The organism is Nonomuraea sp. 10N515B (assembly GCF_052245915.1).
In the GTDB taxonomy this organism is placed as follows: domain Bacteria; phylum Actinomycetota; class Actinomycetes; order Streptosporangiales; family Streptosporangiaceae; genus Nonomuraea.
In genome coordinates this window covers 1-115,343 of the sequence record NZ_JBQQBQ010000020.1, presented here as the reverse complement: position 1 = coordinate 115,343, position 115,343 = coordinate 1, and the positions used below count along the sequence as shown (strand labels likewise).

Sequence of the window (115,343 nt, the reverse complement as noted above, 5' to 3'; positions counted from 1 at the left end):
GGCCACTGGTGCAGCTCGACCGACACGCCTGCCTGCAGCAGGCGCAGCGCGTAGGCGATGTCTTCGTCGCGGTTCGGACAGAACTCCGCGGTGGCGATGTAGGCAGGGGGCAGACCGGACAGATCGCCGGCCCGCGCTGGGGCGGCGTACGGTGAGGCGGGCGCGGAACCCAGGTAGTGCCGCCACGATGCGGTGACTTTGTCGCGATTCATCCAGGGCGTATCGGTGAAGTGCCGCTGCGACCACGTCTCCTGCCGATCGTCGAGCCCGGGCTGATTGAGCAGTTGGAAGCGGATGGGCGGTCCCTGCTCATCGCGTGCCCGCAACGCCACCGCGGCCGCGAGGCCCGCGCCGGCGCTGTGACCTCCGACCGCGATGCGGGCGGGGTCGATGCCGAGCTCGGCGGCATGCTCGGCCGTCCAGGTCAGTACGGCGTAGACGTCGTCCAGGGCGGCCGGGAACGGATGCTCGGGAGCCAGCCGGTAGCCCACCGAGATCACCATCGCGCCGGAGCCGTCCGCGACCCGGGTGGCCCACGGGTGCTCGGTGTCCAGGTCACCCATGACAAATCCGCCGCCGTGCAGCCAGATGATGGCGGCCTGCGCGCCGTGGGGGCGATAAATCCGCACCGCGACCTCCGGATCGGCGGGCACCATGCGGTCCTCGATCTCCATGTCCGCGGTGTCCGGTACCGGTGCCGCGGCGGCCAGCGCGGCGAAGTTCTTGCGCTCGGTGACCGGGTCGGTCAGGTCGGCCTTGGGGAACAACGGGATGAATGCTTCCAGTTCGGGATCCATGTCAGCCATCCTCACAGTGGCCACCCTCCGAGATCAGCCGCCATCCGTCGGGCATCCCGCCTGGATCATGCACCGATCGTCGCCTACCCTCCTGTCATGGAGGTACTGGCGGAACGGCTGTCGCAACTGGATTCGCAAGCCGGAGGGGCGATCCGGGTGGTCATGTTCTACGACACGCTGATGCGCCGGCGGGTGGACCTTCCGGCGCTCGCCCGGGCCTCGGCGGGCCTGGCCGAGTGCGTGGCCGGGATCCGGCTCCACGGCACCGGCCGGACGATCCGCATGTCGCCCGACGGCAGGCAGGTGTCCGCCCCGCCGCCACCCGCGTCCACCACGGTGCCGATCACCCTCGACGGCGAGGAGATCGGCACGGTGTGGCTGGAACGCCCCGGCACGCCAGGTTCCCTCGACGAACTGCTGCTGGACCGGCTCGCCATCGCCGCCACGACGGTCGTCGAGAGGTACGGCCCGGCCCGCACCACCATGGCCGACCCCGCCCTCGTCGAACTCGTGATCAGCTCCGACAGCGACGAGGCGGCCAGAGCCCGGGCGCTACGGCTCCTGGGTTTCGCCGCCGCCCTGCCGGTCCGGGTCGTCGCCGTACGATCGCAGGTTCCGCTCGACCAGGTCGGCGGCCTGGTCTGCCCGGCCCGGCCGGTGAAGGCGGCACCACTCGCCGACGTGGGCGTCATCCTGGCCACCACCCTGGACCCGGCCCGATTCCCCGCAGGCGTCCGCGCGGGCATCGGCGCCGCCGACAGCCCCGACCGGTCCTGGAGGGAAGCCCGCACCGCGCTCCGCTTCGCCACCCCACGCCAGCCGGTCGTCCACTACGACGACCTGGGCGCGCTGGCACTCCTGGCCGAGATACCCCAGGACGCCTCGCGTGACAACACCGACGTGGCCGCGGTCGCGCGAATGGCCGGCAACCCAGAAGACCTGGAGACCCTGGACGCCTACTGCGCCACCGGCTCCCTACGCCAGGCGGCCGACCGGCTCCACCTGCACCACAGCAGCGTCGCCCGCCGACTCGAACAGCTCGGCAAGACCCTGGGCATCGAGCTCACCGAGCCCACCGGACTGATACGGGTCAGGCTCGCCCTCACCGCATGGCGGCTGCTCGACGACTGAGGAAGGTCCGGCTTCGGCCGGGTTCGCTCCCGGCACAGCAGCCGGCCGAACCGGAGCCTGGTGGCCGTTCAGGCGTCGTTCAGCAGGCCGATGAGGAGGTCCTTCACGGCGGTGGACTCGTAGGCGTCGCGGTCGAAGGGGCCGAGAAGGAGCGGGCCATCGGCCGGGGAGTCGGGCAGGCGGCCGTGGCTGCCGCGGACGGGGGACGGGTCGAGAGGGATCACCGACATCGTGTAGCGGAAGCCAAGGAGCTTCCTGGCCAGCGCCATTCCCGCACGCACCTTGACGAAGGGGTCGGAGGGGTCCATGAAGAGTTCGGCGGGGTCATAGCCGGGCTTGCGGTGAATGTCCACCAGGCGGGCGAAGTCGGGGGCGCGGTCGTCGGAGAGCCAGTAGTAATACGTGAACCAGGCGTCCGGCTCCGCCACCGCGACCAGCTCGCCGGCCCGCTCGTGGTCCAGACCGTACTTCGCCTGGCCGGTGCGGTCGAGGAGCTCGTCGACGCCGGGGAGCTCGGCAATGACCGCCCGGGTTCGCTCCAGGTCGGCCGGGTCGCGGACGTAGACGTGGGCGAGCTGGTGGTCGGCCACGGCGAAGGCGCGCGACGCCCACGGGTCGAGGTATTCCATGCCGGCCTGGGTGTAGACCTCCAGGAGCCCGGCTGACCGCAGGGCCCGGTTGATGTTCACCGGCCTGGCGGCCGGTGTGATGCCGTACTCGGAGACGACCACGATGGTCGCGTCCTCGGCGAGGAGCGGGGTCAGGGCAGCGTCCACCTGCTGGGCGGCCGCCACCGCCTCCGGGCCCGCGGGGCCGTGGCGCTGCAGGTCGTAGTCGAGGTGCGGGACGTAGACCATGAGCAGGTCGGGGCGTTCCGCGTGCAGGATGTGGCGCGCGGCGCCGACGATCCAGCGGGTGGAGGCGATCCCGGCCGTCGGCCCCCAGTAGTTGAACAGGGGGAAGGTGCCGAGCTCGGCCTCCAAGGCGTCGTGGAGGGACGGCGGGCGGGTGTAGCAGTCGGGGGACTTGCGGCCGTCGGCGTGGTAGATCGGGCGCGGCGTGACGAGGATGTCGCTGGCCGCGCCCATGGCGTACCACCAGCAGACGTTGGCTGTGCGCGCGCCCGGCACCGCGCTCCATAACTGCTCCCCTTGGATCAGCGCGTTATGCTGGCGCCACAGGAAGATCTCGCCCAGGTCCCTGAAGTACCAGCCGTTGCCCACGATGCCGTGCTCGCGCGGCATCGTGCCCGTCAGCAGCGTGGCCTGCATGGAGCAGGTCACCGCGGGCAGGACCGGGCGCAGCGAGGCGGCGTTGCCGACCTTGGCGACGTTGGGCATATGGGCCAGCAGGGCCGGGGTCAGGCCGACCACGTTGATCACGACGAGGGGCGCCATCACAGCTCCTTCAGGCCGAGCTCGGCCAGCCGGCCGCGCGTCCAGTCGAGTTCGGCCGCGATGCCCTCGGCCGCGTCGGACGGGCCTCCCGGCATGACCGTCCAGGTGTACGTCTCGACCTCGACGTGCCGCGTGAGCGCGGTGTCACCCCCGAGGAGGGTGCGCAGCAGCCCGCGCAGATAGGGAGCCGTGGTCGTCAGCGGCGGCGGGAGCTCGGCGTGCAGCGGCATGTGGAAGTGGACGCGCCACGTCTCGCCCGGGGGCAGCGCCCCGCCCATCGCCTCGCCCAGGTCGTCGGTGAAGCCCGAGGCCGAGCGGGTCTGGTGGAGGAAACGATGCTCGTCGTAGGCGGCGAGCGCGCTCTGCGTGTACGGCGCGGCCTCCAAGGCGCAGGAGGCCTGCAGCTTGACGATCGGGAGGGTGAGGTCGGGAGGGTCTTCGAAGCCGACCGCCGCGTGGCAGGCATCCAGGCAGAGGCCGAGCAGGTCCAGGTGCGGCAGGAGGGCGGTGGCCTGCGGGGTGGTCTCCACGATGCAGCCGGGCTCCGGTTCGAAGCCGACCCGGATGGTCTTGCCGGAGCGTGAGGAGAGCGTGTGCAGCTCATCACACAGTGTCGCGATATTTCGGGAAACGGCCTCCGCCTTGGTGGGGGTCCAGTCCGTACGCCACGCCAGGGGGAGGGTCGAGATCGTGCCCTCCGCGACGTCGGCCGGCAGCAGCTGGGCAAGGATTTCCGCCAGGTCGAGCGTGTACCGCAACCGTGACGGCGACGCCCAGTCGGGCTCGTACACCCGATATTTCACGACCTCCTGCTGGAAGCCCCGGTAGGGGAAACCGTTGAGCGTCACGACCTCGAGACCGAGCCGCTCGAGGGCGGCGCGCAGCCGTACCAGCTCGGAGGGGTCGGCGAGCAGCGCCGACGCGACGTCGCGTGACAGCCACAACCCCAGCCCGAGGCGGTCCACGCCGAGCAGCGAGCGGACTCGGGAGCACGCGCCGGCGAGTTGGTCGTGAATGCCGGTCAGGGTCTCGGCGGGGTGGACGTTGGTGCAGTAGGCGAGGTGGACGGTCGAGCCGTCCGGGTGGCGGAAGCGCATCAGCCGCCCCGCTTGATCGTGTTGCCGGCGTAGTCGGGGGCGTCGGTGACCGCGTCGGAGAGTTTGCCGCTCTGGCCGTAGAAGGCGACCGGGTTGCGCCACAGCACCTGGTCCACGTCGTCGTCGGTGAACCCGGCCACGAGCATCTGCTCGGCGACCTCGCGGGTCTTGAGCGGGTCGCTCTTGCCCCAGTCGGCAGCGGAGTTCACCAGCACGCGGTCGGTGCCGTACGTGCGGAGGATGGCCACCATCCGATCGGGATCCATCTTCGTATCCGGATAGATCGAGAAACCCATCCAGCAACCGGACTCGGCGACCATGCCGACGGTCAGCTCGTTGAGATGATCGACGACGACCAGCTCGGGGGCCAGGCCGGCCGCGCGGACGACGTCGAGGGAGCGGCGGGTGCCCGCGGCCTTGTCACGGTGCGGGGTGTGCACCAGCACCGGCAGCTCCGCCTCGACCGCGAGCTGCAGTTGCGCCTCGAAGGCTTTGTCCTCCGCCGGGGTCATCGAGTCGTAGCCGACCTCACCGACCGCGACGACCGAGTCCTTCAGCAGGTAGCGGGGGAGCTCGGTGAGCACCTCGGCGCAGCGCGGGTCGTTGGCCTCCTTCGGGTTGAGCGCCAGGGCACAGTGGTGGCGGATGCCGTACTGCGCCGACCGATACGGCTCCCAGCCGAGCAGCCCGTCGAAGTAGTCGAGGAAGCTGCCCACGTTCGTCCGCGGCTGCCCCAGCCAGAAGGCGGGCTCGACCAGCGCCCGCACGCCGGCGTCGCGCATCCGCTCGTAGTCGTCGGTGGTGCGTGAGGTCATGTGGATGTGGGGGTCGAAGATTCGCATCGTCAGAGCCTTTCGAGCACGTCCTGGGGCACCTGTCGTCCGGCCGCCTGCCGTTCGGCCGCATAGTCGGCGAGCATCCTGGCGAGCTCGGCGTCGTAGCGCCGGTCGAGCTCGGATATCGAGGCCAGCGGGATCGACATGAACACGCACTTGAGCACGGCCTGCCGGAAGGCATGATCATCCAGCCACCGCGAAGAGGGGAGCGCCGCCTCCACCAGCCGCGCGTCGTTGGTCCGCAACGCGTCCTCCACCAGCGGCAACGCATCGAAGCCGAGCTCCAGCCCGGGCAGCGCGCGCAGGATCGCGAGCCGTTCGCCCGCGTCCCCGCGCCAATACAGCTCCGCGACTGTGCGCGCGTCCGCACCGGCCAGCAGCCGCGCCCGTGCCTGCGCGCCGCCTCGCCGTTCGGCCTGCGGGAAGAGCCGGTATATCGCCTCAGGGTTCTGTTCGATGTCCTGTACGGCTTGCGCCGTCCAGTCGCTCATGTGTCCTCCGGAGAAACTCGATCGATCGGCGGGCCACGTCCGGCGCGGCGTGGCCGTGCCGGGCGAGCTCGACCGCGACCAGCCCGTCGTAGCCGCCGAGCGCGTCCAGCGCCGCGGGGAAGTCGACCGTGCCCGTCCCGAACTCCAGGTGCTCGTGGACGCCTCGGCGCATGTCCTCGATCTGGACGTGCACGAGGTACGGCAGCGCCCGCCGCACGCACTCCGCCACCGTCATGGGCTCCACGCAGTGGCAGTGGCCGATGTCCAGGGTGAGCCCGAACCTGGGGTGCCCGTCCAGCAGGGCGCGCAGCCTTTCGTAGGCGTCGAGGGTGTCGATGAACATGCCGGGCTCCGGTTCGAACGCGAGCATGACGCCCTGCCGGTCGGCCGCGTCGAGCAGCGTCGCGCACCCGCGGACGAGCCGCTCCCACGCCTCGTCCACCGAGACGTCCGGCAGGGCGCCGCTCCACAGATGAACGATCGGCGCCCCGAGGTCCACCGCCACGCTCATGGCCCGGGTCAGGAAGTCGATCCTGTGCTCGGCGCCGTCGCTGAGCAGCGTGGGGTGGTGCTTGCGCCACGGGTCCAGCGTGTAGCGGCCACCCGTTTCGACGACGGCTTCCAGGCCGAGGCTCGCCAGCAGTTTGCCCGTCGCCGCCACCTCCGCGGCCAGGCCCGGAGCGTAGGGGTCGAGATGGCCGTGGTCCAGAGTGATCGCCGCGCCCCGGTAGCCGAGGCCGGCCAGGACCTCGAGCGCCTCCGGGAGACGGTGGTCGCCGAACCCGTTCGTGCAGTAGGCCCACTTCATGAGGTGGCCATCCGCGCCGACAACCACCGGCCCACGGGGTGCGCGGCCAGCAGCGCTCCCGCCTGCTTCCTGCGGCCCCCGCCCGCCACCGCGGTGGCCTGCAGAGGGAGGAGGGCGAGGATGCCGAGCCGTACGGCCTGCCGGACCTGATCCGGGCCGGGTGTCACCCGCAGCCGGGCTACGGCTGTGGCGGTGAGCGCCGCGTAGCCCGTGAGCAGCGCGACCGCCGTCACGCGGTCCGCAGCCGTCGCCTGTTCCCCGGACAACGCGACCGCCCTCACGCGGTCCGCGGCCGTCGCGTGCTCCCCGGACAACGCGACCGCCGTCACCCGGTCCGGGACTTCGCCCATCCTCGGTCCCATTGCCTTGGTGCGCAGCGCGGGGAGGCAGGCGGCCGCGGCGAGACCGGTGGCGGCAGCGGTCGTGGCGAGCGCCCCTCTCACGGTGCCGGGGGTCGCTCCCTTCACTTCGGCGCGTCCCAGAATGCTGATCCCGTAGGTGTGCGCGCCCACGGCCAGCGCGACGGGCAGCGCGCTCGCCCAGCCTCTTGCGCCCGTTCCGGCAGCACCGCTCCGGCCGGTCGCGCCGAGGAGCACGTCCAGTGCGCGGCAGGTGGCCATCGCGGCCGGACCGGCGGCCGTGTGCTTGAGTCTCAGGTCGTAGGCCCAGACGGCGCCGGCGAGCAGGCCTGCCGTTGCCAGCGCGCGACGGCCGCCGCTCAGCGCGGCCACGGCCAGGCCCGCACCGGTCAGCCCGGCGGCCATCGCCAGCGCCCGGCCTTCGGCCACGCGTCCGGACGGGATGGGGCGCTCGGGGCGGTCGAGTGCGTCGGCGTCGCGGTCCGCCCAGTCGTTGAGCGCCATGCCGGACCAGTACAGCAGGGTCGAGGCCACCCCCAATCCGGGAGCCCACCGAACCCGGGCGGCCGCCGCACCCGCCATGGTGTCGCCGGGCACCGACACGGCGGCGGGTGCTCTGACGAGCTCCAGCAGTGCCCGCGCGCCGTCGTTCACGCCAGGTCCCGGGCGAAGGCGCGCAAACGTTCGTACTGGGTGGGTAACCGGTGTTCGTCGCTGCCCAAGGGGTCCTTGAAGAAGTAGGCCAGGTCCGGCAGGAGGCCGGTGCGCCCCTTCTCGTGCGCGCGGGCGACCAGTCGCGCCAGGTCCAGCACGAGCGGTGCCGCCAGCGCGGAGTCGCAGCCCTGCCAGGTGAACTGCAAGGCCATCCGCACCCCGAGGAACCCCTCGAAAGAGACGTGGTCCCACGCCGTCTTCCACTCGCCGAAGTCGGGGACGAAGTCGATGTGGGTCTGGCCGTCGACCTCCTGGCCCAGGACGCCTGCCACGGCCCGGCCCTTGGAGATCTCCTTGCTGGACCTGGCGGCCGGGTCGGCGAGCGTGGCGCCGTCGCCGCCGCCCAGCAGGTTGAGACCCGACCAGGACCGCACCCGCAGCGCACGCCCGGCGAACATCGGCGCGAGCGCGCTCTTGACGAGGGTCTCGCCGGTCTTGCCGTCACGGCCGGCGTACGGCACGCCCCGCGCGACGGCCAGCTCGGCGAGGGCCGGGAGGGCCGGTCCGGTGGACGGGGTGAATTCGACATAGCCGCAACCGGCGCTGAAAGCCGCGTACGCGTAGCGCGAGCTGGGCGGCAACAGGTCGAGATCCAGCGACTCCAGGCGCCCGAAGCCGGGGTGCCAGGCGACGGGCGGCTCCGTCGAGGAGACGTTGACGACCACGACCCGGTCCAGGCCGTGCCGCTCGCGGAACGCCGCCAGATCCTCGATCAGCCGGTCGATCGGAGCGTTGCCCGGCCTGATCTCCGCGTCCGTCTCGTCGAGATCGCGCGCCAGCAGGGTGGGGAAGGAGGCGGGAAGCACACCGGCCTCGCTGAGCCGTTCGGCGCGCTTGCGTAACGAGGTCTCGACGATGTCATGGCCGCCGAACACGAGGTCACCGATCGCGGGCAGGCCGGTCGCGTCGCCTGGAGAGAAGTCCGTCGTCTCGGTGACGCACCCTTGCGCGGTAGTCAGACCTGCCTTGATGGCGGCGGCCCCGGTGACAACCGTGGTCGCCACCGAACCGCGGGCGCCGATGAGCCATACCCCGACCCCAGCCACAGGACCTCCATCATTCGCCGATGATCACATATAAGTCCTGAAATTTAGGGATGTAAAGGGTCAATTTTGTCGATCAAGGCGCAGACATACGCCGATGAGTTAGCTGAAGTCGACGACCCGGTCCACCGCGGCCGGTGTGAGCACGTGCTCGATCACCATCGTGGCCGCGCCGCTCACGCCCGCCCGATCCCCCAGGGAACTGGCCCGGATGTCGAGTCGCTGGGTGGCCAGCGGCAGGGACCGACCGTACACGACCTCGCGTACTCCGGCCAGTAGGTGCTCGCCGGCCTCCGCCAGGTCACCGCCGATCACGATCGTGGTGGGGTTGAAGAAGTTGACGATCGAGGCCAGGACCAGGCCGATCTCGCGGCCGCTCTCCCGCACAAGCTTGATGGCCTCGATGGTGCCGCCGCGCACGAGCCGTACGACGTCACGGGTGCCCTCCACCTGCAACTGCGCCGCGAGCGCTCCGCCGCCGGCGATGGCCTCCAGGCAGCCGATGTTGCCGCAGCGGCACAGCGCCTGGTCGGCGGAGGGCACGCGGACGTGGCCGATGTCGCCCGCGGCACCCTGCGCGCCGCGGTGCAGGCGGCGCTCGCTGATGATGCCGCAGCCGATGCCGGTGCCCACCTTGACGAAGATCATGTGTTCCACGTTGGGAGCGGTGGCGCGGTGCTCGCCGAGCGCCATGATGTTCACGTCGTTGTCGACCAGGACGGGCGCGTTGATCTTGCCGTGGAGCCATTCGAGGACGGGGAAGCCGTCCCAGCCGGGCATGAGCGGCGGGTTGATGGGGCGGCCGCTCGTGTGCTCGACCGGACCGGGCAGCCCGAGGCCGATGCCTCCGATGTCGCTGATATCGCGATCGGTCAGCAGGCCGGCGGCAGTATCCAGGAGCCAGGTCAGGCAGCGCTCGGGACCGCTGTCGATCGGCACGTCCGCGGTCTGTTCGGCGAGCACCGCGCCGCTGAGGTCCGTGAGCGCCACCCGCGCATGCGTCACGCCCAGGTCGGCGGCGAGCACGAGCCGGGCCCGCGGGTTGAACGCGAACGCCGTCGCGGGCCGTCCGCCCGACGAGATCGCCTCCTCGACGGGCAGGATCCAGCGCTGGTCCAGCAGCGCGTCCAGCCGCTGGGAGAGCGTCGACCTGGCCAGGCCGGTGAGCTGGACCAGCTCGGCACGGGTGCGGGCCTGGCCGTCGCGCAGGATCGAGAGCAGGGCCCCCGGCGATTCATGGGTCAACGCAGCCCCTTCCGCTGAGCATTAAGTCCAAGATTACTCCAGCTTTTGATTGACCGTCGGCAGAAGTCCGATCTACGATCTCGCAACATGGAGGATATAGGCCGGAAATCGGCCGAAAACTCCCGGCTGCTGCGGATGACCGGCATCGGGAAGAGCTTCCTCGGCGTCCGGGTGCTCACCGGCGTCGACCTTGACGCGGCGCCCGGCGAGGTACACGCGGTCGTGGGCGAGAACGGCGCGGGCAAGTCCACGCTCATGAAGATCCTCGCCGGGGTGCACGCTCCCGACGAGGGCACGATCGAGATCGATGGCCGGCGGGTGTCGTTCGGCCATCCGCTGGAGGCGCAGCGGGCCGGAGTCGCGATCATCTATCAGGAGTTCAACCTGCTGCCCGAGCGCAGCGTGGCCGAGAACGTCTTCCTCGGTCGCGAGCCCTCCCGCCGCGGCCTCGTCGACGCGGCCGCCATGGTCAGGGAGACCGAGCGGCTCCTGGCGGAGCTGGGCGAGGACTCCTTCGGTCCCCGCGACCCCGTCAAACGGCTGTCCGTCGCGCAGCAGCAGGTGGTCGAGATCGTCAAGGCGCTCTCGCTGGACGCCAAGATCGTGGTGATGGACGAGCCCACGGCCGCGCTCGCCGAGCACGAGGTGGAGTTGCTGTATCGGCTGGTGCGGCGATTACAGGAGCGTGGTCTCGTGGTCCTCTACATCTCCCACCGCCTGCGCGAGGTCTTCGACCTGGCCTCCCGGGTGACCGTGCTCAAAGACGGCGCCCGCGTCGCCTGCGTGGAGACCGCCGCCACCGCTCCGGACGAGCTCATCCGCCTGATGGTCGGCCGTGATCTCGGCACCTACTTTCCGCCCCGCTCCTCTGCCGCGGGAGAGGTCCGGCTCAGCGTCACGGGCGGCGGCAACGCTCGCTTACACGACATCTCCCTTGAATTACGCGCCGGCGAGATCGTCGGCCTCGCCGGACTGCAGGGCTCCGGGCGTACCGAGCTCGTCAAGGCCCTGTTCGGCGCCGAACCCTTCACCAGCGGCACCATGACCCCCCTACGCCCGCGCTCCGTACGTGAGGGCGTCGCCGCCGGGCTCGGCCTGGTCACCGAGGACCGCAAGGCAGAAGGCCTGGCGCTCCGCCAATCCGTCCGCGACAACGCGCTGCTCGTGGCCCGCGCCGCCGGCCGGCGGGTCCCCGCCCTGACCGCTCTCCTGGAGCGGGTACGGCTGTCGCCGCCGCGCCAGGAGCAGGAAGTCCGGTACCTGTCCGGCGGCAACCAGCAGAAGGTCGTCCTGGCCAAGTGGCTCGTCATGGCACCGGACGTCCTCCTCTTCGACGAACCCACCCGCGGCGTCGACGTCGGCGCGAAGGCGGCCATTCACGACCTGATGCGCTCGGTGGCCGAGGAGGGGACCGCGATCCTGATGATCTCTTCTGAACTGCCCGAACTGATCGGCATGAGCGACCGCATCCTCGTCCTGCGCGACGGCCGCCTGGCCGGCGAGCTCCCCGCCGGGGCTTCAGAGGAAGCCATCATGCACCTGGCCGCGGGGGAGGAGGCCTCGTGACCGCGCCGGGACCCCGGGTGGCCGAGACCCGCACCTCGCCGGGCCGCAACGGCGCGACCGGGAACGGAGGAGCCCGGCGTTCGTGGACGGCGCTCAACCCGACGAAGGTCGTCTACCTCGCGCTCGTAGCCGTCATCGCGATCGGGTGGCTGCTCGTGGCCATCGACGGCGGGAACTTTCTCACCCTGGAAACCATCGTCGGCATCCAGCAGCGATCCGCGGCCCTCGGCATCGTGGCGGTCGGCCAGACGCTGGCGATCCTGGCCGGATCGCTCGACCTCTCGGTGGCCTACCTCATCAGTCTCAGCTCCCTGGTGGCGGCCGAGATCATGGAAGCGGGCAGCGTCCCGGGAGGCGTGGCGGCCGTCATCGGGATCAGCGCGCTCGTCGGCCTCGTCAACGGGCTGGTGATCACCAAGCTCAAGGTGCACGCCTTCATCGCCACCCTCGGCGTGGCACTGATCATCAAGGGCATCCTCGACCACCTCTACGACGGCCCGGCGGGCAAAGTCCCCGAGTCGTTCCAGCATCTCGGCTACGACCGCATCGGTCCCATCCCCGTCTCGGCCCTGCTCTGGGCCGCGGTGGCCGGCGCCGCGTGGTTCCTGCTGTCCAGGAGCAGATACGGCTACCGCGTCTACGCGGTAGGCGGCGACGTCGAGGTGGCCAGGCTCTCGGGCGTCAGAACGGATCGCGTGGTCATCGTCACGCACGTGCTCTGCTCCTTGTGCGCCGGCATCGCCGGGTTGCTGCTCGCCAGCAGGCTCGGCGCCGGCGTCCCCACGGTCGGCACCGACGGCGGCTACGACCTGGAGTCCATCGCGGCGGTCGTCCTGGGCGGAACCGCGCTGGCGGGCGGGAAGGGCGGGGTCGCGGGCACGGTCGGCGGTGTCCTCCTCCTGGCGGTGCTGGACAGCATCTTCAACCAGCTCGAGGTCAACTCCTTCTTCAAGGACGTCGTCCGGGGCGTCGTCATCGTGGCCGCCGTCGCGATCTATGCCAGGAGGCGGAAGTCATGAAGCGCACCCTGCCGATCTTCGCCGTCCTGCTGGTCCTGCTGGCGGCCATCGCGCTGGCCAATCCCTTCTTCCTGGAACCCGCCGGGTTCCTGGCGTTCGTCAAGCGGGCCGCGCCGCTGGTGATCCTGGCGGCGGGCCAGTACTTCGTGATCGTGTCCGGCGAGTTCGACCTGTCCGTGGGCTCGCTGGTCACCGCCGAGGTCGTCATCGCCGCCCGCCTGATCGACGGGAACGAGGCGGCCACCTGGCCGGTGCTCGCCCTGCTGATCGGGTTCGGCCTGCTCGTGGGCCTGGTCAACGGCGTGGTGACGACACTGCTGCGGGTGCCGTCGTTCATCACCACGCTCGGCATGCTGCTCATCCTGACCGGTGCGGTCTTCCTCTGGACGGGCGGCGCGCCCAGGGGAGCGCTGTCGCAGGCGTTCCGCGTCTTCGGCCGCGACACGCTGTGGGCCGTCCTCATCCTGCTCGCGGTGGGCGTGGCCGCGGTCCTGCTCATGCGCGCCGACTTCGGCCGCACGCTCATCGCCACCGGCGACAACGAGCGGGCGGCCGCCCTGTCGGGAGTCAGGGTCAACGGGGTCAGGATCCTCGCCTTCGTGATCTCCGGGCTGGCCGCGGCCGTGGCCGGGATCCTGCTCGGTGGGTTCGCCGGCGTCTCCGCCCAGGTCGGGCAGGGCCTGGAGTTCTCGGCGATCACCGCCGTCGTCCTCGGCGGCGTGGTCCTCGGCGGCGGGCGTGGCTCGGTCGTGGCCGCCATGGCCGGCGCGTTCACCCTGGAGGCGTTGTTCACGCTGCTCAACCTGTACGGGATCTCGGGGGCACTGGAGTTCACCGTGCAGGGCGTCATCATCATCGCCGCTGTCGCCGCGGGAGCCGTTCGACTGCCGTGGAAGTTCACCCCCCGAAAAGGAGACGCCCATGTCGCGTCATAAAGCCATAGTCGCGGTGTTCGCGCTACTCGTCATCGCGGGATGCACCAGCGACAAGCCGACCGCCACCGTCACCCAGTCGTCCGCGGCCCCGAGCAGCCAGGCGCCGGCCGCGGGGACCGGGGAGCAGTCGAAGTTCTTCGTCCAGGCCGACTACGACGCGCAGCTCGCCATGCGGTCGCAGACCGCCGAGGGCCCCTCGGACAAGCCGTGGGAGCAGGCGATCGCGCCGCAAATGATCGACACCGCGAAGTACAAGAAGGACGGGCCGTACAACCTGTGCTTCTCCAACGCGGCCGTCAACAACCCGTGGCGGCAGGTCGGCTGGAAGACCATGCAGGCCGAGGTGGCCGAGCACAAGGAGATCGCCAAGCTGACCGCGCTGGACGCGGAGGGCAAGGATGACAAGCAGATCTCCGACATCGCCGAGCTGCAGGCCAAGGGCTGCGACGCGCTGATCATCTCGCCGAACACCACCGCCACCCTCACCCCGGCGGTCAAGGGCGCCTGCGACAAGCTGCCGGTGATCGTGTTCGACCGCGGCGTCGAGACCGACTGCCCGGTGACGTTCATCAAGCCGATCGGCGGGTACGCCTTCGGCGCCGACGCCGCCGAGTTCCTCGTCGAGAAGGTGCCGGCGGGCGGGAAGATCCTGGCGCTGCGCATCCTGCCGGGCGTGGACGTGCTGGAGACCCGCTGGTCGGCGGCGAAAGTGACGTTCGACAAGAGCCAGCTCCAGGTCGTGGGTGTGGAGTTCACCGACGGCGACGCGGCCAAGACCAAGAGCATCGTCAGCGACTACATCCAGCGGCACGGCAAGATCGACGGCGTCTGGATGGACGCGGGCGCCACCGCCGTCGCCGCGATCGAGGCGTTCGAGGACGCCGGCCAGCCGGTCCCGCCGATCAACGGCGAGGACCAGCAGGACTTCCTGCAGAAGTGGAAGGACGGCAACCTCACCGCCATCGCGCCCACCTACCCGACCTACCAGTGGCGCACGCCGATCATCGCCGCGCTGAAGATCCTCAAGGGTGAGCAGGTGCCCAAGACCTGGAACCTGCCGCAGCCGAAGATCACCGCGGAGAACCTGACCACCTACCTCAAGCCCAACATGCCGCCGCTGCACTACGCGCTCTGCGGCTGCGAGACCCTGCCCGGCTTCCCGGAGAAGTGGGGCGGCAAGAAGTGAACATCGGGGTCAACACCTGGGTGTGGACCTCGCCCCTGACCGACGGTGACCTGGAGAGGCTCGCTCCCCAGGTCGCCGCCTGGGGGTTCGACGTCATCGAGCTGCCGGTCGAGCAGCCGGGCGACTGGGACCCGGCGCGCGCCGCCGACCTCCTCGCCGAGCACGGACTCAAGGCCACGGTGGTGCTGGTCATGCCGCCAGGGCGGGAGCTCGTCGCCTCCGACGCGGTCAAGGAGACCCAGGACTACCTCCGCCACTGCATGGACGTGGCGGTCACCGTGGGCTCGCCGGTCATCGCGGGCCCCGCCTACACCTCGGTCGGCCGGACCTGGCGCATGTCGCCCGGCGAGCGCCGCGCCGCCTACGCCGAGCTGCGGGAGAACCTGAAACCGCTGGTCGACCACGCCGATGTGCGGATCGCGGTCGAGCCGCTCAACCGCTATGAGACCAGCCTGATCAACACCGTCGAGCAGGCCCTGGACGCCCTTCCGCCGGGCGTCGACCTGGCTCTCGACATCTACCACATGAACATCGAGGAGAAGGATCCGGTGGCGGCCGTACGGAGCGCCGCCGGCCGGATCGCGCACGTCCAGGTCTGCGGCACCGACCGCGGCACCCCGGGCCAGGACCGCTTCGACTGGCCCGCCTTCACCCAGGCCCTGCATGACGTCGGGTACGCGGGGCCGCTCGTCATCGAGTCCTTCACCGCCCACAACCAGACCATCGCCACCGCCGCCTCCATCTGGCGGCCGCTCGCTCCCAGCCAAGACGCTCTAGCCATCGACGGACTGACCTTCCTCAGAACACTCTGAAATCACCGGAGATCCGCCATGCGTCGGTTCCTTGCTGCCCTCATCCTGCTCTTCTTACCTGCGAGCCCCGCTCTCGCCACCACCTCCCAGCAGGCTGCCTTCCGCGCCCTGCTCTTCACGAAAGCCGTCGGCTACGTCCACGGCTCCATCCCCGCCGGCATCCAGATGATCAAGGATCTCGGCGCCGCGAACGACTTCGAGGTCGTCCAGACCGACGACTCCAGCGTCTTCAACGACGCCAACCTCGCCACCTTCGACGTGGTGATCATGCTGCAGAACTCCGGCATGGTGTGGGAGAACGACGCCCAGCGGCAGGCCGTGCAGAAGTACGTCCGCTCCGGCAAGGGCATCGTCGGCATCCACAACACCCTCGACATGGGCATCGAGAGCGAGTTCCCCTGGTGGGACGAGCTGATCAACGGCGGCGCGCACATGCCCGCCCACTCGCCGGGCGTGCTGCAGGGCACCGCCAAGGTGACCGACCGGGTGCACCCGTCGACCAAGAACCTGCCGCTGCGCTGGCAGCGCCCCGAGGAGTGGTACAACTTCTCACCCAACCCGCGCGGCAACGTGCACGTGCTGGTCGCCGCCGACGAGACCACCTACGACCCGGGGTCGGCGAAGATGGGGCCCGACCACCCGATCTCCTGGTGCCGCAAGGCCGAAGGCGGCAAGGTGTGGGCCACCGCCATGGGCCACGACAACGCCGCCTACGCCGAGCCGCTCTTCCGCGAGCACGTGCTCGGCGGCGTCCAGTGGGCCGCGGGCGCGGTCGAGGGAGACTGCGGCGGCACCGTCACCACCAGCTTCGAGAAGGTGACGCTCGACGACAACACCGCCGACCCGATGGAGCTGGACGTCGCCCCGGACGGGCGGGTCTTCTACGTGCAGCGCAAGGGCGAGATCAAGATCTACAAGCCGGACACGCACACCACCCTCACCGCCGCCACGCTGAGCGTCTACACCGGTGGCGAGGACGGCCTGGTCGGCATGGAGCTCGACCCGAAGTTCGCGGAGAACGGGTGGATCTACGTCTACTGGTCGCCGGAGAGCAGCGAGACGGACGTCAACCGGCTGTCCCGCTTCACCGTCAGCGGTGACACGATCGACCTCGCGACCGAGAAGAAGATCCTCGAGGTGCCCGCGTACCGGCAGCGCACCTACCCCGAGCCCGGCCACACCGGCGGCGCGGTGGAGTTCGGGCCGGACGGCACGCTCTACCTCAGCACCGGCGACGACGTGCCGCCGAACCTGTCGCCCGACTGGCAGGGATACGCGCCGATCGACTGGCGGCCCGGCCAGCAGATGCTCGACGCCGCCCGCACCGCGGGCAACACCAACGACCTGCGCGGCAAGATCCTGCGCATCACGCCGACGGCCGACGGCGGCTACACCATCCCGGCCGGGAACCTCTTCGCCGAAGGGACCGCCAAGACCAGGCCCGAGATCTACGCCATGGGCTTCCGCAACCCCTTCCGCTTCACCGTGGACCAGAAGACCGGCTACGTGCACGCCGCCGACTACGGCCCCGACCGCGGCGGACCCACCACCGACCGCGGGCCGGAGGGACTGGTCGAGTACAACGTCATCAAGAAGGCCGGCAACTACGGCTGGCCGTTCTGCCACGGCGACAACCAGCCCTACGCGCCCTACAACCCCGACACCAAGGTCGTCGGGCCCAAGTTCAACTGCGCGGCTCCGGTCAACGACTCGCCCAACAACACTGGGCTGACCGAGCTGCCGCCGATCGAACTGCCCGTCATGTGGTACGGCTACGGCGCCTCGCCGGCCTTCCCCGAGCTCGGGGAAGGTGGCTCGGCGCCGATGAGCGGGCCGGTGTACCGCTACGACGCCGCCAACCCGTCCACCACGAAGTTCCCCGCCTACTTCGACGGCAAGAACTTCTTCTACGAGTGGTCGCGCCACTACGTGAAGACCATCCACCTCGACGACCAGGACAAGGTCCTCAAGATCGACCCGTTCCTGGGCTCGTTCACCAAGCCGATGGACATGACCTTCGGCCGTGACGGCTCGATGTACCTGCTGGAGTGGGGGAGCTCCTTCGGGGGCGGCAACAACGACTCCGGCCTCTACCGGATCGACTACTCCGCCGGCACCCGGTCCCCGGTCGCCAAGGCCACCGCGTCGAAGACCGACGGACCCGCGCCGCTCACCGTCGAGTTCGACAGCGCCGGCAGCTACGATCCCGACGGCGACCCGTTCGACGTGGCGTGGGACTTCGATGGCGACGGCACGGTCGACTCGACCGCCGCCAAGGCCTCGCACACCTACACGGCCAACGGCCGCTTCACCGCCCAGCTCCGGCTCAAGGACACCACCGGCAAGGAGGGGTTCTCCAACGTCGAGATCACCGTCGGCAACACCAGGCCCGTGGTGAGCGTGGAGACGCCGCTGGACGGGACACTCATCGAGTTCGGGCAGGACGTCCCATACAAGGTGAAGGTCACCGACGCCGAGGACGGCACGATCGACTGCACCAAGGTCTTCGTCAACCCCGGGCTCGGCCACGACGACCACGAGCACGAGACCGTCGACAAGCCCGGCTGCGAGGGCACGATCTCCACCAGCGACATCGGCGGCCACCCCGCCGGCGCCAACCTCTACTACGTCATCAACGCCCACTACGCCGACCAGGGCGAGAACTCGCTGACCGGATACGCCAAGGTCGTCCTGCAGCCCAAGCGCAAGCAGGCCGAATACTTCAAGGCCTCCTCCGGCGTCCGCGTCATCGACCAGGCCGGGGCCGAGAGCGGCAAGCGCATCGGCGACATCAGCAACAACGACTGGATCGCCTTCACCCCGATGGACCTCAACGGGATCACCTCGGTCGCCTTCCGGCTGTCCAGCCCGTACGGCGGCGGCTCCATCGAGCTGCACGCGGACTCACCCACCGGCACGCTCCTGGCCACCGCGCCCGTGCACAACACCGGCGGATGGGACACCTACCAGATGACCGCCGCCGTCCCGGTCACGTCGGACGTGCGCACCAAGACGATCTACGCCGTGTTCAAGAACAGCCAGAACAACGCCTTCGACCTGGACGCCCTCCAGTTCACCGGCGAGAGCCAGGGCGGCGGCCTGGAACCCGGCACCTACACCATCACCGCCCAGCACAGCGGCAAGAACGTCACCCCCAAGGACGCCTCCGTCGCCGACGACGCGCCGATCGTGCAGATGACCGCCGGCACGGGAGCCGAGCAGAAGTGGGAGGCCGTGCCGCTGGCGGACGGCGGCTACCAACTCAAGAACGTCAAGAGCGGCAAGTGCCTCGACGTCCCCGGCGGCTCCACCACGCCCGGCACCCAGCTGGTCCAGTGGGCGTGCCACCCGGCCGGGCACGGGCATCTCAACAACCAGCGGTTCTTCCCGGCGGCCACCGGTGAGACGTACAAGATCACGGCGGCGGCGAGCGGTCTCTGCCTCGACATCAGCGGGGTCTCCCAGGACGACGGCGCCGCGGTCGTCCAGTGGACGTGCACCAACACCGACAACGAGAGGTTCCGCTTCTCTCCGGTGGCGGGCGCCGACAAGACGCCGCCGGTGACCACCGCCAAGGCGGCCGAGCCGAACGGAGGCGACGGCTGGTACAAGAGCGGCCCGGTCGAGGTCACGCTGACCGCCAAGGACGACGCCAGCGAGGTGGCCGCCACCGAATACAGCCTCGACGGCGGCGCCTGGACGCCCTACAGCGAGCCGATCCTCGTCAGCGGGGATGGCACGCGCAAGCTGGACTACCGATCCCGCGACGGCGCGGGCAACGTGGAGGAGGCACGCACGCTCACGCTGAAACTCGACACCACCGCACCCACGACGACCGCGTCGTTCGCGCCGCCCAACTCCAGCGGGTGGAACAACGCCGACGTGCCCGTGGTCCTGGCCGCCACCGACGCCGGCTCCGGCGTCGCCCGCGTGGAGTACTCCCTCGACCAGGGGGCCTGGCAACCGTACACGGACAAGCCCGTCGTCGTGAGCGGCGACGGCAGCCACGAGGTCCGCTACCGGGCCGTCGACGTCGCCGGAACGTCCGAGCAGGAGAAGGCCGCCACGCTGAAGATCGACGGGACGCGCCCCACCCTCATGGTCTCCGGCGTCTCCGACGGCGAGGTCTACGGCGACTCGCAGGACCTGCGCATCACCTGGCAGGCGGTCGACTCCACCTCAGGGGTACGCAGCACGTTGGGCACCATCGACGGGACCGCCTACCCGGCGGACTCGGTGCTCCCGTTGTTCACCCAGTCGCTGGCCGGGCACACGGTCTCGGTCACGGCACTCGACAACGCGGACAACGCCATGACGACGGACGTCCGCTTCTCGGTGACCACGTCCCTCCGGGACATGCAGAATCTCATCGACCGCTTCCGCGCCACCTCCTGGATCTCCGCCGCCGAGCAGACGGCGCTGACCAAGGAGCTGACCCGCGCCAGAAAGGCGGAGGCCGGCGGCAATGACGCCAGGGCCGTCCGCCACCTAACCACCTTCAAGACGATCGCGATACAGCGGGCCGACGTCCGTCAGGTCCTCACCCGCGACGCCGACAAGATGATCGACGTCCTCTCCTAGGAACGCGATCTGTGAGAGCTGAGTGCGGCCCGGGGCCGGCGCCGGCGAGATCTTCGCCCTCCGCGCCGCTCCGGCCGCACTCAGCGGCGTCTCCAGCGTCTTCAGGCGCGGCTGTGGCCGTTGAGTGCTTCGCGGCGGTATTTGCGCCCGGTGGTCTCATGGACGCCGAGCGCACGGGCGAGCGCGGCCCCGGTCATGTTCGGATCCTGAGCGAGCAGGGCCGCCACCTGGGCTCGCCGGTCACCGTCCTCCGGGACCGCGTCCGCCGGCGCGTCCTGGCCGCTCTGTGGCGTGGCGTGCACCACCGGTTCCGGCTGCGGCGCCGGGTCTGAGGCGAAGCTCGGCGCGGTGGGCTCGGCGCGCGCTCGCTCCGGCTGCCCGGGGTCGCGCACCCGGTCGGCGAGTTCGCGACCCGAGCGGACCACCCACATGATCAGCTCGTACGAGATCACCAACGCGATGGCCGGCCACGCGGCCAGCGCCGCGGCCAAGGGGCCCCGCTCGATCCCGTGCAGGATGTTCGCCGCCAGCGTCGCGGCGACTCCCAGCGCCAGCGCCCAGCGGGCCAGTGCCGGCACCGGCAGGCGGTAGCGGGCACACCACAGCAGCACCATCGAGGAGGCGTAGATCATGCCGTCCACCGTCGCCGGGACCAGATGCGCCGACAGCTCGTCCTCGGCGCCGTACTTCTCGATCACCGCCACGGCATGCCAGTACGACACCCACGCGGCCACCGCCGCGACCGCCAGCACCACGGCCGTCATCGACGCACGAATCAGCCGATCTCCACCCCGAGGGGCCTGCTTGCCCGCATTCACTCCAGAAATGGTGCCATGCCGATGTCTCACTATGTGCCCATCAGTCACTTCTGTCGCACGCGATCGCCGTAACCGCCGGTGAATCAGGGGCTTTCGACTCAACTGCCGTATGGCTACTATCAGGCACCAATCGCCTACTTTGGCGATTTTCGTCATGGACTCACCGATCGGCGGAGGAGAGTGTCCTGCACGTGGCTGGATTGGGCAGGGGCGGGCGACGACGGACGGGGACCATGGACGACGGGGATGGGTCAGCAGGGTCAACGGGGAGCGAGCCGCGGCGACCTGCCGGTGCCCGCCGGCTGTCGTTGCGTACTGTGCTGCTCATTGTCGTGTTCGTGCCGAGCCTGACCTTCACCCCATTGCTGGCTTCGGGCATGTTCCAGCTGTCCAGTCAGTGGCGGTCGGAGAAGGCCCAGATGGACCTGGCCACCAAGACCGTCGGCGGACCGGCGGCCAACCTGTTCTTCAACCTTGACAAGGAGCGGCGGCTCACCGCGGAGGTGCAGGCCAACCCCGGTAACACCGCCCGTGACAAGCTGGCCAAGCAGCGCGCGGCGACCGACCAGGCCGTGAACGCCTTCCGTCCCCTGGCGGCCCTGAACCCCGCCAACGGACAGGAAGGGCTCACCGACGCCATCGCCGGGACCGTGAACGATCTCGGCCGCCTCGGCGAGCAGCGCCGGGTGGTGGACGCCGGCTGGTCCAGCGAGCAGAAGGCGTTCGACTACTACAGCGAAGTCCTCGAGTCGGACCTCAGCGTGCTGACCGCCCTCAGCAACACCGACGAGGGCCAGGTGAACAGCAAGGCGCAGACACTGGTCGACCTTTACTGGGTCGTCGACACCATCGGCCGCGAAGACGCCATTCTGGCTCGCGGCTGGGAGACGGGGCGCCTGACGAGGGACGAGTACGGCCTTGTCGCCGACGCCATCGGCACCAGGAAGCACCTCATGCAGTTCCGTGTGGTTCCCGCTCTCACCGGAAACGAGTCCCCGTACGGAAAGCTGACCGCCGGCAAGGCGTGGGGGACCATGACCGCGCTGGAAGGGCGGTTGATCGCCTCCGGGAGCGGCTCCGAGGGCGACCAGGTGCCGCTCCGCGACGACAGCGCGGAGTGGCGCTCCGCGGTGGACACGGTCACCGCGCAACTGCGGCAACTCCTCAACGTGCGATTCGAGAATGTCCGCACGATCGGCTACGACCACGCCGACATGCTCTTCACGGTCTTCATCAGCATCTCCACCGTGGGCGTGCTCGCCTTGTGCCTGGTGTTCTTCACCAGCTGGCGCCTCACCGCCATTCTCCGCCGGCGCATCCTCCACCTGCGCCACGCCGCCCACGAACTTCAGAAGCGGCTGCCCAACGTGGTCGCCCGGCTGGAGCGCGGCGAAGACGTCAACGTGGACGCGGAAGTGCGCATGGTCCAGCCCACCCCCGACGAACTCGGCGAGCTCGGGCAGGCCCTCAACATGGCCAGCCGCAGCGCTGTCCTCACCGCCGTGCGGCAGGCCCAGCAACATCGTGGCTTCCAGCGCATGCTTCAGCGCATCGCGCGCCGTACCCAGATCCTCATCGGTCTTCAACTGAAGAAGCTGGACGAACTGGAGCGTCAGCACGAGGACCCCGAGGTGCTGGAGGGCCTGTTCGACCTGGACCACCTCACTGCCCGGCTGCGCCGCTACGAGGAGAACCTGGTCATCCTCGGCGGCGGGCAGCCGCAGCGCCGCTGGCGCAAGCCGGTGCACCTGCTCGATGTCCTGCGCGCCGCCCAAGGCGAGGTTCAGGACTACCGCCGGATCACGACCGACGTCGAGGGCGAACCCTGGATAGCCGAGCGCGCGGTGGGACCGCTGGTCCATGTCCTGGCGGAGCTCATGGAGAACGCGACCGCCTTCTCCAAGCCGCCGACCCCTGTCGAGGTGCGGGCCGCGCCGGTCAGCCGGGGCGTCGCCGTGGAGATCGAGGACCGCGGCCTCGGCATGGAACCGGAGCAGTACGCCGCCGCCAACGCCCTGCTGCAGTCGCCGCCACAGCTCGATGTGATGACCCACGCCGATGATGTGCGTCTCGGCCTGTACGTGGTCGCCCGGCTCTCCGCGAGCCTGGGCCTCCGGATCGAGCTGCGGTCGTCGGCCTTCGGCGGTACCCGAGTCATCGTGCTGATCCCGGAAGCGCTGGTGGTGGACCGCCCCCGCACCGTACCCGAGCCGGCGGCGACCCCCGAGACGGAGGTCCCCCAGGACGCCACCGATTCGCCACCCCGCTCGCAGGAAGGCTCGGACGGTCCCCGCCCGCCTCACCAGGACGGTCAGTTGCCGACGCGGCCCAGGGGACACGCGCCGCTGCCCCAGCGGGTGCGCCAGGCCAGTCTGGCCGCCGAGCTCAAAGTCCCGGCGGACAGGGATGAACGCACCGACCAGGAGACCTGGGCCGTACGTGATCAGCCCAGCCGATCCAGCGCTACGATCGGCGCGTTCCAGAGGCAGTCTCGCCGGCTCCGAGCCGGTGACGACGCCTCACAGCCCCGGCTGAGCGGATCTCCTGAGCCCGTTTCCCCTACGACGGAAGAGCGACGATGACGCAGCGAACCACCGCCACCAACATTGACCTGGACTGGCTTCTGGACGGCCTGGTCGATCGGGTCGCGGGCACCCGGCACGCCATCCTGCTGACCGACGACGGCCTGGTGATGAGCCGCTCCCGGACCATCGAACGCGCGGATGCCGAACGCCTCGCCGCCATCGCCACCGGCCAGCAGAGCCTGGCCCGCGGTGTCGGGCAGCTCTTCAGCGGCGGGCCGGTCCACCAGGTCATCATCGAGATGGCCGACCTGTGGCTGTTCGTCACCGCCGCGGGACGGGGCACCCATCTGGCCGTGGTCGCGTCCCAGGAGGTCGACGCCGAGCTGATGAGCATCGCGATGCACACCCTGATCCAGCAGGTCGGCCAGAAGCTGGGAACCGACGCGCGGACCCACCACAGCCGTGACGTGGGGGGACACGGATGAAGCACTGGACGGAGGGCTTCGATGACGATGACGCCGACGGGCCCCTCGTCCGTCCTTATACGATCACCGGCGGACGCACCGCTCCCGAGCGGGACGACTTGACGCTGATCACCCTGGTGACGGCGATTGCCGAGCTCTCGCCGGAAACCAGACGCCGCCTGAGACGAATGCAGCCGGAGCACCGCACCATCTGTGCTCTGTGCAAGCGGCCCCTGGCGGTGGCCGAAGTCGCCTCCGCGCTGAACCTCCCCGTGTCGGTGACCAAGATCCTCATCGGGGATCTGATCGAGAACGGTCAGCTGCGGGCGCGGCCACCACTGACTTTCGCACAGGCAGGCGGCTTTCCCGATAGAGCAATCCTTGAGGCGGTGAGGGATGGGTTACGCAAACTCTGACCACGGAGACGCTGCCGCCCTGGCGGTGAAGATCCTTGTCGCCGGCGGTTTCGGCGTCGGGAAGACGACCCTGGTCGGCGCGGTGAGCGAAGTCGCCCCGCTGCGTACGGAGGAGTATCTGACCCATGCCAGCGTCGGCGTCGACGACCTGGAAGGGGTGAGCGGCAAGTCCACCACCACCGTGGCACTGGACTTCGGGCGCATCACCATCAACAGCGAACTCGTCCTCTACCTGTTCGGCACCCCCGGGCAGGAACGCTTCTGGTTCATGTGGAACGACCTCGTCCACGGAGCGATGGGCGCGGTCGTCCTGGTCGACACCCGCCGGCTCGAGGTGAGCTTCGCGTCGATCGACTTCTTCGAGAGCCGCGGCATCCCCTTCGTCGTCGGCGTCAACTGCTTCCACGGCATCCGGGACCGGACGCAGGAGGAGATCCGAAGGGCACTCGATCTCGATCAGCAGGTGCCACTGGTGCTCTGTGACGCCCGCGACCGGACGGCGGCACGCGATGTGCTGCTGGCACTCATCGACCACCTCATGGCCGCCCAGTCCCGCACCACACCGAACCCCGCGGCCTGACCGGTCCGGCCGGACCGAGCGGCGGCTCGGTCCGGCCGGTCACCGGTCGCGGACGTTCAGGGGCGGCCGTTGGCGGCGCACCAGCCTGCCCAGGTGGTGGCGCCCTTGCCGAGCTGCTTGTTGTAGAAGGACGTCCAGGAGTTCTCGCTCGGCCCCGGCGCGCCGGGGGCGGCCGTGTACAGCGGGTGGTTCGCCTCGACCTCGGCCCGCAGCCATGGCTCGATGTCGGCGTAGGAGCCCAGTGACCAGCTGCGGGCGTGGTAGGTGAGCTGGCCGCGCACGTCGGTCTCCGCCAGGCACATGAACGGGGTCCACGGGCTGGTCCGCGCCCAGCTGATCTTCGTCTTCATCGCGCCGAACGGCACGCCGGCCCCGGTGCGGGCCGCCACCTCGCGGTCGTCGACGGAGAAGTCGAACATCTCCTGCGCGGCGTACACGCCGCCCGTCAGGCCGAACCGCTCGCCGAGCGTGGTGCCGAAGTTCGCCCGCACGGGGATGTCGCTGGTCCACACGGTCTCGTCGTGCAATTGCTGCAGTGGCGGACCCGCGAAGGATGAGGTGATCGTGAACGGGCCGAAGTTGACCGCGTCGTTGTTGATGGGGACGACCGGGTAGGTCTTGCCGTCGATCGGGTTCTTCCACTCGCGCAGGACGCGCCGCGGATCCGCCGGGTCGGTGTAGAAGACGATTTCCCGGGAGAGCTGGTAAAGCTGGTTCGTGTCGGGGACACGGTACAGCCGCCGGATGTTGTAGCCCTCGATGTTGAAGAGTTTCTGGCCGTGCCGCATCGCCGGGTCCAGGCTGTTGCCCTCGATGTTCGCGTACACCGAGCCGGAGATCCGGAACACCATGTCTTTCCCGTCCGGACGCCCGAACGTCTGGAGGGAGAGTTTGCCGCTCTTGTCGGTGACCGTCGCGTAGACCGGCCCGGGATGTGTGGGACTGACGGATCTGTCGTCCGCAGCGGCCGGAATACCGGTACTGATGAAGAGGACAACAGGGGCAAGCAACCCCGTAAGAACTCGTTTGACCACGTACGCCCTCCGGGCGGAGAAGGAAGCGAAAAGCCCAATATTGTGATCATGCCGAGCGAAGCGTTGTCCAGTCGGGTGCGCGGGCGATGCCACGGATGGTGGCGCAAGGTTACGGGTGTGTTGCGGACTCTTGACGTTTGCCTCCAGAGTTGCGTAGATATGACTGCGCAGACATGACTGCGCAGTCATAGCACTGACCTCGGGAGATGTGAGGTCGGCGTCCGTGAGGAGAGCGACTGTGACACGAGAAGCGAGACGGGGCGGAAGCGCCTCCATGCCGCGCAGTGTGGATGTGGCCCGTCTGGCCGGGGTCTCGCAGAAGACCGTGTCCAGGGTCCTCAACAACGAGCCGTACGTCTCCGCCGAGGTGCGCCAGCGCGTGCTCGCCGCCGCCGAGCAGCTCGGCTACCGGCTGAACAACGCGGCCCGCGCGCTCGCCTCCGGACGGAGCCGCTCCATCGGCGTGGTGACGCTCGGGACGGCCCTGTACGGTCCCGCCTCGCTGCTCATGGGCATCGAACGAGCCGTCCGGGACACGGGTTACGCACTCCGCGTGGTCAACACGATGGAGGGCGACCCGTCGGGCATCGCCGGCGCCGTGGAATCGCTCCTGGAGCAGGGCGTGGACGGCATCGTCATCTCCGAGCCGATAGACGAGGGAGGCGAGCTCGTCCGCGCCGACGTGCCCGTTCTCGTCTACGGCACTCCACTGCCCTTCGCCGCCCCTCGCGTGGTGACCGCGGGCGTCGGCTCCGATGAGCTGGCCCATGCGGCCACCGAGCACTTACTGGATCTGGGGCACGCCACCGTCCATCACGTCGCCGGTCCGCAGCGCTGGTATGCCGCCAGGGAGCGGCTCGGGGCGTGGCGAGCAGTGCTGGCGGCCCGCGGCCTCGGCGAACCGCCCGTCATCGAGGGTGACTGGTCGGCCGCGTCCGGATACGCGGCAGGCCGTCAGTTGGCCTCCGACGGCGAGGTGACCGCGGTGTTCGCCGCGAACGACGACATGGCCATCGGCGTGATCCGCGCGCTGATGGAGGCCGGCCGCCGGGTGCCGGACGATGTCAGCGTCGTCGGTTACGACGACATCCCCGTCGCCGCGTACGTGACACCTCCACTCACCACGGTGCGGCAGCCGTTCGACGCCGTGGCGACGGCGGGACTCCGGCTCCTCGTCCATGCCATCGAACGGCCGAACGAAGACCTTCCACCGGCGGCCGACCACCCGGTCGAGCTCGTCGTCCGCGCCTCGAGCGCGCCCCCGCCCCGGAGGACCCCGGGACGTGGACGTGCGACCCCTCGCTGATCAGCATCGATCACTCATGCCCATGGATGGGAGTACCCCCATGCCCCAATCAAGTCACCCCCCGATCAGCCGTCGGCTTGTCCTCGCCACCGCCGGAGCGATGTCGCTGTGCGTGGCCCTGGCCGCGTGCGGCGGCGGCAGTGGTGGCACCGGCGGCTCTGCCGCCTCCGCCCCCGCCGCTGCGGCCGTGAGCCAGGCCGAGATCGACAAGGCCATGTCCACCCCGACCGAACTGACGTTCTGGACCTGGGTCCCGGACATCGAGCAAGAGGTCGCGCTCTTCAAGAAGAAGTATCCGGCGATCAACGTCAAGGTGGTCAACGCCGGCCAGGGCGTGCCGCAGTACACGAAGCTCCGCACCGCGCTGCAGGCGGGCACCGGCGCTCCGGACGTGGTGCAGATCGAGTACCAGTACATCCCGACGTTCACGATCACCGACAGCCTGCTGGACCTGCGGCCGTATGGGGCGTCGGCGCTGAAGGACAAGTTCGTCGACTGGACGTGGGGGCAGGTCAGCGGCACGGGCGGGGAGGTTTGGGCGATCCCGCAGGACACCGGCCCGATGGGCATGCTGTACCGGCAGGACATCTTCGACAAGCACGGCATCCAGGTGCCGAAGACCTGGGACGAGTTCGCCGCCGCGGCGCGCAAGCTCCACGCGGCCGACCCGGACGTCTATCTGACCAACCTCGCCTCGAACGAGGCCGCCGCCTGGCACGGCCTGCTGTGGCAGGCCGGGGCCAAGCCGTATGTTAGCGCTAACAAGAGCGATATCTCCATCAAGGTCAACGACGAGACCTCCAAGAAGCTCGCCACGTACTGGGGCGGGCTGGCCAAGGAGGGTGTCATCGGCGTCGAGCCGGACTTCACCGACCCCTGGTTCTCCGCGCTCAACAAGGGCAAGTACGCCACCTGGATCACCGCGGCCTGGGGGCCGGTCTTCCTGTCCGGCGCGGCCAAGTCCACCGCGGGCAAGTGGCGGGCGGCCCCGCTGCCGCAGTGGGACCCGGCCAAGCCGGTCTCCGGCAACTGGGGCGGCTCGACCAGCGCGGTCACCAAGACGACCAAGAACCCGATCGCGGCGGCGATGTTCGCCCAGTTCATCAACAGCGACCCCGAAAGCGCCAAGCTGTTCGCCACCAAGCAGTTCTTCTTCCCGGCCACGAAGGCGCTGCTCACCGACCCCACCTACGTCGGCGAGAAGCCGGACTTCTACGGCGGCCAGCAGGTCAACCAGGTGTTCGCCGACATCAGCGGCACGGTCAACCTCTCCTTCCAGTGGCCCCCGTTCCTCGATCGGGTGGTGACGGACTGGACCGAGACCGTCGGCAAGTCCCTCGCCGACAAGAGCGACACCGCCGCGGCGCTCGACCAGTGGCAGACGCGGATCACCACGTTCGCCAAGAGCCAGGGCTTCACCGTCCAGGGCCAGTGACCGCCCCGTGACCGCCGCTGGGCCCCGCACTCGGTGCGGGGCCCGGCGCCACCGCAGAAAGGGCCGGCTATGACCGCCATACCCGCGGCCTCCCGCGAGCATCCGCACCGAGCAGCGGCTACACGTCACCGACGCGACCGGAAACGCGTGGCGGGGCCGCTGTTCGTCGCCCCGTTCATGGTGCTCTTCCTGGTGCTCTTCCTCACTCCGCTCGGCTACGCCGCCTACCTCAGCCTGTTCCAGAACCGGCTCATCGGCGGAACGACGTTCGTCGGGCTGGAGAACTACGTCACCGCCGTCCAGGATCCGCTCCTCATCCAAGGGGTCCTGCGCGTCGCGGTGTTCTTCGTCATCCAGGTCCCCGTGATGTTGCTGCTCGCGCTGTTGTTCGCGCTCGCGCTCGACAGCGGGCTGGTGCGGCTGGCGCGGGTGGTCCGGCTGGGCATCTTCGTCCCGTACGCCGTACCCAGCGTGGTCGCCGCGCTCATGTGGGGGTATCTGTACGGGCCGGACTACGGGCCGTTCGCCCAGCTGAGCAGGGCGCTGGACCTGCCGGCGCCGTCCTTCCTCAGCGGCGGCTGGATGCTCGGAAGCCTGGCGAACATCGTGACCTGGGAGTTCGTCGGCTACAACATGATCTTGCTGTACGCCGCCCTCCGTGCCATTCCCCAGGAGCTCTACGAGGCGGCGGCGATGGACGGGGCCGGCGCCTGGCGGATCGCCTGGAGCGTCAAGCTGCCCGCGCTGCGGCCGGCGCTGCTGCTGGCACTGGTGTTCTCCGTGATCGGCAGTTTCCAGCTGTTCAACGAGCCGAACCTGCTGCAGCGCCTCGCCCCGGACGTCATCGACAACGCCTACACCGCCAACCTGTACGCCTACTCCTTGGCTTTCACCAGCCAGCAGATCAACTACGCGGCCGCGGTGTCCTTCCTCCTGGGGCTGGTCATCGTGATCGTCTCCTACGCCGTCCTGCTCACCGCCAACCGCAGGAGGACCTCATGACCACGGTCGGCCGTAAGCGCAGCACGCCGTTGACCATCGCCATGCTGGCCGCGCTGGCCTACTTCCTCCTGCCGCTGTTCTGGCTGGTCGTCTCCTCAACCAAGAGCACGGAGGATCTGTTCACGACCTTCGGGCTGTGGTTCTCGCGCAGCCCGCAGCCGCTGGCCAACATCGGGGAAACCCTCACCCACGACGACGGGGTCTTCACGCACTGGCTGCTCAATACCGTCGTGTACGCCGTGGTCAGCGCGTTCGGCGCCGCGCTCCTGGCCGCCGCCGGCGGGTACGGCTTCGCCAAGTTCCGCTTCCGCGGTGATCGTGCCGCCTTCAACCTGGTGCTCGGCGCCATCATGGTTCCGACCACCGCCCTGGCCATCCCGACCTACCTGCTGTTCGCGAAGGTGGAGCTGGTCAACACGCCCTGGGCCGTCATCCTGCCCTCGCTCGTCAGCCCCTTCGGCCTCTACCTCATGCGCATCTACGCGCAGGACGCCGTCCCGGACAGCATCCTCGAGGCCGCCCGCATCGACGGCGCCGGCGAGCTCAAGATCTTCTTCCAGATCGCCATGCGGCTGCTGGCGCCCGGCCTGGTGACCGTCGTGCTCTTCACGCTCGTCGCGACCTGGAACAACTATTTCCTTCCGCTCATCATGCTCAACGACCCGAACCTGTACCCGATCACGGTCGGCCTCGCCTCCTGGGCGTCCCAGGCCGTCGGAGGCGGGGCCGGCGCGAACAGCGACCTGCTCGCGCTCGTCGTGACCGGCTCCATGCTGTCGGTCGTCCCCCTCGTCGTCGCCTTCCTGCTGTTGCAGCGGTACTGGCAGAGCGGCTTGACGACCGGCGGCGTCAAGCAATGACCCCGTCGCCGGCACCGCTGCGCGATATCCCCATCCATCCCCTCGGAGGTTTTCATATGGCGGTCTGGCCCGCCCGCGTCCTGTTCGGTGCTGCTTATTACTACGAGTACCAGCCGTCCCCGGGCCAGCTCAAGATCGACCTTGACCTGATGGCCGACGCTCACTTCAACGTCATCCGGGTCGGCGAGTCGGTGTGGTCCACGTGGGAGCCGGAGAACGGACGGTTCGACCTTGACTGGCTCGAGCCGGTCCTCGACGGCGCCCACGAACGGGGGATCTCGGTGATCCTGGGGACGCCGACGTACGCGGTGCCGCCGTGGCTGGTCCGGCTCTACCCGGAGATCACGGGGGAGTACGCGACCGGGCAGCGCATCGGCTGGGGCGCCCGCCAGGAGGTCGACTTCACGCACGCCGCCTTCCTGTTCCACGCCGAGCGAGTGATCCGTAAGGTCGTCGGCCGGTACGCCGATCATCCGGCGGTCATCGGGTTCCAGGTGGACAACGAGCCGGGCCTGCACCTGCTGCACAACCACGGCGTCTTCCAGCGGTTCGTTGATCACCTGCGCGACACGTACGGCGACGTCGAGACCCTCAACCGCGAGTGGGGCCTGGTCTACTGGTCGCACCGCCTGTCGACCTGGGCCGACCTGTGGACCCCGGACGGCAATGTGCAACCCCAGTACGACGTCGCGTGGCGGGAGTTCCAGGCCCGCCAGGTGAACGAGTTCATCGGCTGGCAGGCCGACCTCGTCCGCGAGTACGCCCGGCCCGGCCAGTTCGTCACGACATGCATCTCCTACACCCGTCCGGCGATCGAGGACGACGAGCTGACCGACCGCCTCGACGTGGCCGCGGGCAACCCGTACTACTTCATGCAGGACGCCCTGGAACTCCCCGATCGCACCCCCGACGAGGTCGAGCAGGGCTGGGCGACCACCGGGGTGTGGTCGATGTACCAGACCGCGGACCGGATGTTCTCCTCCTGCCAGCAGCCGTTCCTGGTCACCGAGACCAACGCCATGCACATCGGCACGCCGTGGGACAACCGGCCGGCCTACGACGGCCAGTGGCGGCAGGCCGCATGGGCGCACATCGCGCGTGGCGCCCGGATGATCGAGTACTGGCAGTGGCACACGCTGAACTTCGGCTTCGAGACCTACTGGGGCGGGGTCCTCCCGCACAGCAACCAGCCCGGCCGCACGTACGCGGAGCTCGCCCGGCTCGGAGCTGAGCTGGAAGCCGCCGGCCCCCTGGTCGCCGGCCTGGAGCCGGACGCCGACATCACAATGGTCTACTCGCTGCCGAGCAAGTGGCTCATGCAGAAGCACCCGCCGCTGCCGGCCTCCGATGGCGGCCCCGACGCCGCCGCCTACCACCGGATCTTCGACCCGTTCTACCGGGGGGCCTTCGACGCCGGCCGCCAGGTGCGGATCGTCCACGCCCGGCAGCTGCACGACCCCCGCGGCCGGCGGGCCGGGACGACGCCTGAAGAGGCCGCGCGACGTCACCCGGTCCTCCTCGTCCCGGCCCTGTACGTCGTCGACGACGCGACGCTCGACTGGCTCGCGGCCTACGCCCACGCGGGCGGCCACCTGGTCCTCGGTCCGCGCACCGCCTACGCCGACCACGAGGCCCGGGCGCGGCGGGAGCCCGCACCCGCGCGTCTCGCCGAGGCCGCCGGCGTCCGCTACGACGAGTTCAGCAACCTGACGCGTGACCTCCCTGTCCGCGCCGCGCCCGGCAGCCCGCTCGCCCTGCCGGACAACGCGACCGCCACGCGCTGGGCCGACGCCCTCACCGTCGCCGACGCCGACGTGCTCGCCACCTACGTCCACCCGCACTTCGGCCGCTGGCCGGCGATCACCACCCGCCGCCATGGCGCGGGCCGCGTCACCTACGTCGGCACCGTGCCCGGACGCGACCTCGCCCGCACGCTCGCCACCTGGCTGGCGCCGTCCCCGGTCAGCGGATGGCAGGACCTCCCGGCCTCCGTCACCGCGACCACCGGGACGTCCCCGGACGGGCGCCGCGTCCACGTCGTGCACAACTGGAGCTGGGAGCCCGCCCGCGTCGCGGTGCCGGTGGAGCTGTCGGACGTTGTGGACGGCGCTTCCGTCCCCGCCGGCAGCGCGTTGACGCTCGGCGCGTGGGACGTGCGGGTGCTCGGCGAACTCGCCGATTGATCGTGGGATGGTGCACGGCGCCGACGAAGAGGGACCTGTCTGGTGTGGAATTTTCATGGTCAGGCCGGGTTCGGGGGAGCTGCCGCGGCGACCCTTGATGCTGCGTTTTGTGCGGATTCGCCCAGCTCGGCAGATGCTTAACAGTTAAGGGGTTGGGTCCGGCATTGATGGGCCGCGGCAGGACGGTCTGGTAGTCGCTGTACGGGTGTGGCAGCTCTGCGTACATTCTGGGTGCGTTTCAGCGGGCTCTCAGCTGCCCGCGCCGTTGCCGACCGTCGCGACATCAGCGAGGAGAGATTCGACATGAGATCCATGCCGTGGCTTGCCGCGGTCGGTGCGGCGCTCGTCGCCTTAACCGTAGCGCTGTGCACCGTCATGTTCACCGGCATTCCGCCCGCGCACGCGGCCGTGGGGCTCCACGTCAGCGGCACGGACATCGTCGAGGCCAACGGCCAGAAGCTCGTCATGCGCGGGGTCAACCATCCACACGTCTGGTACACGAGCCGGACCAGCTCGTTCGCCGACATCAAGGCGCTCGGGGCCAACACCGTGCGTGTGGTCCTGGGCAGCGGCAAGCGCTGGGGCCCGTCCACCGACGTCGCCAATGTGATCTCCTTGTGCAAGCAGAACCGGCTGATCTGTGTCCTGGAGGTGCACGACACCACCGGGTACGGCGAGGAGGGCGCGGCCGCCTCGCTCGACGAGGCGGCCGACTACTGGATCAGCCAGAAGAGCGCCCTGGTCGGCCAGGAGAACTACGTCGTCATCAACATCGGCAACGAGCCGATCGGCAACACCAACGCCGGCCAGTGGACCAGCGCGACCACCGCCGCCATCCAGAAGATGCGCAGCAACGGCTTCGAGCACCTGCTCATGGTCGACGGGCCGAACTGGGGCCAGGACTGGCAGTACGTCATGCGCGACAACGCCCAGACGATCCTGAACGCGGACAGCAAGCACAACACCGTGCTGTCCATCCACATGTACGCCGTGTTCAACAGCGCCGCGGCGATCACCGACTACCTCAACCGGTTCCGGGACAACGGGTGGCCGCTGGTCATCGGTGAGTTCGGCTGGCGGTTCGCCGCCAACGAGGTGGACCACGAAACGCTGCTGTCCGAAGCGGTGTCGCGGGGCCTCGGCTACCTCGGCTGGTCCTGGAGCGGCAACACCGACCCGATCCTGGACATGGCGGCCGGCTTCGACCCCAACCAGCTCACCACCTGGGGCCAGCGGATCTTCAACGGCGCCAACGGCATCAAGGCCACGGCGAAGGAGGCCACCATCTACGGCGGCGCCACTCCGACTGTCACCCCGACCGTGACCCCGACGAGCACACCAACGTCATCGGGCTCGTGCCGGGTGGCGTACGTGATGAACACCTGGAACACCGGCTTCACGACCAGCATCACGATCACGAACACCGGCAGCTCGGCGATCAACGGTTGGCGGCTGGTGTTCACCCTGCCCGGCGGGCAGAGCATCACCAACGGCTGGAGCGCGTCGTACACGCCGGCCAGCGGTCAGGTCACCGCCACCAACGCCGGCTGGAACGGCGACCTCGCGCCAGGCGGCTCCACCACCATCGGCTTCCAGGCCACCCACACCGGCGACACCACCGAACCCCCCTCCTTCACCCTCAACGCAGCCGCCTGCCAGGTGGCGTGACCCGCTCATCACTGCGCTCCCACAGGGCGCTCCTTCCATGGAGGCATGAAGGTGAAGACATTACGTTTGTGGGTTCTGTCCGCAGCGGCCGCGCTGCTGGCGGCGATCGGGGTGGCCGTCACCTCGCCCGCTGCCCACGCGGTGGTCGCCTGTTCCGTGACCTATGCGAAGGCATGGGACAACGGCAGCGGGTTCGGCGCCAACATCACGATCAACAACCTCGGCGACCCGGTCAGCCCGTGGACGCTGCGCTACACCTGGCCTGGCAATCAGCAGGTCACCCAGGGCTGGGGCGGAACCTGGACGCAATCCGGCCAGACCGTGACCGTGACCGCGCCGTCGTACGCCCCGGGCCTGGGAACGGGAGCCGGCGTCACCATCGGCTTCAACGGCAGCTACAGCGGCGCCAACACCAGCCCCTCCGCCTTCACCGTCAACGGCGTGGCCTGCGGCGGCACCGGCGGCACCCCGACGGCCACCCCGACGGCCACGCCAACGACGACTCCGACGTCGACGCCTGGCAACGCGCAGGCTGTCGTGGCCGCGATGCAGCCTGGCTGGAACCTGGGCAACTCCCTCGATGCCACCGGCGCGGACGAGACCTCATGGGGCAACCCGCGGATCACCCAGGCGCTGCTCCGCAACGTCAGGGCGCAGGGCTTCAACAGCATCCGGATCCCGGTGACCTGGGGTCAGCACCAGGGTGGAGCGCCCAACTACACCATCGACGCGACGTACATGAACCGGGTGAAAGAGGTCGTCGACTGGGCCCTCGCCGAGGGGTTCTACGTGATGATCAATATCCATCACGATTCGTGGCAGTGGATCCAGAACATGCCGGGCGACCGGACCAACGTCCTGGCTCGCTACAACGCGATCTGGACCCAGATCGCCGGCACGTTCCGGAGCTCCTCTCCCAAGCTGCTGTTCGAGAGCGTCAACGAGCCGACGTTCACGGGCAGCTCCGGAGACGCCCAGAACGCGACGCTCCTCAACGAACTCAATACGTCCTTCCGCACCATCGTGCGCCAGTCGGGCGGCAACAACGCGACGCGGCTGCTCGTCCTGCCGACCCTGCACACGTCGGCCGACCAGGCCAGGGTCGACGAGCTGGTCAGCACGTTCAACGCGATGAACGACCCCGACCTCATCGCGACGGTCCACTTCTACGGATACTGGCCGTTCAGCGTCAACGTCGCCGGCGGCACCCGCTTCGACGCCACCGTGCAGCAGGACCTGACCGGCGCCTTCGACCGGGTGCACAACGCCTTCACGGCCCGCGGCATCCCCGTGATCATCGGCGAGTACGGTCTCCTTGGCTTCGACCGGCACACCGGCACGATCCAACAGGGCGAGAAACTGAAGTTCTTCGAGTTCCTCGGCCACTACGCGCGTAGCAAGCAGATCACCACCATGCTGTGGGACAACGGCCAGCACTTCAACCGGACCTCGTACCAGTGGGCCGATCCCGAGCTGTTCGCCCAGATCAAGTCCAGCTGGACGACGCGCTCGGGTACGGCTTCGTCGGATCAGGTGTTCAACGCGAAGGCGTCCCCCATCACGAGCAAGACGCTCACGCTGAACCTGAACGGCACCTCGTTCGCAGGGATCCGCCAGGGCAGCACGGACCTCGTGCGCGGTACCGACTACACCGTCTCGGGCGACCAGCTCACGTTCACGGCATCCGCGCTCACCCGCCTGACGGGTTCCCGGGCCTATGGCGTCAACGCGACGCTGTCGGCTCGGTTCTCCCAGGGCGTCCCGTGGCGGATCGACATCATCACCTACGACACGCCGACAGTGCAGAACGCGACCGGAACGACGAGCTCCTTCGCCATCCCCACCACCTTCAGGGGTGACCAGCTCGCCACCATGGAGGCCAAGTACGCCGACGGCAGCAACGCCGGCCCCCACAACTGGACGTCGTTCAAGGAGTTCGACGTCACCTTCGCGCCCGACTACAGCGCCAACACCATCACCCTGCGACCGGCCTTCTTCGCCGAGGTCAATGACGGCTCACGGGTCACGCTCACCCTCCACTTCTGGAGCGGCGCGACCGTGACCTACTACGTCACCAAGTCGGGAACCGCGGTCACCGGCATCACGAGCTGATCGACCACCTCCGGCGAGCCGCGCTCCGCTGCGGCGTGCAGCGGGCGCTCGAAGGCGTATGCCCCATGGTGGGGCGTCCGCGGTGGTCCTAACGAAATGCTGAGAGCTGCTGACGTGACCTACGCTGTACGCATGCGCGTGACGATGCGGGAGGTGGCGGATCGGGCCGGCGTCTCGATCAAGACAGTCTCGCGCGTGGTCAATGGCGAACCGCACATCCGTCCGGAGAAGGTGCACCGGGTGCATGCGGCGATCGACGAGCTCGGCTGGGTTCCGAATCGGACCGCCCGGGCGCTCAGGACCGGGCTGATCGGGGTCGTGGGCATCGCCGTCACCGAGCTGCGCCGCCCGTATCTCGCGGGTCTCGTCGAGGCGCTCGTCACCGAGGCGGATCGGTGCGGCCTGCTCGCCGCCGTCGAGCCGACGCACGGCGATCTGATCCGGCTGGAGGCGGTCCTCGCCGCTCGGGGGAAGACGTTCGACGGCGTGGTGTGCATCGGCTCGGGAGCACTGGTCAGCGATGGATTGGACGATCGCCCCGTAGTCGTCGTGCAAGGCGGCGCGGCTGAAGTGGACAGTGTCGATGAGGACGTCACGGAGGCGGCGGCACTGGTGGCTCGCCACCTCGCCGTGATGGGCCGGTCGCGCCCGGCTCTGCTCGGAGCGAATCAGCCTCGGATGCGCGCGGCGCTCGCCGAGTCCGGCATCGACCCCGCTGCCGTACCGTGGGTGGATCTCGGAGAGGTGGCCGACCGGCGCGCCGGCGCGCGAGCCGCCGGGCACGTGCTGGAGCGGCATCCGGACGTCGACGCGCTGGTGTGTGCCAACGACGAAGTGGCGCTCGGGGCGCTCGCGACGCTCGTCAAGCACGGAGTGGACGTTCCGGGACAGGTGGCGGCCGTCGGCTACGGCAACCTGGAGGACGGACGGTTCTCGACCCCGTCGCTCACCACCATCGACCCCGGGCCGGCCCGCTTGGCACGCAGCGCACTGGAATTGCTCACCGATCGCCTCGCCGGCACGGCACCGCGACAGCCTCGCGCGGTCGTGTCGCCGGTCGAGTTGGTGCGCCGTGAGTCCACGCTCGGCCGAGGTCCCCGATGAGGCGCCCGACGCTCGCGGATGTCGCCGCGCGGGCCGAGGTCTCGGCGAAGACCGTGTCCAACGTCCTCCTCGGACGCCCGCATGTCTCGGCTGCTACCCGGGCCAAGGTTCAGGCCGCGATCGCGGAGGTCGGCTACGACGTGGGACATGCCACGAGCCAGGCCGGACGTGGGCTCGCCTCCGGCCGGACCGGCCGGATCGCCGTCGTCGTGCCGAACCTCCACCAGCCCTACTTCGCGGAGAACGCCGAGCGTCTCATCCTCGCCCTGGCCGAGCGCGGGTTCACCAGCACGCTGCGGATCGCCCCCGACAGGGCCGGCGAACGCGACGCGGTCCTCGGCGTGACGACCGCCGACGTCGACGGTGTCATCATCTGCCCGCACCACCTGTCCGACGAGATACTGGCCGGTGGCGCCCTGCGGCGCCCAGCGGTGGCCCTCGGCGGCGCTCCGATCAAAACGCTTGATTGTGTGTTGATGGGGGAATACGCGGGATTCGTGGCGATCACTCGGCATCTGCTCGCCACCGGCCGGCGTCGGCTCGCGTACGTCTGGAACGGTCCGGCTGGTGTCGTCCCGACCGGGGACAGGTACGCCGGGTTCGCCGCCGCCCTGGAGGAATATGGCGTCGAGCCTGAACCGTCGCTCGTCGCCAACAGCTCGGACTGGGACCGCAGGGCCTCGGGTTACGAGGCGATGGCAGGGCTGCTGCGGCGCTCCGGCCCCAGGTTCGACGCCGCGGTGTGCGTCAACGACACAATTGCGGTGGGCGTGCTGAAGTCCCTGCACGCGCACGGCATCCGCGTCCCCGGGGATGTCGCGGTCACCGGCTTCGACGACACGGACGAGGGTGAGTTCACCGTTCCGTCGCTGTCGACGGTGAGCCCTGATCAGGGCGAGATGGTGGCCGCCGCCCTCCGCCTGCTCATCGAGCGCCTCGACGGTTACGACGGCGCGGCCCGGCAGGTGCACACCGGTATGCACTTGGTGCTCCGCGACTCGTCCGCACCGGCCTGATCCACCCTTCGACACCTTGACTCGCCGGTCCCTCGTCGCCTCGGTTGTCTTGTCATTGACAACGCTGAATGGCCGCACCTAACATCGCTGAAACATTTCAGCGAGATCCGGGTCACTCCCTCCGTCCCCCCCAAGGAGGACCACATGGCCACTCCACCCGCTATGTCCCGCCGGGCCTTCGTCGTCGCGGCCGGACTCACCGCACTCGCCGGCTGCTCCGGCAAGAACTCCTCGAGCGATCCGAACACACTGCGGATCTTGGTCAACAAACATGCGTTGACGAAGCCCATGAACACGATGGAGTGGACCAAGCAGCTGGAGAAAATCGCCGGTGTGAAGATCCAGTGGCAGGAGATCTCGGCTGACTGGGACCAGAAGAAGTCCACCATGCTGGCGGCCGGCGACGTCCCGGACCTGATCGTCGGCACCAACGCGATCACCAATGCCGACATGGGCACGTACCGGACGCTGTTCGAGAACCTGGCCGACGACCTGGACGCGTTGCCGAACGTGAAGGCCTTGTTCGCGGCGAAGCCGGAGCTGAAGTCGATGGCCACGCTGACCACCGGCGAGGTCTACGCGGTCCCGGGCTACAAGCGGTTCTGGCCGAAGACCGTCACGCACCAGTACATCAACAAGCAGTGGCTCGACAACCTCGGCTTGGAGATGCCGACCACCTGGGACGAGCTCTACACCGTGCTCGTCGCGTTCAAGGAACAGGACGCCAACGGGAACGGTGACAAGAACGACGAGATCCCGATGGACTGGTCGCCGGTCGGCACGGGCGGCTTCGGGTACTTCCAGCCGAGCGTGCTGCTCGGCAGCCTCGGCCTGCCGATTGCGGGCGGCGGTGGCCAGGGCTATTTCCTCGAGGACGGCAAGGTCGGCAATTTCCTCGTCGACGAGCGCTACAAGCGGGTGGTCCAGTTCCTCCACCGCTGCTACGCCGCGGGCCTGATTAGCAAGAACGTCATGACGCAGGACTACTCGGCGTACCAGGCGGTCGGCCGCGGGTCCGGAGACGTGGCCAAAGTCGGCTTCAGCTGGGGCTGGACGGCCAGCGACCGGTTCGGCGCCCAGCTGGCCGACCAGTACGTCGCGATGCCGCCGCTGCTCGCGGAGGCCGGCCAGACGACGCCGGTGGCCTGGACGTACGACTCCAACAACGAGAACTTCCCGTCGAACCAGATCGTCATGTCCGCGAAGGCGAGCAACAAACCAGCGGCGCTCAAGGTCATCAACGCCTTCTACGACAAGGAGATGTCGCTGCAGGTGCTGTTCGGCGATCTCGGCCGGTACGTCAAGAAGATCAGCGACAACGAGTACGAGGTGCTCCCGCCGGCCGATCCCAAGACCGACCCGTCGACCTGGAAGTGGACGGTCACCATCGCGGACAACGGTCCTACCTGGATCAGGGACGACATCGAGCTGAAGCTGCCGGCCGACCTGGACGAGGCCGTCGAACAGACGAAGCCGCTGGAGAAGGCGCTGGCGAACATGGATCCGGCCAAGGACGTCTATCCGTTCCAGTTCATCCAGATGACGCCTGAGGATACGAACCAGCTGGCGCTGAACAACACCACGATCTCCAACTCCACGATGCCGAAGTTCGCCGAGTGGATCACCAAGGGCGGCATCGAGGATCAGTGGGACAAGTACGTTCAGCAGATCCAGAACGCCGGCCTGCAGAAGAACATCGACGTCTACCAGCGTTACTACGACGAGTACATGAAGACGCGCTGATGACGGAGACTCTTGTCGCAGCCCGCAAGCCGGTGGCGGTGGCCCAGAGGCGATCCCGTCTGGGCCTCGGCCGGCATGTGAGCAGGTACTGGCAACTGTGGCTCATGGTCCTGCCGGCCGTGGGATTCGTCGGCCTGTTCATGTACGTGCCGATGTACGGCATCCAACTGGCCTTCCGCGAGTTCGACTTCACCGCGGGTCTCACCGGCGGGCAATGGGCCGGCCTGAAGTACTTCCAGCAGTTCTTCGACAGCCCGATGTTCTGGACGTTGCTGCGGAACACGTTCGTCATCAGCATCACCACGCTGGTGGTCGGGTTCGTGGCACCGATCGTGCTGGCGCTGATGATCAACCAGATCGCCGGCGGCCGGCGCAAGAGGCTCATGCAGACGGCGACGTACCTGCCGCACTTCATCTCGATCGTCGTCATCGTCGGCATGCTGCAGGCGTTCCTCAACCCGTCCACCGGACTGCTCACCCAGGTCTTGGCCGTCTTCGGCCTCGACGAGGCGAACCTCCTCGGCGACACGTCGGCCTTCGTGCCGGTGTACGTGATCTCCGACGTGTGGCAGCACTGCGGGTGGAACAGCATCATCTACCTCGCCGCGCTGTCGCGCGTCGACCCTCAGCTGTACGAGGCGGCCAAAGTGGACGGCGCGAACCGGCTGCAGCTCATCCGGCACGTCGACGTCCCCAGCATCGTGCCGACCATGGTGGTCCTGCTCATCCTCACCATGGGCGGTGTGCTGAACACCGGGTTCGAGAAGGTGTGGCTGATGCAGAACACCCTGAACCTGCCGGTATCCGAGGTCATCGCGACGTACGTCTACAAGATCGGCATCCTCAGCACGCAGTTCAGCTACGCCACCGCGATCGGCCTGTTCAACACGGTCATCAACTTCGTGTTCCTGATCGCCGCGAACGCGATCGCCCGCCGCGTATCGAACTGGAGCCTGTGGTGAGCGCGACCCACGTGCAGAGCAAGGGATTCCTCCGCAACAAGACACCGGGCGACGTCGTCTTCATGCTCGTCTTCGGCCTGTTGTGCGTGGCGATCCTCTTCGCCGTCGTCTACCCGGTCTACTTCGTGATGATCGCTTCGGTGAGCAACCCGTCCCTCATCTCCACCGGCGAGGTGTGGCTGTGGCCGAAAGAGGTGAACTTCTTCGGGTATCAGCAGATCTTCGACGACGATCGGATCTGGACGGGCTACGGCAACACGTTGCTCTACAGCGTGGTCGGAACCGCGCTGAACCTCGTCGTGACCCTCCCGGCGGCGTACGCGTTGTCGCGGCCGGAGTTTCGCCCACGGCGGGTCCTCATGCTGTTCTTCGTGTTCACGCTGTTCTTCAACGGTGGCCTGATCCCGACGTATCTGCTCTATCGCGATCTTGGCCTGCTGGACAACTGGCTCGTGTTCATCCTGCCGCCCGCGGTGAACGTCTACAACCTCATCATCGCCCGGGCGTTCTTCGAGCACTCGCTGCCGAAGGAGCTGTTCGAGGCGGCGATGATCGACGGGGTTTCCTATCTGCAGTACTTCGCCAAGGTCGCGCTGCCGCTGTCCAAGGCGATCATCTCGGTCATCGGCCTGTACTACCTGGTCCAGCACTGGAACGACTTCTTCACCGGCCTGGTGTTCGTCCGCGACAACAGCCTGCAGCCGCTGCAGATCGTGCTGCGTGACATCCTGCTGTCCAACCAGGCGTTCGCCGGAGGCGCCGGAACCGGCGGAGGCAGCGGCGTCGGCTACGACCAGCAGTATGCCGACCAGATCAAGTACGGCGTGATCGTCGTCTCCAGTCTCCCGGTCCTGGTGCTCTACCCGTTCCTCCAGCGCTACTTCGAGAAGGGCGTCCTCATCGGGTCGGTGAAAGGCTGATGAAACGCGTCCTCACCTGGCACACGAGGGCGGGCGAGGTGGGCCTGCTGCTGCTCAAGCTGCACTTGCTGTGGGTGTTCTGGAGCCTGGCCGGTGGCATCGTGCTCGGCGTCTTCCCGGCGACCGCCGCCGTGTACGGCGTCATCCGCCGCGAGCTCCTCGGGTCCGCCCGGCCTGGCGAATTCCGCCGGCTCTGGCGGCAGGAGTTCCGCACCGCCAACGTGGTGGGGTACGTCTTCACGGCGGCCTGGGCGGTGCTCCTGGTGGACCGGCGACTCCTCGAAATCGCCGACCTCGGTGTCGTCGAGCCATTGCTCGGCGCGGCGCTCTGGCTGATCACCCTGTTCGTGTCGGGTATGAGTGTGAACGTGTGGATCCTCGCCGCCCACTTCGCCGAAGGACCGTTGGCGCTCGTCCGCCGCAGTGCGATCCTCGTCCTCGCCCGCCCGGTCCAGGCGATGGTGACACTGCTCGCGGTCGGCGTGATCCTGTGCGTGTACTACGTCGTCCCGGGGTTGGTCCCCGTCTTCGGCGTGGCACTGCCCGCTTTCGTCTCTTTCGCCTACGTCTGGGGCACCGCGGTCCTCCCTACCGCTCCGGCCTCGTGACAGGCTGCGGAGATCGGCCTTTTGGACAACCTTTTTGGGAGCCGTCATGACTATGACCTCTGCCGCTGCCATGCGCACGCGCGAACCGCTGCCGCTGACCGCCGTGACTATTGATGACCGTTTCTGGACGCCACGCCGTGAGCTGATCCGCACCCGTACGCTGCGGCAGCAAGAAGGCCAGATGCGCCGGCCCGGTCAGCAGTTCGACGCGCTGACCCTGACGTGGCGGCCGGGGGACCCGCACGAGCCGCACATCTTCTGGGAGAGCGACGTCGCCAAGTGGATCGAGGCCGCGAGCCACTGCCTGGCCACCACCGATGACCCCAAGCTGGACCAGGCCGTCGACGAGGCGATCGAGCTGCTGGCCGGTGCGCAGCAGGATGACGGCTACCTCAACGTGTACTTCACCGTCGTCAAGCCGGGACAGCGCTTCACCGACCTGCGTGACGCCCACGAGCTTTACTGCGCCGGCCATCTCATCGAAGCCGGCGTCGCCCACTTCGAGGCGACCGGCAAGACCCGGCTGCTCGACATCGTGCGGCGCTACGCCGACCTCATCGACACCGTCTTCAGCCCCGACGGCCCCTGCGCCGGAGGCTATGACGGGCACCAGGAGATCGAGCTCGCGCTGGTCAAGCTCTACCGCGTCACCGGCGAGCGCCGCTACCTCGACCTCAGCCGCCGGCTCATCGAGTGGCGGGGACAGCAGCCCTACTACTACGAGCTGGAGCTGCAGCGCCGCGGCACCCCGGGTTACTTCGGCACCACGCTGCCCCGGCGACCCGAGCAGACGCGGCGGTTCCGCGAGTACAACCAGAGCCACCAGCCCGTAGCGGACCAGGCCGAGGTCGTCGGCCACTCGGTCCGCGCCATGTACATGTACAGCGCGATGACCGACCTGGCCGACGAGTACGGCGACGACCGGCTGCTCCAAGCCGTGCGGCGACTGTGGACCAACCTCACCACCAAGAAGCTGTACATCACCGGCGGAATGGGCTCCGACCCCAGCATCGAGGGCTTCGGACCCGCCTACGACCTGCCCGACGCCCACGGCTACGCCGAAACCTGCGCCTCCATCGGACTCGTCCAATGGGCGCAGCGGATGAGCAACCTCACCGGCCACGGCCACTACATCGACACCCTCGAACGTGCCCTCTACAACGGCGTCCTCAGCGGCGCCTCCGCCGACGGCACCCGCTACTTCTACGGCAACCCGCTCGCGAGCGGCGGCATCGTCGCCCGGCAGGAATGGTTCGACTGCGCCTGCTGCCCGCCCAACCTCGCCCGGCTGATCAGCGAGCTCGGCCGCTACGTCTACGCCCAGGGACCCGACGAAGCCGTCGTCAACCTGTACGTGGCCGGCACTGGGCGCTTCACCCTCTCCGGAGGTGAGGTCACCCTCCGCCAGGACACCCGCTATCCCCAAGACGGCCGCCTCACCGTCACCGTCGCCCCTGCCGACGACGAAGCCGAGTTCACCCTGGCCATCCGCATCCCCGGCTGGAGCCGGCAACCCGCCGTCTCCGTCAACGGCGAACCCGTTCACCAGCCCATCCTGCGCGACGGCTACCTCACCCTGTCCCGCCGCTGGCGGGCCGGCGACCTGGTCGAGATCGACCTCGGCATGGAAGTCCGCCGGACCTGGGCACACCCCGCCGTCGTCTCCGCCGCCGGTAAGGTCGCCCTCGAGCGCGGGCCGGTCGTGTTCTGCCTGGAGGGCGTCGACCACGACCACGCCGTCCACACCCTCGCCCTCGCCCGCGACGTCCCCATCCGCGCAGTCCCCGACGAGCGGACCGGCGTGGTCACCCTGCACGCCGACGCCACCGCCGACGCCACCGCCGGCGACCAGCTGTACGGCAGCCACTCGCCCGGCCAACGGAGCGCCGCACTGACCGCAGTGCCCTACTTCTCCTGGGCCAACCGCGGCCTCTCCGACATGACCGTCTGGATTCGCGACGGCGGCGGCGCCGGCGCGGCGCCCGCACAGACCGCGCCGAAGCCGGGAGAAAACCACTCGGTGTGAGCAGAGGTCACGATCTACGATAGGGCCGCGTGAGTGGAAGATTGCGCCAGGTCGCGGCCGACAACGAGCGGATCGTCGCCGAAGGCTCGTACTCGGCCGCCGACGGCACGGCCGTGGAGGTGGGTGCCGTGCTGCGGGCCGCGGTTGCCGGAACCGTGAGTCACCCGCCGGACGGCCCTCTGGATCGGCCGGCGGCCGGTGCGTACCGGACGGTCTTCGAGGTCACCGGCGAGAGCAGCCTGCAGGCGGCGCGGCGGCTGCACCGGGAGGGGGCGGCCGGGATCGCCGTGCTGAACTTCGCCTCCGCCCGCAACCCGGGAGGCGGCTACCTCGGCGGCGCGAAGGCCCAGGAGGAGGACCTGTGCCGCCACGCCCTGCTCTACCCGTGCCTTCTCCAGGCGCCCGATTACTACGCCGCGCACCGGGCATCGCCCGATCTGCTCTACAGCCACCGCGTCATCTGGTCGCCCGGCGTGCCGGTGCACCGTGACGAGGGCGGCCGGCTGCTGGCCGAGCCGTTCCTGGTCTCGTTCCTCACCTCACCGGCGCCCAACGCCGGGCAGGTGCTGCGCCGCGACCCGGGTGCGGGTGAGCGGATCCGGCAGGCGCTCCACGAGCGGACGGGGCGCGTCCTGGCCGTCGCGGCGCATCACGGCGCCCGCGCGCTGGTGCTCGGGGCGTGGGGCTGCGGTGTGTTCCGCAACGATCCACGCGAGGTCGCCGGGGCCTTCCACGCCCACCTGGCCGAGGGCGGCGCCTTCGCGGCGGTGTTCGAGCGGGTGGTGTTCGCCGTATGGGACCGGATGCCGGACTCGGCGAACCGGGCCGCGTTCGCCGAGCGGTTCCCGACCTCACGAACCTGAAGGTGCCGGCTCGGGCGCGCTTGCCCGAGCCGGGGCTCACGGCTCGTTCACGATCAGCGCGGCTATTTCACGATCAGCAGGTGTTCGCCGCGAGGGACGAGTTCGCCTATCACCGGGAATCCGGGGATCTCGCCCGCGACGAGCAGGCCGCCCGAGGTCTGCGCGTCGGCGAGGAGCAGCAGCTCGTCCTCCGGCAGGTCGCCGAAGTCGCCATGGGGGGAGACCCAGTCGAGGTTCCTCCGGGATCCGCCGCTGACGTAACCGTCGCGGATGGCCTCGCGGGCTCCGTCCAGGTAGGGGACGGCGGCGCTGTGGACGACCGCGGTCACGCCGCTCGCCCTGGCCAGTTTGTAGAGGTGGCCGAGCAGGCCGAAGCCCGTGACGTCGGTGGCGCACCGGATCCCGGCGGCCAGCGCCAGCCGGGAGGCGTCACGGTTGAGGGTCGTCATCGTGGCGACCGCCTCGGGGAAGACCTCCCCCGTCGCCTTGTGCCGCGTGTTGAGCACCCCGAGGCCGAGAGGCTTGGTCAGGGTGAGGGGGAGCCCGGGCTCGCCCGCGTCCACGCGCAGCAGCCGGCCGGGGGCGGCCAGGCCCGTGACGGCCAGCCCGTACTTGGGGTGGGGGTCGTCGATGCTGTGGCCCCCCGCGAGATGGCACCCCGCCGCCTGCGCCATCGCGGACCCGCCGCGCAGCACCTCGCGGGCGAGCTCCAGGGGGAGGACGCCGCGGGGCCAGCCGAGGAGGTTCAGGGCTATGACGGGCTCGCCGCCGACGGCGTAGACGTCGGAGAGCGCGTTCGTGGCCGCGATCCTTCCGAAGTCGTACGGATCGTCCACGACAGGGGTGAAGAAGTCCGTCGTCGCGACGATGGCCCGGCCTTCGCCTTCCATTTGGAGCACCGCGGCGTCGTCCCCCTGGTCGATCCCCAGGAGTATCCGGCCCGCCGTCGGAGACGAGACCGGGGTGAGCCCGGCGACCAGGTCCTCCAACTCGCCGGGAGGGATCTTGCAGCTGCAGCCGCCCCCGGTGCCGTATTGCGTGAGCCTGATGGCGTTCATACGGTCTATGATCCACCTTCGATCAGCGGACGGGCTGCATGCCGGAAGCGGTCGGCCGGCTACTCGGCGTCGTCCCAACGGTGGGCGTTGTCGTCATTGAGCGTGCCCGGAGGATCCGGTATGACGCAGAACGGCAGGCCTGCCGGGTCCCGCATGACCCACCAACGATCTCGACGCACGCGTTTCGCCCCCAGTCCCTCCAACCGGGCGACCTCCGCCTCCACGTCGTCGGTGTGGATGTCGAGGTGCACCCGGCTCGGCCCCTCCTCGAGCCGCTGGACCAGCAGCCCGAACTCGCCGCTGCCCAGGTCGGCGCCGTGGTATTCGGGAAAGCCGGCGAACTGCGTCAGCGTCTGACCGGTCGCGGCCTGCCAGAATCCGACCTCCTTGGCATGGTCGGCCTCGTTGACATCGATCACGATCTTGCAGAGCCTGCTGTAGTGCGGCACGCGGGTCCTCTCTCCTCGTTGAGTCCGGGGCACATGATCTGTTGCGGTGCGCTACCGCCTGATCAGGTTGCCGGGGTGATGGTGAAATTGTCGCGGAAGACGTTGCCGGGGTCGTAGCGGCGTTTGAGCGCGCGCAGCCGCGGCAGGGTCTCACCCGGGTAGGCGTCGTGGAGACGCTCGGGCCGCAGGTCGGTCTCGAAGTTGATGTAGATCCCGGAGAAGTGCGGCCGCAGCTCATCCCAGAGGCGGTCGAGCCGGGCGCGGCTGGAGCCGAAGGCCACCAGCTGGAAGTTCGCCGACCGGCCCGCGTACGCGGTCGCGTCCGCTGGGACGTCGGAGGCCGCCCCACCCACCGCGCGGATCTGGAAGAAGTACAGCTCACCGCTGCCGATCAGGCGGGCGGCGGCGTCCGCCAGCTCGGGCGTGAGGTGGTCGGCGAGCGCGGAGCGGGTCACCGGCTCGCCCTGGCCGGCGTGCGTGCCGGGCGGCACGTTCATGATCGCCGCGTACGGCAGGATCTGGATGCTGTAGTCGAGTAGCGGGGCCACGGCGGCGATGGGCTGGAGCCGGCTGATCACCGTCTCGGCGTCGTCCGCGTCCACCACGGTCATGAGCTGGGCGATCACCCGTTCGCCAGGGCGAGACCGGCCCATGATGAGCGAGCCCGTGACATCCCGGGGCGCGGCCTCGATGGCGGCACCCCAGCTCTGCAGGAACCCCGCCGTGTCGGAGGCGTCCATCGCGAACTGCGCGAAGCCGACGTCTCCGACCTCGTCCACCTCGAACTCGAAGGCGGTGACGACGCCGAAGTTCGCCCCCGCCCCGCGCACGCCCCAGAACAGCTCGGAGTGCTCGGTGTCATCGGCCCTGACCATGGTGCCGTCGGCCAGCACCATCTCCACGGCACGCAGGTGGTCGAGAGTGAGGCCGTGCTCGCGTACCAGCCATCCGATGCCGCCGCCGGTGGTGAGCCCGCCGACGCCGACGCCGCCGTAGTCGCCCGAGCTGAGCGCCCACCCGTACGGGGCCAGCGCCGCTGCCACGTCGCTCCAGCGGGCGCCGGGGCCGACGCGGATGCGGCGGGTCGGCTCGTCGAGGATCTCGATGGCGTTCAGGCGGGAGACGTCGATGACGATGCCGCCGTGATTGGTGGAGCGGCCGCTGATGCCGTGCCCGCCGCTGCGGACGGCCAGCTTCACCGGTTGGGCGCGGGCGAAGGCCAGCGCGTCGGCGATCTCGCCCGGTGTGCCCGGCCGCAGGACCAGGCCGGGAGATCCGCCCCGCAGGTAGGTCGAGCGTACGCGGGCGTACCCGGCGTCACCGGGCTCGACCCGCGCCAGGTGCGCGGGCACGGCGTCGTAGTCGATGTCCCGATGACGGAGCCGGCGAACGCGCAGGCTGGGGATGGTGGCCTCGGCCAGCCCGCGTGCGGCGCGGTCGGCGGCGACCGCCTCCCTCACCGCGGGCGCGGTCTGCTCGGCGAAACGGCGCAGCTCGTCGACGCCCGCGCCGGCGAGCAGGAACGTGCTGATGCCGTGCTCGATGGCCAGGGCCGCCAGTTCGCCGGCCCCAGGCCGCCCGGAGACCGGGATGACGGCCAGCCGGCGGATCTCCCGCGGGTCCCGTCCCGCGCGCACCGCCGCCTCGTCGATGGTCTTCTGCCGGACGGGCAGCTCCGCCAGGTCGCCGAGAACGCTCAGCCAGCCGTCGGCCTGGGCGCCGGCCAGCTCCAGTAGCTCCGGCTGCGTGCCGCCGAGCCACACCGGGACGGTGTGGGCAGGCGCCGGCCCCCGCTCGGCGCCGTCGAGGCGGTAGTGCTCGCCCTCCAGACGCAAAGGCGCCTGCTCATCGATCGCCCAGATGCCGCGCACGACCTCGATCGCCTCGTCCAGCGCGGCGGCCGCCTGCGCGGGAGGCAGCCCCACGGAGACCGCCGCCTGATGCGCCCGGCTCGACGCGGCCAGCGCCAGGCCGAGCCGGCCGGAGGTCAGCAGGTCCAGGCTGGCGGCCGAGCGGCCCAGCACCGCGGGGTGCCACGATCCGGCGTCGAGCACGCCGGTGATGCCGATCGTGCGGGTGCGGGCCGCGACCCAGCTCATCAGCGTCCACACATCGAGCATGGCATCGTCGTGGTCGTCGTCACCCGGGCCGCCGACGGCGACCAGGTCGAGGCCGAGCTCCTCGCTCAGCGTGGCGTGGGCGACGGCCTCCTGCGGCGAGGAGGCGTCGATCAAGGCGCCGAACCGCAGCGGCTGGCCGTAGTCCACCTCAGACCCCTGCCTTCGCCTGGCGGGCGGCGGCCACCAGTTCGCGGGTGGCCGGCGCGACCTGCCGGCCGAAGATCTCCAGGGTCGCCGGGTCGTCACCCATGATGATGTAGTCGGAGAAGCCGTACTGGCGGGTCAGCGCGGCGAGTTGCTCGGCCCACTGCTCGGGCGGGCCCGACAGCAGCCGGTCGCTGGGCGGGCCGAACTTCCCGCCGATGTTGAGCAGCCGGCGGATGGCGGAGGGGTCGCGGCCGGCCTCGACGGCGGCCGCGTCGATGGTCGCGTTCGCCTCGGCGAGCTGGTCCAGGCTCTGGACGTACGGCAACGACGGCATCCAGCCGTCGGCCTTGCGGCCGATCAGCCGCAGCATCCGGGGCTTGTAGGCGCCCAGCCAGATCCCGATGTCGTGCGCCGGGGCGGGGCCGCGCTTGGCGCCCTCGACCTGGTAATACGTGCCGTCCACGCGCAGACGGGTCTTGTTGTCCGCGTCCCAGACGCCGCGGATGATGTCGATGGCCTCATCGAGCGCGTCCACGGCCTGGCCGGGGCTCAGCCGGCGGCCGCCCATGGCCTCGATGGCGTCCCAGAACCCCCCGGCGCCCAGCCCGAGCTCGAAGCGGCCGCCACTGAGCAGGTCCAGGCTGGCCGCCGCGCGGGCGAGCACGGCGGGTGGCCGCAGCGGAAGGTTGATCACATTGCCCGTGACACGGATCCGCTCCGTGCGGGCCGCGACGTAGCTCAGCAGCGTCCAGGTGTCCAAGAAGCCCGGCTGGTAGGGGTGGTCCTGGAAGGTGGCCAGGTCCAGTCCCGCCTCCTCAGAGGCCTGCGCCAGGTCCAGCACGTGCTCGGGCGCGGTGTTGGCAGGGGTGATGAACGACCCGAACAGCAGGTCGTGGCCGTAGTCAGCCATGAGTTCCCCGTTCATCGATCTGTTACAGATGTGTGGCTGCACAAACTGTATGTAGAGAATATGTGTTGCCAAACCACAGATCTGGCTCCGCTATTCCAGACCCCGGCAACGCGACCGCGGCCTCCGGCGCAGAAGCGCCGGAGGCCGGGATGAAGCCATGCTGCTACGCGCCGGGGGCGGCGGAACCGGTGCCGAGCACCTCTTCGACCACGACACAGGGATCGGTGTCCGCCTCGATGTCACGCACGCCGCAGGCCGCCCGCCGCAGCAGCTTGCGGAACACCTCACGCTCGTCGGCGTCCAGCGCATCGAGAACGCGGTCTTCGACCGCCCGCACCCGCTGCTCGAGATCGCGCAGCGTGGCGGTCCCCTTGTCGGTGGCGACGATCTTGCGCTGCCGCCGGTCGGCCGGGTTGAGCCGGCGCTCCACCAGGCCCGCCTCCACCAGGTCGTCGATGAGGTAGGTCAGCACGGTCCTGTCGATGCCCAGATGTGCCGCCAGCGCCAGCTGACTGGGCTGATCACCGTGGACCACGGTGGACAGCGTCTGATAGCCACGCGGCCCGTGCGGCAGGTCACCCAGCACCGACTCCAGCGAGCCGTGGAGCGCCCGCAACAGCACTCCAAGGGACCAGCCGAAATCTCCCTCGGCGTGCTCGGCCGCCGGTGAGGATGTCCCTTTGGTGCTCATGAATTCGACTATACGGCCGGCGTGCTGCCGCGCTGCCCTGCAGGAGGCGGGGCCCGACCTGGTCCGCTTGGTGGCGAGCCAGGCAGATCCGGACGTCAGCTCTGGCAGTGGATCGGGTAGGCGGCCTCCATGGACGGCTTGTTGTGGTTCAGCACCTCAAGCCGGACGACGCCGTCGGTCTTCGGGTTCCGGTCCCAGTGGAAGGCCTGCGCCTGCAGGAACCCGGCATCCCCCGTCTTGTGCGTGACGGTGTCCTGCGGCTTGCCGTCCACGACCCACCGGTACGAAATCTCCGTCCCGGGCGCGGCGAGGAGCGTGGCGTGGGCCGTCGGGTACGGCGCCTCCGCGCAGTCGCCGTAGTAGGCCATCGGGGTGAAGCTGCCGAACCGCACCGTGCCGGGCTCGGGAGTCTGCGTCCAGCACGTGCGGCGGTAAGGGGCCTCCTTGGCTGCCTTGTTGTGGTTGAGCAGCTCGATGCGGACGGTGCCGGTCTTGGTGGTCTTCGTCCAGTCGTACCAGAAGTCGCCGATCGACAGGAGGCGTCCCGCCTTGAGGCTCTGGGTCCTGGTCAGGCCGGGCTTGCCGTCGACCACGACCCGGTAGCTGATCTCGGTGTCCCGGTCGGACATGACCCTCGCGCTGGCGGTGAGCCCGTAGTAGGAGGTGCAGTCACCCTGGTAGTGCGGGGTAAGCACGTCGTGCATGACCACCTTGGCGGTGTCGGGCTCCTTGCACGTGACGGTGAACTGCCGCTCGGCGGGCTCGCCGCCCTCGCCCAAGAGGGCCGCGCTGTGGCGGCCACCGACGCTGATCTGCCAGATGGCGGAGGTGTACTGGGACCGGGGCTGGTCGCTGGCCGGGAAGTCCACGGTGTGCTCCCGCCACTTCACGCCGTCCATCAGCCACCAGTAGGTGACTTTCTGCGCCGCTCCAGCCGGGAGGTTGACGGTGCCCGTGATCTCGTAGTTGATGGGCTCCGCGCAGCTTCCCTCGTAGTCCCCGGGCCAGAAGGTGAGGATCTGCGCCGTCGGCTTGTGACCGGGCTGGCCTGTGGGCGTCGAGGTTGGCGTACCGGTGGCGGTCGGGGTGGGAGTGCCGGTGGGGGTGCCGGTCGGGGTGGGAGTGCCGGTCGGGGTCGGAGTGCCGGTCGGGGTGGGGGTGCCGGTGGGAGTCGGGGTCGGACCGGGCTTGCAGGTCACGTGGTACGCCGCCCGCCCGGAGTCGTGGCCGCCGGGGTTGAGGATGTGGATGGCCTTCCAACCGCTCATGGTGTTCCCCACGCTGAGCGGCAGGGTGACCTGGCGCAGGTGCGGGCCGCCGGCGGCGAAGTAGAGCGACGCCGGACGTCCCTCGCCGGTGGCGCTGTCGATCCACTGGTAGTCGACCTTGGCCGGGGTCCGCGACACCTGGATGGTAGCGGTGAACGTCACCGTCGTCGGGCAGGCGCCGTTGTGGGTAGCCGGGCGGACGTCGACGTCGGCGGCGGACATCAAGGGCTTGCCCGGGTCTGCGGGCAGCGGGTGGGAGGAGTCCCACACCGTGACGGGTCCCTCACAGGCGATGCTGAACCGGGCCTTGCTCGACAGTCCCCGCTTACCGACGATCTCCACCGCCTGCCACCCGGACGTCGTGCGGTCGAACGTCTGCCGATCGCGTACCACGACCTTGCGTGCGCCGTTGACGCGGAAGCTCTTGATCGCGCCCTTGCTGCCGTCACCGCGCACCCACCGGTAGCGCACGGTGCCCTTGCCCTTGGCCGCCACCACGGCGGAGAAGCCGACCGTGGTGGGGCACCCGCCGGAACGTTGGGCGGGGCTTGCCTTGACCTGCGCCACCGCCGTCTTGATCGCCGGCGCGGCGAGCGCGGGAGGAGCGGCCAGCAGGCCGCTGAGCACCACGGCGCCCAGCAGCAACGCTGTCCTCTTCATGGGGGTCCCTTTCTCTGCTCTGAAAGCCACATGATCGCGAGCAGACCTTGGAAGCCACTGCAATCCCACTGGTAACAATTGACAGAGCATTGACAATCTTGTTGGGCGCCATGACACTCTGCGAAACGCGCCAGAAACGTGGGTGTACGTCGGCACGGCATGTTAGCGCGAACATTGATCTTCGTTCTGACAACGGAGGATCGGCATGATCACAGGGTTACGTGCGCACCTCATGAGCCTGTCGCGGGCGGTCGCGGCAACCGTGCTGCTCGCCGGTGCCGTCGTCGTCCATGCCGGGTCACCGGCACACGCGGCTCCGGTGACCATCACCAATGGCACCCAGTTCCGTGACACCAGCGGGAATGTGCTGCACGCCCACGGCGGCGGCGTGCTGAAGTCAGGCGACTACTACTACTGGTTCGGCGAGCATCGCAATCCCGACAACACCTTCCGCGCGGTCTCGGTCTACCGGTCCACGGACCTGCTGAACTGGGAGTTCCGCAACAACGTCCTCACCCAGTCGTCGCACGCCGAGCTCAACGTCGCCAACATCGAACGACCGAAGGTCATCTACAACAGCTCCACCGGCAGATTCGTCATGTGGATGCACAAGGAGAACGGATCCAATTACAGCGAGGCGCGCGCCGCCGTCGCCTCCTCCGCGACCGTGGACGGCGCCTACACCTACCACGGCAGCTTCCGCCCGCTGGGGCAGCACATGTCGCGGGACATCACGCTCTACAACGACAACGGAACGGCCTACATGATCTCGGCGGCGGATGAGAACTACGACCTGCACATCTACCGGCTCACGCCGGACTACCTGAACGTCAGCTCGCTCGTGGGCAACTTCTGGAACGACGCCCACCGTGAGGCGCCCGCCCTGTTCAAAAGGGGCAACGTCTATTTCCTGCTGACCTCGGGAGCGACGGGCTGGAACCCGAACCAGGCGCGCTACGCCACCGCGTCGAGCATCTCCGGCCCATGGACCGGGTGGACCAACGTCGGCGACGGTACGACGTTCAGCTCGCAACCGGCGTATGTGCTGCCGATCCAGGGCTCGTCGACCACTGGTTACCTCTACATGGGGGACCGCTGGGCCGGCGCCTGGGGCGGACCGGTCAACGATTCCCAGTACGTCTGGTTACCGATCACGTTCCCGTCCGCCACCAGCATGAGTCTCACCTGGTACCCGCAGATCACCATCGACACCGCCACCGGCGTCATCACCGGCAGTGGCTCCACGCCCTCCTACCGGATCACCGCCCGGCACAGCGGCAAGGTGATGGACGTCGTCAGCGCCTCGACGGCGAACAACGTCGAGGTGAAGCAGTATCCGTGGAACGGCGGCGGCAACCAGAAGTGGCAGTTCCAGGACGTCGGCGGTGGCTATTACCGGCTGGTGAGCCAGAACAGCGGCAAGTGCCTGGACGTGGCCGGCGGCTCCACGGCGGATGGGGCGAACGTCATCCAGTACACCTGCGGCGGCGGTGCCAACCAGCAGTGGCAGTGGGCGGCCACGGGCGGCTACTTCCAGCTCAGGGCCCGTCACAGCGGCAAGTGCCTGGACGTGGCCAACGCCTCCACCGCCGACGGTGCGGACATCCAGCAGTGGGCTTGCGGCAGCGGCACCCACCAGCAGTGGTCCCGCATACAGTCCTGAAAAGGTCACGACGGGGAGTGCTCAGTCCGCCGGCGGCGTGTCATCTGACGAGCCGGCCGCGGTGAATGACGCGCACAGGTCGGTCCAGGACTGTCACGTCAGTACGGGGATCCTGGTCGTAGGCCACGACGTCGGCGGGCGCTCCAGGCTCCAGACCGGGAAATCCGAGGAAAGATCGTGCCGTCCAGGACGCTGCGCCGATCGCTGCCGCTGCGGGCATCGGCGCCGCCGCCAGGTGGCGTACCTCGCCGCTCACCCGGCCATGCGGGAGCACGGGCGTCCCGTAGCTGTCGGTTCCGGCCAGCACCGTCACGCCCGCCTCATGGGCGGCGGACACCAGCGGCCCGAGACCGGCGTGAGCGGCGCGGAACCAGTCGCGGAAGCGGGCCGAGCGCGAGGCGCGGGCGACGCGTTCGAAGGTGCGCCAGACGGTAAACGTGGGCACGAGCGCCATGTGCTGGGCAGCCATCCGGTCCAGGAGATCCACCTCGAGGCCGAGGCCGTGTTCCAGGCTGTCCACCCCGGCCTCGACCGCCGCCCTGGCGCCCTCGGCCGTCTGCGCGTGCACGGCGACCCGCCCTCCTACAGCGTGCACCCGCCGAGTGGCCTCGGCGAGCCGGTCGGCAGGCAGGTGGGGACCGTACAGGCCGCCTTCGTCGACCACCCAGTCGGCGTAGATCTTGCACCAGCCGCCGGAGGCGAGCGCCTCCTCGACCGCCGCGTCGGCCATCTCCGCCTCGCCGACATGCCGTACCCAGCCTTCGTAGAACATGCCGGGCAGTCCCAGCCAGCGGCCCGCGGACAGCACCCGCGGCTGGTCCGGCTCCGTGCCGAACCAGCTCGGCAGGCGATCGGCCGAGCCGGGCACGCGCAGCAGCGTCACGCCCGCCGCCAGATGCTCTCTGCCGTGCCGCCGGAGCACGTTCGCATCGAGCGGGTCACCCGGCTGTTCCGCGCCGGGATGGGTGTGGGCATCCACCAGACCTGGCAGCAGCCAGCAGCCGTCCACAACGGTCGTGGCGCCAGGCACCGGCTCATCCGTCAGCAGGCCGTCCTGGATCCAGAACTCGACGACCTCCTCCGACGGCAACGCGATGCCGCGCAGGTGCATCGGCTCGGTCACGAGGAACGGTTTCCCCTGGCTGTGCCATCGGAACCTCGCTGGCCCGGGATCTCGCGGACGCCTCTGCCGCAGGCGGCGCACTCGACTTGACGCAACCGTCCGGTTGCCATAATGTGGCAACCGGACGGTTGCTACTTGTTGAGAGGTGTCATGGGCTTCCCTGATCGCATCGAGCGGACCGTCGAGCTCGCTCACCCGCCGGACAAGGTGTGGGCGGCGCTCACGACGGCCGAAGGGCTGGGCGCCTGGTTCGGCAACGAGGCGACGATCGACCTGCGCCCGGGCGGGGCGGCCCAGATGAGGTGGTCCGACGGGTCCGCGGTCGACCTGCGCGTGGAACGGGTGGAGGAGCCGACGGTGTTCGGGTTCACCTGGCAGATCCACGAGCTCCCCGACGATGATCCGCGCCGCACCTATGTCGAGTTCACGCTCGAACCGGCCGGCGCGGGCACCCGGTTGCGGGTGGTCGAGACCGGGTTCGCCCAGCTGCCGGAGGATGTCTACCGCGAGGCGTACGACGGCCACGTCCAGGGGTGGGCGCGCGAGCTCGGCGAACTGGCCGGCCACCTCGATGCCGGCTGATAGCGAGGCGATCGCCGAGCAGGTCTTCATCGCGCTGGCCGACCCGAGCCGGCGGGCCATCCTGGCCGCGCTGGCCGCGGAGGGGCCGGCCACGGCCACCGACCTGGCGGGCCGGCTGCCGATCACGCGGCAGGCGATCGCCAAGCATCTGGCGCTGCTGGCCGAGGCCGGCCTGGTGACGGCCGAGCCGGGGGAGCGGCGCCGGGTGCGCTACCGGCTGCGTTCCGCTCCGATGCAGGTGGCGCAGCAGTTCCTGGCCGCGCTGGCCCGCGACTGGGACAGCCCGCTCGGGGCATTGAAGGACCACCTTGACCGAGACGCGCGCAAAGACGCCACAATTCCGCGCGGCGAAGACCGAGACGGCACGGCTGACCAAGGAAGGTGAACATCATGATGAAGACACCACCGATCGTCACACCGCGAGAGTGGGAGGCAGCGCGCGAGCAACTGCTCGTCAAGGAGAAGGAGCTGACCCACGCCCGGGACGCGCTGGCCGCGGAGCGCCGGCGGATGCCGTGGATGGCGGTGGAGAAGGACTACGCGTTCGACGGACCCAAGGGCAGGGCGAGCCTGCTGGACCTGTTCGAGGGCCGCCGTCAGCTGATCGTCTACCGGGCCTTCTTCGATCCCGGCGTGGAGGGCTGGCCCGACCACGCGTGCGTCGGCTGCTCCATGGTGGCCGATCATGTCGGCCACCTCGCCCATCTGAACGCCCGCGACACCACCCTCGCCTTCGTCTCACGCGCGCCCCAGCCGGACATCGAGCGGGTGAAGGCGCGGATGGGCTGGACGATGCCCTGGTACACGCTGACCGACGAGTTCGACGCCGACTTCGGCGTGGACCAATGGCACGGCACGAACGCGTTCATCCGCGAGGGCGACAGGGTGTTCCGCACCTACTTCATCAACAACCGCGGCGACGAGGCGCTGGGGAGCACCTGGAGTTACCTCGACATGACCGCGCTCGGGCGGCAGGAGGAGTGGGAGGACTCGCCCGAAGGCTATCCCCAGACCCCGCCGTACGAGTGGTGGAACTGGCACGACGCGTACGGCGCCGCCGAGCCGGCGCGGGGGTAGCCGGCGCCCGGCGGGCCCTTCCTCTGCAGGGCCGCTCAGCGGACCCTTCCTCTGCACGGCCGCTCGGAGTATGAACGAATCATCACCCGCCCGAGCAGGTCGCCCCGGAGGTGACGGCAGATGCGCCGTCGGAGCTTGATCCTGTCCGCCCTGGCGTTATCGGCCGTGCTGTTCACCTCCACCGCCGCGGACGCGGCGCCCGGTGGCCACGTACGGGACGACCAGCCGTTACCCGGCTACACGATCGACAACCCGCCCCTGGAGCCCATGATCGTGAGTGGGCGGCCGAGCCGGGTCCTGCAGGGGGTGCACGGGCATGCGGCCTTCGACATCGAGGTGCCGCCACGGTGGAACGGGGCTCTGCTGATGTGGGCCCACGGGTTCCGTGGCGACACCCGGGTGCTCACCGTGGATCCGCCCGGCTACGGGTTGCGGCGGCGGCTGCTGGACCAGGGCTATGCGTGGGCCGCGTCCTCCTACTACGCCAACGACTATGACGTGCGGGCCGGCGTGCTGAGCACCCGCGACCTTGCCGATCACTTCGGGCGCGTGGTGGGCAAGCCGCGGCGGACGTTCCTGGCCGGGGTGTCCATGGGCGGTCATGTCACGGTCCGCTCACTCGAGCAGTATCCGGGCTACTACGACGCGGCCCTGCCGATGTGCGGGGTGCTCGGCGACCACGAACTGTTCGACTTCTTCCTCGACTACCATCTCGTCGCGCAGGATCTGGCGGACGTGCCCGCCTACCCGTTCCCCGCTGACTACGCCACCTCCGCCGTGCCGAAGATCCAGGAACGGCTGGGGCTGGCCGGCTCGGGTCCGGTGAACGAGCTCGGCGAGCAGTTCCGCGCCATCGTCGTCAACCTCGGCGGCGGCGAGCGTCCCGGGGCCCAGGCCGCCTTCGCGTACTGGAAGGACTTCCTGTTCGGGCTCGCGGGACCGGCCGGGGAAGGCACGCTGGCACAGGAGCCGGGCAGGGTGGCGACGAACCTCGACACCAGCTACCTCCCGGACTCGCCGGTGAACGTCGACGCGAGCGTGCAGCGGGTGCCTCCCGAGGATCCGGTGGCACGCAGGACACACCGGTTGACCGCCGTGCCCGCCGTCTCGGGCAGGATCGACGTGCCCGTGCTCTCGTTGCACAACCTGGGCGACAACTTCGTGCCGTTCTCCATGGAGCAGCACTACCGGGCCGACGTGTCCCGTCACGGGCGCGACGGGTTGCTGGTGCAGCGGGCGATCCGGGCGGTGGGGCACTGCGAGTTCAGCGACGCCGAGGTCGGGGCCGCCTGGGACGACCTGGTCCGATGGGAGCGCGGCGGCCCGCGGCCCGCCGGGGACGACGTGACCGATGCGGCCACCGTGTCGAACCCCGGCTACGGGTGCCGATTCACCGACCCGGACGCCTGGTCCACGGGCACCCGCCCGCTGTTCCCCGCCTGCCCGGCGGGCGCCGTCTACCAGAGGACCCAGGGGCTCTCCGCGCCGCCGCCGTAAGCGGCCGTGCCCGTTCTCCTCCACCGCTGGCGTACGTCGATCTTGGCTCCGGTGCGCGGAGCCGTGACCTTGAACGGGCCGCAGGTGGCGATCCCACCCGCGGTCGACGGGGAGACGTTCGTGCAGATGAAGGGCTGCGAGATGTTGGTATCCGCGTCGGTGTTGAACAACTGGACGTGGATGTCCGAACGTACCGAGCTGGATCCTCTGATCTGCCCTCGTAGATAGAAGGTGTCGCCCACCACGGCCATACAGGGCGACATCTCCGTGCCGCTGCCGGTGCCCGTGGAGACCCACGCACGGCATCGCCAGTTCGGTGTCGGGTCCGCGGGTTCGGGCGTGCGCTTGTCGTCCGTCGGCTCGACCGGCGCGGGCGTCGATCGTTTCGGCTGGGGAGTCCGGACGCGGGTCGTCTCCGGCGTGGTCGAACGCGGCGGGCTGGGCGGTTCGGAAACGGTTGTCTCCGGAGTAGGGTTCCGCTCCGTCCGTAGCTTGGGTGAACGCGCTGGGGAGATTTCCTTCGCGGTGGACGGGGTGCCGGCTGTCGCGGGCGGATCGTCGGTCGATGGGATCGAGGCGCCGGCCGCAACGGGCGCGGCGGCCCCCGCATCCGGTGCCCTCCAAGGTGCCACGACGGCCACTGCCGCCGCGCTGAGCACCAGCGCCATGCAGGTGGTCGCGACGATGACCAGCCGCTGCCGGGACCGTCCGCGCCGAGTCGAGGCCACGGTCCCGTCGCCGGCCGGGGAGGTCCCGGCTGCGGTGGAGACGCCGTCTGTTCCAGCAGCAGGGCCAGGAGGCGGCGAAGGGAGGGACTCGGAGGTCACGGACGGCGCCTCCTGCCTGGGCACCGGGGGCAGGGCGGGCCACTCGGCCAGCGATGGCGCCGCCTCGCTCAGCGCCATCGCCACCTGCCCGGCGCTGGGACGTCCGGCAGGATCCTTCCCGGCGCAGGCCGAGATGACCGACCACAGGGCGTCAGGCATTCCCGGCAGCCGCCGCGGCATGGCCATCGCGTGTTGCCTGAGCAGCGCCATCGGGTGGTCGCCGACGAAGGGTGGGCGCCCGGCGAGCAGCTCGTACAAGATCAGGCCCAGGGCGTACACGTCCACCGCCGGAGTGGGAACACCGCCTTCGGCCACCTCGGGCGACAGGTACACGGGTGTGCCGATGATCGAGGTGGTCTGCGTGAGGCCCGGGCCGTGGACGATGCGGGCCACGCCGAAGTCCGAGAGTCTCACCTGTCCCGTGGCCGCGTCGATCAGGACGTTGCCCGGCTTGATGTCACGGTGCACGATGCCCACGGCATGCGCGACCGCCAGCGCGTCGGCGACCTGGCCCATCAGCCGGGCCGCGTCCGCCGGAGGCAGGGTGCCGCGCTGGTGAAGGAGGGTACGGAGATCGCCGCCCTCGATGAGGTCCATCACGAGGGCGAGACGTTCTCCCTCGATGACGAAGTCGCGCACCGTGACGATGTTGGGATGACGCAGGGTCCGCATCACGTTGCGTTCCTGCACGAACCTCAGAACCAGGTCCTGGTCGCCGGCGAGGCTGTCGCGCAGCAGCTTCACCGCCACGATCTCCCCGGTGTCCCGGTGCCGTGCGCGCCAGACAGTCCCCATCGCGCCGGCGCCGATCTCGTCCAGAAGGACGTACCGGCTTCCCAGAGACGCCTCGGACCCGCCCGTAGCCATCAGCTGTGCTCCCCTCCGACAGATGGAGATCACAATAGTCAGGTAGATCGACAGCGAGCGATTTTTGTGCCGCTGGGGAACGGAGTTCACCTGGCCGAAACCTAAGGCGGGGTCGCTCTGGGTAGAGTCCCGCCATCCTCGACAACGTTGATCCCTTCATCGGCACCGCGGCGACCGACCTGCCTCGAGCACGCGGTCTGGCCGCCACTTGGTGGTGGCCGAAACCCCAGGTAGGCAACACCCATCCGGGTGCGACGTCGCCGCTCGGCATGGTGTCGGCCTGCGCCTACTCCGGCGCGTACCCGACCGGATACGGCCGGTACGCGAAGAACACCGAGGGCGTGCCCGAGGAGATGTTCGAGCAGCTGCAGGCATCCGGGTTCACCCATTTCCAGCAGTCAGGCACCGGCGCGATCCGCAAGTACTACAACTACGTCCGGGTCACCCCGATGGTGCAGCCGCTGGACGCGCTGGGCGAGGCTTGGCGGCTGCACGACGAGGTGGCGGAGGCGGGCTACTACGCGGCCACCCTGGACAACGGGGTCCGCTGCGAGCTCACCGTCGGCGCCAAGGTCGCCGTGCATCGCTACACGTTTCCCGCGCACAGCAGCGCCCGCGTCGTGATCGATCTGTCCTGTGGTGGCCTGGCCATCGAGCTCGGCCAGACCGTGCCGTTGCGGGCACAGGTGGAGAGCATGGGCCACGGCCGGGCCCAAGGCACGGTGGTGATGGAGGGCGTCCCGCTGTCGGTGTACCTGGACGTCGACAGCCCGGGCTGGCGGCAGATGCTCTGGTACGACCGGCGGCTCATCGACGGCGGCACGCGCCTGGACTTCGACAGCATCCGGCACACCACGCTCCGGCCCTTCGGCATGCTCTTCATGGGCCCGGCCGCACCGGGGCAGACCATCGAGGTACGGCTCGGGTTCTCGCTGCGCGGGTGCGACCAGGCGCGCCAGAACCTGGAGCGCGAGTGCGGGCATGGGCAGCAGGCGTTCGACCTGGTGCGTTCCCGGACACAGGCCCGCTGGGGCGAGCACCTCGACCGTGTCCAGGTCGAGGGCGGCACGCCCGCACGCCGCACCGTGTTCGCGACGGCGCTCTACCATGCGCTGATCAAGCCGTGCATCGCCGACGACGAAAGCCCGTTCTGGCCGAACCAAGGGCCGTTCGCGTTCGACGTGTGCACCATGTGGGACATCTATAAGACACAGCTGCCGCTGCTCGCGGCCATCGTCCCGGACCGGTTCGAGGACCTGCTGGAGTCGCTGATCCGGGTCTGCGAGGAGGAAGGCAACTTCCCCGTCGGCTATCGGATGTCCCGCGGCGCCGACCGGTTCTTCCGCCAGGCCAGCGCGCTCGTCCACACCGCGCTGGCGGACGCCCACGCGCTCGGCCGGGCGGAGCTGGACTGGAGCTGGGCGCTCGTGCACATGGTCGGTGACCTGCGCCGCCTGTACGGCGAAGACTTCTTCGAGCACGGGGTGGTGCACCCGATCACCCACACCCTCGACCTCGCCTACGGCCACCACTGCACGGCACAGGTCGCCCGAGCGCTGAACGACCGGCGCCTGGCCGACGATCTCGAGGACCGCAGCCGCCAGTGGTCCAACGCCTTCGACCCGAGCACGGGACTGCTGCGCGACTCGGAGTTCTACGAGGGCGGCAAGTGGAACTACTCGTTCCGGTTGCTGCACGACATGGCCGCGAGGATCGCGCTGGCCGGCGGTGACAAGGACTTCATCGACAAGCTGGACAGGTTCTTCGGCTTCGACGCCGCACCGGTGACGCAGCCCGGCCGGCGCCCGCAGGCGGCGGAGATGGCGGCCGGATACGCCCTGAACCGGTTCGAGGGGTTGAACAACGAGCCCGACATGGAGGCGCCGTGGGCCTACCACTACGCGGGCCGGCCCGACCGCACGGCCCAGGTGGTCCAAGCGGCGCTGACCTGGCAGTTCGGCACCGGACCTGGCGGGTTGCCCGGGAACGACGACTCCGGCGGCCTGAGCTCGTGGTACGTCTGGGCGTCTCTGGGGCTGTTCCCGATCGCCGGCCAGAACCTGTTCCTGGTCAACGCGCCCGCGTTCGACCGGGCCGTGCTCCAGGCCGGCGGCAACGAGTTCGTCATCGAGACCAGCGGGCACCGCGAGCGGCCGATCGGTGTCGACGGCATCGATCGTGACCCACCGCCGCAATACGTCCAGTCGGCGACCCTCAACGGCAAACCCCTGCACGCGACGCACCTGAGCGCCGCCACCGTGCACCGCGGCGGCCGGTTGCATCTGCGGCTGGGCCCGGAGCCGTCAGCGTGGGGATGGGGGATCCGCCCGCCATCCCTTTCCGATCCACCCGCAACACCGGAGGAAGCGCGATGACCCACATCCGTCGCCGTCTCGTCATCGTGGTCAGAGCTGACCCGGTCATCTGTGGTCACTCCGGCGAAGCCCGCAACCTCGCCGAAGTGGCGCTGATCCGCGGGTTCTCCGACGTACGGCTGTTGACCTGGCCGATTGCGACGCTGCAGGCGGCCGGGTTGCCGCTCAAGCCGCTGGACCGGCTGCTGCCGTACAGCGCCGGGATCACCGTGGAGCGGCCGGAGGCGGTCGGGGACTACCGGGTGCCGGACGGGCGCCACCAGGCCGGCCTCACCGGCCGCCTCGTCGAGTTGCTCGCCGAACCGGTGCCCACGATCTGCCTGTCCATGTACCTGTCTCCGCACACCTCGGTGGTGGTGGACGCGGTCGCGGCCGCCCGCGCGGCCGGGTTCGCGCCGAACGTCCACACCATCGCGAAAGCGGTCGGCTCCGACGTGACCAACGTGATCAAGTCATGCCTGCGGGAAGGCCGGTTCGGCGCGGCGACCGTGCTGTTCACCACGTTCCTGGCCAACGACGAGGTCGTCGCGGTCTCCGAGTACACCCGGCAGGAGATCGTCGCCTCGGCCGAGCAGGTGGACGCGCAGTGCGGCACCACGTTCGCCGAGCAATGCCGGCGCCGCGTGGCCGTCAGCTACCCGCCGATCGACTCCGCCGCCTTTCTCGACCTGGATCCGGCGCACGTGGACGCCGCACTCGCGCGCCGCGGTCTGGAGCGTGACAGGTACATCCTGTTCCTGTCCCGGGTGACTCCGGCCAAGGGGATCTACGACCTGGTGTCCGCCTTCGGCCAGATGCGCTGCCGGTCGCGCGTGAAACTGGTCGTCGCCGGCACCGGGCCGGTGCTGGAGCACGTACGGGCGATGGCCGCGGAGGACGACCGGGTGGTGTTCCTCACCGATGTCGACGATCAGGAGAAGCCACTGCTCATGCGCGGCTGTGCGGCCTACGCGCTGCCCACCAAGCCCGAGCCCGACTTCGTCGAGACGTTCGGCATCGCCCTGGCCGAGAAGATGCTGGCCGGCGGTGGACCGATCATCACCACCATGACGGGCGGGACCCTGGAGGCGGTCGGCGACACCGCCGTCATCGTCGAGCCCGGGAACATCGCCGGTCTGGCCGCGGCCGTGGACCGGGTGGTCCTGGACATGACCGCCGCCGAGCGGCAGGACCTGGAGCTTCGCGCCCGCGCCCGCGCGATGTCCTTCGACCGGGTAGCGGTGTTCGACAGCCTGTTCCCGCAGAGGGCGCCCGCCGTCGGGGCTCGCTGATGCGGCAGCCGTCCCGGCGGCCGCATGGCCGAAGCAGATTATTTCACGAGTAAAACATCTGCTAAGCTTATCTCGATGAGTGCCATACCGTGCGACCAGCGTCGCGTCCGTCTGCCCGTCCGGGCCGCCCTCCGGCTGGGGCCGCTCGGTGACATCTGGCACAAGCCCGCGATGAGCGGTGTGGCCGCGCTGGCCGTGGTGCAGCTCGCGTTGCTGCTGGCCGGGCGGCTGGACCTGGTTCTGTACGCGTCCGCGGGAGCGATGTGCGCCCTTTACTGCCACGGCCTGCCGTATGCCGCGCGCGCCAGGGCCCTGGCCTGGACCGTGCTCGGCATGGTGGCCGGCACGGCCGCCGCGCTCGTCACGGCCGCGCTCACCGACTCGATCGCCATCCGGGTGGCGGTGGCCGCGCTCCTGGCCGGGCTGCACAAGGCCGCGTGCGACGTCACCCGGATCGGGCCCCCGGGAAACGTCGTGCTCACGTTCGTCACCGCCAGCGCCGCCTTCGTACCGCAGCACCTCTCCGAGGTCCCCTTCCACGTGGGGCTCGCGGTGCTGGGCGGGCTCGTGGCCTGGGTGGTCGGGATGGCGCCCGGGTTGGTCAGGCCCGACGGTCCCGAGCGGATCGCGGTGGCGCGGGCCCTGGAGGCGGCGGCCCGCCTGGTGCGGGCGCGTGATCACACTGAGGACCCGCACCACGCCCGCCATGCCGCCGAGGCCGCCGTCAACGCCGCCTGGCAGACGCTGCTGAGCTCCGGCGCCGCCGATCGCCAAGCGCTCGGGCGGCTGCTGGTCCAGGCGGAGTCGGCCGTGCCGGGCCGGTCCGCCGAAGCCCTGATGGCGTACGCCCGCGAGCTGCGCAAGGGCCGGCCGCTGCCCGAGCCGTCCGCCGCGGACCCGCGGCCGGCGGCGATCGAAGAGGACCAGCTCGCCGGCGTTTTCGCCGAGCGGCGGATGCCCGCCCGAGGCTCGGCCTTCGGCAGCTTTCTCCTGGACCTGGCGCGCCGATGGCGAGTGGTGGTGATGGTCACCGCCGGCACGGCGCTGGCGGGCCTGGCCTCGATGGCGCTCGGGGTGGGCAGGCCCTACTGGGCCGTCGTGACGGCCGCCGCGGTGTTCGCCGCCACCACCACCCTGTCCTGGAGCCGCGCACTCCAGCGCGTGGTCGGCAACCTGGTCGGCGTCGGCCTGTTCACCCTGCTGGCGCCCGTCACCAGGCTCGGCGCGCTCGCGCTCATCGTGACCGTGCTGGCCCTGCAGTTCGTCACCGAGGCGGCCATCACCCGCAACTACTGGCTGGGCAGCGTGTTCGTCACGCCGATGGCCATCCTGATGACCCAGTTCGCCGACACGCAGCCGGTGCCCGTGCTCGTGGCCGACCGCTGGCTGGACACCTGTGTGGGGGCCGCCGCCGGGCTGCTGGCCTGCGTGCTCCTGCTCGACCGGCGGGCCGCCCGGCGCGAGCGACCGTAAGCCGTGATGCGAGGAAAGGAGAGCACATGGAGGACGCCGTGGCGATCGCCCTGCGCCAGTGGCGGCAGGTCCTTCCCGACGCCGACCTCGATCCGATCGCCGTCATCGGCCGGCTCAACCGCTGCGCCGCCCTCCTGCAGCAGGCCACCGACGCTCCGCTCACCCGTGCCGGGGTGAGCCGCGCGGAGTTCGACCTCCTCTGCGCGCTCCTCAGGGACGGCGGCGAGCTGACCCCAGGCCGCCTGGCCCGCGAGACGTTCGCCTCGGGCGCGGCGGTGACCAAGCGGATCAAGCGCCTGGAGGGCGTGGGCCTGGTTGGCCGGCGCGTCGACGGCCGCGATCGGCGCGTGGCCCACCTCTCGCTCACCGAGCAGGGCAGGGACCTCATCATGCGGCTGCTGCCGGAGCAACTGGAGTACGAAGCTGCCCTGCTGTCCGGCCTGCCCGCCGAGCACGAGCGTCAACTCGCCGACCTGCTGGCCGAGCTCCTGCTCATGCTGGAGGGCCGCCTGGGCGGCACGTTCGGCTGACCGGCCGGCGGGCACCTGTCACACCGAGGCCGCCTGCTCATTCCTGACGATGTCCCGCAGCCTGAAGTGCTGCAGCTTGCCGTTCACGTTGCGCGGCAGGGAGTCGCAGAACCGCACGTCGCGCGGGTACTTGAACGGGGCCAGGACCTGCTTGACGTGATCCTGGATCTCCTTGGCCTTGGCGGCGTCGCCGGTCACGCCCTCGCGGAGCACGACGAAGGCGCAGACCACAGAGCCGCGCTCGGCGTCGGGCCGGCCGACGACGGCGGACTCGATCACGTCGGGGTGGGTGTCGATCGCCGCCTCGACCTCCGGTCCGCCGATGTTGTAGCCCGAAGAGACGATCATGTTGTCGCTGCGTGCCTGGTAGTAGAAGTAGCCGGCCTCGTCCTTGGAGAAGATGTCGCCGGTGACGTTCCAGCCGTTGAGGACATAGTTCTTCTGGCGCACGTCGTCGAGGTAGCGGCAGCCGACCGGGCCGATCACAGCCAGGAGTCCCTGCTCGCCGGGGCCGAGCTCCGAGCCGTCGGGGCCGAGGATGGCGGCGCGGTAACCCGGCACCGGTTTCCCCGTGGCGCCGGGGCGCAGGTCGTCACCGGCGGCCGAGATGAAGATGTGCAACATCTCGGTGGCGCCGATGCCGTCGATGACCCTGAGCCCGAGCCGGTCTCTTAGCTGCTCCCACGTTTGCCGCGGGATGTGCTCACCTGCCGAGACCGCGGTCCGCAGCCCGGCGAGCCGCTGTTCCCTGCCTTCGCGCAGGATCGCCTTGTAGGCCGTGGGCGCCGTCGCGAGAACGGTGACGCCCTCCCGCTGGACGATCTCCGCGAGCTGCGGCGGGGTGGCCGCCTCGGCCAGCAGGGCGCAGGCGCCCGCCCGCAACGGGAAGACGACGAGCATGCCGAGGCCGAAGGTGAAGGCCAGGGGGGCGGAGCAGGCGACGACGTCGTCCGGGGCCAGCTTCAGCACATGGCGGCCGAAGGTGTTGTCGATGGACAGGAGGTCGCGGTGGAAGTGCATGGTGATCTTCGGCGCGCCGGTGGTGCCGGACGTCGGTCCGAGGAGCGCCACGTCGTCGGCGGCGGTGTCCACCGCGGTGAAGTCGCCCGGCTTGGCGGCGGCGCGGGCGATGAGATCCTCCGGACCCGTGCCGCCGTACTCCATGACCGTCAGCGACGGCAGCACGGTGTCGCGAACGGCGTGGACGTCTTCGGCGCACCGGTGGTCCACCAGCGCGATCGAGGGCCTGGTCCGCTCCACGATGGGGGCGATCTCGCGGGCACGCAACGCGGCCATCGTGGTCACGACGACGCCGCCTGCCTTGAGCACGCCGAGCCAGGCCGCGACCGTCCACGGGTTGTTGGGCGAGCGCAGCATGACCCGCTGTCCCGGAACCAGGCCGAGGTCCTCGCTGAGCACGCGGGCGACCTGATTGGCGCGGGTCCGCAGCTCGCCGTAGGACCAGGTCTCCCCACCCGGTGCGCGCAGTGCCGGCCGTTCGGCCCCGAACGTCGCGACGGGGACGTCGATGAGCTCGGCGCCGGCGTTGAGACGGGCCGGATAGCGCAGCTCCGGCGTGGTGAACTCGATCGTCGGCCACAGGGAGGCGGGGGGCAGGTGGTCGCGAGCGAAGGTGTCGAGGTGTGCTGAGGCCGAAGGAGGCAACGGGGGAGTCCTTCCAGAGGGACCGCCGAGCGTGGACCCGGCGGGTCAGGCGGTGCGGGGGTTCACCGGTCCAGCCAGTCACGCAGGTCGGCGTCCGCGACGTCGGGCAGGTTGACCACGATGTTCTCCGGCGTCCGGGTGGTCATCCACACCAGCGGCCTGGTGCGCGAGAGGTTGCACTCGACGTGCGGCATGTACGGCGGTACGAAGACCCAGTCGCCCTCTTCCATGTCGACGTAGTCCTCGAACTTCTCGCCGAAGTAGATGCGCGCCCGGCCCGACAGGACGTAGCCGCCGGTCTCGGCCTCGCCGTGATGGTGGGACACCGAGCGGTAACCGGGCTCGTTGCTGACCTTGCCGAACCAGAGGCGGGTGGCGGGGGTGTGCTGGATGCTGACGCCGGAGACCCGGACGGCGCCGCCTGAGTCGGCGGTGTTGACGTTCTCGTGACCGCCGCGCGTCACCGCCGGGGCGACGAGACCGCTGGGCAGCCGGTACATCGAGTTGTCGCCGTCGAGGCGGTACTTGCTGAGGTCGGGCTCCATGAGGCCGGCTCCCTTGCTGTGGTCGGCGAGGTGCTTATCTCGTATTTTTCACGGTCGTCATCAATTGTCAATGAACAACGAAGTGAGCCAGGAGGCAGGCCAAGGACGGCTCCGGTCCTCGCCCCGGGGAGCGTGGACGACCACATAGCGCCCTGCCGCGGCCCGCCGCCGGGGGCGTCCGTCGAACTCCTCCCCCCAGACCTCGAAGCGGAAGGTCATGGAGGAGGTGCCGACGGCTTCGACGTGCAGCATGACGGTGACCTGCTGGCCGAAGAACAGGCGCTGTTCGAAGTCGACCTCGTAGCGCACCCGGGGCGTGTTGCCGAAGTAGCCGGTGATCCCGCGCTCGCGCATCAGTGCGGCCTCGGCCGCCTCCACGAACCTGGTCACGGCCGTGTTGTGGTGGTGTCCTGAGGCGTCGGTGTCGCTCCATTCGACCCGCATCACCTGTTCGACGGCGGCCTTGCCGCTCGCGGGCGGTCGCCGGTCGGCGAGGGAGAGGCGGTGGTCAGGACGCACGGATGACCCCTTCCTGCGCGACCGTGGCGAGGTGGCGTCCTTCGCGGTCGAAGAAGCGGCCGAGTCCCAGGCCACGGCCGTTCTGGGCCGCCTCGGCCTCCTGGGCGTAGAGCAGCCAGTCGTCCATCGTGGCGGGGCGGTGGAACCACATGGCGTGGTCGAGGCTGGCGGTGGTGAGCCCCGGACGGGCCCACGGCAGGTCGAGGACGCGCAGGATCGGCTCCAGGATGGTGTAGTCGCAGACGTAGGCGAGGGCGGCCAGGTCGCGTGCGCGCGAGGTGAGACCTTCGACGGGCCGCAGCGGGTCGAAGGGCCGGACCCAGATCGCCTGGTGCGGGACCGGGTCGCCGTCCACCTTCAGATAGACCGGGCCGGGCACGTGCCGCATGTCGAAGCCGCGACCCGACGACCAATAGTCCTTCGACTCCTTGGTCATGGTGCCGCCCGCCTCCGTGCCCGGATCTGTCGCGTCCAGGTAGGCGGCGCTGGTCGGCAGTGGGTCGGGATCGGGGAGGCCTTCCGGCGCGGTCGCGGCGTACTCGCCCCCTTGCTCCCCGGCGTGGAAGGAGGCCATCGCGAGGTACGCGAGCTTGCCGCCGGAATACCCGCGGACATGCCGCGTGGAGTAGCTCCGCCCGTCCCTGAGGCGTTCGACCTCGTAGCGGATCTCGGCGCCGACCTCGACGGGGCGCATGAAGTAGCTGTGCAGCGAATGCAGCGTCCTGTCGTCGCCGGCCGAACGCATCACCGCGGCGGCGGCCTGTGCGACGAGGTCGCCCCCGTACGCCTTGGGCCAGGGGCAGTCCTGCGACCTGGCGACATAGGCCTCGTCGAAGTGCTCCGGAGCCGTCGGGGTGAGGCTGAGTGCCGCCGTCACGATCTCCGAGGTGGGGCTCATGGATGTGGCTGTCCCTTCCGATCGGTGGTCCGCGGGGTGCGGGGCGAACCGGCGCGAATATATCGTATTCTTCGCGATCGTCAGATAATGTCAATATGAACACCGAGTCGAGGAGGACCGCCGTGAAGCCCATCGCCGTCAATCCCGCAGCCCTTCCGGCGCCGAGCGGCTACTCGCATGGCACGCTGCAGGGGAACACGCTCTACCTGGGCGGGCAGACCGCGCTGGACAAGGACATGCGCATCGTGGACGGGGGCATCGTCGAGCAGTTCCGGCAGGCGTTCGGCAACCTGCTGGCCACGCTGCGCGAGGCGGGTGGAGAGCCCGAGGACCTGGTCAGCATCACGATCTACCTCACCGACATCGCCGGCTACCAGGCGCACGGCAAGGAGATCGGCACGGTCTGGCGGGAGCTGGCCGGGCCCGTCTATCCGGCCATGGCCGGCATCGGGTGCACCGAGCTGTGGCAACCGGAGGCCATGATCGAAATCCTCGGCACCGCCGTGATCCCTGACGAGAGGCTGAAGGTTCCCCAGGGCTGAGGTGCCTGGCAGGCGCGCGACGTGGAGCAGTCCAGTCACCGAAATTGCGTTTTCTTGACGGTCGTTCCAAATGCGGGATAACTTGACGCTCGGCCCGTCGTCACATGAGGAGGACATCGTGCGGATCGCGGTCATCGGGGGAGGGCCTGGCGGCCTCTATTTCGCCGTGCTGGCCAAGCAACTGGGACCGGGACACGAGATCACCGTCTGGGAGCGCAACGCCCCAGACGACACTTTCGGATTCGGTGTGGTGTTCTCCGACGAGACCCTCGGCGGGATCGAGCACGCCGATCCCGGCATCTACCGCCGGATGGAAGCGGAGTTCGCCCGCTGGGACGACATCGACGTCCACTACCGGGGACAGGTGCTCACCAGCGGCGGCCACGCCTTCGCGGCGCTGAGCCGCAAGCGGCTGCTGGAGATCATGCAGCAGCGCTGCCGGGAGCTCGGCGTCACGATCCACTTCCTCGCCGAGGCGCCGGACGTGTCCCAGCTCGCCGCGACCCACGACCTGGTGGTCGCCGCCGACGGGGTCAACTCGGCCGTCCGCTCGAAACACGCCGACTCCTTCCACCCCGACCTGGAGCAGCGGGCCTGCAAATACATGTGGCTCGGCACCGACAAGGTGTTCGACGCCTTCAAGTTCTACGTCGTCGAAACGCCGTACGGCGTGATGCAGGGGCACGGCTACCCCTTCGACGCCCACGGCAGCACCTTCATCGTCGAGATGCACGAGGACGTCTGGCGCCGGGCCGGATTCGACGCCCTCGCCGCCCGCCCGTTCGCTCCCGGCGAGTCCGACGAGAGGTCCATCGGGCGGGTCAAGGACATCTTCGCCGAGGAGCTGGGCGGATCCTCCCTGCTAGCCAACAACAGCAAGTGGATCAACTTCACCACGGTCAGGAACGACAGCTGGCGGCACGAGAACATCGTGCTCCTCGGCGACGCCGCGCACACCGCCCACTTCTCCATCGGCTCGGGAACGAAACTCGCCATGGAGGACGCCCTCAGCCTGGCGGCGTGCCTGCACGAGCGGCCCACCCTCGATGAGGCGCTCACCGCGTACGAGAGCGAGCGCAAGTCCGTCGTCCGGTCGACCCAGCGGGCGGCGCAGGCGAGCCTGGAATGGTTCGAGAACCTCGGGCAGTACGTCGGCCAGGAGCCCGAGCAGTTCGCGTTCAACATCATGACCCGCAGCCGCCGGGTCACCTACGACAATCTGCGGCTGCGCGACCCCGAGTTCGTGGCCCGCGTCGACGCCTGGTTCGCCGGCCGGCAGCCGCAGCGCCCGGGAGACGGGCCCGCGACGCCGCCGATGTTCCACCCCTTCCGGCTCGGCGAGCTGGAACTCGCCAACCGGGTCGTGGTGTCGCCGATGGACATGTACCGGGCGGTCGACGGCATGCCGAACGACTTCCACCTGATCCACCTCGGAGGAAAGGCGCTCGGCGGAGCCGGGCTGGTCATGACCGAGATGGTCTGTGTCTCCGATACCGGTCGCATCACGCCCGGCTGCACGGGCATCTGGAACGACGAGCAGGTGGCCGCGTGGCGCCGGCTCACCGACTTCGTGCACCGCGAGAGCACGGCCAAGGTCGGCATCCAGGTGGGCCATTCCGGGCGCAAGGGCTCCACTCGCCTCATGTGGGAGGGGATCGACCAGCCGCTGCCCGAGGGCAACTGGGAGGTCGTCGCGCCGTCCGCGCTTGCGTACAAGGAAGGGGTCAACCAGGTGCCCCGCGAGCTCACCCATGCCGACCTGGAGGAGATCAAACAGCAGTTCGCCGACGCGGCGCGGCGTGCCGACGACGCCGGTTTCGACCTGCTGGAGCTGCACGGTGCGCACGGCTATCTGCTGTCGTCCTTCATCTCCCCGGTCTGCAACCGCCGCGCCGACGAGTACGGCGGCGACCTCGCCGGTCGGCTCCGCTACCCGCTCGAGGTCTTCCGCGCGATGCGTCAGGTCTGGCCGCGGCACAAGCCGATGACCGTGCGTATCTCGGCCACCGACTGGGTCGAGGACGGCATCAGCGCCGACGACGCCGTGGCGATCGCGCGCGCGTTCGCCGACGCCGGCGCCGCGGCCATCGACGTGTCCACGGGGCAGGTCACGCCGGAGGAGAAGCCGGCCTTCGGCCGGTCCTATCAGACGCCGTACGCCGACAAGATCCGCAACGAGGTCGGCATCCCGACCATCGCGGTCGGCGTGATCTCCTCCTACGACGACGTCAACTCGATCATCCTGGCGGGCCGGGCCGATCTGTGCGCCCTGGGCCGGGCCCACCTGTACGATCCCAGCTGGACGCTGCACGCGGCCGTCGAGCAGGACTACGCCGGGCCCGGCGCGGCGTGGCCCGACCCATGGCGGGCAGGCCGCCGCAAGCCGCAGACGGGCCGGACCGACGGGCCCAAGCCGCGGCTGCAGCTCATCCGCGAGGGCGCGTCCACCACCCGGCACGCCCGATGGAGGCCCGAGCGCTGAACGGCGCCGCGCAGCGGGTAGTGCACGCGGTCGGGCTGCGGCGAGTCGGTACGATGAAGACCGTTTGATGCCGGGTAGGGAGCACGCCATCCGCCGGAGTGCGTCCGTGAGCGCGCAAGAGGTGCACCATGGTGGCCAACGAAGACGACGAAGCCAATGGAAAGGGCCAGAAGCCCCGTGCTCTGATCGTCACCGTCTACGGCCTCTACGCGCGCGAAGTGGGCGGCTGGATGAGCGTCGCCTCGGTCATCAAGCTGCTCGCCCGCTGCGGTGTGGACGCGCCGTCCGTCCGTTCGGCGATCTTCCGACTCAAGCGGCGCGGCCTCCTGGCCGCCGCCAAGGTCGACGGGACGGCCGGATACGCGCTCACCGAGGAGGCCTACCAGATCCTGCGCGAGGGTGACCGGCGCATCTTCGAGCGGCGACAGGCGACCTCCAGCGAAGGGTGGCTGCTGGCCATCTTCAGCGTGCCGGAAACCGAACGCGACAAGCGGCACCAGTTGCGCTCCCGGCTGTCCTGGCTCGGTTTCGGCACGGTCGCCGCGGGAGTCTGGATCGCGCCCGCCCATCTGCTCGACGAGACGCGAGACGCCCTCGAGCGCTACGGGCTGAGTGCTTACGTCAATCTCTTCCAAGCCCACCATCTGGCGTTCACCGACATCAGGGAGCAGATCCCGGGCTGGTGGGACCTGTCTCGCCTGCAGCGTCTGTACGACGAGTTCCTGGCTCAGTACGGCCCTGTGCTGGACAGCTATCGCGATCGCAAGACCCTGGATCCCGCCCAGGCGTTCGCGGACCACGTCAGCGCCCTCACGGACTGGCGCCGGCTGCCGTACTCCGACCCGGGGCTTCCCGCTGAGGTGCTGCCCGCGGACTGGAATGGCGTGAAAGCCGCCGAGACCTTCTTCGAACTGCACGACCTGCTGGCCAAGCCGGCCCACCGGTTCATCGAAACCGTGCTCAAGGACGCGTAAGCGGCCTCCCTCGTGCTGGGCGCATGCCGTGTGACCAGCGCGAGCTTAGCCATGCCCGGCGCTGACCTGTGACCACCCCTTGAGGAGACCACACGTCATCGACGGCTACGACCTGATCGTTTATGGCACGGTCGTCCCGACGCTCGCCGAGGGGTCCGCCGAGTGGAAGCTCGGCGCGGCCGAGATCGGCCGGATCGTTCGTACGCGTTGATCGGCATGCTGATCGGCGCCATGCTGATCGGGCGTTCCGGCGTCATCCTTCAACGAACTTGAAGCGTCCCAGGGGCCGCACGTCAGGGGCGAAGCGGCGCGGGCCCCACCGACTGGCCCGGCACCAGGGTGCAGGGGATGAGGATGTGCGGCGGGCTGTCCTGGACCCCTTCGAGCTGGTCGATCAGCGCGTCCGCGGCGAGGCGGCCGAGCTGGGGAGCCGGTGCCGCCATGACCGTCAGGGACGGCTCGATCATCTCGCCGAGCTCGCGTGTGGTCGACGCCATGATGATGGAAAGATCGTCCGGCACGGTGCGGCCGAGTGCGCGCGTGCCTTTGACGAGTCCCGCCGAGGCGCCCTCGTTCACGAGGATCACGGCCGTCGTGTCCGGGTGGTCGTCGTGCAGGATGCCCGCGGCCTCCCTGCCGCCGGCCGAGGTGCCTTCCACCGGAAGGACGACGGGCGGGCGGCCGAGCGCCGCCATCGTGTCGAGGTAGGCGGCCTCAGCCCGCATGATCCGGCCGGGCTCGTCTCCCGGTGCCGCCTTCGTCCGCTGGATGATCAGCGCGATGCGCTCGTGGCCGAACGAGCGGAGATGCTCGACCGCCTGGTCCATCGTGGTGGTGAAATCGATGTCGACGAACGGCAGGTCGTCGTTGTCGGTCCGGCCGATCAGCGTGAACGGGAGCCGCGAGGCGATGAGCCGGTCGACGCGGGAGTCGTGGATCTGCACCTCCATGAGCAGCGCCCCGTCGACGAGGCCGCCGGCGAGCAGGTGCGACATCTGCTCGTCGGCGTTCACCGGCCACAGCACGAGGTCGTAGCCGCGCTCGCGGGCGCCGTGCGCGGCGCTCATGACGAACTGGATCACCGTCGCGTTGGGCCGGGCCTCGAAGTCCGGGTGCAGCAGCGCGAGGATGCGCGTGCGGGAGCTGGCCAGGGCGCGGGCGACGACGTTTCGCCGGTAGTCCAGCTCTTCGATGGCCGCTTCAATGCGGGCCCGGGTCTCCGGCGCGACGGGCTTGGTGCCGTTGATGACGAAGGAGACCGTGGCGATGGAGACGTTCGCACGCTGGGCGACGTCGCGCATCGTGACCATGGGTGCCGCCTCCCGGCTGCTGAGGGCGCGCGAGATGGGAGAAACTCGCGAGGCACTGCGACTATATCCCAAGGGCCTTCGTAAAACCGCTTAACTTCTTGTTGACATTGCCTGACGATCGGCGCAACATACTTCACAAGCACCAGCCGGTTAAGCGGTTTGATAGATCGGTGTCCATAGCCTGGAGCGATGCGGGCCCCCTTCCGCTCGTGCCGCGAAAGCGCAGGCGGACGGGTCGCCGTGACCCTACATGACCCATTTCCAGCGTCGACTCCGTGGTCCGACTCGATGAAAAGCCCCCACCCGCCGTGCACCGTCGTGGAGGCGGTCATGCACGGATACGCCGGATGCATTCCGGTTCCGCAGAAGGAGTAGTTCTCTCATGGAGACAGCACGGAAGCGCCGCGGTAAGGCGCCCAAAGTGACTGTCGCGGCAGCGGCCCTCCTCCCCCTCACCCTGACCGCCCTGACCGGATGCGGCGGAGCGGGTGCTGCCGACGCTCAAGCGAAGAACACATTGACGATCCAGGACTATTACGACGAGGCGCATGATCCGATCTACCACGCGTGCGCGAAGAGCCTCGGCGTCGACATCGAGATCAACCACATCCCAGGGCCGGGGCTGATCCCCAAGGTGCTTCAGCAGAGCTCCTCGCGCACCCTTCCCGACGTGCTGATGCTCGACAACCCCGACGGACAGCAGATAGCCTCCTCCGGCGCGCTCGCACCGCTGACCGACTACGGCGTGAGCGGAGAGGGCCTGGTGCCGTCCGTCGTGAAGGCCGGCACGTACGAGGGGAAGCTGTACGGCCTCGCCCCCGCCGTGAACACCCTCGTCATCTTCTACAACAAGGACCTGTTCCAGGCCGCCGGCATCACCTCACCTCCCAAGACGTGGGACGAGCTTCGTGCGACCGCGAAGAAGCTCACCACGCAGGATCGTTACGGCTTCGCGATGAGCAATATCAACACCTACGAGGGGACGTGGCAGTTCCTGCCGTTCATGTGGAGCAACGGCGGCTCGGAGGAGGACATCACGACTGCGGAGACCGCGCAGGCGCTGCAGCTCCTCGTCGACCTGCAGAACGACGGGTCCATGTCCAGGAGCTCGGTGATCTGGAGCCAGGACGACGTGATCGACCAGTTCATCGTGGGCAAGGCCGCGATGGTGGTCAACGGCCCATGGCAGATCCCCACGCTCAACGAGCAGAAGGACGTGAACTGGGGCACGTTCACGGTCCCCACGCGGGTGGCGTCGCAGGACCCGGTGGCCCCGCTCGGTGGTGAGATGTTCACGGTGCCGCGGACCGGCGACAAGGCCAAGATGGCCAAGAGCGGGCAGTTCGTGAAATGTCTCGTCTCATCGGCGAGCCAGCTCCAGTCGGCCGAGGTCAGGCAGAACATCCCGGCGGACCCGGGCGTCGCGCAGAAGTTCGGGGAGTCCAGCCAGACGGTCATGCCGTTCGTCGGCGCCGTGCGGAACGCGCGCTCGCGCACCGGGATTCTCGGGCCTGACTGGCCCAAGGCGGCCACGAAGATCTACAACGCCGTGCAGATCGCGCTGACGGGTCTGGCCACACCGGCCGAAGCGCTGCGGCAGGCACAGGGCGAGTAGCCACTCGACAACGAGGCGCCCGTCCCGAGGCACGCGGGCTCCTCGGTCTTCATCGAAAGGAGTGGCTCATGACGTCAGCCAACCTCAGCATCACCGCCGCAGGAGACTCCCTCGGCAGGCTGGGCCGCAAGGCGGCATGGATGCGCCTGTTCCGGCGGCACGCGCAGTGGCTGTTCTGCCTGCCCGCCATCCTGTTCGTCGCGATGTTCTTCGGATACCCGATCGTCCAGAACATCGTCATGGGTTTCCAGGAGTACGGGGTCTCGACCTTCTACAGCGGCCAGGCGCCCTGGGTCGGCCTGGCCAACTACGTGACGACCTTTTCCAGCCGCCTGTTCACCACGACCCTGGTGAACACGGCGCTGTTCACGATCGGGTCGATCTCCTTCCAGTTCGTGATCGGGCTGGCCCTGGCGCTGTTCTTCAAGCGCACCTTCCCGCTGAGCGGTTTCCTGCGGTCGTTGTTGCTGCTGCCGTGGCTGCTGCCCTTGATCGCCTCCAGCGCGGTGTGGAAGTGGATGCTCGACCAGGAGAGCGGCGTCCTCAACCAGGTTCTCGGCCTGTTCGGCGTCGATCCGGTCCCGTGGCTGGTCGATCCGACCCTCGCGCTCATCGGGGTCATCGGCGTGAACATCTGGCTCGGGATACCGTTCAACGTCGCGATCCTCTACAGCGGTCTGCAGGCGGTTCCGCGCGAGCTGTATGAGGCGGGATCGCTGGACGGCGCGGTCGGGTGGAAGGCGTTCAGGCACATCACCTGGCCGAGCATCAGATCCGTGGTCAGCGTCGTCCTGGTGCTCGGCGTCGTCTACACGCTCAAGGTCGTCGACATCATCCTCGGCCTGACCGGCGGCGGCCCGGCCAACTCCACCCAGACCCTGGCGACGAACGCCTACAACAAGTCGTTCGTCGAGTTCAACTTCGGGGAAGGCGCCGCCATCAGCAACGTCCTCATCGTGGTGTCGCTCGTCTTCGCCATGGTCTACCTCTTCATCTCCCGGCGGGAGGCCCACGAGTGAACACGTCATCGACCGTCCGCCGGCTGCCCATGACGGTGCTGGGCGTCTTCTTCCTCGCCGTGATGATCTTCCCGGTCTACTGGATGCTCAACAGCAGCCTGCAGGCCGATTCCGGCGCCGCCTCCACCGAATTCCTCCCGCTCAACGCGACGTTCTCCGGATATGCGCAGGCGCTGGAGGAACAGGGCCCGAACTTCGTCACCAGCCTGATCGTCGCTCTGGGAACGGTCGTGCTGACCCTGGTCATCGCCACGCCCGCCGCCTACGGTCTGGCGCGCTTCCGTACCCGGGGCAGCAGCGTGTTCCTGCTGGTGTTGCTGATCACGCAGATGATCCCCGTCATGGTCATCGCCAACGCGCTCTACCCCCTCTTCAACTCGCTCTTCCTGATCAACAACGTCCTCGGCCTGATCCTCGCCAACACCGCCGCGGGCATCCCGTTCGCCGTGCTGCTCATCCGCGCGTTCATGGGCGCCATTCCCGGGGCGCTCGTGGAGGCCGCGATGGTGGACGGGGCGGGCAACCTGCGGGCGTTCCTGTCGATCGTCGTACCGATCAGCAAGAACGCGATCGTGACCGCCGCCCTGTTCACCTTCCTGTCAGCGTGGAGCGACTTCCTCTTCGCCCTGACCCTGACCAGCACCCCCGAGGTGCGGCCCATCACCCTGGGCATCTACGACTACATCAGCGCGAACACCCAGGACTGGAGCGCCGTCATGGCGACCGCGGTGCTCGCCTCCGTGCCGGCGGCCCTGCTGCTGATCTTCGCCCAGCGCTACATCGCGGCAGGCGCCGTCAGCGGCGCCGTCAAGTGAATCCCTTGAAGAAAGGACACGTCATCATGCGACCTCTTCATGTCACCGTGTGGGGTGAGAACCGGCACGAGCAGGCCGAGCCCAGTGTGGCCAAGATCTATCCGGACGGCATGCACAACGCCATCCGCCGCGGCATCGAGGGCTGGCTGGGGGAGAAGGCGACCGTCGCCACGGCCACGCTCGACGACCCCGAGCACGGCCTGACCGAGGAGGTGCTCGCCGGGACCGACGTCCTCACCTGGTGGGGCCACGCCGCGCACGCGGAGGTGTCCGATGAGGTGGTCGATCGGGTGCACCGGCACGTTCTGTCGGGCATGGGCCTGGTCGTGCTGCACTCCGGTCACTGGTCGAAGATCTTCACCAAGCTCATGGGCACCACCTGCACGCTGCGCTGGCGCAGCGCCAATGATCGCGAGCTGGTCTGGACGGTGAACCCGGCCCACCCCATCGCCCGCGGCATCCCCCACCCCATCGAGATCCCCGCCCAGGAGATGTACGGCGAGCAGTTCGACATCCCTGAGCCCGACGAGCTGATCTTCATCAGCTCCTTCACCGGCGGCGAGGTGTTCCGCAGCGGCTGCACCTTCCGGCGCGGCAACGGCAAGATCTTCTACTTCAGCCCCGGCGACCAGGACTATCCGGTGTATCACCATCCGGACGTGCTGCACGTCATCGCCAACGGCGTCGAGTGGGCGGTCGGCGACCGGTCCCGGCGCGAGCTGCCGACCCTGCTGCGCTACGACATGGGCGACTTCTTCAACGGGCACGGCTACCAGGGTGCGATGCACAACAAGGAGAACGCCGAGTGAGCGCTTTCGCCCGCGTCGCCGATCCGGCGCGCCCGCTCCGCGTGGTGCAGGTCGGGGCCGGCGCGATGGGCCTGGCCTGGATGCGTACCCTGACCGCGTCGGACGACGTCGAACTCGTCGGGGTGGCCGACCTCGACGTCGATCGGGCGCAGGCGGCCGTACGCGCCGTCGGCGCCGACGCCAAGGTGGACGTCTCGCTCGGCGGCCTGCTGGCGGCCACCGAGCCGGACGCCGTCGTGAACGTCACCGTCCCGGCCGCCCACGGCGAGGTGAACGTCGAGGCGCTGTTCGCCGGGGTCCCGGTCCTGTGCGAGAAGCCCGCCGCGCCGACGCTGGCCGAGGCGGTCGTCCAGGTCGCCGCCGCTGAGGCGACCGGCCGGCTGCTGATGATCAGCCAGTCGCGCCGCTACTACGCCGCCCTGGCGGAATACCGGCGCCGCTTTGCCGAGCTCGGCACCCCCGGCCTGCTCACCACCGACTTCTTCCGCGGTCCGCGCTTCGGCGGCTTCCGCGACGAGATGGAGCAACCGCTGCTGGTGGACATGGCCATCCACGCCTTCGACGCCGCCCGCTACCTGCTCGACGCGGAGCCGGTCTCGGTCAGTTGCGAGAGCTGGAACCCCGCCTGGAGCTGGTATCGGGGCGACGCCGCGGCGACGGCGACGTTCCTCTTCGACGACGGCACCCGTTACGTGTACACCGGCGCCTGGTGCGCCGACGGGCTGGAGACGTCCTGGAACGGCCAGTGGCGGGCGGCCGGCTCCGGGGGCGCCGCGACCTGGGACGGCGAGGACCGCGTCACCTCCAGCGTGAGCGGCGCGGCGGACGTGCCGCGGGGCGCCAACGAGCAGATCGGCGGCGCGCTGGAGGAGTTCGTGGGGGCGCTGCGCACGGGCGTGGAGCCGTCGGGGGCGATCGCCCGCAACATCATGAGCCTCGCCATGGTCGAGGCGGCGGTGCGGTCGGCGGAGTCGGGGGCGCGGGTCCACCTCGACGCGTTGATGGACCAGGCCCGCCACGACGCGCTGTCCCGTACCGTCCGCGAGGAGATCCGCGCGCGGCTCGAGTCCTGGGAGCCGCGGCGCCGCTGACGGCCTGTTCCCGCAGCACAGAGAGCACGTGGAGGGTGAAGGCCTTGGTCTAGTACGTACGGGCGCGGAGGCCCGGTTCACTCCTATGCCGGATGGCGGTGGGGCCGGAGCAGGGGTGATGGAACACCACACAATGGGGCAATGGCATACCCTCCACAACCTCCCCCGGAAGATCCGTGGGGTCCGCAGGCACAGGGAGCACCGCAGGAGCACCTCCGGCCCGGGTACGGCCAGCCGGGACATGGCCCCCAGCCGCGGCAAGGGGGCCCGCCGGCCGGCTTCGGCCTCTACGGCGGTGCCCAGAGCTCGTACGTCCTGCAGAACCAGTACGGCTCGCAGCACCAATACGGCCACGGCGACCCTTACGGCATGCTCCAGGACCAGTACGACTACGGTCTGCCGCCCAAGCGCAACAGCACGCTGATCATCGGGTTGTCCATCGGCTTGGGCCTCCTCCTCCTGGCCGGCGGCACGGTCGGCGCGGTCTCCTACCTCAACTCCTCCGGCTCCAAGCCCTCCGTCGCCCTGCCGAGCACGGCGGCCCCCACGACGGCACCTTGGCAGTCCGACTCCCCGTCGAAGGAGCCGTCGGACGAGCCCACCGAGCCGGCCGCCGAGCCCACGGGCAGCCCGGCCACCTCGACGAAGGCCCAGCCGGGATCGCCGATCGCCCACACCGAGTTCGACGACTGGAAGTTCGACCTGACCGGCATCAAGTTCGGCGCCAACAAGGTTGAGGGCTGGACGTACGACACCTGCGATCCGGTGGACGGCGAAGGTGTGCTGGCCAGGAACAAGTGCGAGCGCGCCGTCCAGATCGCCTACTCGGCGTACCGTGGGCACCTCAAGGCGGTGCAGGTCATCATGGCGTTCCCCAGCGACAAGGCCGCCAAGGCCACCGCCAACCGGCTGGCGAAGCTCACCTCGAACGCGGTGAACATCCGCCGGGACATGACCCACACCACGTACGCATACGGGAGGATCCGGACGAACGTGGCCAAGAAGTATGTGGTCGCCACGATCGTCACCGCGGACAACACGGCCAAGTCCAAGGCCGACAAGTTCCACCTCTACCTGCAGGCCGACTCCGTCGGCTACTTCCTGCTGCGCGACGTGACCATCACCAGTTGACCGGTTACCGGCCCGGTGTGCGACAGCTTGGACGCGGCGCGGATCGATCCGGTGAACTGCGCCGCGTCGGGAAACACGGGGCCGCCGTGGCGCGCCATCCTGCGAGGGGCACACGTAGTCGCCGATGACCGGCCCCCGTTCGGAGTCCAGCGGCGTGGGCAGCGACGAGCGGCCAGCACCGTCTGCGCCACGATGGCGCGGCGCATTGCCGTGAACGCTCAGGGGTGCTCGTCCGTGTGACGTTGACGCCGTCGCCTCAGACTCGTCCGTCCATGAGGGCGACCAGCCGCTTCGGCGCGATCAGGCGGTAGCTGTCCCTGATCAGCTCGTCGATCTCATCCCAGTCCTGCTCCACGTCGAGCTGGGCGCCGACCCACCCCTTGCCGCCGACGTACGCGGGCACGAAGAAGCGCTCCGGGGCGGACGCCACCAGGGCCTCCTGCACGCCCGGACCGGCCTTGAACATCATCGTCAGCCCGTCCTCGCTGGTCATCAGGAACAGCTTCTCCCGGACCCGGAAGGAGGGCGCCGTGTGACCACCGAACGGCTTCTCGACCACCTCCGGCAGAGACAGGCAGATCTCCCGCAGCCGCGCCCCCATCTCGTCGTCAATCACGCACGGTATCGTACGCCTGTTCTACAACTCTCGGGAAGCCCGGCGCGCGACCTCCGAGCCCTTGGCCGTGGGGTCAGGGGCGGGAGGTGGGGGCGGCGTGCCTGGCCGTCGTCCGGCGGCAGAGATCGCGGTGGCGGACCTGCGCGGATGTGGCGGGTTCAGGAGACCGGGGTGTCCTGACGCGCGGCGAAGAAGGCATCGAGCGCCGCCTGTTGCTCGTCGGTGAAGGCACGGCGGGGGAGGAAACCGGTGAACTGCCTGTTCACGAAGAACAGCCAGAACTCCGGGGTGGTGACGACCGGGCCGAACAGGGACCATCGCGTCGTGGCGGTGGACTGCTCGGTCTCAACCTTGTAGCCGTCGCCGGTCAAGTGAAGTGTGGTGGGCACGCAGAGGAAGGCGAGTCGTCGCCTACGGCGGAGCGACCACGACACCACGAGGGGGGAGACGGCCGCTCCGACGAACATGGCGATGCCGATGGTCACGCTGCCTATCAGGACGCAGAGGAGTCCGCATCCTGCCAGGACCGAGAGCAGGATGGTGAGGAGGGCTCTGAACTGGAGCTTGACGCCTTGCTGGAGGGCCCGGGCCACTTCCTCCGGGGAGGGCTGATACCTGACCGTGAAGTCCACTGCGCATGCCTTCATCTATGAGGGGTGACTCATCATTCACGGTCCTGATCAAGAATTGCAATTCTCACCACCAACGCCGGCCGTTCGGACCCCGTCTGGGCACCGGTCGGTTCGCCGCCGGTGTGGCGGAGCTGTTCACTCGGGTGCTTTGCGGGAATCGTCCCGTGTTCGGTTCCGGGCTATCCGCAAGTCCTTGACTGCCGAGGCACCTAATTCGCTCGTGAAATGAGGACGTACATGCGCCGGAAAAGCTTTTCGGCCTTGGCGGCGGTCGTGACCGTACTGGCTGTGAACGGGCCCGCTGCGGCGGCCACGTCTGAAGACTCCTTCTTCGGTGGAAAGCTGCCGCTGAGCGCGCCGCCGGTGACGACCGCCGTGGCGCCCGGCGTGACGCTGACCTCGATGTCGCTCGGAGCCAAGGATGCCGGCGACTACTGGACCGTCCACGTGTACCTGCCGGGCACGGTCGACGGGCCGCTCAACACGGCCAACACCGCGTTGGGCGCGAAGGAGATCGCCGACTGGGTGGCCGGGGTTGTGCGGCAGAAGGGGTTCGAGCCGCGGATCGAGGAGGTCGCCTCGCCGGCGTTCGCCGATCATCCGGCCGGTACGCTCGGCTGGACCGTAAGGGTCGGGCAGTACGCCACCAGCGCGGAGGCCTCGGCCGCGCTCTCCAAGATCAGGGCGGCCGGTTTCGCCGGGGGCACCCGCTACACCGCGCAGGACGGCATCGACCCCGGCGCGCCCCAGAAGGTGCACGTGCTCCGCGTGGACTTCCGGGAGTTCGGCGGCACGGTCGGCACTGACTTCGGCCCGGCGCTGAACGGCACGGAGAAGCTGACCGACCTTGCCGCCGCGGCGGGCGCGGTGGCCGGGATCAACGCGCAGTGGTTCTACAACAGCGCGCCCGGCGGCATGTACGTCAAGGACGGCAAGCTGATCGGCTCGGCCACGCAGGGCCGGGCCGGAATCAAGATCGCCAGGGGTGGGCGTTCGGTGGACGTGGACACGTACACCGCCCACGTGACCCTGCGCACCGGCCGGGAGAGCGCCGAGATCGACGGTGTCAACCGGGTGCCGGGCGAGATCTGGAACTGCGGCGGCGTCGGCGGCGACCAGCCGACGGAGAAGCCGCAGCACGACCTGAAGTGTACGGACGGCAGCGAGCTAGTGCTGTTCACCCCCGAATGGGGCGCGCCGCCTGCCGGCGCGGGAGCCGAGGTCGTGCTGGACGCGGGCGGCAAGGTGACGGCGGTGAACAGCTCGCGTGGTGCGAGCGTTCCCGTCGGCGGGTCCACCGTGCAGGCCATCGGCGACAGCTCCGCCTGGCTGCTCGAACACGTGAAGGTGGGTGAGCGGGTGCACGTGAGCGAGCGGGTCGAGGACAGCAACGGCGGGCGCGTGGCGCTGACCCCGGACACCACCATCCTCCAGGTCGGGCCCACCCTCGTCAGGGACGGAAAGGTGTCGGTGAACGCGGCGGCCGACGGACTGATCCGCGAGGGCGCCGACCGGACGTTCACCTACAACTGGGCCGTGCGGAGCAACCCGCGGTCGATGGTCGGCATGGACGATCGGGGGCGGCTCATGCTGGTGGTGGTCGACGGGCGGCGGGACGGCTACAGCGAAGGGCTCGGGATCGCGCAGACCGGTGAGCTCATGAAGCTGCTCGGCGCGCGGGAGGCGATGAACCTCGACGGCGGCGGCTCCAGCGTCATGGTGACCTCGGGCGCCGGCATCGTGAACCGGCCCTCCGACGCGACGGGCCAGCGCTCGCTCGGCAACGTCCTCCTCGTTCGCCCATAGCCGACCGGGCGCTCGTCCGCCCGTGGCCGGTCCGGTCGAGCGCCCCGGCCGTCGGCCGCCCAGCATCGATCATGGTGCTGGGCCCGCTGTCGCCCGTGCGAGATTGACGCCGCTGGCGATGACCCCGATGTGGCTGAAGGCCTGCGGGAAGTTGCCCATGAAGGCGCCCGTCGAGGGGTCGATCTGCTCGGGCAGCAGCCCGAGCGGACTCGCCCGGGCGCACAGCGAGGCGTAGAGCTCCTCGGCCTCGTCGATGCGGCCCTGGTAGGTGAGGTTGTCGGCCAGCCAGAAGCTGCACAGCACGAAGGCGCCCTCGTCGCCGGCGATGCCGTCAGGGGAGCTGTCGTGCAGGTAGCGGTAGAGCAGGCCGTCGCCGGCCGACAGACGCTCGGCGATGGCGGCTGCCGTGGCCACCATGCGCGGATGATCGGCGGGGATGACGTACCGCAGGGGAAGCGCGAGCAGGCTGGCGTCCAAGCCGCCGCTGCCGTCGAGATGCTCGGTCAGGGTCTGCGCGTCCTCGTCCCAGGCCTGCTCAAGGATGAGTCGTCGCAGGTCGGCTGCCACGTCTCGCCAGGCTGCGATGGGTCCCGGCAGGCCGAGCCGGTCACCGATCGCGGCCGCACGGTCCAGGGCCACCTGGCACATGCCGGCGGAGTAAGTGAACACCCGGCCGTGGCTGCGCACCTCCCAGATGCCCTGATCCGGCTCCTGCCACGCCGTCGCCGCCGTGTCGGCGAGTTCGGCCAGCTTGGCCCAGAGCTCGGGCTGCAGCTCACTCCCGGTGCGCAGCCACTGGTCGGCGCAGTCGAGCACTTCGCCGTAGACGTCGTGCTGGCGCTGATCCGCCGCGCCGTTGCCCCATCGCACCGGGGCGGAGCGTCGGTAGCCCTCCAATTCGGGGTCTACGACCTCGTCGGGCACCGGGCTGCCGGAGAGGGTGTACATGATCCGCGGCTGCCGGCTCTGCTCGAAGGCGTCGAGGACCCAGCCGAGGAAGGCGTCCGCCTCGCCGGCGAAGCCGATGCGGCGCAGGGCGAACACGGTGAAGGCCGCGTCGCGGATCCAGGTGTAGCGGTAATCCCAGTTACGGACCCCGCCGATCGGCGCGGGCAAGGAGGAGGTGGGGGCCGCGACCAGCGATCCGTTGACCCAGTCGTCGCACAGCTTCAACGTGATCGCGGCACGGCGTACCAATGACTCCTGCGGGCCTTGGTAGGCGAAGTGTTTCATCCAACGGCGCCACGCCTCGGCGGTCCCGCGCAGCATCTCCTCGGCGTCGAACCGGTGATGACGATGAATGCGCCCCCAGGACAACACGAGATCCAGGCGATCGCCCTGTTTGAGCTCGTGGGTGCTGGACAGTCCGTTCAGCGGGCGAGTGGAGCGCAGGTGCAGGCGCAGGTCCGGCCGTCGGGGCACCTGTACGTCCAGCCCGCTGAACAGGGCCCGGGCTTGTCCGCCGCCGCGGGGCTTCACCTCGACGCGCAGGCTGACCTCGCCCGCCAGGACGACGGCCGAACGGACCAACTCGGCCCGGTTGACCGGTGCGTCATCGGTCAGATCGGCGCCAGAGCGCAAGGTCAGGGCATCGGTGATGCGGACCAGGCCTGTGGTGCTGCGGCACTCGGTCGTCAGCACCCCGGTGTCGTCCTCGTAGAGCTGCCGTGCCTCCACCAAGTCCTCCGGCGCGACGGTGAAATGCCCGCCACGCGCGTGGTCCAGGAGGCCGCAGAACAGCGGCTCGGCATCGAAGTGGGGAAGGCACATCCACGGGATGGAGCCGTCCAAGCCGACCAGCGCCACCGTCGCGCCGTCCCCGATGAGGCCGAGGTCCTCCAGCGGCACATAGCCGTCACGCGTGCGAACCGGCCGGAAGGGTGGATCGGGATCGAGCATGCCGCCCCCTGTCTGGCGTGCCGCGGCCACGGCGGCACGAGCCGATACCTGCGCCTAGAACGAGATCAGCGGCTTGATGACGTCGTCGAGTTTCTTGTCCAGGACCTCGAAGGCCCGTTCCATGTCCTCGAAGGCGAACTCATGGGTCGTCATGCGGGTGGGATCGATGCGCTTGGCCTGCAACACCCGCAGCAGCCGCTCCATGCGCAGCCGGCCGCCGGGGCACAACCCCGAGGTGATCGTCTGGTCCGCCATCCCGACTCCCCACTCGACGCGGGGGATGCGGACGAACTCTCCTTCTCCGAAATAGCCGATGTTGGACACCGTTCCACCCGGCTTGGTGATCTTGATGGCGGTCTGGAACGTCGCGTCCATGCCCAGCGCCTCGATGGCGGTGTCGACTCCCTCTCCGTGCGTGAGCTCCATGATCCGCTCGACGACGTCCTCGCGGGTGAAGTCCACGATCTCGTCCACGCCGTACGCGCGTGCGAGCTCCTGCCGCTGCGGTACGGATTCGACCCCGATGACCAGGCCCGCACCGCGTAGCCTGGCCCCTGCCGCGGCCATCATCCCCACCGGCCCCAGAGCCAGAACGGCCACCGTCCCGCCGATCGGGATATTGCCCTTCTCCGCCCCCATGAAGCCGGTGGAAAGCATATCGGCGCAGTAGACGGCCAGGTCATCGGAAATGTCGTCGGGTATTTTCGCCATGTTGGCGTCGGCCTCGTTCACGTGGAAATATTCGGCGAATACTCCGTCCTTGGAGTTCGCGAACTTGAAGCCGCCCAGCGGCATGCCCGACTGTGACGAAAACCCGTTCTGGGAGGCCGGATCGCCCCAATCCGGAGTGATGGAGCCCACCAGGACACGGTCGCCCGGCTGGAAGCCCTTGACGTCGCTGCCCACCTCGTGCACGATGCCCACCGCTTCGTGACCGAGCGTGAGATTCTGCCGCGGGCCGATTCCTCCGGCGACGGTGTGGGAATCCGAGGTGCAGATCAGAGCCTTGGTCGTCCGTACGACGGCGTCGACGGGTCCCGCCCGCGGAATCGGCTTCTCCATGAAACCGACGCTGCCGATTTCCCGCATGACAAACGCCTTCATCACCCTTGTCCCCCCGTTGACGAGCCCCCGTCGTCACCGCAGGCGGCGGCCCCCCAGCCCTCGGCCGGCGATGACAGCGATAGCCCTCTTACCCAGGGAGGCACAGTCGGTAACCGAACCGTCGCTCCTGGATCAGAAGGGGAAGGTGCGGTCCTGGTCGCGCACGGTGATCCACTGGAGTTCGCAGAATTCCTCGGCCGCGAAGCCCAGCCCGAACCGACCCCACCCGCTGTCCTTGACGCCGCCGAACGGCATGTGCGGCTCGTCGTGGACGGGCTGGTCGTTGACGTGGACGATGCCGACGTCGAGGGCGGAGGCCAGGCGCAGGCCGCGGCGGCCGTCGCCGGTGATGACCGAGGCGGCCAGGCCGAAGTCGGAGTCGTTGGCGCGGGCGACGGCCTCCTCCGCGGAGTCGACCGCCTCCAGCACCACCACAGGCCCGAACGTCTCGCCCTGCGCGATCTCGGCCTCGTCCGGAACGTCGGTGAGCACGGTGGCCGGGTAGCACGGCGGTGCGGGGACGCCGCCGGCCAGGACGCGGGCACCGAGACCGACCGCCTCCTTGACGCGGCGGTCGAGAAGGGCCAGGGCCCACTCATTGATCACCGGGCCCACCACGGTCGCCGGGTCGGCCGGGTCGCCCGTCGGCAGCGCCGCGACCTTGGCCGCGAACCGCTCGGCGAACTCCTCGGCCAGCGGCCGTTCGACGTAGATGCGCCTGGCGCACATGCACACCTGCCCCTGGTGCACGAACGCGCCGTAGGTCGCGGCGTTGACCGCGTACTCGAGGTCGGCGTCGCCCGCCACGATGAGCGGGTTCTGCCCGCTGAGCTGGAGCACCACGCGCTTCAGGTGCCGGCCGGCCTTCTCCGCGAGCCGCCTGCCGGTCGGCGTCGAGCCGGTGAAGTTGATCCGCTTGACGAGAGGGCTGGCGAGCAGCGCGTCGGCGACGGCGCCGGCCTCACCGGGGGCGTGGGTGACGACGTTGAACGCCCCGGCGGGCAGTCCTGCCTCCTGGAGGATCTCCGCCCAGAGCGCCCCTCCTGTGTACGGGGACTCCTCCGACGGTTTCAGCACCACGGTGTTGCCGAGCGCGAGCGGCCCGATGCTAGCCCGGCCGGCGAGGGCGAGCGAGGCATTCCACGGCGCGATGGCCGCGACCACCCCCACCGGACGGCGCACGGCCATCGCCTGGGTGCCGGGGGTGTCGGAGGGCAGCAGCTCCCCGGCTGGGCGGTAGGCCAGGTGGGCGGCCTGGCGGAGCAGCTTGAGCACGAACTCGAGCTGCACGCCGCCGAAGTGGCGGCCACAGCCGGTCTCCGCGGCCAGGGCGGCGAGCACCTCGCCGCGGCGGCCCTCCAGCAGGTCGGCCGCCCGCAGCAAGATCCGCTGCCGCTCCACGGGCAGCGTCCGGGCCCAGCCGCCGAATGCCTCGTGCGCGGCGGCGACCGCGCGTTCCGCGTCCTCGCCGTCCCCGGCGGCGACCTCCCCGAGGACCTCTCCTGACCAGGGCGAACGGTTCGGGTAGGTGCGTCCGGAGCCGGGCTCGACCCAGTCGCCCCCGATGAAGTGCCCGATGCGCGGCCTGGGCAGGCCGCTCCGGGCACGCTCCGCTTCCGCCATGGAGCCCCCGATCTGCTTGCTGGGCGTTGTCCGGCCAGAAGCGTTCATGTGATGGGGACTGGCCGTCAACATCGTTCGAATACTTAGAACGATAGGGCCGTATTCTGACGCTCGTGACCGATGACGCCTCCCCACGCCCGCGCCGAGCCCCGGGAGCTCCGGGCCGCACGACGGCCGACTCCTCCGCCGCCTTCTCCGTGTCCCTGGAACGCGGGCTGCGCATCCTGTCCGCCTTCAGCGGGGACCGCTCCGTGCTGGGGATCGCCGACCTCGCGCGGGCCGTCGGGCTCAACAAGAGCACGACCTACCGGTACGTCGCCACGCTGACCAAGCTGGAGTACATCCGGCAGGACCCGGAGACGAAGAAATACTTCCTGGGCCCGCGGGTGGTGGACCTCGGGTTCGCGGCCATCGACTCCATGGAGCTCACCAAGGTCGCCGGCCCCCTGCTCCAGGCCCTGGCCGACGAGACGGGCTGCACCGCCAGCCTGGGGCTGTGCGACGGGCCGGACGTGGTCTACGTGGATCGCAGGCGCAGCAGCCGGCGCAGTTCCCTGGCCATGGACCTCAACCTGCACGTGGGCTCCCGGCTGCCGGCTTACTGCACGTCGATGGGCAAGGTGCTGCTGGCGTACAAGGATCCGGCGGCGCTCAAGCAGATCCTCGACCGCACCGACACGGCCCGCCGCGGGCCCAAGACGATCACCAACAGGGAGCAGCTGATCGCCGCCCTCGCCAAGGTGCGCCAGGGCGGCGTCGCGGTCAACGACGAGGAGCTCGCCCCGGGGCTGCGGTCCTTCGCGGCGCCGGTGCGGGACCGCTCCGGCGAGGTCGTCGCCGCGGTCAACATCGCCGTGCATCTCACCGTCGCCCCGACCACCGTCGACGCGCTGGCCGCCCGCCTCGAACCGGCGCTCCGGCGCACCGCCGCCGAGATCTCCCGGCGCCTCGGCCACCGCCCCCAGCCGTAGTCGGCGTTTCAAAGAGACAAATCGCGTTCGAACCTCCGGAACAGAGTGTTGCTCTGGTGTTAACGGGACCGTACGGTCGGCTCAACTTTCGCCACCCGAGGTTCGTGCGGCTCCCCGGCCACGGAGCGACACCTCCACGGGCGGCATGAACCGCCGTTCCTTCCTGAGTGCGGCCGCTCTGATGAGCACGGTGAACGCCTGCGGCGGACTGCAGCAGCTGCTCGCCGACTAGGGCTCCTGGTACCTCGTCGTACGGACGAAATAGAGAAAGAGGGACCACCTGTGGGACTGCTCGACAGCATCGACTGGCAAGGGAAGATCTTCAAGAGCGGCACGTGGACGGCCGGCTACGGCGGTGACTACGCGGTGGCCGAGCCCGCCACCGGCGGCGAGCTCGGCCGGATGGGCCTGGCGACCTCCCAAGACGTCGCCGAGGCCGCCGTGAGCGCCGCCGAGGCGCAGAAGCACTGGGCCGGGCTGCCGCACACCGCCCGCGCGGCCGTCCTGCGCAAGGCCGGCGACCTGTGGCAGCAGCACGCCGAGGAGATCAGCGGCTGGAACGTCCGCGAGGTCGGCGCGGTCCCGGGCATGGCCGGGTTCGCCCTGCACGTGGCGGCCGAAGAGTGCTACGAGGCGGCCTCGCTGCCCGGCCGGGCGATCGGCGAGCTCCTTCCGTCGGAGCAGCCACGGCTGTCCCTGGCCCGGCGCATACCGGCCGGAGTGGTGGCGGTGATCTCGCCGTTCAACGTGCCGATCATCCTCGGCATCCGGTCGGTCGCCCCGGCGCTGGCGCTCGGCAACGCCGTCATCCTCAAGCCCGACCCGCGCACCGCGGTCACCGGCGGCACGCTGATGGCGCGCGTGTTCGAGGAGGCCGGGCTGCCGCCGGGCGTGCTGCAGATGGTGCCCGGCGGCGCCGACGTGGGCGAGGCGCTGATCACCGACCCGCACGTGCGGGTCATCTCCTTCACCGGCTCCACCCCGGTGGGCCGCCGCATCGGCGAGCTCGCCGGGAAGCACCTCAAGCGCGCCCACCTGGAGCTCGGCGGCAACTCCGCGCTGCTGGTGCTGGACGACGCCGACGTGGACGCGGCGGTGAACCTGGCCGCCTGGGGCTCGTTCTTCCACCAGGGCCAGATCTGCATGACCACCGGCCGCCACCTGGTCGCCGACCGCCTCTACGACGACTTCGTCGAGCGGCTCGCCGCCAAGGCCGACGCTCTCCCGGTCGGTGACCCGGCCACCGGCCAGGTGGCGCTCGGCCCGGTGATCGACGCCGGCCAGCGCGACAAGATCCACCATCTGGTGACCGCGAGCGTCGGCCAGGGCGCGAGGCCAGCCGCCGGCGGGACGTACGAGCGGCTCTTCTACCGGCCGACGGTGCTGGCCGACGTCCCGCTGACCGCGCCCGCGTTCGCCGAGGAGGTCTTCGGCCCCGTCGCGCCGGTCACCCGCGTCTCCTCGGCCGAGGAAGCCGCCAAGCTGGCCGCGACCAGCGAGTACGGCCTGTCGCTCGGCATCGTGACCCGTGACGTGATGCGCGGCCTGGCCGTCGCCGAGCAGATCCCGACCGGGATCGTGCACATCAACGACCAGACCGTCAACGACGAGGCCAACGCCCCGTTCGGCGGCGTGCGCGCCTCCGGCACCGGCTCCCGCTTCGGCGGGGCGGCGGCCAACATCGAGGCGTTCACCGAGACCCGCTGGATCACCATGCGGGGGGAGCCGCCGCAGTACCCGTTCTGACGGAGCCGGTGCGGCACGGCGTTGTAGTAGCGGCCCGGCTCTACCGGGAAGAGGTGTCCCGGGCCGCTCGCCACTCCGGTGCGAGCACTGACCAGACCTCCATGTCGTACCGCTTCCCCCGAAGCAGGTGGCTCTCGCGGAGCACGCCGTCCTTCGTCATCCCGAGTCGCCTGGCCACGGCGATGCTGGCCGCGTTCTCCGCCGCGACCTGCCACTCCACGCGATGGATGCCTCGCTCTTCGACGGCCCAATCGATGATCACGCGCACGGCCCTGGTGACCAGACCCTTGCCCGCCGCCGACGGCTCCAGCCAGCAGCCCGCTTCGGCGGTGCCGTGCTGGACGTCCATCGTCCGGAAGAGGACTCCGCCGACCAGCTTGCCGTCCGTCCAGATGCCGTAGATCCGCCCCAGGTCGGCCGCCGCCTTGTCCGCGTACGACTGGAGGAACGAGCGGCTCGACGTCAGGTCCGAGACCACCTCCGGCAGCCGGACGTATCGCCCGATGAACTCCCGCCCCCGGTCGATGTGGGCGAGAAACTCCTCGGCCTGCCACGGCTCGAGCGGGCGCAACTCGGCGCCGTCATCGCCCAGCGGTATCGCGTACATCGTCCCCCATCCCTGCAGAAATCAGACGCATTGCGCAGGGATCTTCTCATAGACCGCATCAGCGACACCGGTACATATTGACCAGGATCCGGCGCAGGTAGGCGTCGGGATCGCTGCTTCGTCCTGGGTTGACCGGGAACCAATGGAGATTTCCGGGTTGCCGCGTGCAGTGCCCGGTTGTTCCCGTCCTGTAACGGATGACCAGAATGAGTTGATCGTTCCTCGTCCCTTCAGCCTCTGGACGCACACCGTTCACTCGTGCACTCGAGGGTGTCCGCCCGGAGGGCAAGCCGCCCGACGACAAGCCACTTGGCACGTAAATAGAAGGGACCGCACCCGATGCAGCAAGAGTTACTGGGTGCCTTACGGAGGCGAGGACGTCTCGGTATGGTCGCCGTGGTCGCGGTGCTGCTGGCGAGCAGCCTCGTGACGGCGGCGTACGCCGACCCAGGAGGGCAGGATCGGGGACGGCCCACCCCGACGCCGACCAGCTCCCCGAGCCCCCCGACGCTCACCCCCGCCGGCGGTTCCTACCTGGAGGGCACGGTGAAGGTCGCGGCGGTGCCGGCCGCGGCCGGTGACAGCGTCGCGAAGCTCGACATCGACGGCACCGCGCTCAACGCCACCCGGACCTTCGGCGTCTCCAAGCTCAGCTTCGACGTCGGCTCGAACTCGACCTCGGCGCTGTACCACAACTACGTGCTCGTCAACGGCGCGTACCGGAGCGACATCGGCGACCACGTCAACGAGCGGGCGACCATCGAGATCCCGAACGAGCACCTCGTCAAGGGCGAGAACACCGTCGAGATCGTCGTCGGCGCCATCGCGTCCTCGTGCGGGCTCAACTACGACGACTTCCTGCTGTCTGACGTGGGACTCGAACTGCTCGGCGAGGTCGCGGACGGCGAGGACAACCCCTACACCCTCGCCTTCGGCGACGGCGATTGCGGCACGAACACCTCGCTGCTGAAGCGCGCCACGCTCAAGTTCTTCGTCCTGGGAGACCCGCAGGGCACCACGGGTCTGGCCGCGGACGTGGACACCACGACGCTGGCCAACGGCGAGCACGCCATCACCGCCACGACCGCGGCAGGGGTGACGGTCAAGAACACCGTGACCGTGAACAACGCCCCCGCCGGCGCGCCGCGGCTGCTGCCCACGGACGGCACGCTCGTGGCCGGCACCAAGCCGGTCTTCGCGAACGTCCCGGCCGCCGGCGAGGGCGGTGTCAAGTCCCTCGCCGTCGATGGCAAGGAACCCGCCACGAAGGCCACCCTGGGCAACGGCGCCGCGATGCTCGCCTTCGACGTCGGCGCGGACTCGATCGATGACAGGTACGACAACTTCCTGCTCGTCAACGGCAAGCGCATCGACCTGGGCGGCTCCTGGGCGAGCCGGCGCGTGACCGTCGCGGTCCCGGCCCGGTTCCTGGCGCCCGGCGACAACACGATCAAGGTCGTCACCGGGGACTACCGGCAGACGTGCGGCAATGACCGCGACGACTTCGCGATCTCGAACCTCGCGCTCACTCTCGACGGCGCCACTGTGACCAGCCAGGACATCAAGCCGGCGTACGAGATGGGCGACGGCGCCTGCGGCAGCAGCCAGGCCGCGCTGCGCGAGGCAGAGCTGCGCTACACGATCGACGCCCCCGCGGTGCACCTCCTCGAAACGCTCGGCTCGGGCAACGCCACCCTCAGCTTCAACGTGGGCGCCAACGCGATCGAGGCCCGCTATCAGAACTTCGTGCTCGTCAACGGACAGAAGATCGTGCTCGACGGCGACTTCCTGAGCCGGCGCGTCGACTTCACGATCCCGAACGAGTACCTCGTGCCCGGCTGGAACACGATCGACTTCGTGACCGGCACCTTTCCGACGTCCTGCGGCAACAACCGCGACGACTTCACGATCTCGAACATCGTCCTCACCCCGGCGCAGGGCACGGCGGCCGGCCAGATGCTCAAGACCTCGTACGGTATGGGCGACGGTAACTGCGGAGACAACGTCAACCCGCTGAGGGAGATCGACCTCGAGTTCCTCGTGACCGCGCCGGCCCGTGGCCTGCGCGCGGACCTCGACACCACCAAGCTCGAGGACGGCAAGCACACCATCGCCGCGGTGTCGACCACCGGGGAGACCGCCACCCGGCTCCTGATCAGCGACAACACGGCCCCGAAGATCGCCCAGAGCGTCCCGGCGGCGGACGAGAAGATCACCGCCACGGTCGTGCTGGACGTCAAGCTGGAGGACGCCAACGGCGTCGTGTCCGGGCCGGACGTCAAGCTCAACGGCCAGCCGATCGCGCTGGGCGCCAAGGTGGGGCCGGGCCTGCGGGCCGGCAAGCACACGCTCGCCGTGACCGGCGCCGACGGCCTCGGCAACACCGCGACCCGCGAGATCGTGTTCGAGTCCGCGGGCATCCCGGACGTTCCCGCCGAGCTGTCCCCGGCGTTGGGCGCCCTCGACGTGTCGGCCCCCGTCAAGCTGTCGGCGAAGGTGGCCGAACCCGACGGCGGCCAGGTGACGGCGACGTTCTCCGAGGCCAAGATCCTGACCCCGAACCAGGTGTTCCAGGGCACGGCCCAGTCCGTCCCCACGACCCTGCGGGTCCCCGGCGAGAAGCAGGTCAAGGGCGACGGGCTCGAGCCTGCCGACGGTAGGACGCTCGACGCGCCCGGCGGGCAGGACCTCACCTACCAGCGGTACGACATCCAAGTGAAGGGCCACGTGGACTCCCCGGTCCTGCGCTGGGAAGGCGCCATCGACCCCGAGCGCCTGGCGTCGTTGCGGGTGTGGAACACGAAGAGCAAGGCATGGGACCTGCTGACCAGCGCCCGCGGCGCGGCCGAGGGCAAGACCGTGCTCAGCGCCGTCGTCGACGCGGACTACATCGACAGGCAGCAGGTCCACGTCATGGTGACGGGAGAGGACCCGTTCGCCGACGACATCGAGCCCGGCGACCCGAACGGCTTCGCCGACCCCGCCACGTACGACTTCTCGATCGCGCACTTCACCGACACGCAGTACATCTCCGAGGGCGCGGTCGAGCAGGAGAGCGCCGAGGAGCGCGCGGTGTGGGAGTCCGCGTACGCCGGCATCGTCAACTGGATCAAGGACAACAAGGACCAGCGCAAGATCTCGTACGTCGCGCACACCGGCGACATCATCGAGAACAACATCCGCAAGCCCGCCGACGAGGCCATGCAGCGCCAGGTGACCGGCGAGTTCGAGGTGTCCTCGAGGCAGCAGCGGGTGCTGGACGACGCGAAAATCCCGAACGGTGTGGTCGCCGGCAACCACGACAACCAGTCGGGCACCGAGAACGGGCCGGAGGCCATCTACAACAAGTACTACGGCCCCAACCGGTACCAGGACGCCTCGCAGGGCTGGCAGCACGCCGAGTACGGCGGGCCGTGGAAGGAAGGCGACAACCAGAACCACTACGACCTGTTCTCCGCCGGAGGCCTGGACTTCGTCGTGGTCGGCCTGTCGTACGGGGTGACGAGGGAGGAGGCCGAATGGGCCGACTCCGTCTTCAAGAAGTTCGCCGGCCGCAACGGCATCCTGCTCTCGCACGACTACATCGTGCCGAGCAGCAATGCCGACGGACGCGGCGCCGGGTTCTCCGCGCCCGACGGCTCGGTGTTGTACAAGACGGTGGTCGAGAAGAACCCGAACGTCTTCCTCATCCTCGCCGGGCACGAGCACGGCGTGGGGACCAACGTGAAGCCGAAGGTCGGCCAGGTCGGCAACGGCGTGGTCGAGCTGCTGGCGGACTACCAGTTCTACACGGTGTCGGCCGACCGTCTCGGGCTCACCGAGATCGGCGGCTACAAGCCGGACGACCAGCTGCAGTTCGGCGCGAGCTTCCTGCGGCTGCTGCAGTTCAACGTCAAGCGGGCGGAGGTGAGCGTGGACACCTACTCTCCGCTGCTCAACGACTTCGGTGCCACCGAGTTCGACCCGAGGCGCCGCTACAACGGCCTCGAGGACAACATGGTGCTGCCGGTCGACCTCACCTCCCGCACGACGACCTTCCAGACCGACTCCCTGGCGCTCTACGAGCCCACCCGGATCATCGGCAAGAGCACGGTCGCGTCGGGTCAGGTCGCCTCGGTGACCTGGGACCGCCTCAAGGACAACACGGCCTACGCCTGGTTCGTCACGGCCCGCTCCACCGGCGGCGGCGTGACCGCCTCCGAGCCGAGCGTCTTCGTCACCAAGGACGAGCACGGCCGCCCCGGCACGTGGGGGCCTGACTCGCCGATGTACGGCTGGTTCAAGCGCTGACCCATCGCCGCCGTCCCGGACGCCGAGACCGGGGCGGCGGCCCTGATCCCCGAATCTGGAGAAACGAGACATGCCCTGCTGGCGCCGGCTGTCCGCCGTGGTCCTCGCCGTCATCGCCGGCGTCCTGGTGCTCTCCGCTCCGGCGGCGGCGCACGACGCGACCACGAAGGCCCACGCCGAGGTGACCGGCGCGGGCGCGAACGTCAAGGTCGTGCTCGATCTCGAGTACGACCTGCTCATGAAGTCGGCCTGGCTCTACGCCGAGGCCTACGAGGCGAAGGAGCGGCCCGAGCAACTTCGCCAGCTCACGATCAATCGCGACGCCGTGACCGAGTACGTCTCGGAGCGCTTTGCCGTGGCGTACGACGACAAGGCCTGCACGCCCACGATGGCCGGCGACGCGGACGTGCGCCTGCGCGGCAAGGCGGCCTTCGCGGTGCTGACCTTCTCCTACGCCTGCGGTGGCGAGGGCGGGGGAGCGCATGCGATCTCGAGCGCGCTGTTCCCCGACGCCGAGACCTTCGTCCACAGCACCGAGACGATCGTCCGCTACGACCTCGACGGCGAGAAGGGCTCCGCGGTCCTGGTCGCCGCGAGCCCCACGGTGCGAGTCGGCGAGCATGACCTGTGGCAGCAGGCCGGGGAGTTCTTCCTGCTCGGCGCCGAGCACCTGGTGTTCGGCCTCGACCACATCCTCTTCCTGCTCGCCCTGCTCATCGGCGCGCGCGGTCTCCGCGACGTCGTCATCACGGTCTCCGCCTTCACGGCCGCCCACAGCATCACGTTCCTGCTGGCGGCGATGGGAGTCGTGGACGTGCCCGGTGAGATCGTCGAGCCGGTCATCGCGGTGTCGATCATCGTCGTGGCGCTCGCCAACCTCCTGGGCCGCGAGGCGGGTCGGCTGGGCAGGTGGCGGCTGCCGGTCGTCTTCGCCTTCGGCCTGATGCACGGGCTGGGCTTCGCGGGCGCGCTGGACATCGACCAGAGCGGGTCCTGGGAGCTGCTTCTGTCGCTCCTGAGCTTCAACGTCGGCATCGAGGTGGCGCAGCTCGCGATCATCGCGGGGCTCTTCCCGCTGCTGGCGCTGCTGCGCCGGACGCCGGCGGCCCGCTGGGCCGTGGTCGTGATGTCGGTCCCGATCGTGGCGGTCAGCCTGTACTGGTTCTTCGACCGGGTTCCGCTGCCGCTCTGACTCACCTCGCCACTCACGCTCCGCTGACCCGGCCTGGGAGCCCTGGCGGTTGTCAGGGCTCCCAGCTCAGGCGTTCCTGTCGTCCGGCGGAGGCATGAACTGGCCGTAGCGGACGGCGCGGGTCTGGTCCCCGAGGGGCGCCTGGCCCTGCGGGGGTGCGGGGTGTCCGTACTGGCCCGGTCCGTACTGGGCGTTGCCGTTGTGCGGGGCCGATCCGTACGGGGCGTTGCCGTGGTGCGGGGCCGATCCATAGTGCGCGGCTTCGTTGCCACCAGCGCCATAGCCCTGCCCGTAGGCACCCTGCACCGGAGGCGACACCTGGGCCTGGCCCGCCGGAAGCTGCTGCCACGGGGGCGGCGGCACCGCGCCGTACGAGGGCGGGGCGAAGGACGGCTCGGGGCGCCGGCGCCGGCGTCGGCGCAGGACGCTGACCAGCACCAGAGCGATCACGATGGCGACCAGCACGCCGGCCCCGATCAACACCCACACCAGGATCGACTTGGGCGTCTCGTCCTTGCCCGCGGAGATGGCCTGCTGGGTGTCGCTGATGTACTTGGTCACGTACGGGTGGTTCGGGAACAGCGCCTGCACCTCACGGAACTTCGGCAGCGCGGCCGAGTAGTGGTGCCGGAAGAAGTCGTTCAGCGCCTCGTTGTACCGGGTCGTCGTGATGGCCTGGGCCGGCTTGATGTTCTTCTCGCCGAGCTTCTCCTTGATGATGCCGACGGGCAGGACGAAGCTCTCGCTCTCGGAGGCCTCGCCGCCCTCGCTCACCGTGCCGGCGATCAGCATGCCGATGACCTTGCCGTCCTTGCTGAACACCGGGCCACCGGAGTTGCCCTTGTAGGAAGGCGCCTGGGTCTGGATGTACGGCACACCGGTCTGCGTGGTGCGCTTGGCGTTGTACGGGCCCTCGGTCAGCGCCGGCTCCAGCTTGGACTCCAGGCTGAAGAACGGCGTGTTCGTGACCAGGCCGGGAAAGCCGCTGATGTACAGCGTGTCGCCGGTACGCACGTCGGCGTCGTCACCGAGCGGCACGGTCGGCAGGTTCTGCTGCCCGTTGACCTTGAGCAGCGCGAAGTCCTTACCGGGGTAGCTCTCGCCCACCGACACCAGCTCGGCCGGGACCGCCTTGGCGGTCTTGTCCACGCCACCGCCGGGCAGGCTCTGCATCACATTCAGGCTCTGCTTCAGGCCGCTGAGCTTCATGTTGTTCGTGTTGAACGTGATGTAGATCTGCTGCGCGAGCTTGAGGATCTCTTCGTCGGCCGCGAGGTCGCCCAGGCCGTTGATGATCTCCTTGGCGTCCTGCTCGTTGAACTTCTTCAGCGCCTGCTGCGCGAACAGCTGGCTGAGCTCGGTCTCGCCGACCTGGACGCAGTGTGCTCCGGTGACCATGTAGCCATCGGGAGTGACCCACCAGCCGGTGCACATGCCGCCGACCTCGGCGTCGACCGTACGCTCGGGGGTGGCCGCGGAGACGTAGGTGTCCACGTTGGCCGCGATCTGCTGGAATATCCACTTGGCGATGCTGCGCTCGTCCGAGGAGATCTTGCCCGCCGTCACGGCCTCGACGGCCTGCTGACTGAGCTGCTCGATCTGAGCCTGGTTGATCGTGTTGGACGGCACGGAGACCGTCGCGGTGTAGGTGAAGGTGGTCAGCTGGACCGCCGGCTGCGTGCGCGCCGCGAGCCAGGTGCCGACGGGCACGTCGGGCCGCTCGTCGGTCGCGGGGTCGGCCGCCGCGGGTGAGGCGGGCAACGCGACCGCCATCACGATCGCCGCGACGGCGGTGATCTTGGCAAGCCTTTTTCTGAATTTTCCGTCCACAGCCCGAAATGGTGGAGGACGGCTCTTGTGGGTGGCTTGGAGCCGACTGGGTGCTGGCGTCAAGCCAAGGGAAGGTCTGCCTGGTTCCTGAGGGGGCGGACCGAGTCGCGGACGATGATGTGGGTGCCGAGCAGGACGTGCTCGGCCATGCCCGACCGGTCCTGCGCGCGTTCGAGGGCCAGGCGTACGGCGGTGCGGCCCAGCTCCTCGTGCGGCACGTGCACGGTGGTGAGGTCGATGTCGGCGGCCGGTGGCAGGTCGTCGAAGCCGACCATGGACACGTCGTCGGGAACACGCAGCCCGTGCTCGCGCAGCGCCTGGCGGGCGCCTGCCGCGATGAGGTCGTTGCCGGCGAAGACGGCCGTGAAGTCGCGTGGCCCGGCCGCGAGCCGTTCGCGGACCATGCGGTAACCCTCCTGCCGCTCCATCGTGCCCTCGACCTCCAGGCTGGGATCGTGCGGCACGCGGTGGTCGGCCAGGGCGTTGCGGTAGCCGGTGATGCGGCTCTCCGGGGTGGTGTAGCCGTCGCGCCGGCCGAGGAACAGGATGCGCCGGTGCCCTGCCGACAGCAGGTGGCTGGTGATGGCGTACGCGCCGCCGGTGTTGTCGTACTCGACGACGAGGGCGGGCACGCCGGGGCCCAGCGGCGGGCGCCCGCACAGGACGAGCTGCGAGCCGGCGAGCGCCAGCGCGCGGGCGTATTCGGCCATGCGCCCGCGATAGGCCTCGTCGTTGACGACGTTGCCGACGAGGATCACGCATTCGGCGTGCTCCTGGCGCATGAGCTGCACGGTGGCGAGCTCGCGCTCCGGGTCGCCGCCGGTGGTGCCGACGATGCACAGCTTGCCTTCGAGCGCGGCCTGAGCGTGCACGCCCTGCGCGACGTGGGCGTAGTGCGGGGAGACGACGGAGTTGACGATGATGGCGACGCTGCGACTGCTCGCGCCGGCCAGTCCGCGGGCGTTGGCGTTGGCCACGTAGTCGAGCTCGCGGACCGCGCGCATGACCTTGCTGCGGGTGGCGGGTGCGCTGGGGTAGGTGCCGGACAGGATCCGGGAGACCGTGGCGACGGACACGCCCGCGTGCGCGGCCACGTCGCGGATCGTCGTGGGCCGCCGCCCCTCGTCACCGGACGCCGCACGCCGGGCCATCCCACCTCCTGAAACGTGGGGGTAAACCGCTTTCATGCGATGGTTCCGTCTCGCCGCAGGCGTGTCAAATCGCTGCTCGCAGGCATGCAGGCCAGCAGGGGTGCGCTCGGTTTGCCGCAGGTCGTCGATGCAAACGCATCCCATGGTTGCAGCGGGCTCTTGACAGCCACTACAGCTCATGCTGCGATCTGCCCTTAGTAAACGGTTTAACAACGCGCCGTTTCATCGCTGTTACGCCTACCGAGTGGAGCCCCCCATGGCGATGATGTCCCGACGAAACCTTCTCCTGAGCGCGGCGGCGGTCGGAGCCGCCGGGCAGGTCGGCGGGACGGCGGGACCGGCGCGTGCCGAGGCCGTGCAACCGGCGACGGCGAGCGGCGCGCTCGACGACGGCGTCCAGCTCCGGTGGCTGGAAGGCGGCGTGCCCCGGCAGCTCGCCGCCGGGTCCACGTGGGGCGTGCCGTGGCCGAAGGGCACCGTGCCCAAGGACCAGGCCTTCGCGTTGCGGACCGCCGCGGGGCAGCAGGTGCCCCTGCAGACCTGGGCCACCGCGTACTGGCCGGACGGGTCGCTCAAGTGGACCGCGCACGCCATCGGAGCCGAGGTCGCCCCGGCCGAGCAGTACGTGCTCACTGCCGGACAGCCGGCCGCGCCCGCGGCGGCCGTGACGGTCAAGAACGGCGACGACCAGATCGAGGTGAGCACCGGCGTCATCCGGTGCCTGATCCCGAAGAAGGGCAACCGGCTGGTGAGCGCCATCCTGCGCGGCGAGCGCGAGATCGCCCGCGACGGCGAGCTCGTCTGCCTGCGACAGAGCGAGCCCGGGGACGACGAGGGCGGCTCGGTGAAGCAGGAGAGGTTCACCGGCCGGACGGCGAAGGTGACGGTCGAGCAGTCCGGCCCGGTCCGCGCGGTGGTCAGGATCGAGGGCGCGCACCGGCACGGCAACCGGTCCTGGCTGCCGTTCACCGTGCGCCTGTACTTCTACGCCGGCAGCGACGGCATCCGCGCGGTGCACAGCTTCGTCTACGACGGCGACGAGAAGGAGGACTTCATTCGCGGCCTCGGCATCCGGTTCAAGGTGCCGATGCGCGACGAGCTGTACAACCGGCACGTGCGCTTCGCCGGACCGGGCGACGGCGTGCTCGCGGAGGCGGTGCGTGGCATCACCGGCCTGCGCCGCGACCCCGGCGCCGCAGTCCGCCAGGCGCAGGTCGCCGGGAAGGCCACCCCGCCGGTGGCGACCTGGGACACCCGGGTCAGCTCCCGCTTGCACCTCATCCCCGCCTTCGGCGACTACTCGCTGCGCCAGCTCACCGCCGACGGCTTCCAGATCCGCAAGCGGACCAAGAGCGGCCACGGCTGGATCCCGGTGGACGCCGGCGGCCGGGCCGGCGGTCTCGGGTACGTCGGTGGTCCCACCGGCGGCTTCGCCTTCGGCATGCGCAACTTCTGGCAGCTGCACCCCACCCAGCTCGACATCCGCGGCGCGGCGAGGGAGAACGCCGAGGTCACCGTGTGGTTGTGGTCGCCCGACGCCGGGCCCATGGACCTGCGGTTCTACCACGACGGTATGGGCCAGGACACCTACGCCGAGCAGCTCGAAGGGCTGGAGATCACGTACGAGGACTACGAGCCGGGCTTCGGCACCCCGTACGGCATCGCGCGCACGACGGAGCTGATGTTCTGGGCGCTGGAGGCCACCCCGGCCGCCGAGAAGGTGGCGGAGCTGGCCGAGGCGGTGCAGACGCCGCCGCTCGTCGTCGCGCCGCCCGCGCACCTGCACGCGGCCAAGGTGTTCGGCGACTGGTCGCCGGTCGACCGCTCCACCCCCGCCAAGGCCCGCATCGAAGACCGGCTGGACTTCCTGTTCGACTTCCACAGCGAGCAGGTCGAGCAGAGATCCTGGTACGGCTTCTGGGACTACGGCGACATCATGCACAGCTACGACCCCGACCGGCACGTCTGGCGTTACGACATCGGCGGCTACGCCTGGGCCAACTCCGAGCTGTCACCCGACCTGTGGCTCTGGTACCACTACCTGCGCACCGGCAAGGCCGAGGCGTTCCGCTTCGCCGAGTCGATGACCCGGCACACCGGCGAGGTCGACGTCTACCACCTCGGCAAATGGCGGGACCTGGGGACCCGGCACGGGGTGCAGCACTGGGCCGACAGCGCCAAGCAGCTGCGCATCAGCACCGCCGGCTACCGGCGGTTCATGTACTTCCTCACCGCCGACGAGCGCATCGGCGACCTGATGCACGATCTCGTGGACTCCGACAAGACGTTCCTGGTGCTGGACCCCATCCGCAAGATCCGCACGGGCCCGTACGAGCCGGACCCGCACGCCCTGTCCGTCGGCACCGGCACCGACTGGAGCGGCCTCGCCCTGGCCTGGCTGACCGAATGGGAGCGCGGCGGCGACCCGGTCGCCAAGGAGAAGCTCCTGAACAGCATGCGCTCCATCGCCGCCATGCCCAACGGCTTCGCGCGCGGCGGCGGCCTGTACGACCTCGACAACGGCACCTTCAAGCCCACCGAGCCCGCCGTCAGCGTCGGCTCGCTCGGCTCGGTGTTCGGGCTGGTCGAGGTGTGCAGCGAGGTCATCCACCTGACCGGGGACGAGGCGTTCACCAAGGCGTGGCTGCAGTACTGCCGCCTCTACAACGGCACCGCCGCCGAGCAGCAGGCGGAGACCGGGCAGTCGTGGGGCAACCTGAACCTGCGCCAGGCCCACTCCCGGCTCACCGCCTACGCCGCCGCCAAGCTCGGCGACGCGACCCTGGCCGCGCGGGCGTGGAAGGAGTTCGACACCGGCCACGCCGGATACCCCAAGACTCTGGAGTTCAAGGCGGTGCGCGTGGAGGGCTCGAAGGTGCTCAAGCCGGTCGACGAGACCAGCTTCGCCTCGACCAACGCCTCCTCGCAGTACGGCCTGGCCGCCATCCAGTGCCTCGCCCTCGTGGGCGACCACCTTCCCGCTTAATCCGGCACGTCCAAGGAGGAGAACATGCACGCCTTACGCAAAGCGGCTGTCATCGCCTCGGCGGTCCTGGCCGTCAGCACGGCACTGGTGGCCGGCTCCACGTCCACCGCGTCGGCCCTCGCCGGCCCGCGGGTGATGGAGAACCTCGGCCGCGGGGTCGTGGCCGTGCGCTCCGGCAGCACCAGTGTCTTGGTGACCTGGCGCCTGCTGGGGCTCGATCCGGACGGCATCGGCTTCAACGTCTACCGGTCCACCGCCGGCGGCTCGTACGTCAAGCTCAACTCCAGTGTCCTGACCGGCGGCACCAACTACGTCGACTCCACGGCGGACCTGACGCGCGCCAACAGCTACTACGTGCGGCCGGTGGCCGGCGGCGTGGAGCAGGCGCCGAGCAGGGCGTTCACGCTGACCGCCAACCACGCCACCGAGCCGGTGGTGCGCCTGCCGCTGCGGGCCGGCGGCCCGGTGAAGTTCGTCTGGGTCGGCGACCTCGACGGCGACGGCGAGTACGACTACGTGCTGGACCGGCAGACGTCCCCGCAGAAGATCGAGGCCTACCGGAACAACGGGCAGTTCCTCTGGCAGGTCGACATGGGACCGAACAGCACCAACCAGAACAACATCGAGGGCGGCTCGTCCACCATCGACGTGGGCCACAATGACGGCGTCACCGTCCACGACCTCAACAGCGACGGCCGCGCCGAGGTCGCGGTCCGCATCGCCAACGGCGTCACCTTCGGCAACGGCACCAGGTTCACCAACAGCGACAACAACCGGCAGTTCATCGCCATCCTCGACGGCGCGACGGGTGCGCCCCGGGCCACGGCTCCGGTGCCGACCGACTACCTGGCCGACGGCCCGATGTACGCGCGCTTCGGCGTCGGGTATCTCGACGGCGCCACGCCGAGCCTCGTCGCGTACATGAAGAACCGCATCGGCAGCGGCGACTTCAACCTCATGATGACCGCCTGGAGGTTCACCGGGACGGCGCTGACCCAGCAGTGGAAGTGGCTGCGCGGCAACCAGGACATGCCCGACGGGCACAACACCCGCATCATCGACGTCAACGGCGACGGGACGGACGAAGTCGCCGAAATCGGGTTCGTGCTCAACGGCAACGGCACCCTGCGCTACTCGCTGGCGCCCCAGGGCATCATCCACGGCGACCGTTTCCACATCGCGAAGATGGACCCGAACCGTCCCGGCCTGCAGGGGTACGGCGTGCAGCAGGTCAACCCCAGCGGCCTGCGCGAGTACTACTACGACGCCGCCAACGGCTCCATGATCTGGAAGCACGTCGAATCCGGCACCGCCGACGTGGGACGCGGCATGGCCGGCGACATCGACCCGCGTTTCCCCGGCATGGAGGTCTGGTCCTTCTCCGGCCTCTACAACGCCCCCAGCAACCGGCTCACCGAGCCGAACACGTCACGGCGGCCGTGGCCGCACCTGGGCCTGTGGTGGGACGGCGACGTCACCATGGAGCTGCTCAACGACGGCAAGATCGAGAAGTGGGACCCGAACAACCCCACCACGACCGGCAGCGTGCCCCGGCTGGTCAGCACCTGGAACTACGGCGCGGTCAACGCGAGCGGCCCGAACCCCGCGTTCGTCGGCGACATTCTCGGCGACTGGCGCGAGGAGGTCGTGTACACCAACGCGGCCTACAACGAGCTGATCATCTTCACCACGAACCAGCCGTCGAGCACCAGGTTGTACACGCTGGCGCACAACCCCGCCTACCGCAACGCCATGACCCTCAAGGGGTACATGCAGTCCCATCACGTCGACTACTTCCTCGGGGCGGGCATGACGAAGCCGCCCCGGCCGAACATCACCTACGCAGGAAGCTAAGCTCCTTTGTCTATGTCGATGCGCCTCCCAACGCCCGATGACCGACGGTCCCGCTACACCGGCTGGACCCGGGCGCATTGGGAGGCCATGGCCGACCACCTGCTGTCGTCCGTGGTGCCGTATGCCACGGACGACTTCGCCCAGTTCCGCCTGCCCGGCAGGACGAGCCGGTCGGGGCCGGTCAGCGACGGTCTGGAGGGCTTCGCCCGCACGTTCCTGCTCGCCGCCTTCAGGATCGCCGGCGCGGGCGGGGACGTGCCGCCCGCGCTGCTGGAGCGGTACGCGAGCGGCCTTGCCGCCGGGACCGATCCGGCGCACCCGTACGCGTGGCCGGCACTGACGGACATGTCGCAGCAGCTCGTCGAGGCGGCCTCGGTGGCGCTGGCGTTGCAGGAGACCCGGCCGTGGATCTTCGACCGGCTCTCGCCCGCCCAGCAGGAGCGGGTGGTGGCGTGGCTGGCCGGGTTCGTGGGGCGGCGCACGCCGGACAACAACTGGGTGCTGTTCCGGGTGGTCGTCGAGCAGTTCCTGGCCGAGGTGGGCGGGCCGCACGAGCCCGGCGAGATCATCGGCGGGCTGGAGCGGATCGAGGAGTGGTACGTCGGCGACGGCTGGTACTCCGACGGCACGGGCAAGAACTACGACTACTACTGCGGCTGGGCGATGCACCTGTATCCGTCGTTGTGGGCACGGATGGCCGGCGACACCGCCAGGCAGGAGCTCTACGCGGCACGGCTGCACCGCTTCCTCGGCCACTACCAGCACCTCTTCGCCGCCGACGGCGGCCCGGTGCACCAGGGGCGCTCCCTGACCTACCGGTTCGCGACGGTGGCGCCGCTGTGGCTGGGCGCGCTGACCGGCGCCTCGCCGCTTCCGCCCGGCCGGACCCGGCGCATCGCCAGCGGCGTGCTGCGCCACTTCGCCGAGCGGGGCGTGCCGGACGAGCGCGGGCTGCTCACCCTCGGCTGGTACGAGCCGTTCCTGCCGGTCACGCAGGACTACTCGGGTCCGGCGTCGCCGTACTGGGCGAGCAAGGCATTCCTCGGCCTGCTGCTCCCGCCCGGGCACCCGGCCTGGACGGACCCGGAGGAGGCCGCCCCGGTCGACCTCGCCGACCAGACGGTGGCCATGACCGCGCCCGGCTGGCTGCTGCACGCCACCCGCGCGGACGGCGTCGTGCGGCTGGTCAACCACGGCAGCGACCGGGATCGCGTCCAGGACCCGAACGGGCCGCCCGACCCGCACTACCTCAAGTTCGCCTACACCAGCCACACGGGACCCGAGGTGGGGGAGAAGGCGTCCGGCGTGGACAACCACCTGGCCGTCATCGCACCCGACGGGACCGCCTCACGCAGGCGGCACATTGAACCCCTGGCCGTGTCGGATCGGTTCGCCGCCTCCGCCTACCAGGACGGCGCGGTCCGGGTGGTGACGGCGTCGGTCGTCGACGGCGCGGCGGAGATCAGGATTCACCAGGTCACGGCACCCGCCGGACATCAGGTGCGGGACGGCGGCCACGCCCTGGCCGCGGCGGTTCCCCTCGACCTGCGCGAAGGCGACGGCGTGGCGCTGGCCCGGCGGCCGGACGGGCTGAGCAGCGCCGTGCACGGCCTGCACGGTTACACGGGCGCGGGCCTGGTGACGGCCGAAGGCGCCAACGCCTTCGGCGCGCACTCGGCAACGCCGTACGTCATCGCCGACGCCCATCCCGGCGGCACCGCGGTCTACGTCAGCCTCGTGCGGCTCGCGGTCACGGAAGAGGAGCCGCCCGTGCCCGGCGTGCGGGTCGACGGCGCCCTGGTCGTCCTGACGCTGCCCGCCGGGGAGACGGTGACGGTGCGCCTGGGCGACGTCCCGGCGTGCGAACGGTGACGGTACGCCTGAGCGACGTCTCCGCGTCCGGACGTTGACGCGGGCCCGCGGCCGCTCGTTGATCGACGCGCCCGTAGAGTGGTGAAACCGTTTACATCCACCGATAGGAGCTCACTCCGTGCCACGGCGACCCGTCGCGGTCTTCGCCATCGCCCCCTGGGCGCTCAGCGGCGTCTTCCCTCCTGACCTCGTCACCCGATTGAGGCAACTGGTCGACATCGACCCGGGGACGACGTTCACTTCGTTCGAAGGCGCCGAGGCGGCCTTGGCGGAGGCGGACATCCTGGTCACCGGATGGGGATGCCCCCGCGTCGATGCCGATGTGCTGGCGGCCGCGCCGCTGCTGCGCGCGATCGTGCACTCCGCCGGCACGGTCAAGGCCATCGTCGATCCCCTCGTGTTCGAGCGGGGTGTCGTCGTGTCCTCCGCCGCCGAGGCGAACGCCGTCCCGGTGGCCGACTACACCATGGCCATGCTCGTCCTCGGCGCCAAGCAGGCATTCAGCCGCGCCAGACGCTACGCGGCCGCCGTCGAGGGCACGCCCAGGGACTGGCTGGCGGGCGAAGGCACCGGGCTCCATGACTGCACGGTCGGGGTGATCGGCGCCTCCCGCATCGGCCGCCTCGTCCTGCGGCGGCTCCAGTCGTACGACGTCCAGGTCCTGCTCTACGACCCGTACGTGACCGCCGCCGAAGCGTCAGACCTCGGCGTCGAGCAGGTGAGCATGGACGACCTCTGCCGCCGCAGCGACCTCGTCACCGTGCACGCCCCCGCCCTGCCAGAGACCCGCCACATGCTCGACGGCCGGCGGCTGGACCTGCTGCCCGACGGCGCCGTCGTCGTCAACACCGCCCGCGGATCGCTCATCGACACCGAGGCGCTGACCCGCTCGTGCGCCGGCGGCCGGATCTCCGCCATCCTCGACGTGACCGACCCAGAACCGCTGCCGCCCGGGCACCCGCTCTTCTCCCTGCCGAACGTCATGATCACCCCGCACCTGGCCGGAGCTCAGGGCCGCGAGCTGCGGCGCCTCGGCGAGTTCGCCGTCGACGAGGTGGGCCGCTTCCTCAGCGGCGCGCCGCTGCTCGGGCGGGTGGAGCCGGAGCACCTCTCCTACACCGCCTGAACGCGTCAGGGGAAGGTGACGGTCACGTCGAGCCCGCCGGGGACGTCACGGAATTCACCGCCTGCATGCGCTCGCACGGGCTGCCCGACTTCCCCGAGGTCGCGCTCTCCTCGGACGGGCTGGTCAACCTGCACCTCAAGGGTGAGCGGGTCGACGAGCCGCGCCGTCACTCCCGTCCTGACAGGGCGCGGAGCAGTCCCGGGAAGGCTTCGTCGATCTCGTCGCGGCGCAGTGCGTTCATGCGGGAGGTGCCCACGTAGTACTGCCGGATGAGGCCGGCCTCACGCAGCACATTGAAGTGGTGGGTGGCCGTGGACTTGCTCACCGGCAGGTCGAAGGTGCCGCAGCGCATGTCCTGGCCGGCGGCGTAGAGCTCGCCGACGATCCGGCGGCGCACCGGGTCGACCAGGGCCTCGAGCACCTGCTGCAGAGTGATCGTCTGGATGTCCGGGTGGGGCGGGATGCGGTCCCGCCCTGCTTGCCGCGTTGCCACCTCGCCATCGTACGACACCCATCGAAGTACGATGACCATCGAAGTTTGACAGAGATCGTACTTTCCGCTTGAGTGAGGACCCGAGCGTGAAGGGGTGATGGGTGATGGTCAAAACGGTGCGGTTCCACGAGCTCGGCGGTCCGGACGTGCTGCGACTGGAGGACGTGGAGGTCGGCGAGCCCGGTCCCGGTGAGGTGGTGATCCGGGTGGACGCGATCGGGCTCAACCGGGCCGAAGTGTTGTTCCGCGGCGGCCACTACATCGAGCCGGTCAAGGAGTTCCCCGCCCGGCTCGGCACCGAGGCGGCCGGAGTGGTCGAGGCCGTCGGGGCGGACGTGGCGGGATTGGAGGCCGGGCAGCCGGTCAGCGTGGTGCCCGCGTTCTCGATGAACGACTACGGCGTCTACGCCGAGCGCGCGATCGTCCCCGCGGCCGCGGTGCTCCATCGCCCCGACGGGGTCGGCGCGGTCGAGGGTGCGGCGGTGTGGATGCCGTACGTGACGGCCTATGGGGCGCTGGTGGAGGTCGGCGGGATGCGGGTCGGCGACACGGTCGTGCTGACCGCGGCCTCCAGCAGCGTGGGACTGGCCGCGATCCAGGTCGCCAACCGTGTCGGCGCGGTGCCCATCGCCACCACCCGCACCAGGGCCAAGGCCGAACGGCTTCGCAAGGCGGGGGCGGCCGAGGTGATCGTCACCGGGGAGGAAGACGTCGCCGCCGGCGTGCTCGACCTGACCGCGGGACGAGGCGCCGAGTTCGTCTTCGACGCCATCGCGGGCCCCGGAGTGGTGGATCTGGCCAAAGTGGTCGCCCCTGGCGGCACGCTCATCGAATACGGTGCGCTGAGCGGTGAGGCGACCCCCCATCCGGGGTTCGCGCTCGGCATGCCCGCCCTGAACATGCGTACCTACACTGTCCACGAGACGACGACCGACCCGGAGCGGCTACGCCGGGCCGCGGCGTTCGTCTCCTCCGGCCTGCGGAGCGGCGCCTTCGAGCCCGTCGTGGACCGGGTCTTCGGCCTGGACGAGATCGTCGCAGCGCATCGTTATCTGGAGGCCGGCGACCAGGTGGGCAAGATCGTCGTCACGGTGAACCATTGATCGGCGGCGACAGACGGGACCCGTTCACCGTGAACCCGACCGCTGCCCCGCCGCCGGGCCGGGCTCTGGCGAAGACCGCGCCGCCGTGCGACTCGGCGACCTCGCGCACGATGGCCAGGCCCAGCCCGGACCCGGGCAGGCCGCGGGCGGTGCCGGCCCGGTAGAACCGGTCGAACACCCGTGCCGCGTCGTCGGCGGGGATGCCGGGCCCGCGGTCGGAGACGGTGATCGTGCCCTGGCAGATGTGGACCTCGATGGGCTCGGCGCCGTCGTCGAACTTGGCGGCGTTCTCCAGCAGGTTGCTGATCGCGCGTTCGAGTCGCTGGCGGCGACCGCGGACCACGGAGTCGTCGGCGTCGATCCGCACCGGCCGGCCGGCGCGCCTGCGCAGGCGCTGCGCGGCGCCGTGGGCGGCCGCGGCCAGGCTCACGGGCGCCTCGGCCTCGTTGTTGTACCGGGCGAGTGCGAGCTCGACGAGCTCGTCGACCAGGTGGCTGAGCTCACGCGCCTCGCCCTCGACGTCGTCGAGGAGCCGGCCGCGGGCGTCGGGGGAGAGCTCGGCGTAGCGGCGCAGCACACTGGTGTTGGTGCGCAGGCTGGTCAGCGGGGTCCGCAGCTCGTGGGCGGCGTCCTCCACCAGCCTGTCCTGGGCCTCGCGGGCGGCGGCGAGGCGGGCGAGCATCGTGTTGAACGCGGCCGAGAGCCGGCCGACCTCGTCGGAGCCGTCCACCGGCACCTTACGCTCCACGGGCCCGTGGACGCTGACCTCTTCGGCCACCTTGGCGAGCCGTACCAGGCGCCGGGTGATGCGCCCGGCGACCAGCCAGCCCAGGGCCGCGGCGACGAGCATGACCGCGAGGCTGAGCGCCGCGATCTCGTTGGCCACGCTGCCCAGCAGGCGGTAGGTGGGGTCGAAGTGGATCGCGACCTGCAGGGCTCCGCGGCCCCCGCCGAGAGCGGTGGTCAGCTGGCGATAGCAGTGCGAGTCGACGAAGACCTCGGCGGTGTGCGTGCCCCCGGGGGCGGCGGAGGCGGCAAGGGCGCGGGTGACGTCGGAGACCGGCAGCGTGATGGTCGCGCCGCCCAGATGCCGGGCCGTGCCGTCGCGGGCCACGGCCTGCGCGACCATCTCATACCTGTCGTCGTCGTCCCGGCTGGGTGGGGGGCGCATGGCCAGGCTGGCGGGGAGCTCCGGCGCCTGATCCTTGTCGTTGGCCAGGATGGCCGTGGTGTCCCGCAAGGAGCGGTCGATCTCCGCTGTGATGCGCTCGGAGGCGGCGCCGTAGCTGAGCACGCCGACCAGCGACGACACCACGGCGGCGACCACGGCGAAGGCGAGTGCGAATCGCGAGCGCAGGCTCATGGCCGCCGGACCACGTAGCCCACGCCGCGCACCGTCTGGATCACGTCGTGCCCGCCGGCTTCGGCCAGCTTCCGGCGCAGATAGCCGATGTAGACCGCCAGGTTCTTGGAGTCCGGGCCGAAGTCGTAGCCCCAGATCCGCTGGTAGATCGTCGAGTGGTCCAGCACGATCCCCGCGTTGTGCACCATGAGCTCCAGCAGGTCGAACTCGGTCTTCGTCAGCTGCAGCTCCGCGTCGGCCCACCAGGCCCGCCGTGCGGTGGGGTCGACGCGGAGGGACGCGAGCTCGAGCACGGCGTCGTCGTGGCCCGCCGCGTGCGCCGCCTGCGCCAGCGTGGCGCGGCGCAGCAGCGCCCGCAGGCGGGCGAGCAGCTCGTCGAGCTCGAAGGGTTTGGGCAGATAGTCGTCGGCGCCGGCGTCCAGGCCGGCGACCCGATCGGGGGTCTCGACCCGGGCGGTGAGCATCAACACCGGGGTACGGTCACCCTCGGCGCGCAGCACACGGCACACGGCCAGGCCGTCGACATGCGGCATCATTACATCGACCACCAGGGCATGGAAACTGTCCCGGCGGGCCCGGGTCAAGGCCTCCACCCCGTCGACCGCGGCGACGACGTCGTACCCTTCCAGCTCCAGCGCCCGCGCAAGGGACTCGCGGATGGCACGATCGTCGTCGGCGATGAGGACACGATTCGGCACCTCTAAATGGTGCCTTATGTCGCGTCTACTTCAACCCTCCCGATTTCAGGCCGGTACGGTCTGCGGCTCCCAGGAGAAGACGGCGGCCGACTTCGGGTCGGCGGTGACGCGCAGCCAGTTGACGGCGGTGTCGCCGTACGTCTCCAGGCGGGTCAGGTTGGGCACCCCGGCGTAGCCGGGCTCCACCTCGTAGACGTGCTCATCCCCGTGCGCGAGGACGACCGGCTTGCCGTAGGCCCGGGCCCGCTCCACGATGCGCGCCCTGATCTCGGCGAATCCGGGGGTGTTCAGGGGCTCGGCCTGCATCATCAGCAGCACGCCCGGCGCCTGCGTACGGCCGGCGACGGCGAAGGTGTTGTCGATCCAGTCCAGCGCGGCGGCCTTGCGCGCCTCGAACTCCGCCAGCCGCTCCGCGGGCCGGTCGCCGCCCGGCAGCTGGCTCCAGGGGGCCAGGTCGTTCTCACTGCCGACCACGTGCACCGTGGCGAAGACCACGCCGGATCGGGTGAAGAGCACGTTCTCCCGGTAGTCGCGGTGACGGGCGTCACGGGCCTGGGTGCGCACGCCCATCGGGTGGCCGCCGATGGTGCGTCCCGCGATGGGATAGAAGATGCGGCGGACCGCCTCCAACCGCTCGGTGGGGACGTAGCCGCCGGCGGCGGTGCGATGGCAGTCGGTCCACTCGTTGTCGCCGGGCGTCAGCACGAACGGGTCGTCGAACGTGCCGAACAGTCCGGCCAGCGTCGTGAAGCGGGCGTCGTCGCAGGTGGAGGAGCCGTTCTTGACGTCACCCGCGTGCAGGACGAAACGGACGTCCGGGTCGGCGTCGATGGAGTCGACGAGCTTGGGGAACACGGCCTGCTGGGCGTCGCCGTAGGGGGTGTCGCCGATCAGGGCGAATGTGACGGAGGATCCGGAGGAAGCCTGCGCCGTGACGGACGGCACGAGCACGGACGCGGTGATCAGGGCGGACAGAAGCAGAGATTTACGCATGCGCGAATCTCTAACAGCCACGGGAGGCTTGCCGATGAAGCCGAGCCGACGGGCCGGGAAACGGAGAGTCGCGGGTGCAACCTTTGGGCCAGTGGGTCGCGTTGGGAAGGGGCGAGAGGAGAGCACATTGGATCAACACGAGGGCTTCCGCGAGTTCGTGCTGGCCCGCCAGCAATCGCTGATGCGGACCGCGTACCTGCTCGTGGGAGACGCCCATCTCGCCGAGGACCTGCTGCAGAGCGTGCTGTCCAAGGTCGTCGGACAGTGGTCCAAGCTGTCCAGGAGCGGCAACCCCGAGGCGTACACGCGCAAGGCGCTGGTCAACCAGTACATCTCCTGGCGGCGCCGTCATCGCCCTGAGTTACCGAGCGCGCACCCGCCCGAGCGGAGCGCCTCCTATGACGAAGCCACGCTCGATCGGATCGTGCTGCGGCAGGCACTGGCCCGGCTGGGCCGCAAGCAGCGCGCCGTGATCGTGCTGCGCTTCTGGGAGGACCTCACCGAGGCGCAGACGGCCGACGTGCTCGGCTGCTCGATCGGCAACGTCAAGAGCCAGACCCATCGCGCGCTGGCCCGCCTGCGCGAGATCGCGCCCGAGCTGATGGATCTACACGTCGAGGAGGTGGCCCGATGACGAGGCTGCGCAACGCGCTGGAGGGTCTCGCGGCGGAGGCCCCGCTGGTGAGCCTGGCCGACGCGGCCATCGAGGGCCATCGGCGCAGGCGGCGCACCACTTTGGCGGTGGTCGCCGCCGCGACGGTCGTGGCGCTGGTGGTGACGACGGCGGGGGCCGTCATGGCCTGGCCGCGTACCGACCAGACGGCCACGCAGAAGCGGGTGGACACGGTGCCCGACCTGCCTGACGGCAAGGCGGGGCCGATCAGCCACGCGTTCCGGTCGCCCTGCGAGGTCGACGAGCTCACGCGCGAGGTCGACTGCAGCGCTGTGGAGTGGCGGATCACCACCCGGAGCGGCAAGACGTACCGGGTGCCGGACGCGCTCGTCTCGACCAGCGCCGGCCGGCGGGTGCCCCTCGCGATCAGCCGGGATGGGCGCATGCTCGCCTACTACGAACGCCGCGCGCAGACATTCGTCGTCCACAAGCTGGAGACCGGCAACAGGACGGTCTCCCCCGTCAAGGTGAAGGAGGACCGGATCGGCGTAGGCGCCATGCTCGCGGTCTCCGACGACGGCCGGTACGTGGTCTTCGACCCGCGCGAGGGAAGCAAGGAACCCGGCCTGCTGATGGACGTGGCCAACCCCAAGCCGGTGTCGATCCCCGGCAAGTACGAGGTGATCAGCATCAAGGACGGCGTCGTCGAGCTGGTCCGGTACGTCAAGACGGACCTGTGGCTGATGCCGGTCAAGGGCGGAGGCAGGCCGGTGCGCTTCGACGGGGTGTTCATCCACTTCAGCGAGCTGTCTCCGGACGGCCGCACGGTGGCCGCCGTCGAGTTCTCAGACGCCAACAAGGCGGGCTTCGGCAGGCTCACGCTGCTCGACGCCAAGACAGGGCGCACCCTGCGCAAGGTGACCGTCCGCGGCCTGCCGAAGAAGGGCGTCGTCGACGGCACCAGCCTCTGGCTGAGCCGCTCCGAGGTCCTGGTCAACGTTGGCGACAAGGGCCACATGTCCTCCTACGCGGTCGACGTCACCACCGGGCGGGCGAAGCACCTGGCCGTATACCCCACCGCGCGCTGGTCGGACCTCGTCCTGCCCGGAG

General features: G+C 69.7%; 92 protein-coding genes and 1 pseudogene (1 of these 93 running past the window's edge). 57 read left to right on the top strand and 36 right to left on the bottom strand.

Going from position 1 to position 115,343, the window contains the following annotated elements:
- Window positions 1-797, bottom strand: partial view of an alpha/beta hydrolase gene (locus tag ACTWQA_RS28390; protein WP_443162119.1) — the 5' portion only. Its footprint begins 100 nt before the window's first position; only the first 797 of its 897 coding nucleotides appear in the window; its start codon is at window positions 795-797; the stop codon falls past the left edge of the window.
- Window positions 798-893: 96 nt separating this feature from the next.
- Here ACTWQA_RS28390 and ACTWQA_RS28385 point away from each other — a divergent pair, with 96 nt between their 5' ends.
- Window positions 894-1,928 carry a PucR family transcriptional regulator gene (locus tag ACTWQA_RS28385; protein WP_443162118.1) on the top strand — a complete coding sequence of 345 codons (1,035 nt, stop codon included), beginning with the start codon at window positions 894-896 and terminating at the stop codon, window positions 1,926-1,928.
- Window positions 1,929-1,996: 68 nt separating this feature from the next.
- On the opposite strand, the gene ACTWQA_RS28380 is transcribed toward ACTWQA_RS28385, so the two are convergent.
- From ACTWQA_RS28380 to ACTWQA_RS28345, 8 genes are all read right to left on the bottom strand, one after another.
- Entirely contained in the window at window positions 1,997-3,325 is a 1,329-nt protein-coding gene (locus tag ACTWQA_RS28380; RefSeq protein ID WP_443162117.1) for a nucleotide pyrophosphatase/phosphodiesterase family protein, read from the bottom strand.
- Window positions 3,325-4,422, bottom strand: coding sequence for a metabolite traffic protein EboE (gene eboE, locus ACTWQA_RS28375; protein ID WP_443162116.1), 1,098 nt, complete (start codon window positions 4,420-4,422; stop codon window positions 3,325-3,327). The genes ACTWQA_RS28380 and eboE overlap by 1 nt, the downstream gene beginning before the upstream one ends.
- A complete protein-coding gene (locus ACTWQA_RS28370; protein ID WP_443162115.1) occupies window positions 4,422-5,264 on the bottom strand; it encodes a TatD family hydrolase in 843 nt (280 codons plus the stop codon). The genes eboE and ACTWQA_RS28370 overlap by 1 nt, the downstream gene beginning before the upstream one ends.
- A 2-nt stretch (window positions 5,265-5,266) precedes the next feature.
- A complete protein-coding gene (locus ACTWQA_RS28365; protein ID WP_443162114.1) occupies window positions 5,267-5,749 on the bottom strand; it encodes an EboA domain-containing protein in 483 nt (160 codons plus the stop codon).
- The gene (locus ACTWQA_RS28360) at window positions 5,700-6,557 is read right to left on the bottom strand and encodes a sugar phosphate isomerase/epimerase family protein (protein WP_443162113.1); all 858 of its coding nucleotides are present in this window, start codon (window positions 6,555-6,557) and stop codon (window positions 5,700-5,702) included. Before ACTWQA_RS28360 ends, ACTWQA_RS28365 begins: the two co-directional genes overlap by 50 nt.
- Complete coding sequence (locus tag ACTWQA_RS28355) at window positions 6,554-7,570, bottom strand: SCO3242 family prenyltransferase (protein WP_443162112.1); 1,017 nt, start codon at window positions 7,568-7,570, stop codon at window positions 6,554-6,556. Before ACTWQA_RS28355 ends, ACTWQA_RS28360 begins: the two co-directional genes overlap by 4 nt.
- Window positions 7,567-8,676, bottom strand: coding sequence for an inositol-3-phosphate synthase (locus tag ACTWQA_RS28350; RefSeq protein ID WP_443162111.1), 1,110 nt, complete (start codon window positions 8,674-8,676; stop codon window positions 7,567-7,569). The genes ACTWQA_RS28355 and ACTWQA_RS28350 overlap by 4 nt, the downstream gene beginning before the upstream one ends.
- Window positions 8,677-8,775: 99 nt before the next feature.
- Entirely contained in the window at window positions 8,776-9,918 is a 1,143-nt protein-coding gene (locus tag ACTWQA_RS28345; protein WP_305915399.1) for an ROK family protein, read from the bottom strand.
- Window positions 9,919-10,005: 87 nt separating this feature from the next.
- On the opposite strand from ACTWQA_RS28345, the gene ACTWQA_RS28340 reads away from it, so the two are divergent.
- Genes ACTWQA_RS28340 through ACTWQA_RS28315 form a run of 6 tightly spaced genes read left to right on the top strand, consistent with a single transcriptional unit; the run spans window position 10,006 to window position 20,017 of the window.
- Window positions 10,006-11,484, top strand: a complete 1,479-nt coding sequence (locus ACTWQA_RS28340; RefSeq protein ID WP_443162110.1) for a sugar ABC transporter ATP-binding protein — start codon at window positions 10,006-10,008, stop codon at window positions 11,482-11,484.
- Window positions 11,481-12,503 carry an ABC transporter permease gene (locus ACTWQA_RS28335; RefSeq protein WP_443162109.1) on the top strand — a complete coding sequence of 341 codons (1,023 nt, stop codon included), beginning with the start codon at window positions 11,481-11,483 and terminating at the stop codon, window positions 12,501-12,503. Before ACTWQA_RS28340 ends, ACTWQA_RS28335 begins: the two co-directional genes overlap by 4 nt.
- Entirely contained in the window at window positions 12,500-13,438 is a 939-nt protein-coding gene (locus ACTWQA_RS28330) for an ABC transporter permease (protein WP_443162108.1), read from the top strand. Before ACTWQA_RS28335 ends, ACTWQA_RS28330 begins: the two co-directional genes overlap by 4 nt.
- The gene (locus ACTWQA_RS28325; protein ID WP_443162107.1) at window positions 13,425-14,624 is read left to right on the top strand and encodes an ABC transporter substrate-binding protein; all 1,200 of its coding nucleotides are present in this window, start codon (window positions 13,425-13,427) and stop codon (window positions 14,622-14,624) included. The genes ACTWQA_RS28330 and ACTWQA_RS28325 overlap by 14 nt, the downstream gene beginning before the upstream one ends.
- On the top strand, window positions 14,621-15,436 hold the full coding sequence (locus ACTWQA_RS28320) for a sugar phosphate isomerase/epimerase family protein (protein WP_443162106.1): 816 nt from the start codon (window positions 14,621-14,623) through the stop codon (window positions 15,434-15,436). Before ACTWQA_RS28325 ends, ACTWQA_RS28320 begins: the two co-directional genes overlap by 4 nt.
- Before the next feature lie 18 nt (window positions 15,437-15,454).
- Window positions 15,455-20,017, top strand: coding sequence for a ThuA domain-containing protein (locus tag ACTWQA_RS28315; protein WP_443162105.1), 4,563 nt, complete (start codon window positions 15,455-15,457; stop codon window positions 20,015-20,017).
- A gap of 101 nt (window positions 20,018-20,118) precedes the next feature.
- Here the strand turns inward: ACTWQA_RS28315 and ACTWQA_RS28310 are convergent, their stop codons facing one another.
- A complete protein-coding gene (locus ACTWQA_RS28310; protein ID WP_443162104.1) occupies window positions 20,119-20,781 on the bottom strand; it encodes a DUF2637 domain-containing protein in 663 nt (220 codons plus the stop codon).
- Window positions 20,782-21,152: 371 nt separating this feature from the next.
- Here ACTWQA_RS28310 and ACTWQA_RS28305 point away from each other — a divergent pair, with 371 nt between their 5' ends.
- The 4 genes from ACTWQA_RS28305 to ACTWQA_RS28290 are packed head-to-tail and all read left to right on the top strand — an operon-like array spanning window position 21,153 to window position 24,820.
- Entirely contained in the window at window positions 21,153-23,417 is a 2,265-nt protein-coding gene (locus ACTWQA_RS28305) for a sensor histidine kinase (RefSeq protein WP_443162103.1), read from the top strand.
- On the top strand, window positions 23,414-23,845 hold the full coding sequence (locus ACTWQA_RS28300; RefSeq protein ID WP_327589890.1) for a roadblock/LC7 domain-containing protein: 432 nt from the start codon (window positions 23,414-23,416) through the stop codon (window positions 23,843-23,845). Before ACTWQA_RS28305 ends, ACTWQA_RS28300 begins: the two co-directional genes overlap by 4 nt.
- Complete coding sequence (locus ACTWQA_RS28295) at window positions 23,842-24,240, top strand: DUF742 domain-containing protein (RefSeq protein WP_443162102.1); 399 nt, start codon at window positions 23,842-23,844, stop codon at window positions 24,238-24,240. The genes ACTWQA_RS28300 and ACTWQA_RS28295 overlap by 4 nt, the downstream gene beginning before the upstream one ends.
- Window positions 24,221-24,820 carry a GTP-binding protein gene (locus tag ACTWQA_RS28290; RefSeq protein WP_443162101.1) on the top strand — a complete coding sequence of 200 codons (600 nt, stop codon included), beginning with the start codon at window positions 24,221-24,223 and terminating at the stop codon, window positions 24,818-24,820. The genes ACTWQA_RS28295 and ACTWQA_RS28290 overlap by 20 nt, the downstream gene beginning before the upstream one ends.
- Before the next feature lie 56 nt (window positions 24,821-24,876).
- Here the strand turns inward: ACTWQA_RS28290 and ACTWQA_RS28285 are convergent, their stop codons facing one another.
- Window positions 24,877-25,671 carry a DUF1838 family protein gene (locus tag ACTWQA_RS28285; RefSeq protein WP_443162100.1) on the bottom strand — a complete coding sequence of 265 codons (795 nt, stop codon included), beginning with the start codon at window positions 25,669-25,671 and terminating at the stop codon, window positions 24,877-24,879.
- 457 nt (window positions 25,672-26,128) lie between these two features.
- Between ACTWQA_RS28285 and ACTWQA_RS28280 the strand changes: the two genes are divergently transcribed.
- The 15 genes from ACTWQA_RS28280 (at window position 26,129) to ACTWQA_RS28210 (ending at window position 45,662) form a co-directional block, all read left to right on the top strand.
- The gene (locus ACTWQA_RS28280; RefSeq protein WP_443162099.1) at window positions 26,129-27,160 is read left to right on the top strand and encodes a LacI family DNA-binding transcriptional regulator; all 1,032 of its coding nucleotides are present in this window, start codon (window positions 26,129-26,131) and stop codon (window positions 27,158-27,160) included.
- Window positions 27,161-27,200: 40 nt separating this feature from the next.
- Window positions 27,201-28,595: an extracellular solute-binding protein gene (locus ACTWQA_RS28275; RefSeq protein WP_443162098.1), complete on the top strand. Its 1,395-nt coding sequence runs from the start codon at window positions 27,201-27,203 to the stop codon at window positions 28,593-28,595.
- Between the two features lie 69 nt (window positions 28,596-28,664).
- Window positions 28,665-29,597 (top strand): carbohydrate ABC transporter permease, encoded by a 933-nt coding sequence (locus ACTWQA_RS28270; protein WP_443162097.1) that lies wholly within the window; start codon window positions 28,665-28,667, stop codon window positions 29,595-29,597.
- Complete coding sequence (locus tag ACTWQA_RS28265; protein WP_443162096.1) at window positions 29,594-30,457, top strand: carbohydrate ABC transporter permease; 864 nt, start codon at window positions 29,594-29,596, stop codon at window positions 30,455-30,457. Before ACTWQA_RS28270 ends, ACTWQA_RS28265 begins: the two co-directional genes overlap by 4 nt.
- Window positions 30,458-30,513: 56 nt before the next feature.
- On the top strand, window positions 30,514-32,640 hold the full coding sequence (locus ACTWQA_RS28260) for a beta-galactosidase (protein ID WP_443162095.1): 2,127 nt from the start codon (window positions 30,514-30,516) through the stop codon (window positions 32,638-32,640).
- 303 nt (window positions 32,641-32,943) lie between these two features.
- Window positions 32,944-34,308, top strand: coding sequence for a cellulase family glycosylhydrolase (locus ACTWQA_RS28255; RefSeq protein ID WP_443162094.1), 1,365 nt, complete (start codon window positions 32,944-32,946; stop codon window positions 34,306-34,308).
- A gap of 51 nt (window positions 34,309-34,359) precedes the next feature.
- Window positions 34,360-36,420: a cellulase family glycosylhydrolase gene (locus ACTWQA_RS28250; protein WP_443162093.1), complete on the top strand. Its 2,061-nt coding sequence runs from the start codon at window positions 34,360-34,362 to the stop codon at window positions 36,418-36,420.
- A gap of 132 nt (window positions 36,421-36,552) precedes the next feature.
- Window positions 36,553-37,524: a LacI family DNA-binding transcriptional regulator gene (locus ACTWQA_RS28245; RefSeq protein WP_443162092.1), complete on the top strand. Its 972-nt coding sequence runs from the start codon at window positions 36,553-36,555 to the stop codon at window positions 37,522-37,524.
- The gene (locus ACTWQA_RS28240; protein WP_443162091.1) at window positions 37,521-38,540 is read left to right on the top strand and encodes a LacI family DNA-binding transcriptional regulator; all 1,020 of its coding nucleotides are present in this window, start codon (window positions 37,521-37,523) and stop codon (window positions 38,538-38,540) included. The genes ACTWQA_RS28245 and ACTWQA_RS28240 overlap by 4 nt, the downstream gene beginning before the upstream one ends.
- A 144-nt stretch (window positions 38,541-38,684) precedes the next feature.
- Window positions 38,685-40,283, top strand: coding sequence for a hypothetical protein (locus ACTWQA_RS28235; RefSeq protein WP_443162090.1), 1,599 nt, complete (start codon window positions 38,685-38,687; stop codon window positions 40,281-40,283).
- A complete protein-coding gene (locus ACTWQA_RS28230) occupies window positions 40,283-41,245 on the top strand; it encodes an ABC transporter permease (protein WP_443162089.1) in 963 nt (320 codons plus the stop codon). The genes ACTWQA_RS28235 and ACTWQA_RS28230 overlap by 1 nt, the downstream gene beginning before the upstream one ends.
- A complete protein-coding gene (locus tag ACTWQA_RS28225) occupies window positions 41,242-42,165 on the top strand; it encodes a carbohydrate ABC transporter permease (RefSeq protein WP_443162088.1) in 924 nt (307 codons plus the stop codon). The genes ACTWQA_RS28230 and ACTWQA_RS28225 overlap by 4 nt, the downstream gene beginning before the upstream one ends.
- Entirely contained in the window at window positions 42,165-42,773 is a 609-nt protein-coding gene (locus tag ACTWQA_RS28220; protein ID WP_443162087.1) for a YesL family protein, read from the top strand. The genes ACTWQA_RS28225 and ACTWQA_RS28220 overlap by 1 nt, the downstream gene beginning before the upstream one ends.
- Before the next feature lie 46 nt (window positions 42,774-42,819).
- Window positions 42,820-44,799, top strand: a complete 1,980-nt coding sequence (locus tag ACTWQA_RS28215) for a glycoside hydrolase family 127 protein (protein WP_443162086.1) — start codon at window positions 42,820-42,822, stop codon at window positions 44,797-44,799.
- Between the two features lie 29 nt (window positions 44,800-44,828).
- Window positions 44,829-45,662, top strand: a complete 834-nt coding sequence (locus ACTWQA_RS28210; protein ID WP_443162085.1) for a TIGR02452 family protein — start codon at window positions 44,829-44,831, stop codon at window positions 45,660-45,662.
- A 62-nt stretch (window positions 45,663-45,724) separates the two neighbouring features.
- On the opposite strand, the gene selD is transcribed toward ACTWQA_RS28210, so the two are convergent.
- The 6 genes and pseudogenes from selD to ACTWQA_RS28180 form a co-directional block, all read right to left on the bottom strand.
- Complete coding sequence (gene selD / locus ACTWQA_RS28205; protein ID WP_443162084.1) at window positions 45,725-46,720, bottom strand: selenide, water dikinase SelD; 996 nt, start codon at window positions 46,718-46,720, stop codon at window positions 45,725-45,727.
- A gap of 59 nt (window positions 46,721-46,779) precedes the next feature.
- Window positions 46,780-47,169, bottom strand: a complete 390-nt coding sequence (locus ACTWQA_RS28200) for a VOC family protein (RefSeq protein ID WP_443162083.1) — start codon at window positions 47,167-47,169, stop codon at window positions 46,780-46,782.
- A gap of 62 nt (window positions 47,170-47,231) precedes the next feature.
- The gene (locus tag ACTWQA_RS28195) at window positions 47,232-49,436 is read right to left on the bottom strand and encodes an LLM class flavin-dependent oxidoreductase (RefSeq protein ID WP_443162082.1); all 2,205 of its coding nucleotides are present in this window, start codon (window positions 49,434-49,436) and stop codon (window positions 47,232-47,234) included.
- Window positions 49,437-49,449: 13 nt separating this feature from the next.
- Window positions 49,450-50,346, bottom strand: a pseudogene (locus ACTWQA_RS28190) (LLM class flavin-dependent oxidoreductase); the annotation flags it as partial.
- A gap of 163 nt (window positions 50,347-50,509) precedes the next feature.
- Window positions 50,510-51,037: a MarR family winged helix-turn-helix transcriptional regulator gene (locus ACTWQA_RS28185; RefSeq protein ID WP_443162081.1), complete on the bottom strand. Its 528-nt coding sequence runs from the start codon at window positions 51,035-51,037 to the stop codon at window positions 50,510-50,512.
- A gap of 95 nt (window positions 51,038-51,132) precedes the next feature.
- Entirely contained in the window at window positions 51,133-52,965 is a 1,833-nt protein-coding gene (locus tag ACTWQA_RS28180) for a hypothetical protein (protein WP_443162080.1), read from the bottom strand.
- Between the two features lie 205 nt (window positions 52,966-53,170).
- On the opposite strand from ACTWQA_RS28180, the gene ACTWQA_RS28175 reads away from it, so the two are divergent.
- On the top strand, window positions 53,171-54,628 hold the full coding sequence (locus ACTWQA_RS28175) for an RICIN domain-containing protein (RefSeq protein ID WP_443162079.1): 1,458 nt from the start codon (window positions 53,171-53,173) through the stop codon (window positions 54,626-54,628).
- Window positions 54,629-54,668: 40 nt separating this feature from the next.
- Here ACTWQA_RS28175 and ACTWQA_RS28170 read toward each other — a convergent pair whose 3' ends face one another.
- The gene (locus ACTWQA_RS28170) at window positions 54,669-55,751 is read right to left on the bottom strand and encodes an amidohydrolase family protein (protein WP_443162078.1); all 1,083 of its coding nucleotides are present in this window, start codon (window positions 55,749-55,751) and stop codon (window positions 54,669-54,671) included.
- A gap of 150 nt (window positions 55,752-55,901) precedes the next feature.
- Here ACTWQA_RS28170 and ACTWQA_RS28165 point away from each other — a divergent pair, with 150 nt between their 5' ends.
- The 4 genes from ACTWQA_RS28165 (at window position 55,902) to ACTWQA_RS28150 (ending at window position 58,907) form a co-directional block, all read left to right on the top strand.
- Window positions 55,902-56,333: an SRPBCC domain-containing protein gene (locus tag ACTWQA_RS28165; protein WP_443162077.1), complete on the top strand. Its 432-nt coding sequence runs from the start codon at window positions 55,902-55,904 to the stop codon at window positions 56,331-56,333.
- Window positions 56,323-56,718, top strand: coding sequence for a metalloregulator ArsR/SmtB family transcription factor (locus ACTWQA_RS28160; RefSeq protein WP_443162076.1), 396 nt, complete (start codon window positions 56,323-56,325; stop codon window positions 56,716-56,718). Before ACTWQA_RS28165 ends, ACTWQA_RS28160 begins: the two co-directional genes overlap by 11 nt.
- A 5-nt stretch (window positions 56,719-56,723) precedes the next feature.
- Window positions 56,724-57,410, top strand: coding sequence for a DUF899 domain-containing protein (locus ACTWQA_RS28155; protein WP_443162075.1), 687 nt, complete (start codon window positions 56,724-56,726; stop codon window positions 57,408-57,410).
- Between the two features lie 120 nt (window positions 57,411-57,530).
- Window positions 57,531-58,907, top strand: coding sequence for an alpha/beta hydrolase family protein (locus ACTWQA_RS28150; protein WP_443162074.1), 1,377 nt, complete (start codon window positions 57,531-57,533; stop codon window positions 58,905-58,907).
- Here the strand turns inward: ACTWQA_RS28150 and ACTWQA_RS28145 are convergent.
- Window positions 58,868-60,601, bottom strand: a complete 1,734-nt coding sequence (locus tag ACTWQA_RS28145) for a protein kinase domain-containing protein (protein ID WP_443162073.1) — start codon at window positions 60,599-60,601, stop codon at window positions 58,868-58,870. The two genes, ACTWQA_RS28150 and ACTWQA_RS28145, sit on opposite strands and share 40 nt — an antisense overlap.
- Before the next feature lie 134 nt (window positions 60,602-60,735).
- Here ACTWQA_RS28145 and ACTWQA_RS28140 point away from each other — a divergent pair, with 134 nt between their 5' ends.
- From ACTWQA_RS28140 to ACTWQA_RS28125, 4 genes are all read left to right on the top strand, one after another.
- Window positions 60,736-62,976 (top strand): glycoside hydrolase domain-containing protein, encoded by a 2,241-nt coding sequence (locus tag ACTWQA_RS28140; RefSeq protein WP_443162163.1) that lies wholly within the window; start codon window positions 60,736-60,738, stop codon window positions 62,974-62,976.
- Entirely contained in the window at window positions 62,973-64,247 is a 1,275-nt protein-coding gene (locus ACTWQA_RS28135; protein ID WP_443162072.1) for a glycosyltransferase, read from the top strand. Before ACTWQA_RS28140 ends, ACTWQA_RS28135 begins: the two co-directional genes overlap by 4 nt.
- 75 nt (window positions 64,248-64,322) lie before the next feature.
- Complete coding sequence (locus ACTWQA_RS28130) at window positions 64,323-65,720, top strand: FUSC family protein (protein ID WP_443162071.1); 1,398 nt, start codon at window positions 64,323-64,325, stop codon at window positions 65,718-65,720.
- Between the two features lie 26 nt (window positions 65,721-65,746).
- Window positions 65,747-66,250 (top strand): MarR family winged helix-turn-helix transcriptional regulator, encoded by a 504-nt coding sequence (locus ACTWQA_RS28125; protein WP_443162070.1) that lies wholly within the window; start codon window positions 65,747-65,749, stop codon window positions 66,248-66,250.
- A gap of 18 nt (window positions 66,251-66,268) precedes the next feature.
- Here the strand turns inward: ACTWQA_RS28125 and ACTWQA_RS28120 are convergent, their stop codons facing one another.
- The 4 genes from ACTWQA_RS28120 to ACTWQA_RS28105 form a co-directional block, all read right to left on the bottom strand.
- A complete protein-coding gene (locus ACTWQA_RS28120) occupies window positions 66,269-67,915 on the bottom strand; it encodes an AMP-binding protein (RefSeq protein ID WP_443162069.1) in 1,647 nt (548 codons plus the stop codon).
- Between the two features lie 62 nt (window positions 67,916-67,977).
- Window positions 67,978-68,460: a cupin domain-containing protein gene (locus tag ACTWQA_RS28115; protein ID WP_443162068.1), complete on the bottom strand. Its 483-nt coding sequence runs from the start codon at window positions 68,458-68,460 to the stop codon at window positions 67,978-67,980.
- A 60-nt stretch (window positions 68,461-68,520) separates the two neighbouring features.
- A complete protein-coding gene (locus ACTWQA_RS28110) occupies window positions 68,521-68,979 on the bottom strand; it encodes an acyl-CoA thioesterase (protein WP_443162067.1) in 459 nt (152 codons plus the stop codon).
- Entirely contained in the window at window positions 68,969-69,877 is a 909-nt protein-coding gene (locus tag ACTWQA_RS28105) for an acyl-CoA thioesterase (protein WP_443162066.1), read from the bottom strand. The genes ACTWQA_RS28110 and ACTWQA_RS28105 overlap by 11 nt, the downstream gene beginning before the upstream one ends.
- Before the next feature lie 122 nt (window positions 69,878-69,999).
- Here ACTWQA_RS28105 and ACTWQA_RS28100 point away from each other — a divergent pair, with 122 nt between their 5' ends.
- The 4 genes from ACTWQA_RS28100 to ACTWQA_RS28085 all read left to right on the top strand — a co-directional run bounded on the left by ACTWQA_RS28100 (window position 70,000) and on the right by ACTWQA_RS28085 (window position 74,086).
- Window positions 70,000-70,419: a RidA family protein gene (locus ACTWQA_RS28100; RefSeq protein ID WP_443162065.1), complete on the top strand. Its 420-nt coding sequence runs from the start codon at window positions 70,000-70,002 to the stop codon at window positions 70,417-70,419.
- A 118-nt stretch (window positions 70,420-70,537) separates the two neighbouring features.
- A complete protein-coding gene (locus ACTWQA_RS28095) occupies window positions 70,538-72,901 on the top strand; it encodes a bifunctional salicylyl-CoA 5-hydroxylase/oxidoreductase (RefSeq protein WP_443162162.1) in 2,364 nt (787 codons plus the stop codon).
- Between the two features lie 128 nt (window positions 72,902-73,029).
- Complete coding sequence (locus ACTWQA_RS28090) at window positions 73,030-73,875, top strand: PaaX family transcriptional regulator (RefSeq protein WP_305915356.1); 846 nt, start codon at window positions 73,030-73,032, stop codon at window positions 73,873-73,875.
- A gap of 79 nt (window positions 73,876-73,954) precedes the next feature.
- Entirely contained in the window at window positions 73,955-74,086 is a 132-nt protein-coding gene (locus tag ACTWQA_RS28085) for a hypothetical protein (protein ID WP_443162064.1), read from the top strand.
- Window positions 74,087-74,168: 82 nt separating this feature from the next.
- Here ACTWQA_RS28085 and ACTWQA_RS28080 read toward each other — a convergent pair whose 3' ends face one another.
- Complete coding sequence (locus tag ACTWQA_RS28080) at window positions 74,169-75,185, bottom strand: LacI family DNA-binding transcriptional regulator (RefSeq protein WP_443162063.1); 1,017 nt, start codon at window positions 75,183-75,185, stop codon at window positions 74,169-74,171.
- A 421-nt stretch (window positions 75,186-75,606) separates the two neighbouring features.
- Between ACTWQA_RS28080 and ACTWQA_RS28075 the strand changes: the two genes are divergently transcribed.
- From ACTWQA_RS28075 to ACTWQA_RS28050, 6 genes are all read left to right on the top strand, one after another.
- Window positions 75,607-76,800, top strand: a complete 1,194-nt coding sequence (locus ACTWQA_RS28075; RefSeq protein WP_443162062.1) for a sugar ABC transporter substrate-binding protein — start codon at window positions 75,607-75,609, stop codon at window positions 76,798-76,800.
- Window positions 76,801-76,868: 68 nt separating this feature from the next.
- The gene (locus ACTWQA_RS28070) at window positions 76,869-77,819 is read left to right on the top strand and encodes a carbohydrate ABC transporter permease (protein WP_443162061.1); all 951 of its coding nucleotides are present in this window, start codon (window positions 76,869-76,871) and stop codon (window positions 77,817-77,819) included.
- On the top strand, window positions 77,816-78,634 hold the full coding sequence (locus ACTWQA_RS28065; RefSeq protein WP_443162060.1) for a carbohydrate ABC transporter permease: 819 nt from the start codon (window positions 77,816-77,818) through the stop codon (window positions 78,632-78,634). Before ACTWQA_RS28070 ends, ACTWQA_RS28065 begins: the two co-directional genes overlap by 4 nt.
- A gap of 26 nt (window positions 78,635-78,660) precedes the next feature.
- Window positions 78,661-79,443, top strand: a complete 783-nt coding sequence (locus tag ACTWQA_RS28060; protein ID WP_443162059.1) for a ThuA domain-containing protein — start codon at window positions 78,661-78,663, stop codon at window positions 79,441-79,443.
- A complete protein-coding gene (locus ACTWQA_RS28055) occupies window positions 79,440-80,534 on the top strand; it encodes a Gfo/Idh/MocA family protein (protein WP_443162058.1) in 1,095 nt (364 codons plus the stop codon). Before ACTWQA_RS28060 ends, ACTWQA_RS28055 begins: the two co-directional genes overlap by 4 nt.
- 141 nt (window positions 80,535-80,675) lie before the next feature.
- Window positions 80,676-81,665 carry a hypothetical protein gene (locus tag ACTWQA_RS28050; RefSeq protein WP_443162057.1) on the top strand — a complete coding sequence of 330 codons (990 nt, stop codon included), beginning with the start codon at window positions 80,676-80,678 and terminating at the stop codon, window positions 81,663-81,665.
- 256 nt (window positions 81,666-81,921) lie between these two features.
- On the opposite strand, the gene ACTWQA_RS28045 is transcribed toward ACTWQA_RS28050, so the two are convergent.
- Both ACTWQA_RS28045 and ACTWQA_RS28040 read right to left on the bottom strand, forming a co-directional pair.
- Window positions 81,922-82,281 (bottom strand): MmcQ/YjbR family DNA-binding protein, encoded by a 360-nt coding sequence (locus ACTWQA_RS28045; RefSeq protein ID WP_443162056.1) that lies wholly within the window; start codon window positions 82,279-82,281, stop codon window positions 81,922-81,924.
- A 158-nt stretch (window positions 82,282-82,439) separates the two neighbouring features.
- Complete coding sequence (locus tag ACTWQA_RS28040; protein ID WP_443162055.1) at window positions 82,440-82,928, bottom strand: YcxB family protein; 489 nt, start codon at window positions 82,926-82,928, stop codon at window positions 82,440-82,442.
- 273 nt (window positions 82,929-83,201) lie between these two features.
- Here ACTWQA_RS28040 and ACTWQA_RS28035 point away from each other — a divergent pair, with 273 nt between their 5' ends.
- Entirely contained in the window at window positions 83,202-84,719 is a 1,518-nt protein-coding gene (locus ACTWQA_RS28035) for a phosphodiester glycosidase family protein (protein WP_443162054.1), read from the top strand.
- Window positions 84,720-84,788: 69 nt separating this feature from the next.
- Here ACTWQA_RS28035 and ACTWQA_RS28030 read toward each other — a convergent pair whose 3' ends face one another.
- From ACTWQA_RS28030 to ACTWQA_RS28020, 3 genes are all read right to left on the bottom strand, one after another.
- Window positions 84,789-86,618, bottom strand: a complete 1,830-nt coding sequence (locus tag ACTWQA_RS28030; RefSeq protein WP_443162053.1) for a glycoside hydrolase family 15 protein — start codon at window positions 86,616-86,618, stop codon at window positions 84,789-84,791.
- 54 nt (window positions 86,619-86,672) lie between these two features.
- On the bottom strand, window positions 86,673-87,680 hold the full coding sequence (locus ACTWQA_RS28025) for a zinc-binding dehydrogenase (RefSeq protein WP_443162052.1): 1,008 nt from the start codon (window positions 87,678-87,680) through the stop codon (window positions 86,673-86,675).
- A 174-nt stretch (window positions 87,681-87,854) separates the two neighbouring features.
- Window positions 87,855-89,393 (bottom strand): aldehyde dehydrogenase family protein, encoded by a 1,539-nt coding sequence (locus tag ACTWQA_RS28020; protein ID WP_443162051.1) that lies wholly within the window; start codon window positions 89,391-89,393, stop codon window positions 87,855-87,857.
- A 65-nt stretch (window positions 89,394-89,458) separates the two neighbouring features.
- Here ACTWQA_RS28020 and ACTWQA_RS28015 point away from each other — a divergent pair, with 65 nt between their 5' ends.
- Both ACTWQA_RS28015 and ACTWQA_RS28010 read left to right on the top strand, forming a co-directional pair.
- Window positions 89,459-90,316, top strand: a complete 858-nt coding sequence (locus tag ACTWQA_RS28015; protein ID WP_443162050.1) for an IclR family transcriptional regulator — start codon at window positions 89,459-89,461, stop codon at window positions 90,314-90,316.
- A 282-nt stretch (window positions 90,317-90,598) separates the two neighbouring features.
- A complete protein-coding gene (locus ACTWQA_RS28010) occupies window positions 90,599-92,062 on the top strand; it encodes a benzaldehyde dehydrogenase (protein ID WP_443162049.1) in 1,464 nt (487 codons plus the stop codon).
- A 40-nt stretch (window positions 92,063-92,102) separates the two neighbouring features.
- On the opposite strand, the gene ACTWQA_RS28005 is transcribed toward ACTWQA_RS28010, so the two are convergent.
- Complete coding sequence (locus tag ACTWQA_RS28005; RefSeq protein ID WP_443162048.1) at window positions 92,103-92,669, bottom strand: GNAT family N-acetyltransferase; 567 nt, start codon at window positions 92,667-92,669, stop codon at window positions 92,103-92,105.
- A gap of 387 nt (window positions 92,670-93,056) precedes the next feature.
- Between ACTWQA_RS28005 and ACTWQA_RS28000 the strand changes: the two genes are divergently transcribed.
- Together ACTWQA_RS28000 and ACTWQA_RS27995 are read left to right on the top strand one after the other, a co-directional pair.
- Window positions 93,057-96,959: a metallophosphoesterase gene (locus ACTWQA_RS28000; RefSeq protein ID WP_443162047.1), complete on the top strand. Its 3,903-nt coding sequence runs from the start codon at window positions 93,057-93,059 to the stop codon at window positions 96,957-96,959.
- A 70-nt stretch (window positions 96,960-97,029) separates the two neighbouring features.
- Entirely contained in the window at window positions 97,030-98,151 is a 1,122-nt protein-coding gene (locus tag ACTWQA_RS27995; protein WP_443162046.1) for a HupE/UreJ family protein, read from the top strand.
- A gap of 66 nt (window positions 98,152-98,217) precedes the next feature.
- Here ACTWQA_RS27995 and ACTWQA_RS27990 read toward each other — a convergent pair whose 3' ends face one another.
- Together ACTWQA_RS27990 and ACTWQA_RS27985 are read right to left on the bottom strand one after the other, a co-directional pair.
- Window positions 98,218-99,981, bottom strand: coding sequence for a S1 family peptidase (locus ACTWQA_RS27990; protein ID WP_443162045.1), 1,764 nt, complete (start codon window positions 99,979-99,981; stop codon window positions 98,218-98,220).
- A 59-nt stretch (window positions 99,982-100,040) separates the two neighbouring features.
- A complete protein-coding gene (locus ACTWQA_RS27985; RefSeq protein WP_443162044.1) occupies window positions 100,041-101,132 on the bottom strand; it encodes a LacI family DNA-binding transcriptional regulator in 1,092 nt (363 codons plus the stop codon).
- A 256-nt stretch (window positions 101,133-101,388) separates the two neighbouring features.
- Between ACTWQA_RS27985 and ACTWQA_RS27980 the strand changes: the two genes are divergently transcribed.
- The 4 genes from ACTWQA_RS27980 to ACTWQA_RS27965 all read left to right on the top strand — a co-directional run bounded on the left by ACTWQA_RS27980 (window position 101,389) and on the right by ACTWQA_RS27965 (window position 108,970).
- Window positions 101,389-104,118 (top strand): exo-rhamnogalacturonan lyase family protein, encoded by a 2,730-nt coding sequence (locus ACTWQA_RS27980; RefSeq protein ID WP_443162043.1) that lies wholly within the window; start codon window positions 101,389-101,391, stop codon window positions 104,116-104,118.
- 24 nt (window positions 104,119-104,142) lie between these two features.
- On the top strand, window positions 104,143-105,972 hold the full coding sequence (locus ACTWQA_RS27975) for a rhamnogalacturonan lyase family protein (protein WP_443162042.1): 1,830 nt from the start codon (window positions 104,143-104,145) through the stop codon (window positions 105,970-105,972).
- A gap of 18 nt (window positions 105,973-105,990) precedes the next feature.
- Window positions 105,991-107,844 carry a DUF2264 domain-containing protein gene (locus tag ACTWQA_RS27970; protein ID WP_443162041.1) on the top strand — a complete coding sequence of 618 codons (1,854 nt, stop codon included), beginning with the start codon at window positions 105,991-105,993 and terminating at the stop codon, window positions 107,842-107,844.
- A 118-nt stretch (window positions 107,845-107,962) separates the two neighbouring features.
- Window positions 107,963-108,970: a hydroxyacid dehydrogenase gene (locus ACTWQA_RS27965; RefSeq protein ID WP_443162040.1), complete on the top strand. Its 1,008-nt coding sequence runs from the start codon at window positions 107,963-107,965 to the stop codon at window positions 108,968-108,970.
- 166 nt (window positions 108,971-109,136) lie between these two features.
- Here the strand turns inward: ACTWQA_RS27965 and ACTWQA_RS27960 are convergent, their stop codons facing one another.
- Window positions 109,137-109,463 (bottom strand): ArsR/SmtB family transcription factor, encoded by a 327-nt coding sequence (locus ACTWQA_RS27960; protein ID WP_443162039.1) that lies wholly within the window; start codon window positions 109,461-109,463, stop codon window positions 109,137-109,139.
- Between the two features lie 104 nt (window positions 109,464-109,567).
- On the opposite strand from ACTWQA_RS27960, the gene ACTWQA_RS27955 reads away from it, so the two are divergent.
- Complete coding sequence (locus tag ACTWQA_RS27955; protein ID WP_443162161.1) at window positions 109,568-110,566, top strand: zinc-dependent alcohol dehydrogenase family protein; 999 nt, start codon at window positions 109,568-109,570, stop codon at window positions 110,564-110,566.
- Here the strand turns inward: ACTWQA_RS27955 and ACTWQA_RS27950 are convergent.
- The 3 genes from ACTWQA_RS27950 to ACTWQA_RS27940 are packed head-to-tail and all read right to left on the bottom strand — an operon-like array spanning window position 110,550 to window position 113,620.
- Window positions 110,550-111,929, bottom strand: a complete 1,380-nt coding sequence (locus tag ACTWQA_RS27950) for a HAMP domain-containing sensor histidine kinase (protein ID WP_443162038.1) — start codon at window positions 111,927-111,929, stop codon at window positions 110,550-110,552. The two genes, ACTWQA_RS27955 and ACTWQA_RS27950, sit on opposite strands and share 17 nt — an antisense overlap.
- The gene (locus tag ACTWQA_RS27945) at window positions 111,926-112,627 is read right to left on the bottom strand and encodes a response regulator transcription factor (RefSeq protein ID WP_443162037.1); all 702 of its coding nucleotides are present in this window, start codon (window positions 112,625-112,627) and stop codon (window positions 111,926-111,928) included. Before ACTWQA_RS27945 ends, ACTWQA_RS27950 begins: the two co-directional genes overlap by 4 nt.
- Window positions 112,628-112,672: 45 nt before the next feature.
- Window positions 112,673-113,620 (bottom strand): metallophosphoesterase, encoded by a 948-nt coding sequence (locus ACTWQA_RS27940; protein WP_443162036.1) that lies wholly within the window; start codon window positions 113,618-113,620, stop codon window positions 112,673-112,675.
- 127 nt (window positions 113,621-113,747) lie between these two features.
- On the opposite strand from ACTWQA_RS27940, the gene ACTWQA_RS27935 reads away from it, so the two are divergent.
- A complete protein-coding gene (locus ACTWQA_RS27935) occupies window positions 113,748-114,254 on the top strand; it encodes a SigE family RNA polymerase sigma factor (RefSeq protein WP_443162035.1) in 507 nt (168 codons plus the stop codon).
- Window positions 114,251-115,343: hypothetical protein (locus tag ACTWQA_RS27930; RefSeq protein WP_443162034.1), on the top strand; the 1,093-nt coding region annotated here is incomplete at its 3' end. The genes ACTWQA_RS27935 and ACTWQA_RS27930, both read left to right, overlap by 4 nt.

Excerpts from the sequence above, each read along its gene's own strand:
- ACTWQA_RS28180 (WP_443162080.1), bottom strand. The coding sequence starts at position 52,965 with ATGAAGAGGACAGCGTTGCTGCTGGGCGCCGTGGTGCTCAGCGGCCTG.
- ACTWQA_RS28130 (WP_443162071.1), top strand. The coding sequence starts at position 64,323 with ATGAGTGCCATACCGTGCGACCAGCGTCGCGTCCGTCTGCCCGTCCGG.
- ACTWQA_RS28340 (WP_443162110.1), top strand. The coding sequence starts at position 10,006 with ATGGAGGATATAGGCCGGAAATCGGCCGAAAACTCCCGGCTGCTGCGG.
- ACTWQA_RS27950 (WP_443162038.1), bottom strand. The coding sequence starts at position 111,929 with ATGAGCCTGCGCTCGCGATTCGCACTCGCCTTCGCCGTGGTCGCCGCC.
- ACTWQA_RS27970 (WP_443162041.1), top strand. The coding sequence starts at position 105,991 with ATGCGCCTCCCAACGCCCGATGACCGACGGTCCCGCTACACCGGCTGG.
- ACTWQA_RS27995 (WP_443162046.1), top strand. The coding sequence starts at position 97,030 with ATGCCCTGCTGGCGCCGGCTGTCCGCCGTGGTCCTCGCCGTCATCGCC.
- ACTWQA_RS28325 (WP_443162107.1), top strand. The coding sequence starts at position 13,425 with ATGTCGCGTCATAAAGCCATAGTCGCGGTGTTCGCGCTACTCGTCATC.
- ACTWQA_RS28385 (WP_443162118.1), top strand. The coding sequence starts at position 894 with ATGGAGGTACTGGCGGAACGGCTGTCGCAACTGGATTCGCAAGCCGGA.
- ACTWQA_RS28050 (WP_443162057.1), top strand. The coding sequence starts at position 80,676 with ATGGCATACCCTCCACAACCTCCCCCGGAAGATCCGTGGGGTCCGCAG.
- ACTWQA_RS28175 (WP_443162079.1), top strand. The coding sequence starts at position 53,171 with ATGATCACAGGGTTACGTGCGCACCTCATGAGCCTGTCGCGGGCGGTC.
- ACTWQA_RS28135 (WP_443162072.1), top strand. The coding sequence starts at position 62,973 with ATGACCCACATCCGTCGCCGTCTCGTCATCGTGGTCAGAGCTGACCCG.
- ACTWQA_RS28365 (WP_443162114.1), bottom strand. The coding sequence starts at position 5,749 with ATGAGCGACTGGACGGCGCAAGCCGTACAGGACATCGAACAGAACCCT.
- ACTWQA_RS28235 (WP_443162090.1), top strand. The coding sequence starts at position 38,685 with ATGGCCACTCCACCCGCTATGTCCCGCCGGGCCTTCGTCGTCGCGGCC.
- ACTWQA_RS28255 (WP_443162094.1), top strand. The coding sequence starts at position 32,944 with ATGAGATCCATGCCGTGGCTTGCCGCGGTCGGTGCGGCGCTCGTCGCC.
- ACTWQA_RS28125 (WP_443162070.1), top strand. The coding sequence starts at position 65,747 with ATGGAGGACGCCGTGGCGATCGCCCTGCGCCAGTGGCGGCAGGTCCTT.
- ACTWQA_RS28000 (WP_443162047.1), top strand. The coding sequence starts at position 93,057 with ATGGTCGCCGTGGTCGCGGTGCTGCTGGCGAGCAGCCTCGTGACGGCG.
- ACTWQA_RS27985 (WP_443162044.1), bottom strand. The coding sequence starts at position 101,132 with ATGGCCCGGCGTGCGGCGTCCGGTGACGAGGGGCGGCGGCCCACGACG.
- selD (WP_443162084.1), bottom strand. The coding sequence starts at position 46,720 with ATGAACGCCATCAGGCTCACGCAATACGGCACCGGGGGCGGCTGCAGC.
- ACTWQA_RS28310 (WP_443162104.1), bottom strand. The coding sequence starts at position 20,781 with ATGACGGCCGTGGTGCTGGCGGTCGCGGCGGTGGCCGCGTGGGTGTCG.
- ACTWQA_RS28370 (WP_443162115.1), bottom strand. The coding sequence starts at position 5,264 with ATGCGAATCTTCGACCCCCACATCCACATGACCTCACGCACCACCGAC.
- ACTWQA_RS28080 (WP_443162063.1), bottom strand. The coding sequence starts at position 75,185 with ATGGTCACGATGCGCGACGTCGCCCAGCGTGCGAACGTCTCCATCGCC.
- ACTWQA_RS28220 (WP_443162087.1), top strand. The coding sequence starts at position 42,165 with ATGAAACGCGTCCTCACCTGGCACACGAGGGCGGGCGAGGTGGGCCTG.
- ACTWQA_RS28300 (WP_327589890.1), top strand. The coding sequence starts at position 23,414 with ATGACGCAGCGAACCACCGCCACCAACATTGACCTGGACTGGCTTCTG.
- ACTWQA_RS27955 (WP_443162161.1), top strand. The coding sequence starts at position 109,568 with ATGGTCAAAACGGTGCGGTTCCACGAGCTCGGCGGTCCGGACGTGCTG.
- ACTWQA_RS28270 (WP_443162097.1), top strand. The coding sequence starts at position 28,665 with ATGACCGCCATACCCGCGGCCTCCCGCGAGCATCCGCACCGAGCAGCG.
- ACTWQA_RS28150 (WP_443162074.1), top strand. The coding sequence starts at position 57,531 with ATGCGCCGTCGGAGCTTGATCCTGTCCGCCCTGGCGTTATCGGCCGTG.
- ACTWQA_RS28160 (WP_443162076.1), top strand. The coding sequence starts at position 56,323 with ATGCCGGCTGATAGCGAGGCGATCGCCGAGCAGGTCTTCATCGCGCTG.
- ACTWQA_RS28240 (WP_443162091.1), top strand. The coding sequence starts at position 37,521 with ATGAGGCGCCCGACGCTCGCGGATGTCGCCGCGCGGGCCGAGGTCTCG.
- ACTWQA_RS28280 (WP_443162099.1), top strand. The coding sequence starts at position 26,129 with ATGCCGCGCAGTGTGGATGTGGCCCGTCTGGCCGGGGTCTCGCAGAAG.
- ACTWQA_RS28070 (WP_443162061.1), top strand. The coding sequence starts at position 76,869 with ATGACGTCAGCCAACCTCAGCATCACCGCCGCAGGAGACTCCCTCGGC.
- ACTWQA_RS28295 (WP_443162102.1), top strand. The coding sequence starts at position 23,842 with ATGAAGCACTGGACGGAGGGCTTCGATGACGATGACGCCGACGGGCCC.
- ACTWQA_RS28060 (WP_443162059.1), top strand. The coding sequence starts at position 78,661 with ATGCGACCTCTTCATGTCACCGTGTGGGGTGAGAACCGGCACGAGCAG.
- ACTWQA_RS28105 (WP_443162066.1), bottom strand. The coding sequence starts at position 69,877 with ATGAGCCCCACCTCGGAGATCGTGACGGCGGCACTCAGCCTCACCCCG.
- ACTWQA_RS28290 (WP_443162101.1), top strand. The coding sequence starts at position 24,221 with ATGGGTTACGCAAACTCTGACCACGGAGACGCTGCCGCCCTGGCGGTG.
- ACTWQA_RS28185 (WP_443162081.1), bottom strand. The coding sequence starts at position 51,037 with ATGAGCACCAAAGGGACATCCTCACCGGCGGCCGAGCACGCCGAGGGA.
- ACTWQA_RS28230 (WP_443162089.1), top strand. The coding sequence starts at position 40,283 with ATGACGGAGACTCTTGTCGCAGCCCGCAAGCCGGTGGCGGTGGCCCAG.
- ACTWQA_RS28285 (WP_443162100.1), bottom strand. The coding sequence starts at position 25,671 with ATGGTGTTCCGGATCTCCGGCTCGGTGTACGCGAACATCGAGGGCAAC.
- ACTWQA_RS28330 (WP_443162108.1), top strand. The coding sequence starts at position 12,500 with ATGAAGCGCACCCTGCCGATCTTCGCCGTCCTGCTGGTCCTGCTGGCG.
- ACTWQA_RS28025 (WP_443162052.1), bottom strand. The coding sequence starts at position 87,680 with ATGGAGAAGCCGATTCCGCGGGCGGGACCCGTCGACGCCGTCGTACGG.
- ACTWQA_RS28245 (WP_443162092.1), top strand. The coding sequence starts at position 36,553 with ATGCGCGTGACGATGCGGGAGGTGGCGGATCGGGCCGGCGTCTCGATC.
- ACTWQA_RS28275 (WP_443162098.1), top strand. The coding sequence starts at position 27,201 with ATGCCCCAATCAAGTCACCCCCCGATCAGCCGTCGGCTTGTCCTCGCC.
- ACTWQA_RS28145 (WP_443162073.1), bottom strand. The coding sequence starts at position 60,601 with ATGGCTACGGGCGGGTCCGAGGCGTCTCTGGGAAGCCGGTACGTCCTT.
- ACTWQA_RS28090 (WP_305915356.1), top strand. The coding sequence starts at position 73,030 with ATGGTGGCCAACGAAGACGACGAAGCCAATGGAAAGGGCCAGAAGCCC.
- ACTWQA_RS28380 (WP_443162117.1), bottom strand. The coding sequence starts at position 3,325 with ATGGCGCCCCTCGTCGTGATCAACGTGGTCGGCCTGACCCCGGCCCTG.
- ACTWQA_RS28020 (WP_443162051.1), bottom strand. The coding sequence starts at position 89,393 with ATGAACGCTTCTGGCCGGACAACGCCCAGCAAGCAGATCGGGGGCTCC.
- eboE (WP_443162116.1), bottom strand. The coding sequence starts at position 4,422 with ATGCGCTTCCGCCACCCGGACGGCTCGACCGTCCACCTCGCCTACTGC.
- ACTWQA_RS28165 (WP_443162077.1), top strand. The coding sequence starts at position 55,902 with ATGGGCTTCCCTGATCGCATCGAGCGGACCGTCGAGCTCGCTCACCCG.
- ACTWQA_RS28260 (WP_443162095.1), top strand. The coding sequence starts at position 30,514 with ATGGCGGTCTGGCCCGCCCGCGTCCTGTTCGGTGCTGCTTATTACTAC.
- ACTWQA_RS28155 (WP_443162075.1), top strand. The coding sequence starts at position 56,724 with ATGATGAAGACACCACCGATCGTCACACCGCGAGAGTGGGAGGCAGCG.
- ACTWQA_RS28315 (WP_443162105.1), top strand. The coding sequence starts at position 15,455 with ATGCGTCGGTTCCTTGCTGCCCTCATCCTGCTCTTCTTACCTGCGAGC.
- ACTWQA_RS27975 (WP_443162042.1), top strand. The coding sequence starts at position 104,143 with ATGCACGCCTTACGCAAAGCGGCTGTCATCGCCTCGGCGGTCCTGGCC.
- ACTWQA_RS28265 (WP_443162096.1), top strand. The coding sequence starts at position 29,594 with ATGACCACGGTCGGCCGTAAGCGCAGCACGCCGTTGACCATCGCCATG.
- ACTWQA_RS28030 (WP_443162053.1), bottom strand. The coding sequence starts at position 86,618 with ATGCTCGATCCCGATCCACCCTTCCGGCCGGTTCGCACGCGTGACGGC.
- ACTWQA_RS28040 (WP_443162055.1), bottom strand. The coding sequence starts at position 82,928 with ATGAAGGCATGCGCAGTGGACTTCACGGTCAGGTATCAGCCCTCCCCG.
- ACTWQA_RS28005 (WP_443162048.1), bottom strand. The coding sequence starts at position 92,669 with ATGTACGCGATACCGCTGGGCGATGACGGCGCCGAGTTGCGCCCGCTC.
- ACTWQA_RS27940 (WP_443162036.1), bottom strand. The coding sequence starts at position 113,620 with ATGCGTAAATCTCTGCTTCTGTCCGCCCTGATCACCGCGTCCGTGCTC.
- ACTWQA_RS28115 (WP_443162068.1), bottom strand. The coding sequence starts at position 68,460 with ATGGAGCCCGACCTCAGCAAGTACCGCCTCGACGGCGACAACTCGATG.
- ACTWQA_RS27980 (WP_443162043.1), top strand. The coding sequence starts at position 101,389 with ATGGCGATGATGTCCCGACGAAACCTTCTCCTGAGCGCGGCGGCGGTC.
- ACTWQA_RS28215 (WP_443162086.1), top strand. The coding sequence starts at position 42,820 with ATGACTATGACCTCTGCCGCTGCCATGCGCACGCGCGAACCGCTGCCG.
- ACTWQA_RS28360 (WP_443162113.1), bottom strand. The coding sequence starts at position 6,557 with ATGAAGTGGGCCTACTGCACGAACGGGTTCGGCGACCACCGTCTCCCG.